The organism is Staphylococcus intermedius NCTC 11048 (assembly GCF_002902385.1).
Classification (GTDB): domain Bacteria; phylum Bacillota; class Bacilli; order Staphylococcales; family Staphylococcaceae; genus Staphylococcus; species Staphylococcus intermedius.
Window position 1 is genome coordinate 131,143 of sequence record NZ_PPQH01000040.1, and the last position, 110,705, is coordinate 241,847.

Annotated in this window: 110 protein-coding genes, 1 other RNA gene, 1 pseudogene and 2 other annotated features (1 of these 114 running past the window's edge); of the genes and pseudogenes, 102 read left to right on the plus strand and 10 right to left on the minus strand. The window is 37.0% G+C overall.

Annotated features, from left to right (window positions below; genetic code table 11):
• The 7 genes from hemA to CD138_RS09360 all read left to right on the plus strand — a co-directional run.
• Nucleotides 1-866, plus strand: partial view of a glutamyl-tRNA reductase gene (gene hemA, locus CD138_RS09330; RefSeq protein ID WP_019169478.1) — the 3' portion only. Its footprint begins 475 nt before the window's first position; 866 of the gene's 1,341 nt are visible here — the last part of the coding sequence; its start codon lies beyond the left edge, outside the window; it ends in the stop codon at nucleotides 864-866.
• 179 nt (nucleotides 867-1,045) lie between these two features.
• Nucleotides 1,046-1,717, plus strand: a complete 672-nt coding sequence (ccsA, locus tag CD138_RS09335; protein WP_241522227.1) for a cytochrome c biogenesis protein CcsA — start codon at nucleotides 1,046-1,048, stop codon at nucleotides 1,715-1,717.
• 25 nt (nucleotides 1,718-1,742) lie between these two features.
• On the plus strand, nucleotides 1,743-2,672 hold the full coding sequence (hemC, locus tag CD138_RS09340; protein ID WP_019169480.1) for a hydroxymethylbilane synthase: 930 nt from the start codon (nucleotides 1,743-1,745) through the stop codon (nucleotides 2,670-2,672).
• Nucleotides 2,673-3,353 carry a uroporphyrinogen-III synthase gene (locus CD138_RS09345; RefSeq protein WP_019169481.1) on the plus strand — a complete coding sequence of 227 codons (681 nt, stop codon included), beginning with the start codon at nucleotides 2,673-2,675 and terminating at the stop codon, nucleotides 3,351-3,353.
• Nucleotides 3,353-4,330: a porphobilinogen synthase gene (gene hemB, locus CD138_RS09350; RefSeq protein ID WP_019169482.1), complete on the plus strand. Its 978-nt coding sequence runs from the start codon at nucleotides 3,353-3,355 to the stop codon at nucleotides 4,328-4,330. Before CD138_RS09345 ends, hemB begins: the two co-directional genes overlap by 1 nt.
• Nucleotides 4,331-4,345: 15 nt before the next feature.
• Nucleotides 4,346-5,632, plus strand: a complete 1,287-nt coding sequence (gene hemL / locus CD138_RS09355) for a glutamate-1-semialdehyde 2,1-aminomutase (RefSeq protein WP_019169483.1) — start codon at nucleotides 4,346-4,348, stop codon at nucleotides 5,630-5,632.
• 261 nt (nucleotides 5,633-5,893) lie between these two features.
• Entirely contained in the window at nucleotides 5,894-6,991 is a 1,098-nt protein-coding gene (locus CD138_RS09360; protein ID WP_096559693.1) for an AbrB family transcriptional regulator, read from the plus strand.
• A gap of 89 nt (nucleotides 6,992-7,080) precedes the next feature.
• Here CD138_RS09360 and CD138_RS09365 read toward each other — a convergent pair whose 3' ends face one another.
• Nucleotides 7,081-7,629: a DNA-3-methyladenine glycosylase I gene (locus CD138_RS09365; protein WP_019169485.1), complete on the minus strand. Its 549-nt coding sequence runs from the start codon at nucleotides 7,627-7,629 to the stop codon at nucleotides 7,081-7,083.
• Nucleotides 7,630-7,687: 58 nt separating this feature from the next.
• Nucleotides 7,688-7,913, plus strand: a binding site (T-box leader).
• A 38-nt stretch (nucleotides 7,914-7,951) separates the two neighbouring features.
• Here CD138_RS09365 and CD138_RS09370 point away from each other — a divergent pair.
• The 4 genes from CD138_RS09370 (at nucleotide 7,952) to radC (ending at nucleotide 13,451) form a co-directional block, all read left to right on the plus strand.
• Nucleotides 7,952-10,582 carry a valine--tRNA ligase gene (locus CD138_RS09370; RefSeq protein WP_019169486.1) on the plus strand — a complete coding sequence of 877 codons (2,631 nt, stop codon included), beginning with the start codon at nucleotides 7,952-7,954 and terminating at the stop codon, nucleotides 10,580-10,582.
• A gap of 11 nt (nucleotides 10,583-10,593) precedes the next feature.
• The gene (locus CD138_RS09375) at nucleotides 10,594-11,862 is read left to right on the plus strand and encodes a bifunctional folylpolyglutamate synthase/dihydrofolate synthase (RefSeq protein WP_019169487.1); all 1,269 of its coding nucleotides are present in this window, start codon (nucleotides 10,594-10,596) and stop codon (nucleotides 11,860-11,862) included.
• 192 nt (nucleotides 11,863-12,054) lie between these two features.
• On the plus strand, nucleotides 12,055-12,771 hold the full coding sequence (locus CD138_RS09380; RefSeq protein ID WP_019169488.1) for a prepilin peptidase: 717 nt from the start codon (nucleotides 12,055-12,057) through the stop codon (nucleotides 12,769-12,771).
• Nucleotides 12,768-13,451 (plus strand): RadC family protein, encoded by a 684-nt coding sequence (gene radC, locus CD138_RS09385; protein WP_019169489.1) that lies wholly within the window; start codon nucleotides 12,768-12,770, stop codon nucleotides 13,449-13,451. The genes CD138_RS09380 and radC overlap by 4 nt, the downstream gene beginning before the upstream one ends.
• A gap of 362 nt (nucleotides 13,452-13,813) precedes the next feature.
• Here radC and CD138_RS14235 read toward each other — a convergent pair whose 3' ends face one another.
• The gene (locus CD138_RS14235) at nucleotides 13,814-13,969 is read right to left on the minus strand and encodes a hypothetical protein (RefSeq protein WP_019169490.1); all 156 of its coding nucleotides are present in this window, start codon (nucleotides 13,967-13,969) and stop codon (nucleotides 13,814-13,816) included.
• 168 nt (nucleotides 13,970-14,137) lie between these two features.
• Here CD138_RS14235 and CD138_RS09390 point away from each other — a divergent pair, with 168 nt between their 5' ends.
• The 24 genes from CD138_RS09390 (at nucleotide 14,138) to CD138_RS09500 (ending at nucleotide 37,075) form a co-directional block, all read left to right on the plus strand.
• The gene (locus tag CD138_RS09390; RefSeq protein WP_019169491.1) at nucleotides 14,138-14,614 is read left to right on the plus strand and encodes a DUF4930 family protein; all 477 of its coding nucleotides are present in this window, start codon (nucleotides 14,138-14,140) and stop codon (nucleotides 14,612-14,614) included.
• A 66-nt stretch (nucleotides 14,615-14,680) separates the two neighbouring features.
• Nucleotides 14,681-14,842, plus strand: a complete 162-nt coding sequence (locus CD138_RS14240) for a hypothetical protein (RefSeq protein ID WP_019169492.1) — start codon at nucleotides 14,681-14,683, stop codon at nucleotides 14,840-14,842.
• A 217-nt stretch (nucleotides 14,843-15,059) separates the two neighbouring features.
• Nucleotides 15,060-15,896 (plus strand): rod shape-determining protein MreC, encoded by an 837-nt coding sequence (gene mreC, locus CD138_RS09395; RefSeq protein ID WP_019169493.1) that lies wholly within the window; start codon nucleotides 15,060-15,062, stop codon nucleotides 15,894-15,896.
• A complete protein-coding gene (mreD, locus tag CD138_RS09400) occupies nucleotides 15,896-16,411 on the plus strand; it encodes a rod shape-determining protein MreD (protein ID WP_019169494.1) in 516 nt (171 codons plus the stop codon). The genes mreC and mreD overlap by 1 nt, the downstream gene beginning before the upstream one ends.
• Before the next feature lie 35 nt (nucleotides 16,412-16,446).
• Nucleotides 16,447-16,519 (plus strand) — a sequence feature (ribosomal protein L21 leader region).
• A 12-nt stretch (nucleotides 16,520-16,531) separates the two neighbouring features.
• Nucleotides 16,532-16,840, plus strand: coding sequence for a 50S ribosomal protein L21 (gene rplU / locus CD138_RS09405; RefSeq protein ID WP_019169495.1), 309 nt, complete (start codon nucleotides 16,532-16,534; stop codon nucleotides 16,838-16,840).
• Between the two features lie 2 nt (nucleotides 16,841-16,842).
• Nucleotides 16,843-17,163, plus strand: a complete 321-nt coding sequence (locus CD138_RS09410) for a ribosomal-processing cysteine protease Prp (RefSeq protein WP_019169496.1) — start codon at nucleotides 16,843-16,845, stop codon at nucleotides 17,161-17,163.
• Between the two features lie 10 nt (nucleotides 17,164-17,173).
• Entirely contained in the window at nucleotides 17,174-17,458 is a 285-nt protein-coding gene (rpmA, locus tag CD138_RS09415; RefSeq protein ID WP_014613716.1) for a 50S ribosomal protein L27, read from the plus strand.
• 128 nt (nucleotides 17,459-17,586) lie between these two features.
• Nucleotides 17,587-18,879, plus strand: a complete 1,293-nt coding sequence (obgE, locus tag CD138_RS09420; protein ID WP_019169497.1) for a GTPase ObgE — start codon at nucleotides 17,587-17,589, stop codon at nucleotides 18,877-18,879.
• A 27-nt stretch (nucleotides 18,880-18,906) separates the two neighbouring features.
• On the plus strand, nucleotides 18,907-19,350 hold the full coding sequence (locus tag CD138_RS09425; protein ID WP_019169498.1) for an ACT domain-containing protein: 444 nt from the start codon (nucleotides 18,907-18,909) through the stop codon (nucleotides 19,348-19,350).
• Nucleotides 19,351-19,363: 13 nt separating this feature from the next.
• Entirely contained in the window at nucleotides 19,364-19,963 is a 600-nt protein-coding gene (gene ruvA, locus CD138_RS09430; protein ID WP_019169499.1) for a Holliday junction branch migration protein RuvA, read from the plus strand.
• A gap of 13 nt (nucleotides 19,964-19,976) precedes the next feature.
• Nucleotides 19,977-20,975 carry a Holliday junction branch migration DNA helicase RuvB gene (gene ruvB, locus CD138_RS09435; RefSeq protein ID WP_019169500.1) on the plus strand — a complete coding sequence of 333 codons (999 nt, stop codon included), beginning with the start codon at nucleotides 19,977-19,979 and terminating at the stop codon, nucleotides 20,973-20,975.
• Between the two features lie 17 nt (nucleotides 20,976-20,992).
• On the plus strand, nucleotides 20,993-22,018 hold the full coding sequence (queA, locus tag CD138_RS09440) for a tRNA preQ1(34) S-adenosylmethionine ribosyltransferase-isomerase QueA (protein ID WP_019169501.1): 1,026 nt from the start codon (nucleotides 20,993-20,995) through the stop codon (nucleotides 22,016-22,018).
• Nucleotides 22,019-22,035: 17 nt separating this feature from the next.
• Complete coding sequence (tgt, locus tag CD138_RS09445; RefSeq protein WP_019169502.1) at nucleotides 22,036-23,175, plus strand: tRNA guanosine(34) transglycosylase Tgt; 1,140 nt, start codon at nucleotides 22,036-22,038, stop codon at nucleotides 23,173-23,175.
• A 16-nt stretch (nucleotides 23,176-23,191) separates the two neighbouring features.
• Nucleotides 23,192-23,455 carry a preprotein translocase subunit YajC gene (gene yajC / locus CD138_RS09450; protein ID WP_019165144.1) on the plus strand — a complete coding sequence of 88 codons (264 nt, stop codon included), beginning with the start codon at nucleotides 23,192-23,194 and terminating at the stop codon, nucleotides 23,453-23,455.
• Nucleotides 23,456-23,596: 141 nt separating this feature from the next.
• Nucleotides 23,597-25,876 carry a protein translocase subunit SecDF gene (gene secDF / locus CD138_RS09455; RefSeq protein ID WP_019169503.1) on the plus strand — a complete coding sequence of 760 codons (2,280 nt, stop codon included), beginning with the start codon at nucleotides 23,597-23,599 and terminating at the stop codon, nucleotides 25,874-25,876.
• A 118-nt stretch (nucleotides 25,877-25,994) separates the two neighbouring features.
• Nucleotides 25,995-28,280, plus strand: a complete 2,286-nt coding sequence (recJ, locus tag CD138_RS09460) for a single-stranded-DNA-specific exonuclease RecJ (protein WP_026066920.1) — start codon at nucleotides 25,995-25,997, stop codon at nucleotides 28,278-28,280.
• Nucleotides 28,281-28,291: 11 nt separating this feature from the next.
• Nucleotides 28,292-28,810 carry an adenine phosphoribosyltransferase gene (locus CD138_RS09465; protein ID WP_019169505.1) on the plus strand — a complete coding sequence of 173 codons (519 nt, stop codon included), beginning with the start codon at nucleotides 28,292-28,294 and terminating at the stop codon, nucleotides 28,808-28,810.
• A 226-nt stretch (nucleotides 28,811-29,036) separates the two neighbouring features.
• Nucleotides 29,037-31,226, plus strand: coding sequence for a RelA/SpoT family protein (locus CD138_RS09470; protein ID WP_019169506.1), 2,190 nt, complete (start codon nucleotides 29,037-29,039; stop codon nucleotides 31,224-31,226).
• A 12-nt stretch (nucleotides 31,227-31,238) separates the two neighbouring features.
• Nucleotides 31,239-31,691 carry a D-aminoacyl-tRNA deacylase gene (gene dtd / locus CD138_RS09475; protein ID WP_019169507.1) on the plus strand — a complete coding sequence of 151 codons (453 nt, stop codon included), beginning with the start codon at nucleotides 31,239-31,241 and terminating at the stop codon, nucleotides 31,689-31,691.
• A complete protein-coding gene (locus tag CD138_RS09480) occupies nucleotides 31,688-32,563 on the plus strand; it encodes an N-acetylmuramoyl-L-alanine amidase family protein (protein ID WP_019169508.1) in 876 nt (291 codons plus the stop codon). The genes dtd and CD138_RS09480 overlap by 4 nt, the downstream gene beginning before the upstream one ends.
• 360 nt (nucleotides 32,564-32,923) lie before the next feature.
• Nucleotides 32,924-34,195, plus strand: a complete 1,272-nt coding sequence (gene hisS / locus CD138_RS09485) for a histidine--tRNA ligase (protein ID WP_019169509.1) — start codon at nucleotides 32,924-32,926, stop codon at nucleotides 34,193-34,195.
• Nucleotides 34,195-35,961, plus strand: coding sequence for an aspartate--tRNA ligase (gene aspS, locus CD138_RS09490; protein WP_019169510.1), 1,767 nt, complete (start codon nucleotides 34,195-34,197; stop codon nucleotides 35,959-35,961). Before hisS ends, aspS begins: the two co-directional genes overlap by 1 nt.
• Nucleotides 35,962-36,032: 71 nt before the next feature.
• Nucleotides 36,033-36,225: non-coding RNA, 6S RNA (gene ssrS, locus CD138_RS09495), on the plus strand.
• 82 nt (nucleotides 36,226-36,307) lie between these two features.
• Nucleotides 36,308-37,075, plus strand: coding sequence for a tRNA threonylcarbamoyladenosine dehydratase (locus tag CD138_RS09500; protein WP_019169511.1), 768 nt, complete (start codon nucleotides 36,308-36,310; stop codon nucleotides 37,073-37,075).
• Between the two features lie 710 nt (nucleotides 37,076-37,785).
• Here CD138_RS09500 and CD138_RS09505 read toward each other — a convergent pair.
• Nucleotides 37,786-39,060 carry a replication-associated recombination protein A gene (locus tag CD138_RS09505; RefSeq protein ID WP_019169697.1) on the minus strand — a complete coding sequence of 425 codons (1,275 nt, stop codon included), beginning with the start codon at nucleotides 39,058-39,060 and terminating at the stop codon, nucleotides 37,786-37,788.
• A gap of 109 nt (nucleotides 39,061-39,169) precedes the next feature.
• On the opposite strand from CD138_RS09505, the gene cymR reads away from it, so the two are divergent.
• From cymR to CD138_RS14045, 4 genes are all read left to right on the plus strand, one after another.
• The gene (cymR, locus tag CD138_RS09510) at nucleotides 39,170-39,589 is read left to right on the plus strand and encodes a cysteine metabolism transcriptional regulator CymR (protein WP_019169698.1); all 420 of its coding nucleotides are present in this window, start codon (nucleotides 39,170-39,172) and stop codon (nucleotides 39,587-39,589) included.
• A 33-nt stretch (nucleotides 39,590-39,622) separates the two neighbouring features.
• A complete protein-coding gene (locus CD138_RS09515; protein ID WP_019169699.1) occupies nucleotides 39,623-40,453 on the plus strand; it encodes an aldo/keto reductase in 831 nt (276 codons plus the stop codon).
• A 67-nt stretch (nucleotides 40,454-40,520) separates the two neighbouring features.
• A complete protein-coding gene (locus tag CD138_RS09520; protein ID WP_019169700.1) occupies nucleotides 40,521-40,706 on the plus strand; it encodes a CsbD family protein in 186 nt (61 codons plus the stop codon).
• 3 nt (nucleotides 40,707-40,709) lie between these two features.
• Nucleotides 40,710-40,904, plus strand: coding sequence for a hypothetical protein (locus CD138_RS14045; RefSeq protein WP_142302919.1), 195 nt, complete (start codon nucleotides 40,710-40,712; stop codon nucleotides 40,902-40,904).
• Nucleotides 40,905-41,169: 265 nt separating this feature from the next.
• On the opposite strand, the gene CD138_RS09525 is transcribed toward CD138_RS14045, so the two are convergent.
• Nucleotides 41,170-42,183 (minus strand): LLM class flavin-dependent oxidoreductase, encoded by a 1,014-nt coding sequence (locus CD138_RS09525; RefSeq protein ID WP_019169702.1) that lies wholly within the window; start codon nucleotides 42,181-42,183, stop codon nucleotides 41,170-41,172.
• A gap of 211 nt (nucleotides 42,184-42,394) precedes the next feature.
• On the opposite strand from CD138_RS09525, the gene CD138_RS09530 reads away from it, so the two are divergent.
• From CD138_RS09530 to holA, 32 genes are all read left to right on the plus strand, one after another.
• Nucleotides 42,395-43,540: a cysteine desulfurase family protein gene (locus CD138_RS09530; RefSeq protein WP_026066933.1), complete on the plus strand. Its 1,146-nt coding sequence runs from the start codon at nucleotides 42,395-42,397 to the stop codon at nucleotides 43,538-43,540.
• Nucleotides 43,540-44,652, plus strand: a complete 1,113-nt coding sequence (mnmA, locus tag CD138_RS09535; RefSeq protein WP_019169704.1) for a tRNA 2-thiouridine(34) synthase MnmA — start codon at nucleotides 43,540-43,542, stop codon at nucleotides 44,650-44,652. Before CD138_RS09530 ends, mnmA begins: the two co-directional genes overlap by 1 nt.
• A 15-nt stretch (nucleotides 44,653-44,667) precedes the next feature.
• Nucleotides 44,668-45,342 carry a tetratricopeptide repeat protein gene (locus CD138_RS09540; protein ID WP_019169705.1) on the plus strand — a complete coding sequence of 225 codons (675 nt, stop codon included), beginning with the start codon at nucleotides 44,668-44,670 and terminating at the stop codon, nucleotides 45,340-45,342.
• Between the two features lie 2 nt (nucleotides 45,343-45,344).
• On the plus strand, nucleotides 45,345-47,744 hold the full coding sequence (recD2, locus tag CD138_RS09545; RefSeq protein WP_019169706.1) for an SF1B family DNA helicase RecD2: 2,400 nt from the start codon (nucleotides 45,345-45,347) through the stop codon (nucleotides 47,742-47,744).
• A gap of 245 nt (nucleotides 47,745-47,989) precedes the next feature.
• Entirely contained in the window at nucleotides 47,990-50,620 is a 2,631-nt protein-coding gene (alaS, locus tag CD138_RS09550; RefSeq protein ID WP_019169707.1) for an alanine--tRNA ligase, read from the plus strand.
• A 62-nt stretch (nucleotides 50,621-50,682) separates the two neighbouring features.
• The gene (locus CD138_RS09555; RefSeq protein WP_019169708.1) at nucleotides 50,683-50,955 is read left to right on the plus strand and encodes an IreB family regulatory phosphoprotein; all 273 of its coding nucleotides are present in this window, start codon (nucleotides 50,683-50,685) and stop codon (nucleotides 50,953-50,955) included.
• On the plus strand, nucleotides 50,948-51,376 hold the full coding sequence (gene ruvX / locus CD138_RS09560; protein ID WP_019169709.1) for a Holliday junction resolvase RuvX: 429 nt from the start codon (nucleotides 50,948-50,950) through the stop codon (nucleotides 51,374-51,376). Before CD138_RS09555 ends, ruvX begins: the two co-directional genes overlap by 8 nt.
• Before the next feature lie 13 nt (nucleotides 51,377-51,389).
• Nucleotides 51,390-51,716 (plus strand): DUF1292 domain-containing protein, encoded by a 327-nt coding sequence (locus CD138_RS09565; protein WP_019169710.1) that lies wholly within the window; start codon nucleotides 51,390-51,392, stop codon nucleotides 51,714-51,716.
• A gap of 361 nt (nucleotides 51,717-52,077) precedes the next feature.
• A complete protein-coding gene (locus CD138_RS09570) occupies nucleotides 52,078-52,722 on the plus strand; it encodes an O-methyltransferase (RefSeq protein WP_019169711.1) in 645 nt (214 codons plus the stop codon).
• Nucleotides 52,715-53,644, plus strand: coding sequence for a peptidase U32 family protein (locus CD138_RS09575; protein WP_019169712.1), 930 nt, complete (start codon nucleotides 52,715-52,717; stop codon nucleotides 53,642-53,644). Before CD138_RS09570 ends, CD138_RS09575 begins: the two co-directional genes overlap by 8 nt.
• An 18-nt stretch (nucleotides 53,645-53,662) precedes the next feature.
• Nucleotides 53,663-54,928, plus strand: coding sequence for a peptidase U32 family protein (locus tag CD138_RS09580; protein WP_019169713.1), 1,266 nt, complete (start codon nucleotides 53,663-53,665; stop codon nucleotides 54,926-54,928).
• Nucleotides 54,929-54,931: 3 nt separating this feature from the next.
• The gene (udk, locus tag CD138_RS09585; RefSeq protein WP_019169714.1) at nucleotides 54,932-55,555 is read left to right on the plus strand and encodes a uridine kinase; all 624 of its coding nucleotides are present in this window, start codon (nucleotides 54,932-54,934) and stop codon (nucleotides 55,553-55,555) included.
• 26 nt (nucleotides 55,556-55,581) lie between these two features.
• Nucleotides 55,582-56,058, plus strand: a complete 477-nt coding sequence (gene greA, locus CD138_RS09590) for a transcription elongation factor GreA (protein ID WP_019169715.1) — start codon at nucleotides 55,582-55,584, stop codon at nucleotides 56,056-56,058.
• A 271-nt stretch (nucleotides 56,059-56,329) separates the two neighbouring features.
• Nucleotides 56,330-57,064, plus strand: coding sequence for a 5-oxoprolinase subunit PxpB (gene pxpB, locus CD138_RS09595; RefSeq protein ID WP_019169716.1), 735 nt, complete (start codon nucleotides 56,330-56,332; stop codon nucleotides 57,062-57,064).
• Entirely contained in the window at nucleotides 57,054-58,079 is a 1,026-nt protein-coding gene (locus tag CD138_RS09600; RefSeq protein ID WP_019169717.1) for a 5-oxoprolinase subunit C family protein, read from the plus strand. Before pxpB ends, CD138_RS09600 begins: the two co-directional genes overlap by 11 nt.
• The gene (locus CD138_RS09605) at nucleotides 58,070-58,516 is read left to right on the plus strand and encodes an acetyl-CoA carboxylase biotin carboxyl carrier protein (RefSeq protein ID WP_019169718.1); all 447 of its coding nucleotides are present in this window, start codon (nucleotides 58,070-58,072) and stop codon (nucleotides 58,514-58,516) included. The genes CD138_RS09600 and CD138_RS09605 overlap by 10 nt, the downstream gene beginning before the upstream one ends.
• A gap of 11 nt (nucleotides 58,517-58,527) precedes the next feature.
• Nucleotides 58,528-59,898, plus strand: a complete 1,371-nt coding sequence (locus CD138_RS09610; RefSeq protein ID WP_019169719.1) for an acetyl-CoA carboxylase biotin carboxylase subunit — start codon at nucleotides 58,528-58,530, stop codon at nucleotides 59,896-59,898.
• Nucleotides 59,888-60,646, plus strand: coding sequence for a 5-oxoprolinase subunit PxpA (pxpA, locus tag CD138_RS09615; protein WP_019169720.1), 759 nt, complete (start codon nucleotides 59,888-59,890; stop codon nucleotides 60,644-60,646). Before CD138_RS09610 ends, pxpA begins: the two co-directional genes overlap by 11 nt.
• A 3-nt stretch (nucleotides 60,647-60,649) precedes the next feature.
• Entirely contained in the window at nucleotides 60,650-61,888 is a 1,239-nt protein-coding gene (locus CD138_RS09620) for an NRAMP family divalent metal transporter (RefSeq protein WP_019169721.1), read from the plus strand.
• A gap of 257 nt (nucleotides 61,889-62,145) precedes the next feature.
• The gene (locus CD138_RS09625; RefSeq protein WP_019169722.1) at nucleotides 62,146-62,832 is read left to right on the plus strand and encodes a 5'-methylthioadenosine/adenosylhomocysteine nucleosidase; all 687 of its coding nucleotides are present in this window, start codon (nucleotides 62,146-62,148) and stop codon (nucleotides 62,830-62,832) included.
• Between the two features lie 72 nt (nucleotides 62,833-62,904).
• Complete coding sequence (locus CD138_RS09630) at nucleotides 62,905-63,432, plus strand: YqeG family HAD IIIA-type phosphatase (RefSeq protein WP_019169723.1); 528 nt, start codon at nucleotides 62,905-62,907, stop codon at nucleotides 63,430-63,432.
• On the plus strand, nucleotides 63,433-64,533 hold the full coding sequence (gene yqeH / locus CD138_RS09635) for a ribosome biogenesis GTPase YqeH (RefSeq protein ID WP_019169724.1): 1,101 nt from the start codon (nucleotides 63,433-63,435) through the stop codon (nucleotides 64,531-64,533).
• A 15-nt stretch (nucleotides 64,534-64,548) separates the two neighbouring features.
• Nucleotides 64,549-65,361: a shikimate dehydrogenase gene (gene aroE, locus CD138_RS09640; protein WP_019169725.1), complete on the plus strand. Its 813-nt coding sequence runs from the start codon at nucleotides 64,549-64,551 to the stop codon at nucleotides 65,359-65,361.
• Between the two features lie 10 nt (nucleotides 65,362-65,371).
• Nucleotides 65,372-65,665, plus strand: a complete 294-nt coding sequence (gene yhbY, locus CD138_RS09645) for a ribosome assembly RNA-binding protein YhbY (protein ID WP_019169726.1) — start codon at nucleotides 65,372-65,374, stop codon at nucleotides 65,663-65,665.
• A 2-nt stretch (nucleotides 65,666-65,667) separates the two neighbouring features.
• Entirely contained in the window at nucleotides 65,668-66,249 is a 582-nt protein-coding gene (nadD, locus tag CD138_RS09650; protein ID WP_019169727.1) for a nicotinate (nicotinamide) nucleotide adenylyltransferase, read from the plus strand.
• Nucleotides 66,227-66,811 carry a bis(5'-nucleosyl)-tetraphosphatase (symmetrical) YqeK gene (gene yqeK, locus CD138_RS09655; protein ID WP_019169728.1) on the plus strand — a complete coding sequence of 195 codons (585 nt, stop codon included), beginning with the start codon at nucleotides 66,227-66,229 and terminating at the stop codon, nucleotides 66,809-66,811. The genes nadD and yqeK overlap by 23 nt, the downstream gene beginning before the upstream one ends.
• Entirely contained in the window at nucleotides 66,812-67,168 is a 357-nt protein-coding gene (gene rsfS / locus CD138_RS09660; protein WP_019169729.1) for a ribosome silencing factor, read from the plus strand.
• Nucleotides 67,168-67,890: a class I SAM-dependent DNA methyltransferase gene (locus CD138_RS09665; RefSeq protein WP_019169730.1), complete on the plus strand. Its 723-nt coding sequence runs from the start codon at nucleotides 67,168-67,170 to the stop codon at nucleotides 67,888-67,890. The genes rsfS and CD138_RS09665 overlap by 1 nt, the downstream gene beginning before the upstream one ends.
• A 53-nt stretch (nucleotides 67,891-67,943) precedes the next feature.
• Nucleotides 67,944-68,603 (plus strand): helix-hairpin-helix domain-containing protein, encoded by a 660-nt coding sequence (locus tag CD138_RS09670; RefSeq protein WP_019169731.1) that lies wholly within the window; start codon nucleotides 67,944-67,946, stop codon nucleotides 68,601-68,603.
• 85 nt (nucleotides 68,604-68,688) lie between these two features.
• A complete protein-coding gene (locus tag CD138_RS09675; protein WP_019169732.1) occupies nucleotides 68,689-69,150 on the plus strand; it encodes a ComE operon protein 2 in 462 nt (153 codons plus the stop codon).
• Nucleotides 69,151-69,290: 140 nt separating this feature from the next.
• Nucleotides 69,291-71,378: a DNA internalization-related competence protein ComEC/Rec2 gene (locus tag CD138_RS09680; protein ID WP_019169733.1), complete on the plus strand. Its 2,088-nt coding sequence runs from the start codon at nucleotides 69,291-69,293 to the stop codon at nucleotides 71,376-71,378.
• A gap of 64 nt (nucleotides 71,379-71,442) precedes the next feature.
• Nucleotides 71,443-72,420 (plus strand): DNA polymerase III subunit delta, encoded by a 978-nt coding sequence (holA, locus tag CD138_RS09685; RefSeq protein WP_174700865.1) that lies wholly within the window; start codon nucleotides 71,443-71,445, stop codon nucleotides 72,418-72,420.
• A 674-nt stretch (nucleotides 72,421-73,094) separates the two neighbouring features.
• Here holA and rpsT read toward each other — a convergent pair.
• The gene (gene rpsT / locus CD138_RS09690) at nucleotides 73,095-73,343 is read right to left on the minus strand and encodes a 30S ribosomal protein S20 (RefSeq protein WP_014613771.1); all 249 of its coding nucleotides are present in this window, start codon (nucleotides 73,341-73,343) and stop codon (nucleotides 73,095-73,097) included.
• Between the two features lie 323 nt (nucleotides 73,344-73,666).
• Here rpsT and lepA point away from each other — a divergent pair, with 323 nt between their 5' ends.
• From lepA to recO, 19 genes are all read left to right on the plus strand, one after another.
• Nucleotides 73,667-75,490: a translation elongation factor 4 gene (gene lepA / locus CD138_RS09695; protein ID WP_019168644.1), complete on the plus strand. Its 1,824-nt coding sequence runs from the start codon at nucleotides 73,667-73,669 to the stop codon at nucleotides 75,488-75,490.
• Between the two features lie 67 nt (nucleotides 75,491-75,557).
• Nucleotides 75,558-76,679 carry a radical SAM family heme chaperone HemW gene (gene hemW / locus CD138_RS09700; RefSeq protein WP_019168645.1) on the plus strand — a complete coding sequence of 374 codons (1,122 nt, stop codon included), beginning with the start codon at nucleotides 75,558-75,560 and terminating at the stop codon, nucleotides 76,677-76,679.
• 103 nt (nucleotides 76,680-76,782) lie between these two features.
• The gene (hrcA, locus tag CD138_RS09705; RefSeq protein ID WP_019168646.1) at nucleotides 76,783-77,772 is read left to right on the plus strand and encodes a heat-inducible transcriptional repressor HrcA; all 990 of its coding nucleotides are present in this window, start codon (nucleotides 76,783-76,785) and stop codon (nucleotides 77,770-77,772) included.
• A gap of 14 nt (nucleotides 77,773-77,786) precedes the next feature.
• Nucleotides 77,787-78,419, plus strand: coding sequence for a nucleotide exchange factor GrpE (grpE, locus tag CD138_RS09710; RefSeq protein WP_019168647.1), 633 nt, complete (start codon nucleotides 77,787-77,789; stop codon nucleotides 78,417-78,419).
• A gap of 63 nt (nucleotides 78,420-78,482) precedes the next feature.
• Nucleotides 78,483-80,318, plus strand: a complete 1,836-nt coding sequence (gene dnaK, locus CD138_RS09715) for a molecular chaperone DnaK (protein WP_019168648.1) — start codon at nucleotides 78,483-78,485, stop codon at nucleotides 80,316-80,318.
• Nucleotides 80,319-80,427: 109 nt separating this feature from the next.
• On the plus strand, nucleotides 80,428-81,561 hold the full coding sequence (dnaJ, locus tag CD138_RS09720; RefSeq protein WP_019168649.1) for a molecular chaperone DnaJ: 1,134 nt from the start codon (nucleotides 80,428-80,430) through the stop codon (nucleotides 81,559-81,561).
• Nucleotides 81,562-81,564: 3 nt separating this feature from the next.
• Nucleotides 81,565-82,497, plus strand: coding sequence for a 50S ribosomal protein L11 methyltransferase (prmA, locus tag CD138_RS09725; protein WP_019168650.1), 933 nt, complete (start codon nucleotides 81,565-81,567; stop codon nucleotides 82,495-82,497).
• Between the two features lies 1 nt (nucleotide 82,498).
• Nucleotides 82,499-83,251: a 16S rRNA (uracil(1498)-N(3))-methyltransferase gene (locus tag CD138_RS09730; RefSeq protein WP_019168651.1), complete on the plus strand. Its 753-nt coding sequence runs from the start codon at nucleotides 82,499-82,501 to the stop codon at nucleotides 83,249-83,251.
• Nucleotides 83,252-83,255: 4 nt separating this feature from the next.
• Complete coding sequence (gene mtaB, locus CD138_RS09735) at nucleotides 83,256-84,605, plus strand: tRNA (N(6)-L-threonylcarbamoyladenosine(37)-C(2))-methylthiotransferase MtaB (RefSeq protein WP_019168652.1); 1,350 nt, start codon at nucleotides 83,256-83,258, stop codon at nucleotides 84,603-84,605.
• A 208-nt stretch (nucleotides 84,606-84,813) separates the two neighbouring features.
• Nucleotides 84,814-84,990, plus strand: a complete 177-nt coding sequence (rpsU, locus tag CD138_RS09740) for a 30S ribosomal protein S21 (protein WP_002471046.1) — start codon at nucleotides 84,814-84,816, stop codon at nucleotides 84,988-84,990.
• Between the two features lie 357 nt (nucleotides 84,991-85,347).
• The gene (locus tag CD138_RS09745; RefSeq protein ID WP_019168653.1) at nucleotides 85,348-86,028 is read left to right on the plus strand and encodes an NfeD family protein; all 681 of its coding nucleotides are present in this window, start codon (nucleotides 85,348-85,350) and stop codon (nucleotides 86,026-86,028) included.
• Nucleotides 86,029-86,046: 18 nt separating this feature from the next.
• On the plus strand, nucleotides 86,047-87,042 hold the full coding sequence (gene floA, locus CD138_RS09750; protein WP_019168654.1) for a flotillin-like protein FloA: 996 nt from the start codon (nucleotides 86,047-86,049) through the stop codon (nucleotides 87,040-87,042).
• Between the two features lie 13 nt (nucleotides 87,043-87,055).
• Nucleotides 87,056-87,670, plus strand: coding sequence for a hypothetical protein (locus CD138_RS09755; protein ID WP_019168655.1), 615 nt, complete (start codon nucleotides 87,056-87,058; stop codon nucleotides 87,668-87,670).
• A 349-nt stretch (nucleotides 87,671-88,019) separates the two neighbouring features.
• The gene (locus CD138_RS09760) at nucleotides 88,020-88,964 is read left to right on the plus strand and encodes a PhoH family protein (protein ID WP_019168656.1); all 945 of its coding nucleotides are present in this window, start codon (nucleotides 88,020-88,022) and stop codon (nucleotides 88,962-88,964) included.
• Nucleotides 88,965-88,967: 3 nt separating this feature from the next.
• Nucleotides 88,968-89,429, plus strand: a complete 462-nt coding sequence (gene ybeY / locus CD138_RS09765; RefSeq protein ID WP_019168657.1) for an rRNA maturation RNase YbeY — start codon at nucleotides 88,968-88,970, stop codon at nucleotides 89,427-89,429.
• Entirely contained in the window at nucleotides 89,429-89,776 is a 348-nt protein-coding gene (locus CD138_RS09770) for a diacylglycerol kinase family protein (protein WP_019168658.1), read from the plus strand. Before ybeY ends, CD138_RS09770 begins: the two co-directional genes overlap by 1 nt.
• A gap of 15 nt (nucleotides 89,777-89,791) precedes the next feature.
• Nucleotides 89,792-90,199, plus strand: coding sequence for a cytidine deaminase (cdd, locus tag CD138_RS09775; protein WP_019168659.1), 408 nt, complete (start codon nucleotides 89,792-89,794; stop codon nucleotides 90,197-90,199).
• Complete coding sequence (gene era, locus CD138_RS09780; protein ID WP_019168660.1) at nucleotides 90,196-91,092, plus strand: GTPase Era; 897 nt, start codon at nucleotides 90,196-90,198, stop codon at nucleotides 91,090-91,092. Before cdd ends, era begins: the two co-directional genes overlap by 4 nt.
• 24 nt (nucleotides 91,093-91,116) lie before the next feature.
• Complete coding sequence (gene recO / locus CD138_RS09785) at nucleotides 91,117-91,887, plus strand: DNA repair protein RecO (protein WP_019168661.1); 771 nt, start codon at nucleotides 91,117-91,119, stop codon at nucleotides 91,885-91,887.
• Nucleotides 91,888-91,966: 79 nt separating this feature from the next.
• Here the strand turns inward: recO and CD138_RS09790 are convergent, their stop codons facing one another.
• Complete coding sequence (locus tag CD138_RS09790; protein WP_019165206.1) at nucleotides 91,967-93,361, minus strand: glycine--tRNA ligase; 1,395 nt, start codon at nucleotides 93,359-93,361, stop codon at nucleotides 91,967-91,969.
• A gap of 493 nt (nucleotides 93,362-93,854) precedes the next feature.
• Between CD138_RS09790 and ccpN the strand changes: the two genes are divergently transcribed.
• The 6 genes from ccpN to CD138_RS09820 all read left to right on the plus strand — a co-directional run bounded on the left by ccpN (nucleotide 93,855) and on the right by CD138_RS09820 (nucleotide 100,156).
• Nucleotides 93,855-94,475, plus strand: a complete 621-nt coding sequence (gene ccpN, locus CD138_RS09795) for a transcriptional regulator CcpN (protein ID WP_026066858.1) — start codon at nucleotides 93,855-93,857, stop codon at nucleotides 94,473-94,475.
• Nucleotides 94,476-94,489: 14 nt separating this feature from the next.
• Nucleotides 94,490-95,317, plus strand: coding sequence for a pyruvate, water dikinase regulatory protein (locus CD138_RS09800; RefSeq protein ID WP_019168663.1), 828 nt, complete (start codon nucleotides 94,490-94,492; stop codon nucleotides 95,315-95,317).
• A gap of 70 nt (nucleotides 95,318-95,387) precedes the next feature.
• Nucleotides 95,388-97,175, plus strand: coding sequence for a DNA primase (gene dnaG, locus CD138_RS09805; protein ID WP_026066859.1), 1,788 nt, complete (start codon nucleotides 95,388-95,390; stop codon nucleotides 97,173-97,175).
• Between the two features lie 17 nt (nucleotides 97,176-97,192).
• Complete coding sequence (rpoD, locus tag CD138_RS09810) at nucleotides 97,193-98,302, plus strand: RNA polymerase sigma factor RpoD (protein WP_019165210.1); 1,110 nt, start codon at nucleotides 97,193-97,195, stop codon at nucleotides 98,300-98,302.
• A 76-nt stretch (nucleotides 98,303-98,378) separates the two neighbouring features.
• Nucleotides 98,379-99,056 (plus strand): tRNA (adenine(22)-N(1))-methyltransferase, encoded by a 678-nt coding sequence (locus tag CD138_RS09815; RefSeq protein ID WP_019168665.1) that lies wholly within the window; start codon nucleotides 98,379-98,381, stop codon nucleotides 99,054-99,056.
• Nucleotides 99,053-100,156 (plus strand): Nif3-like dinuclear metal center hexameric protein, encoded by a 1,104-nt coding sequence (locus tag CD138_RS09820; protein ID WP_019168666.1) that lies wholly within the window; start codon nucleotides 99,053-99,055, stop codon nucleotides 100,154-100,156. The genes CD138_RS09815 and CD138_RS09820 overlap by 4 nt, the downstream gene beginning before the upstream one ends.
• A 417-nt stretch (nucleotides 100,157-100,573) precedes the next feature.
• Here the strand turns inward: CD138_RS09820 and CD138_RS09825 are convergent, their stop codons facing one another.
• Nucleotides 100,574-101,542 carry a 4-hydroxy-3-methylbut-2-enyl diphosphate reductase gene (locus CD138_RS09825; protein WP_019168667.1) on the minus strand — a complete coding sequence of 323 codons (969 nt, stop codon included), beginning with the start codon at nucleotides 101,540-101,542 and terminating at the stop codon, nucleotides 100,574-100,576.
• A gap of 180 nt (nucleotides 101,543-101,722) precedes the next feature.
• Here CD138_RS09825 and CD138_RS09830 point away from each other — a divergent pair, with 180 nt between their 5' ends.
• The 5 genes from CD138_RS09830 (at nucleotide 101,723) to CD138_RS09850 (ending at nucleotide 106,182) form a co-directional block, all read left to right on the plus strand.
• Nucleotides 101,723-103,066 carry a DEAD/DEAH box helicase gene (locus tag CD138_RS09830; protein WP_019168668.1) on the plus strand — a complete coding sequence of 448 codons (1,344 nt, stop codon included), beginning with the start codon at nucleotides 101,723-101,725 and terminating at the stop codon, nucleotides 103,064-103,066.
• A 14-nt stretch (nucleotides 103,067-103,080) separates the two neighbouring features.
• On the plus strand, nucleotides 103,081-103,974 hold the full coding sequence (locus tag CD138_RS09835; RefSeq protein WP_019168669.1) for a deoxyribonuclease IV: 894 nt from the start codon (nucleotides 103,081-103,083) through the stop codon (nucleotides 103,972-103,974).
• Between the two features lie 183 nt (nucleotides 103,975-104,157).
• Nucleotides 104,158-104,928 carry a metal ABC transporter ATP-binding protein gene (locus CD138_RS09840; protein ID WP_019168670.1) on the plus strand — a complete coding sequence of 257 codons (771 nt, stop codon included), beginning with the start codon at nucleotides 104,158-104,160 and terminating at the stop codon, nucleotides 104,926-104,928.
• On the plus strand, nucleotides 104,925-105,812 hold the full coding sequence (locus CD138_RS09845; RefSeq protein WP_019168671.1) for a metal ABC transporter permease: 888 nt from the start codon (nucleotides 104,925-104,927) through the stop codon (nucleotides 105,810-105,812). The genes CD138_RS09840 and CD138_RS09845 overlap by 4 nt, the downstream gene beginning before the upstream one ends.
• Nucleotides 105,775-106,182 (plus strand): Fur family transcriptional regulator, encoded by a 408-nt coding sequence (locus CD138_RS09850; protein ID WP_019168672.1) that lies wholly within the window; start codon nucleotides 105,775-105,777, stop codon nucleotides 106,180-106,182. The genes CD138_RS09845 and CD138_RS09850 overlap by 38 nt, the downstream gene beginning before the upstream one ends.
• Nucleotides 106,183-106,497: 315 nt before the next feature.
• Here the strand turns inward: CD138_RS09850 and ispG are convergent, their stop codons facing one another.
• Nucleotides 106,498-107,604 carry a flavodoxin-dependent (E)-4-hydroxy-3-methylbut-2-enyl-diphosphate synthase gene (ispG, locus tag CD138_RS09855; protein WP_014613804.1) on the minus strand — a complete coding sequence of 369 codons (1,107 nt, stop codon included), beginning with the start codon at nucleotides 107,602-107,604 and terminating at the stop codon, nucleotides 106,498-106,500.
• Nucleotides 107,605-107,951: 347 nt separating this feature from the next.
• Between ispG and CD138_RS09860 the strand changes: the two genes are divergently transcribed.
• A complete protein-coding gene (locus tag CD138_RS09860; RefSeq protein ID WP_019168673.1) occupies nucleotides 107,952-108,551 on the plus strand; it encodes a superoxide dismutase in 600 nt (199 codons plus the stop codon).
• 287 nt (nucleotides 108,552-108,838) lie between these two features.
• Here the strand turns inward: CD138_RS09860 and CD138_RS09865 are convergent, their stop codons facing one another.
• Nucleotides 108,839-109,975, minus strand: coding sequence for a site-specific integrase (locus CD138_RS09865; protein WP_019168674.1), 1,137 nt, complete (start codon nucleotides 109,973-109,975; stop codon nucleotides 108,839-108,841).
• Nucleotides 109,976-110,066: 91 nt separating this feature from the next.
• Nucleotides 110,067-110,669: pseudogene (locus CD138_RS09870) on the minus strand (helix-turn-helix domain-containing protein); the annotation flags it as partial.
• Between the last annotated feature and the right edge of the window lie 36 nt (nucleotides 110,670-110,705).

The following is a 110,705-nucleotide window of genomic DNA, read 5'->3' on the forward strand; positions in this document are numbered from 1 at the left end:
CTGATAATACAATTAGTGTGTCATATGGTGCAGTTGAACTGGCGAAAAAAATGTTCGGCAAAATGAATAAAACACATGCTTTAGTCATTGGTGCGGGTGAAATGGCTGAATTAGCTGTATTAAACTTAAAAGGTGCAGGCGTGAATCATATTACAGTCATTAACCGTACATTATCCCGTGCACAAGCTTTAGCAGACAAGCATGGCGTTCAGGTCGGTAACTGGGCGGCATTAGGAGAAGCTATCGTTTCGGCGGATATCGTAATCAGTTCAACGAGTGCAGAACAATTTATTATTACAAAAGAGATGTTAGAAATGTGCCAAAGCGTTTCAAAATCATCTCAAAAAGTCATGATTGATATTGCTGTACCAAGAGATATTGAACCTGAAGATGTGTCGCATTCAGAGTTGTTTATTTATGATGTCGATGATTTAAAAGGTCTTGTTGATGCGAACTTACGTGAACGTCAACTGGCAGCAGAACAAATTGCAGCACGTATTCCAAATGAAATTGACAAGCATAATGAATGGGTACGTATGCTCGGTGTCGTTCCGGTCATTCGTGCGTTACGAGAAAAAGCAATGCAAATTCAACAAGATACGATGGATAGCATTTGTCGTAAATTACCCAACATGTCAGAGCGTGAACGCAAAGTGATTTCAAAGCATACGAAGAGCATCATTAATCAAATGTTAAAAGATCCAATCAAACAAGCCAAAGAGATTAGTGATGACAAGCATGCGGATGCGAAGTTGGCACTTTTCCAAGAAATTTTTGATTTAGAAGTTGAAGCAGATTATAAAGCACAAGCGATTGAAAAGAAAAAATCTGTGTTAAAAGAAAGATTACTCAGTATAGAAACTTAAAGAACGGTGATGCTATGGAAGAAGCGTTTTTCATACGTTTTCATGAAATCATTTTATTGATTTATTTAATCAGTATGGTGTGTTTGATAATAGATGTGTTTCAAAAGAATTATCGTCTACAAAATATAGGGTTCTATGCTTTAGGGATTGTTTGGTTTTGTCAAACAATCTCTTTAACTATGTTTATTATATGGCAAAAGCAACTCCCTTTAACCTCTTTAATAGAAAGTTTTTATGTATTAACGTGGTTGATTTTGACAATTACCTTTGTGCTGTCTGTGTTGCGACATTCTGAATTTATGATCGCCTTTTTAAATGTGATAGGTTTTGTATTTATGACGATCCATACGTTCCATCCGAGACAATTTAAACTTGATGGCGCGCGTCTCACAGCTTTGAATGAATTACTATTTTTCCACATTTCACTTGCATTGTTGAGTTATGTGATTTTCGCAGTTGCATTTGTGAATGCGATTATTTATTTAATACAGTATCGAAATTTAAAAGAGAAGCGGTTTACACAAAATTTCTTTAGAATGAGTAGTATTGCAACACTTGAAAAATTAGTGTTTTATAGTTCTTTAATGGGTGTCATATTTATGTTTATTAGTCTCGTTTTAGGCATTCAATGGGGCATGGTATCCATTGGTTATGGCATCTTTTTAGACTTAAAAGTGATATCGTCAATTATCATTTTTTTCGCGTATTCTATTTTTATTGCATTAAGATTGACGCGTCGATTTAAGCAGTCGTTTTTAATGAATCTCAATATTGTGTTATTTTTATGCTGTATGATGAATTTAGTCGTGGTGACACAATTATCAACATTTCACCAATGGACCGGAGTTTAACTTATTTTAATTGGAGGAAAGCGCTATGCGTAAACTTATCGTCGGCTCAAGAAGAAGTCAGCTCGCATTGACTCAAAGCCAACAATTCATAGATCGTTTAAAAGAAGTCGATCCTACTTTAGATATCGAAATTAAGGAAATTGTAACAAAAGGGGATCAAATTGTAGATCGCCAATTATCTAAAGTGGGTGGCAAAGGGTTATTCGTCAAAGAGATACAAAATGAATTATTTAGTGGAGACATTGATTTGGCGATTCATTCGTTAAAAGATGTTCCGAGTGAATTGCCTGATGGCCTTACTTTGGGGTGTATTCCCGATCGTGAAAATCCATATGATGCTTTCATTTCAAAAAATCATATCCCGTTGGAAGAACTTCCAGATGGCAGTATTATTGGGACAAGTTCCTTAAGACGAGGTGCTCAAATTTTAGCGAAATATCCTAATCTCGAAATCAAATGGATTAGAGGAAATATAGATACACGATTGAAAAAGTTAGAAACAGAAGATTATGATGCGATTATTTTGGCAGCAGCTGGATTGAAACGCATGGGTTGGTCTGATGATATAGTGACGACTTATTTAGATGAAGCGTTACTCGTACCTGCTATTGGTCAAGGTGCGCTCGGTATTGAATGCCGTGCTGATGATGAAGAATTATTAGCATTACTCGCAAAAGTACATAATGAAGATGTTGCTGCATGTGTGACAGCTGAGCGAACGTTTTTAAAAGAAATGAATGGGAGTTGTCAAGTGCCAATAGGGGGCTATGCAACGCGTAAAAATGATTCAGAGATTCAATTTACCGGTTTGATCATGTCTCCAGATGGTAAACAAAGATTTGAATACACATTTTCAGGTCAAAATCCAGTTGAAGTGGGTAGTGAAGTGAGTCGTGTCCTTAAATCTCAAGGTGCGGATAAAATTATTCAAGCTTTAAATGAGAAAGAGGTGTAAATGTTGAAGCCTATTGTAGTGATGACCCAAACACAACGTTATATTGATCAACGCGCTCGTATCGTTCATCTTCCATTTGTGACGACTGAACCGCTTCCTTTTGATCAAGCAGTGCTAAGTCTTCACTATGATTGGCTTGTTTTTACATCTAAAAATGCCGTTACACATTTTCAACCTTATTTAAAGAGGATAGACTTTAAGAAATTAGCAGTGATCGGCGCTAAAACGAAAGCATATTGTGAGGAACAAGGGTTGCAAGTTGATTTCTATCCAACAGATTATTCACAAGAAGGCTTTCTTAATGCATTTCCAACTCAAAAAGGACAGCGAATATTGATTCCATCAAGTCAGCATGCGCGGCCGTTACTCCATGAGACTTTGCGAACACGTGGATGCGATGTCGAAAAAATTGACTTGTATAGACCGCGCACATTAATAGAAAATGTTAGACAGGTGCAAGTACTTATTGAAGCGGGACAAGTGCATGCATTGACTTTTGCCAGTGCTTCAGCTGTGAAAGCATTTTTTGAAAACGATCCACCACAAAACTTCAATCGTTATTATGCAATCGGTCAACAAACAGCACGACAAATTCAAGATTATGGCTTTTCATGTTCTATGGCTGACATACAAACATTAGAAGCAATGGTGACTAAAATATTAGAAGAGAGGGTTCAATAATGAAATTTGATAGACATAGACGATTACGTTCATCAAAAGTGATGCGCGATATGGTGAGAGAAACACATGTAAGAAAAGAAGATTTGATTTACCCTATTTTTGTAGTAGAAAAAGATGATGTTAAAACAGAGATTAAATCTTTACCTGGTGTATATCAAATCAGCTTAAACTTGCTCCATGAAGAATTGAAAGCAGCATATGATTTAGGCATTCGTGCGATTATGTTCTTTGGTATTCCGAATGAAAAAGATGCATGTGGTACAGGCGCTTTTATTGATGATGGTATTATTCAAAAAGCGACACGTTTAGCGAAGTCAATGTATGATGATTTATTAATTCTTGCCGATACATGTTTATGTGAATATACGGATCATGGTCATTGTGGAGTCATTGACCCACATACACATGATGTCGATAATGATCAAACATTACCGTTTCTCGTTCAAACGGCCATTTCTCAAGTGAAGGCGGGCGCAGATATTATCGCACCAAGTAATATGATGGATGGCTTTGTGGCAGCGATTCGCGAAGGTTTAGATGAAGCAGGTTACTATCACATTCCAATTATGAGTTATGGAATCAAATATGCCTCAAGCTTTTTCGGTCCATTCCGTGATGCCGCAGAATCTGCACCGTCATTTGGCGATCGTAAAACGTATCAAATGGACCCAGCAAATCGTCTTGAAGCATTACGTGAATTGGAATCGGATTTAAACGAGGGTGCGGATATGATGATTGTCAAACCAGCATTAAGCTACCTTGATATTATTCGTGATGTACGCAACAATAGCAATATACCCATTATTGCCTACAATGTGAGCGGTGAGTACAGTATGACAAAAGCAGCAGCATTAAATGGTTGGATTGACGAAGAGAAAGTCGTTATGGAACAAATGGTCTCTATGAAGCGTGCAGGTGCAGACATGATCATCACTTACTTTGCGAAAGATATTTGTCAATATTTAGATCAACAATAATAGGAGGCGACAATTTTGCGTTATAATCAATCAATTAAAGCGTTTGAAAAAGCAGAACAACTTATGCCAGGTGGCGTTAACAGCCCCGTACGAGCATTTAAATCAGTAGATACACCAGCGATTTTCATGGCGCGTGGTGAAGGCAGCCGAATTTATGATATTGATGGCAATGAATATATCGACTATGTGCTCAGTTGGGGGCCACTGATTTTAGGTCATCGTGATCCTAAGGTAATTGAAGCGATTCATGATGTGGTAGAACGCGGCACAAGCTTTGGAGCATCTACTTTAGAAGAAAATCGTTTAGCTGAATTAGTGATTGAGCGTGTTCCTTCTATTGAAAAAGTGAGAATGGTGTCTTCTGGGACTGAAGCAACATTGGACACATTACGTTTAGCGCGTGGTTACACTGGTAAAAACAAAATCATTAAATTTGAAGGAAACTATCACGGTCATAGTGATTCGTTGCTAATTAAAGCGGGTTCTGGTGTAGCAACTTTAGGCTTACCAGATTCACCAGGTGTTCCAGAAGGTACGGCTAAAAATACGATTACTGTCCCTTATAATGATTTAGAAGCTGTTAAATATGCTTTTGAAGAATTTGGTGACGATATTGCAGCAGTGATTGTAGAGCCGGTTTCAGGAAATATGGGTGTAGTACCACCTATTAATGATTTCTTGCAAGGCTTACGTGATATTACGAAAGAAAATGATGCTTTACTTATTTTTGATGAGGTCATGACAGGATTTCGCGTAGGTTACAACTGTGCACAAGGTTACTTTAACGTTATTCCAGATTTAACGTGCCTAGGTAAAGTGATTGGTGGCGGTTTGCCAGTAGGTGCTTTCGGCGGACGTAAAGAAATTATGGATCACATTGCACCGAGTGGCGACATTTATCAAGCGGGTACATTGTCAGGTAATCCGTTAGCAATGACAAGTGGTTATATGACATTAAGCCAACTCACACCAGAAAGTTATGACTATTTTAATGAACTGGGTGATATGTTAGAACAAGGATTAACTGAAATTTTTGGTAAACATCAAGTGCCATTAACAGTGAATAGAGCCGGTTCGATGATTGGTTTCTTCTTAAATGAAGGACCAGTAACAAACTTTAAAGAGGCGAACCAATCTGATTTAGCATTGTTTAGTCAACTGTATCGTGAACTTGCCGAACAAGGCATCTTTCTGCCGCCATCACAATTTGAAGGCATGTTTCTATCGACTGCACATACAAAAGAAGACATTGAAAAAACATTGCACGCTTTTGACGTGGCGTTAGAGCGTATCGGTAAATAATTGTATAACGAATTCGAATGAGGTTGGGGACATGTTTTCCCGACCTTTATTTTTGTGATGATGTAAAATGGATGAAAGCATGAACGCTTTGATTTTATAGTCACGGAACATGGGGGATCACAAGCATTCGCTATAAGTTTTACGAATTGCAAGTTCAATAGAAAAGCGTATAATATATGATTGCTATGAACACATTGAAGTCGATTCACAGCGATTTCAACGACGCGATTCACTGTGTTAAAAATGATAGGAGGCGAGGCCATGGCACAAAATAAATTGTTCAATAATATACTTGTTTTAGTTATTGCGGTTTTATTTGGTTGGATATTGTTTGCATTGCATATCATGTTGCCATGGATGTTTGGCCCAATATTGGCGAGTATTTTTGTCGTTAAAGTTTTGAAACGAGATGTTCAGTGGCCGTTTTGGTTAAGTGAACTGGGGTTAATTATGCTTGGTGTTCAGATTGGGACGTCATTTACTAGAAGTGTGACAAGTGATATTAAAGATGACTGGCTCGCAATTGTTGTGGTGAGTGTACTCATATTACTGTTAGCACTTGTCGTCTCTATTGGTTTTAGAAAAATCGCACAGGTTAATCGTGAAACGGCTATTTTAAGTGTGATTCCTGGGGCGTTAAGTCAGATGATTGTCATGGCTGAAGAAAATAAAAAAGCGGACATTCTTGTTGTGAGTTTAACACAAACATCACGTGTCATTTTCGTCGTATTGTTAGTGCCATTAATCTCATTTTTCTTTAAAACCGATCACTCGAATCGTGGCTCGCAAATGAATGTGCAATATTTAACAGATGTTTTAACCATTCAACACGTCATGTTTATCGCAATAGGCATTGCAGTCGTATATATGCTCATGAAGTGGATTCATTTTCCTACTAAAATGTTAATGGCACCTATTATCGTGCTCATTATTTGGAATTTTGTAACGAATCTCACTTTTACGCTTGATGCGCCAATCATTGCAGGTGCACAAATTATATATATGATTCGTGTTGGTATTCAAATCGCACATTTAACGGATCAATTAAGAGGGCGAATTGCAGTCGCGATCGCTTATCAAAATGTCATGCTTATTTTGGGTGCCTTAGTAATGGTTTATCTCGTTCAATTTATTAATCATGCTTCTATTGATGAGTTGTTCTTAGGTGCAGCACCTGGTGGAATGAGTCAAATTGTCTTGGTTGCGTTAGATATCGGTGCGGACGTTGCGATGATATCAAGTTATCATATTTTTCGTATATTCTTTATTTTATTTTTAATTGCGCCACTTGTAAGCTGGTATTTGAAATATTTGGAGCGTAAAAATAGTGATTATAAAAATGAAGGAGATCGGACATAAAAAAGGAAGGGGGTGGGAAAACTTAATCTCCCATTCCCTTTTTTGATGGAATGATTGATGGTGACATTGAAAGGTTTTACTATCCTCGTCTAACGATTCGGACATGATACTAAATGACTGTTATACATACCAGCAGCTTCCATAAACGAAAATGCTGTGACAGGACCGATAAACTTAAATCCATATTTTTTTAATGCTTTCGATAATGCTTTTGCAGTGTCATCTACAGTAATACGTTCTTCAACGGACTGATATTTAAAATCAACCGGTTGACCGTCGACAAATGACCAAAGAAATGCGCTGAAGCTATCGTAATCTTTCTCAATTTGAATATAGCCTTTTGCTTGTGCAACGATTGCTTCTAACTTAGGACGATGGTGTATGATATTGGGGAATGACATTAAAGCATCAATATCTTCATCGCGCATTTGTGCAATTTGATATGGGTCGAAATTGTGAAACGCCTGTTGATAGGCTTCTTTCTTTTTTAAAATAGTTAACCACGAAAGACCCGCATGTTGTGATTCTAGAGCTAACAACTCAAATAAAGCGAGTGAATCATACAGTGGCTTGCCCCAGAAGTGATCGTGATAATCGAGATAAAGTGGATCTTTTGTACCAAATGCACATGGGTTCATGTTTTCGTTCCTCCTTGTATTGACTTCATTGTCGTTTCAGTATACTATAAGAATGAAATTAAAAATAGTGTGAGGGAAGAGTAAGTTATTCACTTTTTTTAGAGAGTGCATGGTTGCTGAAAATGCATAAAAGTTTTAACTGAAGGTAGCCCGTTTCGAACTTTAATTGAACTCAGAGTAGGTTAAAGCGTGTCATGAGCGTTAATCATAAGAGAGCAGTAGTGTGGGTTTGTTATGTCCACATTATTGAATATAGGTGGTACCGCGGAACATCCGTCCTATTTTGGACAGGTGTTTTTTTATTTTATTGGAGGGATTTTTAATGGAAATGAAACCGAAATATAATCCGCAAGAAGTTGAAGCGGGTCGATATCAAAAATGGTTAGATCAAGAATTATTTAAACCAAATGAAAAGTCAGATCAACCTACATATACAATTGTGATTCCACCGCCGAACGTAACTGGAAAGTTGCATTTAGGGCATGCATGGGATACAACATTGCAAGATATTTTAACGCGTATGAAACGTATGCAAGGCTATGAAACACTTTATTTACCTGGTATGGACCATGCTGGTATTGCAACTCAAGCGAAAGTAGAAGCGAAAATGAGAGAAGAAGGCATTTCTCGTCACGATATTGGACGTGAAAAGTTTCTTGAAAAAGCTTGGGAATGGAAAGAAGAATACGCATCATTTATCCGTCAACAATGGGCGAAGTTAGGTCTTGGTTTAGATTATTCTAGAGAGCGTTTTACGTTGGACGCTGGCCTAAGCAAAGCTGTGCGTAAAGTGTTCGTTGATATGTACAATAAAGGATTGATTTATCGTGGTGAGCGTATCATTAACTGGGATCCAGCTGCGAGAACAGCATTGTCTGATATTGAAGTTGTTCATGAAGACGTAAATGGTAAGTTTTATCACTTCAAATATCCATTTGCTGATGGTGAAGGTTATATGGAAATTGCAACGACACGTCCTGAAACGATGCTAGGTGATACAGCGATTGTCGTTAATCCTGATGACGAACGTTACCAAGATGTGATCGGCAAAAAAGTCATTTTACCTATCGTTGGTCGCGAATTGCCAATTATTGCAGATGATTATGTAGACAAAGAGTTCGGTAGTGGTGCGATGAAAGTAACACCTGCACATGACCCGAATGACTTTGAAATTGGGAATCGCCACGATTTAGAACGTATTGTTGTAATGGATGAAGCGGGTCGCATGAACGCTGAAGCCGGCAAATATGAAGGCATGGACCGTTTTGAGTGTCGTAAACAACTTGTTAAAGACTTGTTAGAAGAAGGTTTAGTCATTAAAATCGATGACCATGTACATTCAGTAGGTCATTCTGAACGTTCAGGTGCTGTTGTTGAGCCTTATTTATCGACGCAATGGTTCGTTAAAATGGCGCCACTTGCTGAACAAGCATTAAACAATCAAAAAACAGATGGACGTATTGATTTTGTACCACCACGTTTCGAAAAAACATTCAATCGATGGATGGAAGAAATTCGTGACTGGACAATCTCAAGACAATTATGGTGGGGACATCAAATTCCTGCATGGTACCATAATGAAACAGGTGAAATTTTTGTTGGCGAAGAAGCACCAGACGATATTGAAAATTGGACACAAGATGAAGATGTCCTTGATACGTGGTTCTCTAGTGCGTTATGGCCATTTTCAACACTCGGTTGGCCGAATGAAGAGGCAGAAGACTTTAAACGTTTCTATCCAACGAATGTATTAGTAACGGGATACGACATTATTTTCTTCTGGGTTGCACGTATGATTTTCCAAGGTTTAGAGTTCACAGGACAAAAGCCATTTAATGACGTTTTATTACATGGTTTAGTCCGTGCTGAAGATGGGCGCAAAATGAGTAAGTCATTAGGTAACGGTGTGGACCCAATGGACGTCATTGATCAATATGGTGCTGACAGTCTTCGTTATTTCTTGGCAACAGGTTCTTCACCAGGTCATGACTTACGTTATTCAACAGAAAAAGTTGAATCAGTATGGAACTTCATAAATAAAATTTGGAATGCTGCACGTTTTAGTTTGATGAATATTGGTGACACATTCAAATTTGAAGATATTGATTTATCAGGCAATTTATCAGTTGCAGATCAATGGATATTGACGCGCTTGAATGAAACGATTGAAACGGTCACACAGCTAAGCGACAAGTACGAATTTGGCGAAGTGGGTCGCGTATTGTATAATTTTATTTGGGACGAGTTCTGTGACTGGTACATTGAAATGAGTAAAATTCCAATGAACGGTGACGATGAAGATCAGAAAAATGTGACGCGTTCTGTATTAAGCTATACTTTAGATCGAATGATGCGTTTATTACATCCATTTATGCCGTTTGTCACTGAACACATTTGGCAAAACTTACCGCACGAAGGTGAATCTATTGTGACAAGTGCATGGCCAACAGTGGATCAATCATTGATGTTTGAAGAAAGTAAAGATGTGATGGAACAATTAGTGGAAATTATTAAATCTGTCCGTCAATCACGTTTAGAAGTGAATACTCCTTTATCTAAAGAGATTCCAATTAAAATTCAAGCTAAAAATGATACAGTTCAACAATTATTAAAGACAAACCAACATTACTTGGAACGCTTCTGTAACCCAAGTATCCTTGAAATTGAAACACAAATTGATATTCCGGATAAAGCAATGACGACTGTCGTTGCTGCAGGTGAAGTTATTTTACCTATTGAAGGTCTCATTGATATGGACAAGGAATTAGAACGTCTAGAGAAAGATTTACAAAAATGGCAAAAAGAGTTAGATCGCGTTAATAAAAAATTATCAAACGACAACTTTGTGAATAAAGCACCTGAGCACGTCATTAATGAAGAAAAAGAGAAACAAGTAAAATATCAAGAGAAGTATGATGGTGTTAAGGCGAGAATCGAACAATTAAAAGCGTAGGAGTCTTAGTTATGAATTATCTAGACAGTTTATATTGGATACATGAAAGAACAAAATTCGGCATTAAACCAGGTGTAAAACGTATGGAATGGATGCTTGATCAACTTGGTAATCCACAACAGTACATCCGAGCTATTCATGTAGGTGGAACAAACGGGAAAGGTTCTACCGTTGCATATTTACGTGAAGCTTTACTCAAAAATGATTACCAAGTAGGTACTTTTACGTCTCCATATATCGAAACATTTAATGAACGAATCAGTTTAAATGGTTTACCAATTACAAACGAAGATATAGTAGCGCTAGTGGCTCGTGTGAAACCGGTGAGTGAAATGATGGAGGAACAAACTGAGTTAGGCGTTGCGACCGAATTTGAGATTATCACAACGATGATGTATCTCTATTTCGGCGAGCTTCATCCAGTTGATTTTGTTATTGTTGAAGCCGGGCTAGGTGTCAAAAACGATTCTACAAATGTGATTCAGCCCTTGATGAGTATTTTAACGAGTATTGGTTTAGATCATACGGACATCCTTGGGCAAACATACCTAGACATTGCTAAAGATAAAGCAGCAATTATTAAACCGAAAACGCCAATTGTTTATGCCATTAAAAACGAAGAAGCACTGAAGTATTTTAGAGATACTGCTGAACGATTAGATGCAAAAGCTTTAGAATTCGATCGCGATATTTTAATTAAATCAGAAGAGGACGAATTCACTTATCGTTATAAAGATTATGAATTAGAAAACTTAGCGTTAGACATGGTTGGCGAGCACCAAAAGGAAAATGCATCACTCGCCATTACTGCTTTAATTGAGTTGTATGAGCAAGAAAAAATTCAATTGGACTTCAACAAAATGATTGAAGGGATTGAACATGCATACTGGACTGGTCGAATTGAACGTGTCTCGAATGAACCGCTGATTATTATTGATGGCGCACATAATAAAGAAAGTGTTGACGCGTTAGTGGATACAATTGAAAAATATTATGATGCACCCAAAGTTGACATCTTATTTGCAGCCATTGAAGGAAAGCCGATACACCATATGTTAGACGCTTTCCAAAGTATTGCACAGCATATATATGTTACGGGATTTGACTTTCCGAAAGCACTCCCTAAACAGACGTTATATGATGAAGTTGAATTTGGACAAAAAACGATGGTGGATGATTATGTTTCATTTATCAAAGACTATGATGGTGATGTATTACTGATTACAGGAAGTCTTTATTTCATCAGTGAAGTTAAATCTAAAGTTGACTTTAATTCATAAAAATTGAACCACCTTAAATGTATTTCGAAAAATCGAGATATATTTAAGGTGGTTTTTCATTCTATTCATTTTTAGCGCAGCAAATAATGATTTCTGGCGATTTGACGCTTTACATCGTTGTGCATATAATAAATGCATTCAATGAAATGCCGGTGTTGTGACAAGATTCGACGGCGTTGTGGAGGTGTGTGAATGATTGTCGCTTTATTATTTGGTGGCAGTATTTTAATGAGCTTCTTACTGCAATTTGCTGACCATCCTTCATTAAAACTAAAATATTGCTTTCAAAGATCAAAGTGTGAAACGTGTCATCAAGAGTTAAACTTAATCGATTTAATACCTATTTTTAGTTTTTGTCGGTTAAAAGGAAGGTGTCGTCATTGCCAACATCAGATTCCTTTATCGCTACTTGTAGGTGAAGTTTTAGGTGGACTTTTGATGGTTTATCCCTTATTAATGCCTGTATACATTCCGCTTTGTACATTTTACACGATGACCATACTCCTACTTGCTATTGCAATTATAGATGTCCAAACACAAATGATTCCTCACAGATATCTTGCTTTAATCTGCATTTTGTTAGTGACATTACACCCATCATTTTATTTAGACGTACCTCACATGTTACTTTGGTTGACCGTTTTTCTTCTAGGGTGCATTCAACAAAATTATATTGGTATGGGAGATATTAAACTGTTCCTCGTCGTCATTTTCTTTTTTCCAATGTCGTTTTTACTTTTGTTTTTAGAACTCATTTTTCCAATAGGTTTATTATTATTACCGATTTCATTCGTGTTCAAATGGATACAACAAAGGCGTGTACCACTTGCGCCTGCAATTTTCATCGCTTTTTTTATTGTTTCTACGCTATATCCGCGATTGATTTCGTTTTATGGAGGATTTTTATGACACGTATTCAAGACTTATCATCCAATGAAAAACCGAAAGAGCGTCTTGTTCAATTTGGGAGTCAAGCGCTATCAAATACTGAACTACTTGCGATTATTATTAACACGGGTAGCAAAGGTTGTTCAAGTATACAAGTTGCTTCGAATATTTTAGCGCAATGTCAATCGTTAACAACACTTCGAAATATGTCTTTAGTTGAATTAGAAAGGTTTGTTGGCATTGGACACAATAAAGCAATAACATTACTCGCTGTATTTGAACTATCACGTCGCTTAGGAGAGGATAAAAAGCAGTATTTATCTGAACCCATTCATTCTCCTAGCCAAATTGCAGAACGTTACTATACGAAATTTAAGGATTATGATCAAGAACACTTTATTTTACTCATTTTAAATACGAAAAACCAAATTGTACATGAACAAACACTGTTTATAGGAACATTAAATAGTGCCATCATACATCCTAGAGAGGTGTTTAAAACAGCTTTGAAGTGGTCAGCTAACGCCATTATTGTTATTCATAACCATCCATCAGGTGATGCGACACCTTCAGAAGCAGATATTGAAACGACAAAACGCTTGATTGCGTGTGGAGATGCAATGGGGATAGAGCTATTAGATCATATTGTGATTGGAGAAACATCTTATGTATCAATTGTGAGCACGATTAACGAAACGTAACATGGGAGGAGGATGGGGGATAAAAAATGTTCGGTTATCTAATAGAATCCATACTCCTTAAATCGTCCTTATTAAAGATTGTGATACAATTGTCACCAGAGTTTCGTATATGTGGGGGACTTCAACTCAAATGATCTGGGGTGTTGAATACGTTTGATGAATGGCGAATTGGATATGATAATCAGGAACCATTATTAAAATCATGAAAGAATGGTTGTTTACTTATAACAATATTTCAGAAATCTCCCATTTATCCAATTGATCTCAAAAATTGTTAATTAGAAAAGATAAACTTTTGATACGAGGAAATGGGCTTAAATATTCATGCCCATTCTCGTTTGTGCGCCGCTATCTTCATGTGATTAGAAATAGGTTGCAATCCATAAAAATAATTGATACCCAAGATAGACAACTAATATCATTAAGCCGAGTCTAATTAAAAAGCCAATAATTGAAATGCTAATTCTAAATAGTACTACGGCCAGTAAAATGATGATAAATAATGCGATTATATTCATTTGTGTCACTCCTTTATTAATATTGTAGTAAATTTACGAAATATCCACATCGTTCTAAAGTTATATTTATCATGCTTTGGATGGATGCCTTTAAATATCTTATTCATTATAATATAACGTATAATGTAAAAGAGTAGTGTTGATGATAAAGAATATAGGAGGGCATTCATGCGAATAATCAAAAGTCTTATTAAATTGTTGATGATAATGGTATTACTCATCGCCCTCGTTTTTGCAGTATTAAAGTTCGTTCCCAATTTTAAAAATGAACCATGGAATCCTGTTGGAGATAAAGAAGTTTACCAAGTGACTGATGATGAAGGGTATCTTGTGCCATTAAATGGAAGGCGTTATATTCAAAGTGAAAATGACATTTTTAGAAATATGCCTAAAAGTCAGATGAGAAATGTATTTAACTGGATTGATAAATATGAATTCATGCAAGTCAATGAAATGACGCGTATGGGATATGATCAAGAATTTTTAATTGCACAGCGAGGAACACAGTTTATTTTGTATCGTTTTGGTGACGACTCAATGCGTGTCTATACAACAGAACACGACCTTTATTATGACCTCAACCAACTCGGGACGTCAATTCAAATGAAGCCTATAAGTGAATATCAACAAGACGATGATGATTAATGTATGATAAAGTTTTACCCTTGAGATAACACTTTGGATAAGTTAGGCTATAGATGAGACTGATTAATGAGAGGTGATTTTACGATGTCTGACAACCATCAACCGCAACAAAGTAATGAGCAGTTAAAAGCTCAAAACTTATTTGCGAAATGGCGTAAAGATGAAACGCTGTATAAAGAAGACGAAGAAAAATCGCATCAACAACAATCGAAACAATCATCATCATAAGCGTAAATAGAAGCGGGGTAGAAATCTTAAGGTGGCGTATCCATTTCTACTTCGTTTTTTTTATTTTCATCATACTGTACGAATCATCGCTATGAGGTGAAAGCCTAAGTTCTGATAGATATTTGTGAATAATGACAGCATGGGACTTTATTTACATTCCCGAGTAATATAAAATAATAACAGTACATACAATGAAATAAAATTTGAGGTGTTGAGGTTGTCCAATTTTTTTAAAAACAACAAACTCGTTGTGTTGTTTTGTGCATTAATATTATTTATCGCTTTAATTGGATTATCAATTCGTTCGCACTCACAATCAGTTCCAGAACAGTATGTCAGTGATACCACTTCTTTTGGACAAAGGGTTTTCTCTTATCCCATTCATTTTGTGGCTGGTACCATTACAGACATTTTTCATAAGACTGAAAAGCCGACGAATAAAGAAAAACAATTAGAAGCTGAAAATGAACGTCTTAAATCAGAAAATAAAAATCTCAAAAAAGAATTAAATATGAGTGATATTTCTGAATATGAACCTGTGACTGCAGCTGTCATTGCGCGACAACCGGACCAATGGTTAAATACGATTGTCATTGATAAAGGTAAAAAATCTGGCATCAAAGAAAATATGGCAGTGATGACAGCAGATGGTTTAGTCGGTCGAGTTGCTAAAGTGAATCAGTTTTCATCTCAAATTCATTTAATCTCGACAAAAGGACGCACAAACCGGTTATCTGTCAATGTACAACATGATGGTCATGAAGTTTTTGGTTTGATTGATCATTTTGATGAGAAAACGAATCACCTCATTATTAGTGATATCGATAATAATGAAGACATCAAAGCGGGAGACAAAGTTGTGACGAGTGGCTTAGGCGACCAGTTACCTAAAGGGCTTTACATAGGTGAAGTTAAAAAAGTGCAGAATGATCAATACGGCTTATCAAAACAAGTAGCGGTTGAAACAGGCGCTAACATCAACCATTTTGATCACGTCTATATTGCAAAGAGAGATCCTAAAACGATTGTTAGCGATGAGGGTGACGAATCATAATGAAATCCATTTACTATATTCTCGTTGCGATACTTATGTTTTATCTAGATACCGTTTTAACTTTCCTATCACCCATCATGATAGGGGGACAACGTTTTATATTAGTGCCTCATCTGGTGTTCTTATTTTTGGTTTTGGTCACAGTATATAAAAATACAAGTATTGCTTTAATACTCGGTGTGTTATTAGGAACAGTTCATGATTTGTTTTTCGGACAAATATATGGCGTTTACCTATTTGGTTATATTGTTTCTATATTATTTGCTGATAAATTTTTAAAAGTGTTTTTCCGTGATCATGTGATGGTCTTTGTTATGACGTTAATCGGTGTTGTTTTTCTAGAAATTTTTGTCGTCATGCTATATATGATTGTTGGATTCGTTGATTTCAATTTCGGTCAATTTATAGTATTTCGCATATTGCCTACGTTATTGCTCAATGGACTTTTACTGATATTCCTTTACTTCGCTGCAAACTATTTTTTAAATCCTAATCGTTCTATTGACACGAAGTAAAACGAATGGTATGATGCAATAGTTGAGTAGTTCATAGCTACATACAACCGCTCAAACATAGGTTTAAGTACATTTTGTCACCTATGTATGGCGTGACTTATAATATAGGAGGTGCAAAGTATGTTTGCTATTATTGAAACAGGTGGAAAACAAATCAAAGTTCAAGAAGGTCAAGAGATTTTCGTTGAGAAATTAAACGTAAACGAAGGTGACACTTTCACTTTTGATAAAGTTTTATTTGTTGGTGGAGACAACGTTAAAGTTGGCGCGCCTACAGTTGAAGGTGCGACAGTTACTGCAACTGTTAACAAACAAGGTCGTGGTAAGAAAATTACTGTTTTCACTTACCGTCGTCGTAAAGACTCTAAACGTAAAAAAGGTCATCGTCAACCTTACACTAAATTAACAATCGACAAGATTAATGCATAATTATGATTAATGTTGATATTAAAGTAAACGACGAAGGTCAAATCACAGATGTCATTATGGATGGTCATGCAGATTATGGTGAACACGGTCAAGATATTGTTTGTGCAGGTGCATCAGCAGTGGTTTTTGGTAGTGTGAATGCCATTATCGGCTTAACTTCTGAACGTCCAGATATTGATTATTCTGAAGATGGTGGGTATTTTCATGTGAGAGCTGTGGATACGAATAACGAGCAGGCTCAGTTGATACTCCAATCGTTACTTATTTCTTTACAAACAATTGAAGAAGAATATAATGAGTATATTAAATTAAATCTGAAGTGAGGTGTAACTCATGCTAAAATTAAACTTACAATTTTTCGCATCGAAAAAAGGGGTAAGTTCTACTAAAAACGGTCGTGACTCTGAATCTAAACGTTTAGGTGCTAAACGTGCTGATGGTCAATTCGTTACAGGTGGTTCTATCTTATTCCGTCAACGTGGAACTAAGATTTACCCAGGTGAAAACGTAGGTCGTGGTGGCGATGATACATTATTCGCTAAAATCGACGGCGTTGTTAAATTCGAACGTAAAGGTCGAGACAAAAAACAAGTTTCTGTTTATGCAGTTGCTGAATAATTTGTCAATCTTTGACACCAGAAGGTAACTTCTGGTGTTTATTTTTTATATTAAACGAATGCTTATTATTTCATATGATGTGCGAATTCATATGTGATGCATGAAATTAAAGCAAAAGAGGTGAAAACATGTTTGTCGATCAAGTAAAAATATCATTGAAAGCTGGTGATGGCGGTAATGGTATCACTGCCTACCGTCGTGAAAAATATGTACCATTTGGTGGCCCAGCAGGCGGTGATGGTGGACGTGGGGCTTCAGTCGTGTTTGAAGTGGATGAAGGCTTACGTACATTAATGGACTTTAGATATCAACGTCATTTTAAAGCTAAAAAAGGCGAAAACGGACAAAGCAGTAATATGCATGGTAAAAATGCAGAGGACCTTATTTTAAAAGTGCCGCCAGGTACGATCGTTAAAGATGTTGAAACAGGGCAAACGTTAGCGGACCTTGTTGAACATGGTCAAAGTGCGGTTGTTGCTAAAGGTGGACGTGGGGGACGAGGAAATTCTCGTTTCGCGACCCCTAAAAACCCTGCCCCTGATTTTAGTGAGAACGGTGAGCCAGGTGAAGAAATAGAAGTAACTTTAGAACTTAAATTGTTGGCAGATGTCGGGTTAGTCGGTTTTCCAAGTGTGGGTAAATCTACTTTATTATCCATTGTCTCTAAAGCAAAACCTAAAATTGGTACGTATCATTTTACGACAATTCAACCGAACCTAGGTGTAGTGGAAACGAAAGACCAACGTAGCTTCGTCATGGCTGACTTGCCAGGTTTAATTGAAGGTGCTTCTGAAGGGGTCGGATTGGGCCATCAATTTTTAAGACACGTGGAACGTACGAAGGTCATTGTTCATGTTATTGATATGAGTGGTATGGAAGGGCGCGATCCCTATGAAGACTATCAAATCATTAATCATGAGCTTAAAGCATACGCGCAACGCTTAGAGGATCGTCCACAAATTGTCGTTGCGAATAAAATGGATATGCCTGATGCTGAAACACAACTCGAAATGTTTAAAGCGCAACTCAATGATGAGACAGTAACGATTGTACCGATTTCGTCTTATACGCGAGAAAATATTGATCAATTGCTTTATGAAATTGCCAATACACTTGAAAAAGTAAAAGATGTTGATTTCTCTGCACAAGAGGAAGAGGTCGGCGTTAACCGTGTACTTTATAAACATACACCGTCTCAAGATAAATTTACAATTACACGTGATGATGACGGCGCTTATGTAGTAAGTGGTAATGCAATCGAGCGTATGTTTAAAATGACGGACTTTAACAGTGAACCAGCGATTCGTCGTTTTGCGAGACAAATGCGCTCAATGGGTATTGATGATGCATTGCGAGAACGTGGTGCTGAAAATGGAGATATTGTACGTATTCTTGGTGGAGAATTTGAATTTGTCGAATAATATTGAGAGTGGAGGTTCTGAAGAAGTATGAAACATCAATTTTATATTATTCGTGAAGATGTGTTGCCCTATGTTGTTAAGCGTGTCCTAGAAGTGAAGGCATCATTAAAAGAAGACCAATCACTAACAATTCAAGAAGCTGTAGATATGCATGATTGTTCCCGTAGTGCGTTTTATAAATATAGAGACACGATATTTCCGCTAGAAGATGTTCAGCAACAGACCGAAGTTTTTACGATTATTTTATTTGTGACAGATAAAGTTGGTATTTTAGCACAAATACTTGAGAAACTTTCTGAATTAAACCTTTCTGTATTGACGATTCATCAAAGTGTTCCCACTGATCAAAAAGCATCGATTACATTATCATTAGATGGTCGAAACGCAAAGTGGGGACCATATCAAATCATTAATGAACTACGCCAAATGGAAAACGTATATAATGTAGACATTATTGGAATGAACATGTAAGGAGCGCTATTGAATGTATGCATATATTTCAGGAAAATTAACAGCACTACATCCGACACATATCGTCGTTGAAACATCATCTGGAGTCGGTTATGAAATTCAAACACCAAACTCATATCGGTTTCAAAAACATTTAGATCACACAGTAAAAGTGTATACGTCTCTCATTGTACGTGAGGATGCGCAATTACTCTATGGTTTTATTGATCAAGAAGAAAAGGATATGTTTTTAAGTCTGATTAAAGTGACAGGCATTGGACCAAAGTCAGCATTAGCGATTTTAGCAGCGAGTTCTCCAAATGAAGTAAAACGAGCCATTGAAAATGAAAATGATGCCTATTTAACGCAATTTCCAGGTATTGGTAAGAAGACTGCACGCCAAATTGTTCTCGACTTAAAAGGTAAAGTGGTTGTCACGGAGGAGATTAGCGAAGGGTTACTCAATATAACGACGTCGCAGGACGATCATTATGTACAAGAAGCTTTACTTGCATTAGAAGCGTTGGGCTATTCTAAACGCGAATTGAAAAAAGTAGAAAAAGCGATGCAACAACAAACATTTAATGATGTCGATGAAGCAGTAAAATATGGTTTAAAACAATTGATTTCATAAAGAGGTGAGGTAAATGGATCGAGATCGAATGATGGATGGACATGAGCAATTGGATGAACACACATTTGAATTGTCATTAAGACCTGAGCGTTTAAGACAATACATAGGTCAGTCTGCAATCAAGTCCAACCTTGATGTGTTTATACAAGCCGCTAAAATTCGTGAGGAACCATTAGATCATGTCTTACTCTTTGGCCCACCTGGCTTAGGTAAAACCACTTTGTCACACATTATTGCTAATGAAATGAATGTCAATTTGCGAACTGTTTCCGGTCCGTCGATTGAACGACCAGGTGATTTAGCTGCGATATTAACGGGTTTGCAGCCCGGGGATGTTCTTTTTATAGATGAAATTCATCGTTTAAGTAGTGTTGTAGAAGAAGTGCTTTATCCAGCGATGGAGGACTTCTTCTTGGATATCATTGTAGGTAAAGGGGACGAAGCAAGAAGTATTCGTATTGATCTGCCGCCGTTTACGTTAGTTGGTGCAACGACGCGCGCGGGGAGCTTAACAAGTCCTTTGCGCGACCGTTTTGGTGTGCATCTAAGACTTGAATACTATACCGAAGAGGAACTAACACAGATCATTATCAGAACAGCTGAAGTGTTAGGGACAGCCATTGACGAAGAAAGTGCGATTGAAATTGCGAAAAGAAGTCGAGGGACACCACGTATCGCAAATCGTTTGCTGAAACGCATACGTGATTTCCAACAAGTGAAACAGGACGATATGATTTATATTGAGACGACAAAACATGCGCTCAAATTACTTCAAGTGGACGATGAAGGCTTGGATTATATCGATCACAAAATGATGGCTTGTATTATTGAACAATATCGCGGTGGCCCGGTTGGATTAGATACGATTGCTGTTTCAATAGGTGAGGAAAGAGTTACGATTGAAGATGTTTATGAACCGTTCCTGATTCAAAAAGGTTTCTTGGAACGCACACCTCGAGGTCGAAAAGCGACACCTTATGCCTACGAACACTTTAAATATACGAGCCAATAAGTGAAGGAGTCATTATTTTGAATATAGAAGAATTTGATTATGTATTACCTGAATCACTCATCGCTCAAACCCCGCTTAAACAACGCGATCAAAGCCGTTTATTATATTTGAATCGGGATACAGGTGAGACTGAGGATTTACATTTCAAGGATATTACACGTTTTTTCAGACCTGGCGATACGTTAGTTCTCAATGATACACGTGTGATGCCAGCACGTTTATTTGGGGTTAAAGAAGAAACAAATGCCAAAGTAGAAATGTTAATGTTGACGCAAATTGAAGGTGATGATTGGGAGGTCCTTTTAAAACCAGCGAAACGTATTAAAGTAGGACAAACGTTGAGTTTTGGGGAAGGTAAAATTAAAGCGACTTGTATAAAAGAACTTAATCAAGGTGGACGTGTGATGCGTTTAAGTTATGATGGGATTTTACAAGAGCGCTTGGACGAACTGGGTGAGATGCCATTGCCTCCATATATTAAGGAACGTTTAGATGAAAAGGAACGCTATCAAACGGTGTATGCTAAAGCAGCAGGTTCAGCAGCCGCACCAACAGCTGGATTACACTTTACTGACGAATTATTAGAAGACATTCGAAAGCAAGGCGTTCATATTGCATTTGTAACATTACATGTCGGATTAGGCACATTCAGACCTGTGAGTGTCGACAATATTGACGACCACGAAATGCATAGTGAATATTATCAAATGTCACAAGAAACTGCCGATATTTTAAATCAAACGAAAGCGGCAGGGCATCGTATCATTTCAGTTGGAACGACGTCTACACGAACGCTTGAGACGATTCGAACGCAATTTGATTCATTCAAAGCGACGAGTGGCTGGACAGATATTTTTATTTATCCTGGATACGAATTTAAAGCGATAGATGGTTTAATTACCAACTTCCACTTGCCGAAATCAACGTTGGTTATGCTTGTTTCGGCGTTTAGTTCGCGTCAATTTGTGTTATCTGCTTATCGACATGCTGTGAATGAAAAATACCGATTTTTTAGTTTCGGTGACGCAATGATTATTATTTAGTTTGAGAGGAGAATATGATGCCTGCAGTAACATATGAGCATATTAAAACATGTAAACAGTCGGGTGCACGATTAGGGATTGTGCACACGCCTCATGGTTCGTTTGAAACACCAATGTTTATGCCAGTTGGGACTAAAGCAACGGTGAAAACAATGAGCCCTGAAGAATTAAAACAAATGAATACTAAAATTTTGCTTGGAAATACGTATCATTTATGGTTACAACCTGGGAATGAAATCGTTAAAAAAGCTGGTGGATTACACAAATTCATGAACTGGGATGGCCCGATTTTAACTGATTCTGGCGGCTTCCAAGTATTCAGTTTAAGTAACTTGCGTAAAATAACAGAAGAAGGTGTAGAATTCCGCCATCATACGAATGGTTCGAAGTTATTTTTATCACCTGAAGATTCTATTAAAATTCAAAATGATTTAGGTTCTGACATTATTATGGCGTTTGATGAATGTCCACCGATGCCCGCTGAATATGACTATGTGAAAAATTCATTAGAGCGTACGACTCGATGGGCAGAGCGTTGTTTAGCAGCGCACCAACGTCCTGAAGATCAAGCGTTATTTGGCATTATTCAAGGTGGCGAGTATAAAGATTTACGTCAACAGTCTGCAGAGGAACTTGTGAAACTCGATTTTCCTGGTTATGCGATTGGCGGATTGTCTGTTGGAGAGCCAAAACCTGTGATGTACGAAATGGTCGAACATACAGAGCAATTTATGCCAAAAGATAAGCCACGCTATTTAATGGGCGTGGGTTCTCCAGACGCTTTAATTGAATGTAGTATCCGCGGTATGGATATGTTTGACTGTGTACTTCCGACACGAATTGCGCGTAATGGTACGTGTATGACATCAACGGGACGATTAGTCGTAAAAAATGCACAATTTAAAGATGATTTCCGTCCTTTAGATGAAAATTGTGATTGTTATACATGTCAAAATTATACACGTGCATACTTGCGCCACTTGATTAAAGCAGATGAAACATTTGGTATTCGTCTTACTACTTACCATAATCTGCATTTTCTGTTAAAATTAATGGAGAACATTAGACAGGCTATTCGAGAAGACCGTCTTTTAGATTTTAAAGAGGAATTTTTCGAACAATATGGTCTGAATGTTGATAATCCGAAAAATTTCTAGATAGGAGTTATGATTTATGTCTTCACTTATTAGTTTATTACCATTAGTATTACTGTTTGTAGTGATGTGGTTCTTTATGATCCGTCCGCAACAAAAGCGTGCGAAAGAGCATCGCCAAATGGTTGAACAATTACAAGCAGGTCAACGTGTGACTACGATCGGCGGCATCAAAGGGACAGTTCGTGCAGTAGATGAAACATCAGCTGTGATTACTGTAAATGGTAAAGGGACAGAATTGACTTTTGAAAAGCAAGCCATTAAGCAAGTTGACCCTTCATAATCATTGATTGTATCCGTAAGTTTGCATACAATAAAGGACATGGCTTAACACCATGTCTTTTTTATTGTATGCTCAAAATGACTTGCGCTTTACGGAATAATTCAAGTATGCTTTTGACATAAGATTAAATGAGGTGTTCATGTGAAAAAAGTAAGTAGAATGATTACCTTTTTATTACTCGTAGTACTCTTGTTTGCGGGCATGGGTACGACATATAAAAGTGTAGTCAACAATGTTAAGTTAGGACTTGACCTTCAAGGCGGATTTGAAGTTTTATATCAAGTTAATCCACTTGAAGAAGGTGACAAAATTGATAACACCGCAGTACAATCGACCGCTAAGACACTAGAGCGTCGTGTCAATGTTCTGGGGGTATCAGAGCCTAAAATCCAAGTTGAAGATCAAAATCGTATCCGCGTTCAGCTTGCAGGGGTTCAAGACCAAAATCAAGCGCGTAAAATTTTGTCTTCACAAGCGAACTTAACCATTCGTGATGCAGATGACAAAGTGTTATTAACAGGTAAAGACCTTGTACAAGGTTCAGCCAAACAAGAATTTAAGCAAAATACGAATCAACCCGCTGTGACGTTTAAATTAAAAGACAGCGATAAGTTTAAAAAAGTAACAGAAGAAATTTCTAAAAAACAAGAAAATGTCATGGTTGTTTGGTTGGACTTCGAAAAAGGCGACAGTTATGAAAAAGAAAAAACAAAAGAAGATCCAAAATATATTTCTGCCGCTTCTGTAAACCAACCGATTAATTCTACTAATGTTGAAATTTCAGGTGGTTTCCAAGGTGAAAAAGGAATTTCTGAAGCTAAACAAATTGCAGATTTATTAAATTCAGGGTCACTTCCTGTAGAATTAAAAGAAATTTATTCAACATCAGTTGGTGCGCAATTTGGTCAAGACGCTTTAGATAAAACCATTTTTGCGTCTATGATTGGTATCGGCATTATTTTCTTATTTATGCTGTTATTCTATCGTTTACCAGGCGTTATTGCTGTCATTACATTAACGACGTACATCTATTTAACAATTGTTGCATTTAACTTCATTTCAGGTGTGCTGACATTACCAGGTTTAGCTGCACTCGTTCTTGGGGTCGGTATGGCCGTCGATGCAAACATCATTATGTATGAACGTATCAAAGATGAAATACGTATTGGGCGAACGTTAAAACAAGCCTATAAAAAAGCGAATAAGAGTTCATTTATTACTATTCTCGATGCCAACTTAACCACTGTGTTAGCAGCAGCTGTACTGTTCTTCTTCGGTGAAAGTTCAGTCAAAGGTTTCGCAACGATGTTATTACTTGCGATTCTCATGAGTTTCGTAACTGCTGTCTTCTTAACACGTATTTTATTATCATTAGTCGTACATTCAAACGTGTTCAAGAAAAAATTATGGTGGTTTGGTGTTAAAAAATCACAAATTCATGATATTAATGAAGGTTTAGACGTCCATGATTTAAGTACACCATATGACAAAGTAGACTTCATGAAATGGGCGAAACCGTTGTTTGCGTTGAGTGGTATAGTCATTTTAGCGGGTGTTATTATTCTAGCTATTTTCAAATTGAATTTAGGAATTGATTTCACAGCAGGTACACGTGTTGATATACAAAGTAATCAAAAATTAACTCAAGCACAAGTCGAAAAAACGATGGAATCCATTGACCTTAAACCAAATCAATTGTCAATTGGTGGTACAAACAATGAAAATGCATCAATGCAATTTAAGCGTGACTTGAATAAAGATGAAATTGCAAAAGTGACGGAAACCCTAAAAGAAAAATATGGTAAAGAACCATCTGTCAACACTGTATCGCCAGTCATCGGACAAGAATTAGCGAAAAATGCGATGTTAGCAGTGCTGATTGCATCAATCGGTATGATTATTTATATTTCTTTACGCTTCGAATGGCGTATGGGTATATCCTCCATCATTTCACTGTTGCACGACGCCTTTATGATTATTGCGGTGTTTAGTTTATTTAGATTAGAAGTTGACATTACATTCATTGCAGCGGTTCTGACGATTATTGGTTATTCGATCAATGATACAATTGTTACGTTTGACCGAGTACGTGAAATGTTAACTAAAATCAAAGTGATTACGAAAGAAGAACAAATTGACTACATTGTGAATAGTTCCATTCGCCAAACATTGACCCGCTCGATTAATACGGTGTTGACAGTTGTGATTGTTGTTGTTGCATTGCTCATTTTGGGTGCATCAAGCATATTCAACTTCTCACTTGCGCTACTTATCGGTCTTGTATCGGGTGTGTATTCATCCATTATTATTGCCGTGCCATTATGGGGCATGTTGAAAAAACGTGAATTACGTAAATCTCCGCATCACAAACTTGTGGTTTATAAGCGTAAACGTTCGAATGAAGAAAAAGTATTAGTTTAATTCAATGCTTGCAACTTTAAAGGGAGACTAGGACCTGTGAAACGTCTTAGTCTCTCGTTCTTTTTATTTAAGCGAAATTTCGATATAATACTGTGTGGAGAAAGTGGCGGTGAATGATATGATAAAATCTAAATTTCAATGGCAAACCGAAGCAAAGCGACAATCGATGGATGATACATTGGTTGAACAATATAATTTGACGCCTTTGATGCGCACAATTTTGGAAAGTAAAGGTTATACGGAATCAGCACAGCTCGCACAAATATTAGCAGCATCAAAAGAAAGTATGCATGACCCAAGTTTGATGAGCGATATGGATAAAGCCATCGAACGTATACATACAGCAATTCAAAATCAAGAAAAAATATTAGTGTACGGGGATTATGATGCGGATGGTGTAACATCTACAACGATTATGGTTAAAACACTACAACAACTCGGTGCGATGGTAGGGTGGTACATTCCTAATCGTTTCACTGAAGGCTATGGTCCGAGCGCGCCTGCGTTTAGAAATGCGTATGATGAAGGGGTTGCCCTTATTATTACGGTAGATAATGGCATACAAGGTCATGCAGAAATTGAAATGGTTCAAAACTTAGGTGTGGATGTCATTGTGACGGATCACCATGAGATTGGCGACACATTACCACCGGCTTATGCGATTGTCCATCCGATGCACACAGATTTTGAATACCCATTTCCGAATCTGTGCGGTGCTGGGGTTGCCCTTAAATTAGCACAAAGTTTGCTCGGCGATGTGCCAAACGTATTTTGGATTTATGCGATGATTGGTACAATTGCGGATCTTGTTTCTTTAACAGATGAAAATCGATACATTGTTAAACAGGGTCTGAAATTGTTAAATGAAAGTCCTCCTGTTTCAATTTCAGCCATTCTGAATCAAGCGCAATTCAATGATACAGTTACGGAAGAGACGATCGGTTTTATTATTGGACCAAGACTAAATGCAGTAGGCCGTTTAGACGATGCCTCGCTTGCAGCAGAGTTACTCATGACAGATGATGAAGATGAAGCGCTCTTTTTAGCCGAACAAGTTGAGCATTTTAATGTAGAACGAAAAGAAATTGTCCAAACCATTGTTGAAGAAGCGATGATCATGGCAGAAGCTGCAGTTGAAGCGGGAGAACATTTTCTAGTTCTTGCAAAAGAAGACTGGCATGAAGGTGTCCTCGGTATCGTCGCATCAAGAATTGTCGAAACGTTCCATTTGCCGACAATGATATTAAATATTGATCACGAACAGCAACATGCGAAAGGGTCTTCACGAAGTATTACCCAAGTGTCCATGTTTGAAGCGTTATCTTCACAACAATCGATTATTTCTAAATTCGGTGGACATCACATGGCAGCAGGCTTAACTTTACCGATTGATCAGGTGACTGCCTTACGTGATGGGTTAAACGAGTGGATGGCGACACATAATGATACGACTCAATTGCAACCGATTCAAAAAGTAGATGTCACAGTCGATGTTGGCCATATTACGGTAGAACAGATTCAATCTATTGAGCGACTTCGACCGTTTGGTACAGACTTTAAGCGACCGATTATTCAAGTGAATGGTTTGACAGTTCAACAAAGTAAAGGCATTGGTCAACAACAAGCGCATTTGAAGATGACCTTTGTCGAACAAAATTTACAAGCATTATTTTGGAATCAAGGTGCGCTGTCAAGTGAACTTATGCCAAATCAACATGTCGATGTGACGGGGGAACTTCAGATCAATGAATGGAACGGTAATCGGACGGCTCAAATGGTTTTAACCGATATGAAGAGTAATGAGCTTCAAATTTTAGATTATCGTAGTAAAAATAAACGTTTGCCTGTATTTGAAGATAATCAACAAGTCTGTTACTTAATTCATCCGAACCAAGATAAGACGTCACCACATGAATATTATTACGGAGAGTATATTCCACAACAATATGACAAATGTGTGATGCGTGATTTACCATTAACGATGGATGATATCAAGCTATCTTGTCATTATTTAAATACTTCTCAAATATATCTCGTATTTCAGCATCAACACTCGATATATTTTGAAGGGTTACCACAGCCCGCAGATTTTAAAAATTGTTATAAAGCATTGTATCAAAAAGGACAAACCGATTTACAAAAAGATGGGGTTGCATTAAGTCAGTATATTAATGTTAAGCCAACAATGCTCAAATTTATTTTAAAAGTTTTTCTTGACCTTGGAATCATTCGTCAAAAAGATGGTATAATCGAGATTGTGCATTCTACAGATAAACAACCGATTACCTCTAGCCGAGTTTATCAAGCACGTTTGCAGCGGATTGAGGTAGAAAAACAGTTACTTTATGAAGAATTTGGTACCATTAAGTCTTGGATAGAAAATGAATTGGCACGGAATGAATGAGGAGGATTTTAATGGATTTAAAACAATATGTATCAGAAGTGAAAGATTGGCCAAAAGCAGGGGTTAATTTTAAAGATATTACAACAATTATGGATAATGGTGAAGCTTACGGTTACGCAACAGATCAAATCGTTAAGTTTGCGAAAGAGAAAAATGTAGATATCATCGTTGGACCAGAAGCACGTGGTTTTATTATCGGTTGCCCTGTTGCGTATGCGATGGGGATTGGATTTGCACCAGTGCGTAAAGAAGGTAAATTACCACGCGAAGTCATCCGTTATGAATATGATTTAGAATATGGCAGCAATGTTTTAACGATGCATGCAGATGCGATTAAGCCTGGCCAACGTGTATTAATTACTGATGATTTATTAGCTACAGGCGGCACAATTGAAGCGGCGATCCATCTTGTTGAAAAACAGGGGGGGATTGTAGCTGGGATTGCATTTATTATTGAGCTTGCATATTTAAATGGTATGGATAAAATTAAAGATTATGACGTGATGTGCTTAATTAAATATGAAGAATAGTCAGTGTTTATTCTAATATGAGGAAACAACTTCATACAATCATGTGTGAGGTTGTTTTTTATGATCATAAAGGTATCAATGAGCCTTTTTAATCACTTTCTATGTCAAAAATGAAGTATATTTAATAAATTACGCCGTTTCTCTGAATTATGCGTTATGATTCGGTTCAATTATTTCAATTCATGTAGTATGATAGTATTATTATTGATAACGTGGGGGTGACCATATGAATAACGAATATCCATATAGTGTTGACGAAGTTTTACATAAAGCGAAACAATATTTAGATAAAGAGCAGTATGAATACGTGCTTAAAAGTTATCATATCGCTTATAAGGCACACGAAGGACAATTTCGTAAAAACGGTTTACCATATATTATGCACCCCATCCAAGTCGCAGGTATCCTAACAGAAATGCATCTTGATGGGCCTACGATTGTTGCTGGTTTTTTACATGATGTGATTGAAGATACACCTTATACATTTGATGACGTCGCAGAAATGTTTAACGTAGAAATTGCAACGATTGTAGATGGTGTAACCAAATTGAAAAAGGTGAAATACCGTTCTAAAGAAGAGCAACAAGCTGAAAATCATAGAAAATTATTTATTGCCATCGCTAAAGATGTCCGTGTTATTTTAGTGAAATTGGCAGACCGTTTACATAATATGCGAACATTGCGTGCGATGCCTCGTGAAAAGCAAATTCGCATTTCTAAAGAAACATTAGAAATTTATGCACCATTAGCACATCGTCTAGGGATTAATACGATTAAATGGGAGCTTGAAGATATTGCTTTAAGATATATCGACAATGTACAATATTTCAGAATCGTTAATCTCATGAAGAAAAAGCGAAGTGAACGTGAGGCCTATATTGAGAATGCAATTGAAAATATTCGTAAAGAAATGGATATTATGGATATTGAAGGCGAAATCAATGGTCGACCGAAACATATTTACAGTATTTACCGTAAAATGATGAAACAAAAAAAGCAATTCGATCAAATTTTTGATTTACTTGCTGTGAGGGTTATTGTTCATTCGATTAAAGATTGCTATGCCGTCTTAGGGTTAGTGCATACTTTATGGAAACCGATGCCAGGTCGTTTTAAAGATTATATTGCGATGCCAAAGCAAAACATGTATCAATCACTACATACGTCAGTAGTAGGTCCAAATGGTGATCCCCTTGAGATTCAAATTCGTACATTTGAGATGCATGAAATTGCTGAACATGGTGTCGCTGCACACTGGGCATACAAAGAAGGCAAACAAGTTGATAAAGATAATGAAAACTATAATAAAAAGCTAAACTGGCTAAAAGATATCGCAGAAACGGATCACACGTCTTCAGATGCACAAGAATTTATCGAGTCAATGAAGTTCGACTTACAAAGTGATAAAGTGTATGCATTCACCCCGGCGAGTGATGTCATTGAGTTACCGTATGGCGCAGTGCCAATTGATTTTGCGTATGCCATTCATAGTGAAGTCGGTAATAAAATGATTGGTGCAAAAGTCAATGGCAAAATTGTACCGATTGATTATGTGTTGCAAACGGGAGATATTGTCGAAATTCGAACGAGTAAACATTCATATGGTCCAAGCCGTGATTGGTTGAAAATTGTTCGTTCTTCGAGTGCGAAAAGTAAAATTAAAAGCTTCTTCAAAAAGCAAGATCGTTCATCTAATATAGAAAAAGGTAAGTTTATGGTCGAAGCAGAATTGAAAGAACAAGGTTTCAGACCAGAAGAATTATTGACTGAAAAAAATATAAAAATCGTGAATGATAAATACAATTTTGCGAATGAAGATGATTTATATGCTTCAGTTGGATTTGGTGGTGTTACAGCACTACAAATTGTCAATAAATTGTCTGAGCGATTACGTATTGAAAATAAACAAAAAGCATTGAATCAAGCACAAGAAGTGACAAAAGCAGCACCAATTAAAGATTCGATTACAACAGATTCAGGTGTTTATGTGGCGGGACTAGACAATGTACTCATTAAATTGTCTAAATGTTGTAACCCGATTCCTGGTGACCGTATTGTCGGTTATATTACAAAAGGGCATGGTATTAAAGTTCACCGTACAGATTGCCCGAATATTAAAAATGAAAATGAACGTTTAATCGATGTCGAATGGGTGAAATCTAAAGATGCGTCACAAAAATATCAAGTTGATTTAGAAGTGACGGCATACGATCGCAACGGTTTACTCAATGAAGTACTTCAAGCTGTGAATAGTACTTCAAGTCAATTGATTAAAGTCGCTGGCAAATCAGACGTTGATAGAAATGCTGTCATTAATTTAAGTATTATGGTAAAAAATGTACATGAAGTTTATAAAGTTGCAGATAAAATCAAACAACTCGGGGACATTTATACAGTGACACGAGTTTGGAATTAGGAGTGCATAAAGATGAAAATCGTTGTACAAAGAGTTCGATCTGCAAGTGTTAAGAATCATCAAATAGAGCGCACAATACAACAAGGATTTTGTCTACTCGTTGGTATTGGTGAAGGAGACACACAAGCAGACGCAGAAGTGTTAGCGAAAAAAATCGCAAACGCAAGAATTTTTGAAGATGAAAACGAAAAACTTAACTTAAATATTCAACAAATGAAAGGCGAGATTTTATCTATTTCGCAATTTACATTGTATGCGGATGTGAGAAAAGGCAATCGCCCAGGCTTTACGAAAGCGATGGCACCTGATCAAGCAAATGAACTGTATGAATATTTTAATGATCAGTTACGTGCATTCCAAATTCCAGTTGAAACAGGTGAATTTGGAACCGATATGCTTGTCAATATTCAAAATGATGGACCTGTGACGATGATTTATGAGAGTGTAGATGGCAAAGTCGTATGAAAAAGGGTGATCAATGGTTAAAACAAAAGCGCATCCACCCACAACGCTTTTATGGCACATGCTTAGTGATCGCAATCATTGGTATTCTTGTCGTGTCGTATTTTGTGTTAAGACATAGTGATGATGATCATATCAATTTAATTGAGGACGCGGAAATTCGAACTGGTCCGAATGCGGGTTATCCTGTACTTTATCAGGTGCATAAAGGTGATGAATTTCAACAAATTGGCAAACAAGGTAAATGGATACAGGTGCGATCGGCGAATGGCAAGCAAAAGGGATGGATTGCTGGCTGGCATACGAATCTCGATATCCCTGAAGATGTGAATCCACATGCAAATCCTTTGAAAAATAAAACGATTGTCCTCGATCCTGGTCATGGTGGTGGCGATCAAGGGGCTTCAAGTCGACAAGGTGATAAAATTTTAGAAAAAGATATCACTTTGAAAACAGGATTAGAATTAAAGACATTACTTGAGAAAAAGGGTGCGAACGTGAAAATGACGCGTTCAACCGATGAATATGTCAAATTAAAAGACCGTAATCTCAAAGGCGATGCTTTTATCAGTATTCATAACGATGCTTTGGAAACGCCGAATGCCAATGGTGCAACTGTCTATTGGTTTCATGAACAACAAGAAGGACTCGCTCAAACGTTAAATGCTAGCATACAAAAGAAAGCGATGTTATCGAATAGAGGCACGAGACAAGAGAATTATCAAGTTTTACGGCAGACGGAAATGCCTGCTGTATTGCTTGAATTAGGCTACATTAGTAATCCGACTGACACTGTCATGATGAAGGATGAAAACCATCGTCAAATCGTTGAACAAGCGATTGTCGACGGATTAGAAAGTTATTTTTTAAGTTAATGTCTTGAAACTGATTTAAAAAACAGTTATGATTAATGATGAATTTTATATTTAACACCGTTTGTATTCTTGAATGAACTAAGCATTAATCGATGTATGAAGAGAGTTTATCCACCGGCTGAAAGATAGACCTTCGCGCTTAGTGAAATGAACACAAGGAAAGGTACTTTATGAGAGTAAAGTCGTGTCGCTCGCGTTAAGAGCCTAGAGTGAAGAACTATCTGTATAGGATTGTTCTTAATTAGGGTGGCAACACGGCAAAATAAAGTACGTCCCTTGTATGTTTAATGCATACAGGGGTCTTTTTTTATCCAAACAAATGGCTGAAGTTAAGCATAGAGAAGAAAAGGAGCGATAAAGATGATTCACATTCCACGTGGCACGCAAGATATTTTACCTGAAGAAACATCGAAATGGCGTTATATTGAAGCGAAATTGCACAAATTGATGGAAGTTTATAATTATCAAGAAATTAGAACCCCAATTTTTGAAAGTACGGATTTATTTGCACGCGGTGTAGGTGATTCTACAGATGTTGTGCAAAAAGAAATGTACACGTTTAAAGATAAAGGTGACCGTAGTATTACATTACGTCCTGAGGGGACAGCTGCGGTAGTCCGTAGTTATATTGAAAACAAAATGCAAGGTTTACCGAATCAACCTGTAAAATTGTATTATAACGGACCAATGTTTCGTTATGAAAGAAAACAAAAAGGGCGCTATCGTCAATTTAATCAATTCGGTGTAGAAGCGATCGGTGCAGAAAATCCGAGTATGGACGCTGAAGTGCTTGCAATGGTGATGCACATTTACCAATCATTCGGGTTGAAAAAATTGAAATTAGTCATCAATAGTGTGGGTGATGCTGAGTCACGTGTAGACTATCAAAATGCATTACGTGAACACTTCCAACCAGTCATTCATAACTACTGTAAAGACTGTCAACAACGTATTAAAACGAATCCAATGCGTATTTTAGATTGTAAAGTGGACCGTCATCAGCCAGAAATTAAAACAGCACCGTCGATTACAGACTTTTTAAATGACTACTCAAAAGCATATTTTGAAGCGGTGAAGTCGCATTTAGATCGACTTGGCATTCCATATGAGGTGGATCCAAACTTAGTAAGAGGTTTAGATTACTACACACATACGGCGTTTGAATTAATGATGGATAATGAAGCATATGATGGCGCCATTACAACGTTATGTGGTGGGGGACGATATAATGGTCTCTTAGAATTATTAGATGGTCCGAGTGAAACAGGTATTGGGTTTGCATTAAGCATTGAAAGATTATTACTCGCTTTAGAAGAAGAAGGTATTGAATTCCCACAAACCGAGCATATTGATTTGTTTGTAGCAACGATGGGAGAAAAAGCGGATGACTTTGCAGTGACACTCCTGAATCAACTCAGACATGCTGGCGTTTCGGTGGACAAAGATTACCTATCTCGCAAGTTAAAAGGTCAAATGAAACAAGCTGATCGACTTAATTCAACTTATACTATTGTCATTGGAGATCAAGAACTTGAAGCTGGAGAAGTGGCTGTGAAGCATATGGCGACGGGTGAAACTCAAACAATGAAATTTGAAGAAATAGAAAGTTATATTCATGGAGGTAAAGAATAATGGCAAAGCGAACGACTTACTGTGGTTTAGTGACAGAAGCATTATTAGGACAAGAAATTACACTTAAAGGATGGGTACACAATCGCCGTGATTTAGGTGGCCTAATCTTTGTAGACGTCAGAGATAGAGAAGGTTATGTACAAGTCGTTTTCAATCCTGACTTTTCAAAAGAAGCGCTTGAAGTAGCTGAACGTATTCGCTCTGAATATGTCGTTGAAATTACAGGTACAGTAACTAAAAGAGATGATGAAACAATCAACCCTAAAATTAAAACTGGGCAAGTAGAAGTCCAAGCGAAATCTATTGAAATTATTAATCAATCTGAAACACCACCGTTTTCAATTAATGAAGAAAACTTAAATGTGGATGAAAATATTCGATTGAAATATCGTTACCTCGATTTACGTCGTGAAAAATTAGCGCAAACATTTAAAATGCGTCACCAGATTACACGTTCAATTCGTCAATTTTTAGATGGAGACGGTTTCTATGATGTTGAAACGCCTGTTTTAACGAAATCTACGCCAGAGGGTGCACGTGATTACCTTGTGCCTTCACGTGTACATGACGGGGAATTTTATGCATTACCACAATCACCTCAATTGTTTAAACAACTTTTAATGATCAGTGGTTTTGATAAATATTACCAAATTGTCAAATGTTTCCGTGACGAAGACTTACGTGCTGACCGTCAACCTGAATTTACACAAATCGATATTGAGATGAGCTTTGTAGAACAAGAAGATGTCATCCAATTAGGTGAAGCGATGGTCAAAAAAGTACTTGCGGATGTCAAAGGTATCGAAATGACAGCTGCATTTCCACGTATGACATATGCTGAAGCGATGTCACGTTATGGTACGGATAAACCGGATACACGTTTTGGTATGGAATTGTTAGATGTATCTGAACTCGGTCAAATCATGGACTTCAAAGTATTCAAGGGCGCAGTAGAAAATGGCGGTCAAGTGAAGGCACTTGTTGTTGAAGGGGCAGCATCAGATTATACACGTAAAGATATTGATGGTTTAACTGAATTTGTGAACATTTATGGGGCGAAAGGTTTAGCTTGGGTCAAAGTGGTAGAAGACGGCTTGAATGGTCCAATTGCACGTTTCTTTGAAGAAGATCACGTCGCTCAATTACAAGCATTAACAGGTGCTAAACCGGGAGATCTCGTCTTATTTGTCGCTGATTCTAAAGATGTTGTGGCACAAAGTTTAGGTGCACTTCGTAACAAGCTTGGAAAAGAACGTGGACTTATCGATCCAGAACAATATAACTTCCTATGGGTGACAGATTGGCCGTTACTTGAATATGATGAAGAAGCGCGTCGTTACGTTGCAGCACACCATCCATTTACATCACCTAAAGTAGAAGATATTGATTTATTAGAAACTGCGCCTGAACAAGCACAAGCACAAGCTTACGACCTTGTATTAAATGGTTTCGAATTAGGTGGCGGATCAATTCGTATCCATGATGGTGAATTGCAACAACGTATGTTTAAAGCATTAGGATTCTCAGACGAAGCCGCACAAGAACAGTTTGGTTTCTTATTAGATGCGTTTAAATACGGGGCACCACCACATGGCGGTATCGCTTTAGGTTTAGACCGCTTCGTCATGATCTTAAGTGGCCGTACGAACTTACGTGACACAATTGCTTTCCCTAAAACAGCATCTGCGACAGATTTAATGACAGATGCACCAAGCCCAGTATCTGAAAGACAATTAGACGAATTATCTTTACGCATTAAACATTAATTTAAATACAGCATGCGCAAAACATTTTTCTTGAATAATCAATAAAGTATGATATGATTAATTCATAAGATAGTCATCTGTAGTGTTCGTAAGTTCGCTTTATGTATTTTGACCTAACACTCTTTGATCAGGGAGCCCAATGGGTTTTCTTGCAGCGCACACGCCTCTACAGGAGGACGTGCAAAACAAGAAACAGGGCACCCACCTGTATATAGCAGGCCAAAATGATCAAGCACTTTACAACTACGGCATAACGGATCTATCGGTACGCAAGGCTTCGTGTCTTGCGTATTTTTTATGTATTCATTTAAAATGGTATATGAATTTGTATTTAAAGGAGATTAATATGAAACATCAATTTTCTCGTAACGAACTGGCTATCGGACAAGAAGGGCTCGACAAATTAAAACAAACAACAGTCGCTGTATTAGGTGTCGGTGGGGTAGGTTCTTTTGCTGCAGAAGCTTTAGCGCGTACGAATATCGGCCATATTATTTTAATAGATAAAGATGATGTAGATATTACAAATGTGAACCGTCAATTACATGCATTAACGACGACAGTGGGACAAAGTAAAGTGAGTTTGATGGAAGAACGTATTCGCCTCATTAACCCGGACTGTAAAGTGACGCCATTACATATGTTCTACACGGAAGAAACGTACGAACAACTTTTTACGGATTATGATATCGATTATGTTATTGACGCAAGTGATACGATTATTTATAAAGTGCATTTAATGGAACAATGTTTAACACGTGGTATTCAAATCATTTCTAGTATGGGTGCAGCGAACAAAACGGATCCAACACAATTTGAAATTGCGGATATTTCGAAAACACATACGGATCCAATGGCACGTATTATTCGAAATAAATTAAAGCAAAAAGGAATTAAAAAAGGAGTGCCTGTTGTATTTTCTAGTGAAAGTCCAATCGTCATTCGTGAAGATGTAAAAGCGGTAGTCGGTGACGCGCAAGGTAAAAACCGTAAAGCGCAAATGCCACCATCGTCAAATGCATATGTGCCAAGTGTGGTTGGTTTAATTTGTGCAAGTTATGTATGTAATAACATTTTGAAAGACATTACAGTACAACGCATTAAAGATAAATAGTGTTGAAATTTAAAGGTGCGGCACTATCAATTTAGTTTGATTCAAATGTACAATTTAAGAGATTTGAATTGAATTAATTGTATACGTATTTGTCAATTGGTTTATTCTTGTAAATGTGTCATTAAGCTAATAGTAGGAAAGGGACTGGGAAAACTTAATTTTCTAGTCCCCTTCCTTTTTATGGACATATATCGATTAATGATGATAAAACAGGCAAAAATGAGGATGAATGGAACGTCACCATTGGATGTTATGGGGTTGTCTCCATTTCATAAACTTGCCCTCAGTGACTACATTTGATGTAAGGTTGCCCAGAAGGCTGAGACTCTTGAGGGATGAAGTTAAAAACAAAATAACGTCAATTAACTTTGATAGTGGCTACTGTTTAACGCAGTAGCTGTCTGACTTCTCAATGCGTTTGCTTTTGAGAAGTCTAGTCAGCCTTGCGGGGGCAGTACGACGAAATCTTCGTTACACATGAGATTTCTGTACTGCTCCCAAAATCCACTAACGCTTCAACAATTGTAACAGTTTAATCAAGCGTTAGTTAGTTGAAGGGCCAGCCCCTAAGAAAGCGAAGCCATAAGGGCAATCAGAAGTCACAAATCACAGCGAGGGCAAGTTTAACAAAATGTTGCATCCACAGCATCAAAAATTTTTATGTCCTAGTATGTTTCCTAATCTTTTATCGTCATTCATCTGTTTTTAAGTTACGATAATTCACTTTGTTGCTGTTTAATATTATCATAAATCTGTTTGAATTGTTGTTCTGCCTTCGATGTATCTTTAGGTTCATAATATTGTCTGCGCTTTAATAAATCCGGTAAATATTGTTGAGCAACAAAACCGTTCGGATAATTGTGTGGATATTGATAACCTATTGCGCGTCCCAATTCTTTTGCCCCTTGATAATGGCCATCTTTTAAATAATCTGGCACTTGCCCCACATGCCCTTGACGAATATCACTTAACGCAGCGTCAATAGAACGGATCGCTGAATTCGATTTTGGTGAAAGACACAATTCGATAACAGCTTGGCTGAGCGGGATCCGTGCTTCTGGAAAACCGAGTCTTTCTGCAGATTCGATAGCAGCCAAAGTCCGTTGACCCGCACCTGGAGAAGCTAAACCAATATCTTCATAACTAATGACGAGCAATCTTCTCGCTATCGTCGGAAGATCACCTGCTTGTATCAATCGTCCTAAATAGTGCAGTGCAGCATCGACATCACTGCCTCGAATAGATTTTTGAAACGCACTCATCACATCATAATGCATATCCCCATCTTTATCACTTAAGAAGGCGCCACGTTGCAAACAATCTTCTGCATCTTGCAAGGTGATATGCGGGGGTTGATCATTTGCACTTAATACTGCTAATTCTAAAGCATTTAAAGCACTGCGCACATCACCTTGACTTTGTGTGGCAAAATATTCGAAAGCATCGTCGTCAATCGTGGCCTCGAATTGTTTTAAACCTCTTTCTTCATCGTTCAGCGCATTGGACAAAGCGATTTTAATATCATTTTTATCGAGCGGAAATAATTCGAAAATTTGGGCTCTTGAACGAATTGCAGGGTTAATCGCGTGATAAGGATTTGAAGTCGTTGCGCCGATTAATACGATTTTCCCATTTTCTAGATGCGGTAATAAAAAATCTTGTTTCGCCTTATCTAATCTATGAATTTCATCTAATAAGAGTATGACTTGTCCTGACATTTTTGCTTCATCGACAATCATTTGCATATCTTTTTTTGTGTTTGTCACAGCATTTAATTGTCTGAACTTGAAAGCTGTACTGCCCGCAATCGCTTGAGCAATACTTGTTTTTCCGATGCCTGGAGGACCGTAAAATATCATAGATGACAACCTTTTCGCATTGACCATACGCCGAATAATTCCCGTTTCACCAACGAGATGTTGTTGTCCAATGACTTCATCAATGTTTCGTGGGCGCATTCTGGAAGCAAGTGGTTCAGTCAACATCGTTATCCCTCCATTGTTATTAGTTTTGTACACTTATATACAATGGTATTATATTAATATAAAAAATGCTAAAATAAAAATAAATCGGATGATGTAAGGTGAGGAAAAAATGAAAATATCCACTAAAGGAAGATATGGTTTAACATTAATGATTGCTTTAGCTAAACGACATGGAACAGGCTGTGTATCATTAAAAACGATTGCTGAAGAAAATGGTTTAAGTGATCTTTATTTAGAACAACTCGTAGGTCCACTGAGAAACGCTGGGCTGATTAGAAGTGTGAGAGGTGCAAAAGGCGGGTATGAATTAAAGATGCCAGCGACTGAGATTACGGCGGGTGATATTATCCGCTTATTGGAAGGTCCATTGACGATTGTAGAACGTATGGAATCTGAACCACCTGGTCAACAACAGTTATGGTTACGGATGCGTAATGCGGTTAAAGAAGTACTTGACCAAACGACACTACAATCTTTAGCTGACTATCAAGATAAAGATGCGTTAGAAGGCTATATGTTTTATATTTAATCAGGCATCTTGTTAAATATTAAGGAGGCGCTTATGGAACAGTTTACTTTAAAAGATGGACAATTTATTGATCAATTAGGATTTGGAACGTATAAGTTAAACGGTACAAAAGGTGTCCATGCAATGACGGATGCTTTGAATATGGGTTATCGTTTATTAGATACAGCATACAACTATGAAAATGAAGGTGCTGTAGGTAAAGCGATTCAAAATAGTCATGTGAATAGAGATGAGATTTGGGTCACTTCAAAATTGCCTGGGCGCTATCAAAGCGAGGCAAATGTTTATGAAACCATTCAAGAATCATTATATCGCCTTGGTTTAGACTATCTTGATTTTTATTTAATTCATTGGCCTAATCCAAAACAAGGTAAATATGTAGAAGCATGGAAAGCGATGATTGCAGCACAAAAGTCTGGATTAGTCAGACATATTGGTGTTTGTAATTTCTTACCTGAACATATTGAAAAACTTGAAAAAGAAACGGGTGTCTTGCCAGCGATTAACCAAATCGAGTTACATCCTTTTTTTAACCAAAAAGAAATGATTGCATATCATGAAGAGAAAGGCATTTTAACTCAAGCGTGGAGTCCATTAGGTCGTGACAATGGCGTCATGGATGAACCTGTGTTAAAACAACTGTCAGCGAAATATGACAAAACTGTCGCTCAAGTGATCTTAAGATGGCATGTTCAAAATGGTGTAATGCCTATACCGAAAGCAACATCATCCAAACGTCAACTTGAAAACTTTGATATTTTTGATTTTCATATTACAGATGAGGATCTTCAAGCAATCAATCAACTTACACGTGCTGATGGACGACGTAAAAATCAAGACCCGGCTGTTTATGAAGAATTTTAAATAGATGTTTAAGTCTCTGCAGAATGTGGAATATTTATATTAAGACATTCTTAAGGAGGCTTCATTTATGGCAGATCAAGAAAATAAATTCGAACAAGCTAAAGGTAACATCAAAGAAACAGTGGGTAACGTAACAGACAACCAATCATTAGAAAATGAAGGTAAACAAGATAAAGCTTCTGGTAAAGCGAAAGAAGCCGTTGAAAACGTTAAAGATAAAGCAAATGACATGATAGACAAGTTTAAAAAATAATTTTTGGTTAAAAATAATGATGAAAGGATGATTGCATTGGATAAAAAACAAGGTGAAGAATATTTAAATAAAGCTAAAGACGCTTATGATCAATATCAAGATAGTCAAAAAGGTGACAACAAAGAAAATAAAGATGGCGGTAGTTTAGTTGATAAAGCAAAAGATGCTTTAGATAAATTGACTGGCGACAATAAATAATTGAAAAAGTTCTAGCGGTTGTAGGTTCGCTCCCACAGCCGTTTTTTATATTTTAGAGGCGATCATTGAAGGGGGGAAGTTGCTTCTCTCGATACGATTAACTCAGTTTATGTTTAGCAATTTTTAGTATTCAGCTCGTTTAGGAATCATGAGGTACGATGTTGATCCGAATGATAGCAATGTAGTTGCCAACACTTCAAATAACATGCAATATGTTGGCAAACTACACTGTAATGCTAAATAAATGATAATGAATAGCATACACCTATAGATTTTGATTTCGTTCATCAATTAGCTCTTGAAAATAGCGATATGAACGGTGTTGTAATGTTGTGTCATAAATGTAGCTCACTGCCATGATTTCGTCTACCCAGCCATATTTGTGTAAAAAGGCATTTATTTGCTGATTGACTGATGCTTTATCGCCAATGAGTGAGTTTTGAATTCGCGCTTCAGCCATAGCGATTTCTCTCGGAGATAATACCTGACTTAAATCATCTGTTGGAGGTTGCATTTGTGCCATTCTTCCCCTTAATATGCTTGCGAAGATTTGTGATTGTGTCGTTGAGAGGTAATGGGCTTCTTCATCCGAATCAGCCATAATGACATTTAAACAGACAATGACATAAGGTGCTTTTAAGTATTCGGATGGTTCAAAAAGTTCCTTATATATAGCTATGGCTTCTTGCATTTGTTGTGGCGCAAAATGACCTGCAAAAACGTATGGTAAACCTTCTCTCGCAGCTAAATGCGCAGAGTCAGTTGATGAACCGAGAATATATACCGGTACATTTTTGCCAACTGCAGGAATGGCTTTAACATAACCTTGTTTTGTTTCAGGCCCAAAATATTGCAACAATTGTTGTACTTCGTCAGGAAATTGATAAACCCCTTGATGTTGGTCTCGACGGAGTGCACTTGCGGTTGCCATGTCTGTACCTGGTGCGCGTCCTAAGCCAAGGTCTACACGATCTCCGTACAATGTATTTAATGTACCGAACTGTTCAGCGACAACAAGTGGAGCATGATTCGGTAACATAATGCCTCCAGAACCAATCCTCATTGTGTTCGTATGGTGCAATGCGTGTTGGATAAGTAGTGCAGTTGCTGAACTTACGAGATTGGGTGCATTATGATGTTCTGCAATCCATAACCGTTCGTAATGGTGTTGTTCAAGATGCTGAGCAAGAGACACCATTTGATCAATCGCTTCCTTATCGTTATTTCCTTTTCTAATTGGAACAAGATTTAATGCTGAGTATTTCATTGGATTCGGCATCGTTTTAACACTCCTTTTCATAGCGCTAGTATAACATTAGTGCATCGGCAACTCACAAAAACTGCTTTTTGGCACACATTGAATTATAAAGTTTTAAAGATTACAATAGAAATGACTATAAACGTAAAAAACAACCAATCACCGTACTAGAATTTTTAGTATGCAAGTGCTAAAATAGGAACATTGATTATGAGAAAGGGCTGACGTAATGATGGGTGTTTATGCAGATTATGCCGCAACAACGCCGGTAAAACCTGAAGTTGCTGAAAAAATGATGGCTGTTTATCAAACACATTTTGGTAATCCTTCCTCGATTCATTCTCAGGGGCGAGATGCAAGAAGATTATTAGACGAATCAAGAAGAACAGTCGCAAATTATTTGAATGCCAAACCGAATGAAGTCATTTTCACAAGTGGCGCAACCGAGTCAAACAACACTGTCATTAAAGGGATTGCCTTTGCGAACGCATCAAAAGGGAAGCACTTGATTACAACCAAAATTGAACATCACTCTGTATTGCACGTGTTCGAATACCTCGAGCAACAAGGGTTTGAAGTGACATATTTAGATGTTGATGCTGCGGGAATCATTGACTTAGAGCAATTGAAACAGAGTATACGTGACGATACGACGCTTGTATCAATCATGTTTGTAAATAATGAAGTCGGGACAGTGCAACATGTATATGACATACAAGATGTGTTAGCTGACCATGATGTCTATTTTCATATGGATGCCGTTCAAGCAGTAGGGCATTTGCCGATTGATGTACAAGATTTAGCTGTTGACGCTTTAAGTATGACTGCACATAAATTTGGTGGTCCTAAAGGGGTGGGTGTGTTGTATGTGAAAAATGGAACACGAATCACTTACCCTCAACTTGGTGGTGAGCAAGAAACGAAACGTCGTGCAGGGACTGAAAATGTGCCACAAATTGTAGGACTTGCTACCGCTTTAACTTTAGCTGAAGCTTCACGCGACGATCATAATGTACATTTGACGCAACTTAAAGAACAATTGCTCGTCGGTTTACAAGAACGTGCAATTCCGTTTGAATACAATGGTTCAATGATCGATACGACGAACCATATTATTAATTTGTATTTTCCATTTGTCGATGTCGAAACTTTATTAACTTTACTTGATTTAGCAGGCATTTATGTATCATCAGGATCTGCTTGTACGGCGGGATCGACTATTCCTTCCCACGTTTTGTTAGCAATGTATGGCGAACACTCACCACGTGTCGATCATTCGATTCGGATTAGTTTAAATGAACAAGTGACAGAAGCAGATATTAAAGAAATTGTAATAGAGATTCAGAAAATATATTTGAAATTTAAGGAGGAACAATAGTGACCAACAAAAATACACGTGTCGTAGTCGGCATGTCGGGTGGCGTAGATAGTTCGGTAACTGCCCATCTATTGAAAGAACAAGGCTATGATGTGATCGGTATATTTATGAAAAACTGGGATGATACTGATGAATTCGGTGTATGTACAGCAACAGAAGATTATAATGATGTCATTGCTGTATGTAATCAAATCGGTATCCCGTATTATGCAGTCAATTTCGAGAAAGAATATTGGGACAAAGTGTTTACGTACTTTTTAGACGAATATAAAAAAGGGCGTACACCGAATCCAGATGTGATGTGTAATAAAGAAATTAAATTTAAAGCCTTTTTAGACCATGCACTAAAACTCGGTGCTGACTATGTGGCGACTGGACATTATGCACGTGTACGTCACCATGAAGATGGCACTGTAGAAATGTTACGTGGCGTGGATAATAATAAAGATCAGACGTACTTTTTAAATCAATTAACTGAAGCACAATTAAGTAAAGTAATGTTTCCAATTGGTGATATTGATAAGAAAAAGGTTCGTGAAATTGCGTTAGAACAAGATTTAGCAACTGCAAAGAAAAAAGATTCAACAGGCATTTGCTTCATTGGAGAACGTAATTTCAAAACATTTTTATCACAGTATTTGCCTGCACAACCAGGTGAAATGCGTACACTTAATGGTGAATTAAAAGGACAACATGGAGGCCTCATGTACTATACGATCGGCCAAAGACACGGTTTAGGCATTGGCGGAGATGGTGACCCTTGGTTTGTCGTCGGTAAAAATTTAAAAGACAATGTGTTATATGTTGAGCAAGGATTCCATCATGATGCATTATACAGTGACTACTTAATTGCTTCAGATGTATCATTTGTGAACCCAACGGACTTAACAGAGCCGTTGAAATGTACTGCTAAATTTAGATATCGTCAAAAAGATATCGGTGTCACGGTGACTGCACATGGAGACGATGCTGTAAAAGTGATTTTTGACGAGCCAGTTCGTGCGATTACACCTGGCCAAGCCGTTGTATTTTACGATGGGGATGTATGTTTAGGCGGTGCAACAATTGATGACGTCTATAAAAATGATGGACAACTTGATTATGTCGTTTAGGAAAAGGTGATTCAAATGGAACTTGAACAAATTCATCAACTGATTCAACAAGGCCAATTCGAACGTGCATTACAAGAAAGTTTTAACAATATAGAAGCACATCCTGATGAAGTCGAAAATTATATCAATTCAGGTGTGTTATTGGCAGAAGCAGGCGAAATTGAAAAGGCTGAACGTTTTTTTCAACGTGCACTGACATTGAAACCGGATAATGGTGTGATTTATTACAACTTAGCGAACGTTTACTTTAATGAAGGGCGTTTTCAAGAAGCAGTCAAATTGTATCAAGAAGCCTTGTCACATCATGTCGATCATAAAGATACACACTATATGTTGGGCCTTGCGTTTATTCAACTGGATGCTAAGAAACAAGCGCTGCCTTATTTGATGCGTGCAGCGGAATTAGACGCTAAATTTGAAGATCTCGAAGTCCAATTTCAATTTGCGTTACTCATGTGTGAATTAGAAATGTTTGATCAAGCTATTCCGATATTGAATCAAATATTAGAACACGATCCACAACATGCCGACGCACAATATAACTTAACATTAGCGCTTTATATGCTGAATGAAAATGTCGATGCGGCCATTCAAGGCTTTGAACGAGCAGTACAAATGGACGAACAGCATTTACTCAGTCAACACGCTCTGAAGACATTCCGATTAATTAAAGCTGAAGAGGAGGCATAACTATGGAAAATCCAACACTGTTTGACCATACATTTATTAAAGGCACCGTAGAAATGATTTTGTTTCACAATGCAGATAACCATTACACAGTGCTTAAAGTGGATATTGAAGAAACAAACGGTGACTTTGACGATATGGCAACAGTTGTTGGCTACTTTCCAAATATGGTGGAAGATGAGACGTATACTTTTAAAGGGCATGTCGTGCAACACGCTAGATATGGACAGCAATTAAAAGCAGAAACGTTTCAAAAAGAGATTCCCCATACTAAAGATGCCGTCATCGCGTATTTATCTAGTGACTTGTTTAAAGGTATTGGTAAAAAGACAGCTGAATCGATTGTGAATACATTAGGTGAAAATGCGATTCATGACATTTTGAAAGACGAATCTGTCATCGCACAAGTGCCAAAACTCTCAAAAGCAAAGCAACAGCAAATCGTAGAACAAATTTATGCGAACCAAGAAAGTGAACAAGTGATGATTCGATTGAATGAACTTGGCTTTGGTTCAAAACTGGCGATGGACATCTACAAATTTTATAAAAGTGAAACATTGACTGTCCTCGACCAAAATCCATATCAATTGGTTTATGATATTAAAGGGGTCGGTTTTAATAAAGCGGATCAACTGGCGCAACAGCTCGGGATCCATCCAGAACATCCCGATCGTTTAAAAGCGGGACTGCTCTATTTAGTTGAAGAGACATGTATTAAACAAGGACATACCTATTTGCCTCAAGAAGCATTAATCAATGAAACGATCCAATTATTATCTCAAGGAAAAGAAACAACACTTGATCATGAGGCAATGACGCAAATTTTAGCTGAATTAGTAGAAGAAAAGCGTTTAGTGAATCAAGATGAAATGGTGGCAATCCCAAGCCTTTATTATTCAGAAATTAAAAGCACGCAAAATTTATATCGAATATTCGCCAATCGAGATCATTTAACAACTTTTGATGCATCTGATATTCAATTACATATTGGTGAAATTGAGGAAATGAATGAAGTGCATTATGCCCCATCTCAAAAAGAAGCGTTAGAATATGCGATTCAACATAAAGTGATGCTCTTGACTGGTGGACCAGGCACAGGTAAAACGACCGTCATTAAAGGGATTGTCCAGTTGTACGCTGAAATTCATGGTCTCTCATTGGATTATGATGACTATTCCGACGAAGATGACTATCCAGTTGTATTAGCAGCACCGACAGGCAGAGCGTCTAAGCGTTTACATGAAGCAACAGGGTTAGAAGCGATGACCATCCACCGTTTAATCGGTTGGAATCAAGACACGAAACCGCAAGACAAATTAGATAATGAAATTCATGCGAAATTGATTATCATTGATGAAATGTCAATGGTCGACACATGGCTGTTTCATCAATTTATGGATGCGGTTCCTATGGATGCGCAAGTCGTGTTAGTTGGTGATGAAGACCAATTGCCATCAGTGGGTCCCGGACAAGTGTTTAAAGATCTCATAGATGCCAATGTGTTACCGCGCATTAATTTAACCGAAGTGTATCGTCAACAGGACGGCTCGAGTATTATTGATTTGGCGCATCGTATGAAATTAGGTGAAAAAGTCGATATTACCCAACGTTTTCACGATCGCTCTTTCATTCCGTGTCAAACCGATCAAATTCCGCAAGTGGTAGAAAAAGTTGTGAACAATGCTGTACAAAAAGGATATACCATGGCGGATATACAAGTACTTGCACCAATGTATCGCGGCAATGCAGGGATTAAAAAGTTGAATCAAATTTTACAAGGCATTTTAAACCCGTTAACAGACGAATCGCAGCGTGAAATCGAATTTGGTGATGTGCTATTTCGTAAAGGGGACAAAGTACTTCAACTCATTAATCGACCGAATGACAATGTATTTAACGGCGATATTGGTGTCATTGTCGGCATCTTTTGGGCGAAAGAAAATGCACTCAATAAAGATGTCGTTGTCGTCGATTATGATGGGAATGAAATTACTTACTTACGGTCTGACTTGACAGAACTGACACACGCCTATTGTACATCGATACATAAAGCACAAGGTTCTGAGTTTCCTATTGTCATTATGCCTATCGTGAAACAGTATTTTAGAATGTTGCAAAAACCAATCTTATATACAGGATTAACACGTGCGAAACAGTCGCTCGTTTTTCTTGGTGATGCGGATGCCTTTAATATTGGCTTAGCAACTGCTGGCCAAACACGATTAACGCAATTACAAACATTTTTAACACAATACTTTAATCCAGACGAGCGTTCGACGGGTTCAGAGGAAAGCATAGATTCAGCTGAATTTATTTTAACTGAAGCTACGATGTTTAAAATTCATCCGATGATTAATATGGGTGAGGTCACACCGTATGACTTTTTAGAAATTGACAAAGTTTAGACCTTTTTTATATAATCAAAGTTAAGTTCAAGTGCATAGCCGAGTAAATGAGTATCCACTTCACAGAGACGTACAGTTTGCTGAGAATGTACGAGTGTGATTCATTGAACGCTACTATGTATGAGCACGTATAGGATAATGAGTGATGGCAAAATAGCCATAACTAGGGTGGTACCGCGAAACATTCGTCCCTTTTTGAGAGACGAGTGTTTTTTTGTATCTATTTGAATCAAGGAGTTGTAAAAATGAAAAATTTAAAAGCAAGTGATATTCGTCAAATGTATATTGACTTTTTTGTAGAGAAAGGCCATATGGTTGAACCTTCAGCCCCATTAGTTCCGATTGACGATGATTCATTACTATGGATTAACTCAGGGGTAGCAACATTAAAAAAATATTTCGATGGTCGTGAAATCCCGAAAAAACCACGTATTGTCAATGCACAAAAGTCAATCCGTACAAACGATATTGAAAATGTAGGTTTTACTGCACGACACCATACGTTTTTTGAAATGTTGGGTAATTTCTCCATTGGTGATTACTTTAAACGTGAAGCAATTGAATTTGCGTGGGAGTTTTTAACAAGTGAACGTTGGATGGCAATGGATCCTGAAAAATTATACGTAACGATTCATCCCGAAGACACGGAAGCTTACGACTTATGGACCCATGTAGTTGGATTAACTGAAGACCGTATCATTCGTATTGAAGGGAATTTCTGGGATATTGGCGAAGGACCATCAGGACCAAACACTGAAATTTTCTATGACCGTGGTGAAGCTTATGGACAAGATGATCCTGCTGAAGAAATGTATCCAGGTGGCGAAAATGAACGCTATTTAGAAGTATGGAACCTTGTATTCAGTGAATTTAACCATAATAAAGATCATACGTATACGCCACTACCAAGTAAAAACATTGATACGGGCATGGGATTAGAACGTATGACTTCGATATCCCAAGACGTACGCACAAACTACGAAACAGATTTATTCATGCCGATTATCGGACAAGTTGAAGCGATTTCAGGCAAAAAATATTTAGTGGACAAAGATAACGATGTCGCATTTAAAGTCATTGCGGATCACATTCGTACAATTGCCTTTGCGATTTCAGATGGCGCGTTACCTGCGAATGAAGGTCGCGGCTATGTATTACGTCGCCTGTTACGTCGTGCGGTTAGATTTAGCCAAACGTTAGAAATTAACGAGCCATTTATGTATCAATTGGTGGATATTGTTGCAGATATTATGGAACCTTACTATCCAAATGTTAAAGAAAAAGCAGATTTTATTGCACGGGTGATTAAATCTGAAGAAGAACGCTTCCATGAAACATTAGAAGAAGGGTTAGCAATTTTAAATGACCTAATCCAACAAGCCAAATCTTCAAACCAAACGATTGCAGGTGAAGATGCGTTCAAATTATATGACACATACGGTTTCCCAATCGAGCTCACAGAAGAAATTACATTGAACGAAGGCTTGGCTATTGATATGGATGCATTTAACGACCATATGGAAGCACAACGTGAACGTGCACGTAAAGCACGACAAAGTAGTCAATCCATGCAAGTTCAAAGCGAAGTGTTAAAAGAGATTAACACAAAGAGCAAGTTCTTAGGTTATGAAGCATTTGAAGCGGAAGCGACGATTACTGACATCGTACGTGATGGCGAACGTGTTGCAACGGCGGATGCAGGCGAAACGATTCATTTTATTATGGACCAAACACCATTCTATGCAGTGAGTGGTGGACAAGTTGCAGATAAAGGAACTGTCCGTAATGATCAATTTGAAATTCAAGTGACAGACGTCATTAAAGCACCAAATGGTCAACATCTTCACACAGGTGTCGTGCAATTCGGTGTTGTAAAAGAAAAGAGTGAAGTCACTGCAACAATCGATCGTCAAGCAAGAACAGCGATTATGAAAAATCATAGTGCCACTCACTTATTACATGCAGCATTGAAAAATGTATTAGGGGAACATGTCAACCAAGCAGGTTCATTAGTTGATAGTGACCGTCTCCGTTTTGACTTTTCACATATTGCACCAATGACTGCTGAAGAAATTAAGCAAGTTGAACAAATGGTTAATGAAGAAATTTGGAACAGTATTCCAGTTGATATCCAAGAAATGAACATTGCTGATGCAAAAGCGAAAGGTGCAATGGCATTATTTGGTGAAAAATATGGAGACATCGTACGTGTCGTGGACATGCAACCATTCTCAATCGAACTTTGTGGTGGTACACATGTCCAAAATACATCGGAAATCGGTTTGTTCAAAATTACAAGTGAATCAGGTACAGGTGCAGGTGTCCGCCGTATCGAAGCGGTGACAGGCCAAAATGCATTCCTTTATTTAGAACACTATTTAGACCAATTCAATGCGATTAAGCAACAAGTAAAAGCGAAATCGGATGCGCAAGTGATTGAAAAAGTCGAACAACTTCAATATAATGAAAAAACATTAAAGCAAACGATTGAAGATAAAAACAAAGCATTAAATGAATTGAAAATGGGCAATATTCAAGATCAAGTGGAAACAATCAATGATATGCCTGTGTTGATTACTCAAGTTGAAGTGGACAATGCCAAGGCGATGCGTACGACGATGGATGACTTTAAATCTAAGCTACAAGATAGTATTATTGTGTTAGCGAGTGATGTAGATGGTAAAGTATCATTAATTGCAACTGTACCGAAAACTTTGACTGACCGTGTGAAAGCGGGGGACATTATTAAAAATATGGCACCAATTGTTGGCGGAAAAGGTGGCGGCCGTCCTGATATGGCACAAGGTGGCGGTACTGAACCCGACAAGATAACAGAAGCATTACAATTTATTAAAGACTATATTAAATCGTTATAAAACGTCTTGAATTCATGTAAAATGAAAGAGTAATCTCATTATGGTTTAAGGAGTGTTGAACTATGGCTAATTTTGATAAAACAATGAAATTCAACTATGATGAACTTCCAAAAGACAACGTCGAAACAGTTTTAAACAATGTCTACAATACCCTAGAAGAACGCGGATATAATGCTGTCAACCAGATTGTAGGTTATTTACTGTCAGGTGACCCTGCGTATATTCCACGTCATAACGAAGCACGTAACCAAATCAGACACATCGATCGAGATGATATTATGGAAGAGTTAGTGTCGTACTACTTACAAAACCATAGTAAGGACGATCATGCTTAAACATAAAATTATCGGGTTAGATGTTGGAAGTCGTACAGTTGGTATTGCAATTAGTGATTTGATGGGTTGGACAGCACAAGGTTTAGATACACTCCATATTAACGAAGAAGCAAATGAGCTCGGCATCGATGCCTTAATTGACATCATACAAAAAGAAAATGTAGGCACAGTTGTCATTGGATTACCAAAAAACATGAACAATTCAATTGGCTTTCGTGGTGAAGCATCGTTAAAATATAAGGAAGCACTTGAAGACCGAATGCCAAATTTAGAAATTGTGATGTGGGATGAGCGTTTAAGTACAATGGCTGCAGAACGTTCATTGATAGAAGCCGATGTATCAAGAGCAAAAAGAAAAAAAGTGATTGATAAAATGGCTGCGGTATTCATTTTACAAGGCTATTTAGATGGATTGAATTAAGGAGAGAGCGAATATGACAAACGAAAACCATAATCAAGAAATTGAAATTAGAAATGACGAAACTTTATTAACCTTGTTTGATGAAGAAGGTAATGAAGTCTTATATCGTAAATTATTAGAGTTTTATCACCCAGGTTTTGAAAAAGAGTATGTGATTCTTGCAGAAGAAGGCGCACAAGCGGATGACGATGATTTAATTGAATTGATTCCTATGATTAATGAACCAGACGAATCAGGAGAAGGCGGACGCTTTTTACCTGTTGAGACGGACGAAGAATGGGATATGATTGAAGAAGTTGTCAATACGAATATGGATGATGAACACGATCATGAACATTAAGGGTTGATGTGAATGTAAGAGTAGGCATTGAAAGATTTGCCTGCTCTTTTTTGTATTTTAACGTCGATTACTGATGTGTCAATTGGAAAATAATGTGTTTATTTAAAAGAACAGAGGTTATAGTCCAGATGAAATGGCGTGCATTAAAATGAGATGAATTGTTTCATTAAAATGATGATTGATGCTTATCAGTCAAGCAATTATGTGATAAAATGTATAGAAGTCATTTTAAAGTGCAATGAATGTACGGATAAACGAACCGTATTCCGTAATGCATATACAGACATCGAAGTTAAATCAGTCCGCATTGGCTGGTTTATTTTTTGATGATTTTTAGAACATAAAAAGGAAGTCAATATAAATGGAAGATAAAAATCAGTCATATCTCTTAAGTTTAAAACAATATGACAGCGATATCGACCAATTGCGTAACTACGCAGAAAAACATCAAGTCCCTATTGTGGATCAACTTTCTTTAGATCTCATCCAACAAATCATTCGTCTCCATCAACCGAAAGAAATTTTAGAGGTAGGGAGTGCAATTGGATACAGTGCGATGCAATTCGCTTCAGTGGATAAAGCCATTAAAGTGACAACAATAGAACGCAACGAAGCGATGATCCAACAGGCGAAAGCGAATATCCGTCAATATGGCTATGAGGATCAAATTCGTTTAATTGAAGCGGATGCGACAGATGCATTTGAACAGGTGAACGACAGAATTTATGATATGATTTTTATCGATGCTGCGAAAGCACAATCACAACGCTTTTTTGAGCTTTATAGTCCGTTATTACGCGAAAAAGGTGTTATGATTACAGATAACATTTTATACCATGGTTTCGTTGCGGACATTGATGTCGTTAGAAGTCGCAATGTCAAACAAATGGTGAAAAAAGTACAAAGATACAATCATTGGCTAAGTCAACAACAGGATTTCACAACGAATTTTATTCATATGGATGATGGACTAGCGATATCTATAAAGGAGAGTAAACATGACTGAGTTATTAGTGACACCGAAATCTTTAAGTCACATCGAAACCTTAATTGAAAAAGGTGCAGATGCATTTGTCATCGGTGAAGAAAAGTTTGGCTTACGATTGGCCGGGGAATTTAATCGAGAAGACATGAAAAAGGCTGTTGAAATGATTCATGATGCTGGTAAAAAAGCATATGCTGCGGTGAATGGTATTTTCCATAACTACCATATTCCAGCGCTAGAAGATTATATCGCATTTTTACATGAAATTAGAGTGGACCGTATTATTTTTGGGGACCCTGCAGTAGTAATGATCGTTAAACAGCAAGAAAACCCTATTCCATTAAACTGGAATGCTGAAACACTAGTAACGAACCATTTCCAATGTAACTATTGGGGTAGACGTGGTGCAAAACGAGCCGTGCTTGCGCGTGAATTAAGTTTAGAAGAAATATTGAATATTAAAGCGAATAGCGATGTTGAGATTGAAGTGCAAGTCCATGGTATGACGTGTATGTTCCAATCGAAACGGATGCTGTTAGGCAACTACTATACATTCCAAGATCGTCAAATGAAAATTCAACGTAATGAAGCGGCAACAGACAGTCAATTATTACTTTACGATGAAGAGCGTGATAATAAATATCCAGTATTTGAAGATTATAATGGTACGCATATTATGTCACCGAACGATATTTGCTTAATTGAAGAGTTAGAACCATTGTTTGAAGCTGGCGTAGATAGTTTGAAAATCGATGGGGTACTGCAAACAGAAGAATATATTAATGTAGCGACAGCACAATATCGTGAAGCAATCGATTTGTACGAAGAAGATCCAGAAGCGTATGAAGATGAAAAATTTATGCTTGTAGACCCAATTGAAGCGATACAACCAGAGCATCGTCCGTTTGATGAAGGATTCTATTACAAACAAACAGTATATTAAAGATAGGAGAGAGTATGAATGAAGGTACTTGAAGAAGTTAAACCAGCAACCAAAGCGAAAATGAAAAAGCCTGAATTACTCGCACCTGCTGGTAACTTAGAAAAATTAAAAATCGCAGTTCATTACGGTGCTGATGCTGTATTCATCGGGGGTCAAGAATACGGTTTACGTTCAAATGCAGACAACTTTACAATGGACGAAATTCGTGAAGGTGTAGAATTTGCCAATCGTTACGGTGCTAAAATTTATATTACAACGAATATTATTGCCCATGATGAAAATATGGAAGGGCTCGACGACTATTTACAACAATTAGAAGCAACTGGCGCAACAGGCATTATCGTAGCGGATCCATTAATTATTGAAACGTGTAAACGTGTTGCACCGAAACTTGAAATTCATTTGTCTACGCAACAATCGTTAAGCAACTATAAAGCGGTCGAATATTGGAAAGAAGAAGGCTTAGACCGTGTCGTTCTTGCGCGTGAAACAGGTGCGATGGAAATGAAAGAAATCAAGGATAAAGTGGATATTGAAATTGAAGCTTTCATTCACGGTGCCATGTGTATCGCTTACTCTGGTCGTTGTACACTCAGCAACCATATGACAGCACGCGATTCTAACCGTGGGGGTTGTTGTCAAAGTTGTCGTTGGGACTATGATTTATTAACAGTCGATAATGATGGCGAACTCGATGTCTATTATGAGGATGGCAATGCTGTTCCATTTGCGATGAGCCCACGTGATTTAAAACTCATTGAATCGATTCCGAATATGATGGACTTAGGTATTGACTCACTTAAAATCGAAGGCCGAATGAAATCGATTCACTATATTGCAACAGTTGTTTCAGTATATCGAAAAGTGATTGATGCTTACGCTGAGGATCCAGAAAACTTTAAAATTAAACCGGAATGGCTCTATGAATTAGATAAATGTGCAAACCGTGACACGGCACCTGCATTTTTCAAAGGGACTCCGGGGTATGAAGAACAAATGTTTGGCAATGAATCAAGTAAAAAAGCACCTTTTGACTTTATCGGTTTAGTATTAGACTATGACCAAGACAGTCAAATGGCGACAATACAACAAAGAAATCACTTTAAACCAGGTCAAGAAGTTGAGTTTTTCGGACCTGAAATTCAAACCTTTAAACAAGTCGTCGATAAGATCTATGATGAAGAAGGAAATGAACTTGATGCCGCACGACACCCATTACAAATCGTGCAAATCAAAGTTGACCAGCCTATTTATCCAAACAACATGATGAGAAAGGAAGTTTAAAGAATGGCAACAACGATCATTGGTATTGCTGGAGGCTCTGGTTCAGGTAAGACATCTGTGACAAATAAAATTATGAATAATTTAGAAGGCCATAGTGTCGCACTTATTGAACAAGACTATTATTATAAAGATCAATCACATCTGACATTTGAACAACGTCTTCAAACAAATTATGATCATCCTTTTGCGTTTGATAATGATTTGTTAATTCAAAATCTTAAAGCATTGCAATCCGGTCAAAGTGTAGAAGTCCCTACATATGACTACACAAATCATACTCGTAGCGATAAAACGATTGCATTTCAACCTAAAGATGTTATTATCGTAGAAGGTATATTTGCGCTAGAGAATGAAGAATTGCGCAATATGATGGATGTTAAGATTTACGTAGACACTGATGCAGATTTAAGAATTTTGCGCCGTCTTGTGAGAGATACTAAAGAGCGCGGTCGTACAATGGAATCTGTCATTGATCAGTATCTGACTGTTGTGAGGCCGATGCATAACCAATTTATTGAACCGACTAAAAAATTCGCGGATATTATTATTCCTGAAGGTGGTTCTAACAAAGTTGCTATTGACATCATGACAACTAAGATTCAAGCACTTGTACGTAAAAAAGATTAAATCATAGTTAAAGGAAGATGCAAACAATGGAAAACCAAAAACAATATCCAATGACGCAAGAAGGATACGAAAAATTAGAAAAAGAATTAGAAGAATTAAAAACAGTCAAACGACCTGAAGTTGTTGAAAAAATTAAAGTTGCACGTAGTTTTGGTGACTTATCTGAGAACTCAGAGTATGATGCAGCGAAAGATGAGCAAGGTTTTATCGAGCAAGACATTCAACGTATTGAAACAATGTTACGTCATGCGTTAATCATTGAAGATACAGGAGATAACCATGTTGTCCAAATTGGTAAAACTGTGACATTCGTTGAACTTCCAGGTGACGATGAAGAGTCATACCAAATCGTGGGTTCAGCGGAATCGGATGCGTTTAATGGTAAGATTTCAAACGAATCTCCAATGGCACAAGCGCTCATCGGCAAACAAGTAGATGACGAAGTTCGTGTACCACTTCCAAATGGTGGAGAAATGAACGTAAGAATTGTAGATATTCATTAATCCATATCGTCATGGTGAAATGCGTACGAATGAATATCATTATAAGGTTAAACGATTGATGAATGCGCAACAAATAAATAAAAGCTGGGATAACTTCATTGTATCCTAGCTTATTTTTTTATATGTACAGATTAAAGATAACGTGAACAGTTTGGGAATGAACTGTAATTCCGAGTATTAACCTCTTATATTTATCGATACTAAATTGTCAGTCATACTTTATAATGATAAAATATATATTTGTAAGGGCTTTCCAAAAGGGGGAATGTATATGCATTTTCGTCAAATTAGCGAGCAATCTTTTATGATTTACTTTAAAGCTGAAATTAGTGAGACAGTATATCAACATGTTAATGCTGTTATGGCTCACATAGAAAGGATTAATCATCCGCACATTCAAGAAATTGTGCCTTCTTATCGCGCTATTTTGGTATATTTCGATGGGATTAAAACAGATGTTGAAACTTTAATCGAAGCACTTCAACTCGATACATTCGATCCTCAACAAAGTAAGATGCGTACGGAAAGAAAAAGAATTGTGAATATTCCTGTACGCTATGGTGGGAAATGGGGACCAGATATTGAGGTTGTAGCGCATCACAACAATTTATCGATTGACGAAGTGATTCAATATCATACTGAAAAACACTATCTTGTATACATGATTGGTTTTATGCCAGGATTTCCATTTTTAGGGGGTTTAAGTCCTCACCTTTATACACCCAGAAAAGAAGAACCAAGAATTAAAATTGATGCAGGTTCGGTAGGAATTGCCAACAATCAAACCGGTATATATCCATCTGATTCACCAGGTGGCTGGCAGATTATTGGACGGACTCCGATAGATGTTTTTAATCCTAGTCGGGAGCCGAAAATTTTATACCAACCGGGTGACAGAATTAAATTTTATTCTATTAATGAAGAACAATTTTTACATATTCAAAAATATGTGCGTAAGAATCAACTAGATTATGATGAATGGGTGATGATAGAAAATGTCCATTAAAATTATCAAACCTGGATTGTTTACGACAGTTCAAGACAAAGGACGTATAGGTCATCAGTTTGAAGGCTATTCACCTGCTGGCGTGATGGATCGACCGAGCTATGACATTTTAAATACATTATTAGAAACAGAGGCACAACCTGCTTTAGAATTTACGATGATTGGTCCGACGATTAAATTTCTAGATCACAACCTATTTGCAATCACCGGTGCACCGTTTTCAGCCACTTTAAACGGCCGACCTATTCCACATCAATCGGTAATCAAAGTTGAAAAAAATGATATTTTAGAAATTGGACGCGTGATTGATGGGATGCGAGGGTATATCGGATTTGCAAAACCGTTAGAAATTCCACTTGTTGAAGGAAGTTATGCAACACATACACGGACTGGCATCGGGGGTTTCAAAGGTCGTGCATTGCAAGTGAATGATGTGATTCCTACAAAGGCTACACGGATAGATCATCAACTTATTGGTCGCTCAAGTGATTTTTCAAGTTTTACGAAAGCGAGACAGCTACCGATTGGCTTGATGGACGGTCCACAATTAGAATCATTTACACGACAAACGATTAAAGACCTTGAACAACTTGAGTTTACTATTTCAGAAAATTCAGACCGTATGGGTTATCGCCTTAAAGGTCCCTCGATACAACCTTTTGCAGATGCTGACATTATTTCTGAACCTGTCGCATTAGGTTCCGTACAAGTTCCGAAAGACGGTCATCCTATTATTTTACTCAATGATCGGCAAACTGTGGGAGGTTACACAAAAATTGGCACAGTGATTGATTGTGACATTGTTGATATTGTTCAAAGACAACCTGGTGATAAGGTGAAATTCGAATGGATGACATTTACCGAGGCGAATGAAATTTTAGCGCGAAAAAATAGAAAGCTGGAAGAGGCAAAAGCCCAAATTCGGGAACAACCTCAGCGGATTTTAAATCACATTCGACCGACGCAACAAAAAATAAAAACCGTATTAAAAGGAGATCGTATACCATGGACTTAAAGCAAATCGAGCAAACATTGAATCTACTCAAGCAATATGGTGCAAAGCATTTTAAATATCGTGATGACGAGATGGAGTTGGAATTAGATTTATCGTCCATTCAACAAACAGGAATACCTGTACATGATCAACAAATTGCGCAACCATCAAACAATGATGGAGAGGAAGCGCAGCAACCGACAGAGCTTTCGGAAGACGCTTCAAAAGTGATTCGTTCACAAATGATAGGTACATTTTATTTACAAGATGAAAAAGAACTGACAAAACCAGCTGTGAAAGTTGGCGATAAAGTCAATAAAGGGGATATTATTGGCTATATTGAAGCGATGAAAGTGATGAATGAAGTTACAGCAGATGTGTCGGGCGAAGTTACAGAAGTGCATGTCGGTCATGGTGAAAACATTGAATTTAATCAAGTGATTTTAACGTTGAAGTAAGGGGGGATTCCATGTTTCGAGTTTTAGTTGCAAATAGAGGTGAAATTGCAGTACGTATTATTCGGACGCTTAGAGAGCTAAATATGGAGTCCGTTGCCATTTACGCTGTTGGTGATGAAAACAGTCTGCACGTTAAGTTAGCTGATCAGGCGGTTTGTATCGGACAAGCGAACCCATTAGACAGTTATTTGAATATCCGTAATATATTAGCAGCTGCAGAAATGACAAAAGCGAATGCCATTCACCCTGGTTATGGTTTTTTATCTGAAAGTCCTGTGTTTGCTGAAAGGGTTGAAAATGAAGGGCTTTATTTTATCGGACCGACGAAAGAAACGATGCAACGAATGGGGGATAAAATTACTGCACGTCAAACTGTGGATGAAGCAGGGGTACCAATTATACCTGGTTCTAAATCGTCAGTTGAATCCGTAGACGAAATTAAAGCACTCTCTGAAGAAATCGGTTATCCCCTAGTCATTAAAGCAGCGAGTGGTGGTGGCGGAAAAGGAATTCGTATCGTTAAAGAAGAATCACAACTTGAACGTGCTTTTAAAGAGGCGAAAAGTGAAGGCAACAAATACTTCAATGACGACCGAGTTTATATAGAAGCTTTTATTCCGGTAGCGAAACATGTCGAAGTACAAGTCCTTGGAGATGGTCAATCACGTTATATTCACTTAGGGGAACGAGATTGTTCCGTACAGCGCAAAAACCAAAAACTGATTGAAGAATCACCATGTAGTGCACTAAGTGAAGCAATGCGAGATAATATTTGCAATGATGCTGTGAAAGTCGCAAAGGCAGCACAATATCGAAGTGCCGGTACTATTGAATTTCTAGTGACTGAAGATGCATATTATTTTATTGAAATGAATGCACGTATTCAAGTTGAGCATACAGTGACAGAAATGCGTACAAATGTTGACTTGGTGCGTGAACAATTACGCATTATGCAAGAGGGCACGCTTTCACTAACACAAGAGGATATTCACTTTTCTGGGCATGTCATTGAAGCACGAATCAATGCGGAAGACCCACAAAATGCATTTCGTCCAACACCTGGTACAGTGCAAAGATTGCATTTACCACAAGGATTTAATATACGTGTTGACTCACTACTTTATAGTGGTTATACTGTTTCTTCATATTATGATTCGCTCGTTGCTAAAGTGATTGTAAAAGGTGAAAATCGTGCGCATGCGATTGATAAATTAAAGGTCACATTAGACGAACTCGTCATTGACGGTTTTATGACGACGGCTGATTTCTTGTATGCCGTATTATCTTATCCGCCCTACTATGAAGGCGATGCACGTGACGTTGACATTAAATTCTTAGATCGTCATCGTATTTTTAAGGAGGAGAATGAAGATGAAAGTTGATTTAAACTGTGATTTAGGGGAAAGCTTTGGTAATTATCAAATCGGCAATGATCGAGCAGTTTTGCCACTGATAACTTCTGCCAATGTCGCGTGTGGTTTTCACGCGGGTGATGAAAATGTGATGGCCGAAACTGTGCGCCTTGCTAAAGAAAATGGTGTGAGTGTTGGTGCACATCCTGGATTTCCTGACTTACAAGGTTTTGGTCGTCGCAATATGGATATGTCATTAACTGAAATTTATAATATGGTTGTCTATCAAGTGGGGGCTTTAAAGATGTTTTGTGATATTAACGGTGTTGCGCTTAATCATGTTAAACCGCATGGCGCACTTTATCAAATGGCCGTAAGAGATGAAGACATTGCTCGAACGATTGCCTCTGCAGTTTATGATATTGATCCGCAATTGTATTTAGTCGGTTTATCAAAATCTTTACTTATTGATGCAGGCAAAGCACAGGGCCTTAAAGTCGCATCAGAAGTATTTGCAGACCGTCGTTATGAAAGTGATGGTCAATTAGTGAGCCGTAAAAAAGAAGGTGCGATTATTGAGGGCACTGAAGAAGCCATTTCACAAGTAATTCAAATGGTAACAGAGGGCACGGTCGAAACAATTTCAGGTGAAGTAATCAATATTGAAGCAGATACAATTTGCATTCACGGTGACGGCGCACATGCACTTGAATTTGTTCAAGAAATTCGTTCGCGTTTAGCCGAGGTGAATGTGGATATCGTAACATTAGGGGGTTAATCGATGAAAAAAGAATCCAATCAAATTGAAAAATCAGGTGAATTTGTCTTCACGAAAACACATAAAAGGTTGTTGCTTGGCTCTGTATTTTTAATGGCTACATCTGCAATCGGGCCAGCATTTTTAACTCAAACTGCTGTATTTACCGAACAATTTTTGGCAAGTTTTGCTTTTGCAATTTTATTGTCTATTATTATTGATATTGGTGCACAAATGAATATATGGCGCGTACTTGTCGTGACAGGTTATCGTGGACAAGAAATTGCAAATGAAGTTGTCAAAGGGCTAGGCACTTTTATCTCTTTACTTATCGCATTAGGAGGATTAGCGTTTAATATCGGAAATATTGCTGGTGCTGGGCTCGGTTTGAATGCTATTTTTGGATTGGATGTTCGTACTGGTGCCGCAATGACAGCTGTAATTGCCATCTTAGTCTTCATTTCTAAAAATGGCCAGAAAATCATGGATGTCGTGACAATGATACTCGGTGTACTCATGATTTTAATTGTTGCTTATGTGATGATACAGTCCAATCCGCCTTATGGTGAAGCAGTACAGCGCATGGTGTTACCTGAAAATCCTTCAGCACTTGTATTGCCTATAATTACATTAGTGGGTGGTACTGTAGGCGGTTATATTACATTTGCAGGTGCACACCGTATTTTGGATGCAGGCATTAAAGGGAAAGACTACTTACCATTTGTCAATCGTTCAGCAATTTCAGCGATTTTAACAACAGGCGTGATGCGTGGTTTACTATTTTTAGCTGTACTTGGCGTCGTTGTGACAGGTGTCACATTAAACCCTGAAAATCCACCAGCATCTGTTTTTGAACATGCCATAGGACCTATTGGTAAAAATATTTTTGGTATCGTTTTATTTGCAGCAGCCATGTCTTCAGTGATTGGTTCAGCGTATACGAGTACGACCTTTATTAAAACGATGCACAATAAATTAAAAACTTATGATCATTTTGTTGTCGTAACATTTATTGTGTTATCCACTTTGATTTTCTTATTTATTGGTCGCCCAGTAAAATTATTAATCATTGCTGGGGCATTAAACAGTTTGATTCTACCAATTATTTTAGGTACTGTATTGATTGCCTCTAAAAACAAACGTATCGTAGGAGATTATCAACACCCAACTTGGATGTTGCTTTTTGGTATCGTTGCAGTGATCGTCACAATTTTTACAGGTTTCTTCTCATTACAAGGATTAGCAGCACTATGGAGTCAATAAAAAATTAAATATGATTAACTTTGAAGGGCTAGGACATTCAGTTGTCTTAGCCCTCATTTTATTATAAGATTTACTTTTGAATACTGATAGGTGGTGGGAAACGCATTGTCCCATTCCCAGAGCACAACAGTTAAATTTGTTTTTTAAAAATCAACAATGATATCACTCTGATAAAACTGAATTCACTTGTGTAAATATGATAAAATGACTACGGTAAATATAAAATTGGAAATACTATTTTTTGAGGAGGCATTTGAATGATTGGAATCATCGGTGCAATGGAAGAAGAAGTCGCAATTTTAAAATCTCAAATGGATGCGGTAGAAGAAATTAAGATCGCGCATGCTATTTTTTATAATGGGAAATTAAATGATAAAGATATTATTTTAACACAAAGTGGCATCGGTAAAGTGAATGTCGCTATTTCTACAAGTTTATTGATTGATCGCTTCCAACCCCAATGTATTATTAATACAGGGTCAGCGGGTGGCTTACAACCTGGATTAGCACTTGGCGATGTTGTGATTAGCAGACAAGTGGCTTATCATGATGCTGATGCACGTGCGTTCGGTTATGATATGGGACAAATTCCAGGAATGCCGACTTATTTTGAAGCAGACACGTCATTATTTGAAAAGGTAGATGACGTCTTAAAATCTTTAAATCAAAACGGTAGAGAAGGGTTGATTGTTTCAGGAGATAGTTTTATCGGTACAAACGAACAGCGTCAAGTCATTTTAAAACATTTTCCTGAAGCTTTAGCAGTTGAAATGGAAGCAGCAGCCATTGCCCATACATGTCACCAGTTTCACGTTCCATTTATCGTAACACGTGCGATTTCTGATTTAGCGGACGGTGAAGCGGGCATGACTTTTGAAGCATTCCTTAAGGTCGCAGCAAAGTCATCAAGTCAAATGGTCAATGAACTTGTGAAAGTACTCTAATATATCACACAAATATTGCTCATAAATATGCTATAATATAACGAATGAAGTCTTTTAAAGTGGAGGATGAACATGGGTATCATCAAGCAATTATTTTTACCAAATCAATATGTAAATTCGATTTATGAAATTGATTTTGATAAACTTCAACAATTGAACATCAAAGGCATTATTACAGATTTGGATAATACATTAGTCGGCTGGGATGAAGCACAACCGACACCGAAAGTTGAAAATTGGTTTAAAACTTTAGATGAGCAAGGATTTAAAGTAACTGTTGTTTCTAATAATAACGAACAGCGAGTAAAATCATTTTGTCAAAATCTAAAAGTGGATTATATTTTTAAAGCACAAAAACCTAGAGGAAAAGCATTACGTCGCGCAACAGAACAAATGGGTATTCAAAAAGATGAAGTGGTTGTCATTGGAGACCAAATGCTAACTGATGTATTTGGCGGTAATCGTCACGGACTTTATACGATTATGGTTGTGCCAGTGAAAAATTCAGATGGCTTTATTACAAAGTTTAATCGTTTAGTTGAACGACGCTTATTAAAGCATTTTAAAAGAAAAGGCTATATTAAATGGGAGGAATCGTAATTGACTGAAACTCTAAAATGTATTGGTTGTGGGGCTACATTGCAGTCTGAAGACCCTCAAAAACCAGGTTACGTTCCAAAAGCAAGTTTAGATAAAGAAGATGTCATTTGTCGTCGTTGTTTTAGATTGAAAAATTACAATGAAGTTCAAGATGTTGGCATGGAAAGTGACGATTTCTTAAAGTTATTGAACGGTTTATCAGACAAACCGGGAATCGTTGTGAATTTAGTTGACGTATTTGACTTTGAGGGGTCTTTTATTCATGCTGTCAAACGCATTGTCGGTAATAAAAAGATTATTTTAGTCGCGAATAAAATTGACTTATTGCCTAAACAAATCAATAAGCGCCGTGTTACGGAATGGCTAAGACGTTTAGCTAAGGAATACGGTTTATATCCTGAAGATGTTTGTTTAATTTCTGCATATAAAGGGATAGGTATTGATGATTTATTGCAAACGATTGAAAAGCATCGTGAAGGGCAAGATGTGTACATTGTGGGTACCACTAACGTCGGAAAATCAACGTTAATTAACAAATTGATTGAACAAACAGTAGGCGAAAAAAATGTCGTAACAACTTCTCGTATTCCAGGTACAACTCTGGATATGATTGATATTCCAATCGACGAAGATCATTACATGTACGATACACCTGGTATTATTCAAGAACATCAGATGACGCATTATGTATCGACAAAGGCATTAAATACGATTATGCCTAAAAAAGAAATTAAGCAGCGTGTCTACCAATTAAATGAAGCACAATCGTTATTTATTGGTGGATTGGCGCGCGTCGACTACTTAAAGGGTGGTAAGCGCCCACTCGTTTGTTATTTTTCGAATGAGTTGAATATCCATCGTACGAAATTAGAAAAAGCGGATGACTTATGGCGTAAACAAATCGGAACATTATTATCACCGCCGTCACCGAAAGAGCCATTTGATTTTGATCAGTTAAAAACAGTCCAATTAACAACGGGAAATGAGAAAAAAGATATCATGATTTCAGGTTTAGGATTTGTCACTGTGGATGCAGGTGCAGAAATCGCTGTGATTGTACCTCAAAATGTAGAAGTCACACTTAGACCTTCAATCATGTAAGGAGGGTGCGCATTTATGAAATTTGCAGTGATCGGTCATCCAATTGACCATTCTTTATCACCACATATGCACCATGCGAACTTCAAAAGTTTGAACCTAGATTATGGCTATGAAGCATTGAATATTCCACCTGCCCATTTCGAACATATTCGAGATATTATTAGTGACAAAGCGCTAGACGGCTTTAATGTAACAATTCCGCATAAAGAGCGTATTATCGAGTACCTAGATGAGATGTCGGATGAAGCACGTGCCATTGGTGCAGTGAATACAGTTAAAATTGAAAACGGCAAATGGATCGGCTATAACACTGATGGGACTGGATTTGTTAAAGGATTGCAGGCAAAGTATGGCGATTTAACTGATGCGCACATTTTGATTCTTGGAGCAGGGGGCGCAAGTAAAGGGATTGCGTATGCGTTATCTCAAGTGACCGACAAACCAATATCAGTGGCCAATCGCTCTATGTCTCGTTTTAAAGATTGGCAGTTAGACATTCAATCTTATTCACTACAAGATGTGGCGTCCATTGCCCACCAATTCGATATTATCATTAACACGACACCTGTTGGCATGCATCAATCTCAAGAAAGCGTCATGTCATTTGAGCAATTGAAACCGGATGTACTTGTCTGTGACATTATTTACATTCCATTTCAGACGGCATTTTTAAAAGAAGCTGCTGAAAAAGAATGTGCGACATATAATGGATTAGATATGTTTATTTATCAAGGTGCTGAGAGTTTTAAAATATGGACGGGATTAGATAGTGACATTATGACGATGCGTAACGCAGTAATAAAAAAATTAAATCCAACTACAACTTAAGGAGGCCATTATGGCATTAACAGGTAAACAAAAAAGATTTTTAAGAAGTAAAGCTCATCACGTTGATCCAACTTTTCAAATCGGTAAGTCTGGAATCAATGAAAACATGGTTGAACAATTAAAAGAAACGCTCGAAAATCGTGAACTGATTAAAATTCATATTTTACAAAACAATATGGATGATAAAAGTGAACTGGCTCAAAATATTTCTCAAGCAACAGGAAGCGAATTAGTCCAACTTATCGGTTCAATGATCGTCCTCTATAAAGAATCTCGAGAAAACAAACAAATCGAGTTACCTTAAATATGAAAACAATTGTTGTTTATGGTGGACAATTCAATCCGATTCATAGTGGACATGAAATGGTTGCAAGTGAAGTGAATGCAGCCATTCAACCAGATCATTTTTATTTTATGCCGAGTTTTATGTCACCATTGAAAAAACATGATGCTTTAATTGAAGTTGAACATCGTATCAAAATGGTTGAAATGGTCATTGAAAATTTAGGTTTTGGGACACTACGTTTAGACGAAATTGAACGTAAAGGTCAAAGCTACACTTATGATACTTTGTTGAATATACATCATGAATCTCCTGATGCAAAGCTGTATTTTGTAATTGGGACGGATCAATATGAGCAACTGGATCGCTGGTATCAAATTGACGCATTGAAAACTTTCGTGACATTTGTTGTCGTGAATCGTGGTGATGTGATTCAAACCGATGATAATACGATCATATGTGTGAACATACCAGAGATGGCTATTAGTTCTACTGAAATTCGACAGAGAAGGTCTCAAGAGCAAACAATTCATATGTGGGTGCCACTGAACGTCGAGCACTACATATTGAAGGAGGGGTTATATGGATCGAACATTCGCGATTGAACTCGTCGAACAAAAGCTACCCAAAAAGAGATTTGAACATTCTTTACGTGTAGCGGAAACGGCAGTCAAACTGGCAGAAATTTATGAGGGAGATAAGGAAAAAGCAGAACTTGCAGGGATATTACATGACTTTTGTAAATATGACGATTTAAGCTTTTTATACCAACAAGTGACACAATACGATCTCAACCACGATTTATTAAGTTATGGCTCGGAAATTTTGCACGGACCTGTATGTGCAGCAATCATGAAGCATCATTATGGTGTCCAAGATGAAGAAATTTTATTGGCGATATATAATCATACGACAGGGCGTAAGCATATGACCAAAACTGAAAAATTGGTTTTTATTGCTGACTATATTGAACCTGGTAGAAATACGCCAAAAGTGGAAGAAATTCGAGATATGGTATACAATGGCGGTGGGTTAGATAAAACAATTTATGAAATATCTAAAAGAACTGTCTTGTACCTCGTCAAAAAGGATGTCAGTGTATACCAAGCCACAATTGATTGTCTGAATTACTATAATTTTAATGACTCTAAAATAAAGGATGATTAAATGAACGCAAAAGATTTATTAATGTTAACAGTTGAAGCAGCCGATGCAAAAAAAGCAGAAGAAATTATTTCGCTAAATATGAGCGGTGTTTCTGATCTCACAGACTATTTTGTTGTATGTCATGGGAATAACGAAAGACAAGTTCAAGCAATTGCGCGTGCTGTTAAAGAAAGTGCTGAGTCACACCAAGTTGAAGTGAAACGTATGGAAGGCTTTAATGAGGCGCGTTGGATTCTTGTAGATTTAACTGACGTGGTCGTACATGTCTTCCACAAAGATGAACGTAGCTATTATAACCTTGAAAAACTGTATCAAGATGTTGAAATGTTAGGCTATAAAGAGGTTATTAACGCATAATGCAATATGAAAATTTAAGTGCATTTTATGACCGGCTCACAGATGATCAACCCTATGAACTGTGGCTCGAGTTGATACAAGAAACTCTTCAACAACAAAAGGTTTCTCGTGTACTCGACATTGGTTGTGGCACAGGGACGATGACACAGCATTTTACACAATTTGCTGATGAAGTCATGGGTATGGACTTAAGTGTTGAAATGTTAGCTTTAGCCAAGCAAAAATCAAGTGAAGTGCAATGGATTGAAGGAGATATGTCAGATTTTAACCTTCATGTCGACTTTGATTTAATTACAATTCTTTGTGATAGCTTGAACTATTTACCTGATGAAATGGCAGTGATGGCGACGTTTGAACACGTGTACCAACATTTGAATTCAGACGGCTATTTGATTTTTGATGTTCATACAACGCATAAAATGACACATCAGTTTAACGGACAAGTTTATCTTGATGACCGAGAAGATTTAACGTTAGTATGGCAAACTGAGCCTGCTGAAGCACCATACAGTGTTTGGCATGATTTAACATTCTTTATATTAAACGAAGCACAAACTTACGTCAGACAAGACGAATCACAATATCAGCGTACTTTCGAAAAAAATCAGTATATTGATATGTTGAAACAAGTTGGATTTACGCAAATCGACACATTTTATGATTTTAATCGAGATATACAAGATCCAGAAAGTGACCGCTTATTCTTTATTGTGAAAAAATAACAAGTAAAAAACCTCCTTCATACGTGTAATCCGTATGATAGGAGGTTTTATTTATGTTTTCTGTAGATCAATTCATCGCTATACTTAAACAGTACAAAATCCAAACAGCAGCCATCATTGCTTTTATTCTAGTTATTGGAGGATGGTTCATCTTTCAATCAGGTAAAGAAGATACGTCTAAGGATGCTCTAGCGATGCAACAAGCACATCGGATTGAAATGCATCAAGAAAAATCAACAAGTAAGGATAAAAAAGACCAAAGTACTCAAAAAATTATTGTTGATATTAAAGGGGCAGTGAAAAAACCGGATACGTATGAAATGCAGGGAGATGATCGGATGAAACAGTTGTTAGATAAGGCAGAACCATTAAAAACTGCTGATTTAAGTCATGTCAATTTAGCAGAAAAGTTAACCGATCAAAAAATGGTTTACATCCCGAGTCAAGGGGAAGTATCACCTTCTAACGCGCATCATTCAGTGCAACAAGATCATTCATCAACGCCGTCTGCAACACAGAATATCACGGTCAATTTAAATACAGCAGACGAAAAAGAACTGACACAAATTCCGGGCATAGGTCCATCAAAAGCACAAACTATTATTAAACATCGTGAAGAAAACGGACCATTTCAAAGTATTGAAAATTTGAAAGATGTTAAAGGCATCGGAGAAAAATCATTTGAAAAACTAAAGGATTATTTAACTGTTTAAGACTGATTAGGGTGCTACTAGTCGAAGTGAATCGAATCCTATATAATAGGGGTAAAATGAACAATGTTACGAGGTGACAAAAAACATGAAACGTATTCAATGGCATGATTACTTTATGGCGCAGTCTCATTTATTAGCATTGAGATCCACTTGTACACGTCTTTCTGTGGGTGCAACAATTACGAAAGATAATCGAATTATTGCAGGTGGTTATAACGGGTCAGTTTCAGGTGAAGTCCATTGTATTGATGAAGGATGTTTAATGGAGGATGGACATTGTATTAGAACGATACACGCTGAAATGAATGCGTTACTACAATGTGCTAAACAGGGTGTTTCTACTGAAAATGCAACGATTTATGTGACGCATTTTCCTTGTCTAAACTGTACAAAATCCATTATTCAAGCGGGTATTAAAACCATTTACTATGCTGAGGATTACCATAACCATGACTATGCAATTAAATTGTTAAATCGAGCTGGTGTGCATTATGAAAAAATTAGTTTTAATCCTCAACACATTGCGGAATATTTATTAAAAGCATAATGACTTATTTGTTACTTACATATGTAATTGGACACATTGCATATCATCATATATTAACTGCATGCTTCATTTATAGTGCGATTGCATGCAGTTTATGTATAAAAAGAAAGTCATGGTTATTCATTGTTTCGACCTTAATTATGGTGCTCATAGGTTATACAGTCGAGACGATACAACAACGTCATGAAAGCACCGTTTCTACAGTAACAATGCAATCATCCCCCAAAACGATAAGCGTCCATTTGACCACGTTGCCTATTGTAACAGATCCTCTTTTATCCGTTCAGGCAACGTTGAATCAAGAAACCATATTAATAAAAGGACGTATAGAGCCACAACAATTTATCCCTAATGCACATTTTTTTCTGACTCATCAATGTCCATTGACAGGTACATTTCAACCGCCACTATATCGTCATCAATCTCCACGCTTTATGGTTAAAAAAATTGAATTTGATCAATGTTATGTTGTGCAACCTACGCTAAAACAACGTATTGCGTATTTAAGGAATGTTGTCACTGAGCGGTTGTTAAAATCTCCACTTTTTGGAAAAGGAGAAATGATAGCGATCGCAACAGGCAACTCGAATTATTTAGATGCGAAAATGAAATCATTAGCGCAACAACTTGGTATTTCTCACTTATTTGCAGTAAGTGGGACTCATGTGAGTATACTCATTTTTCTTTTTTATGCGATAGGCAAACGCCTTCCGTTACCATTGTTTGTCACCGAGGTGGGACTGATTCTCTTTTTACCTATGTTCTTAATTTTTGTAGGTGCGAGTCCAAGTGCAACACGTGCTGTTGTGATGACGTTGATCTTACTTGTTGTTTCAAAGTATTGTCGAATGACTTCACTTCAATCACTTCTACTCGTTTATATCGGTATGAGTTTTTTGAATGCAGACTATCATTATCATTTAGGTTTTTTATATTCATTTTTAATTTCTGGTATATTGATTTTGATGAAAGACATTTTTAGGCAGCGACCTTATTATCAATCACTCTTTTTAGGTTCTTATATTGCTGTTATCGCATCCATTCCTTTAAATTATGTACAACTCAATGAGATTCAATGGCAAGGTTTAATCTCGAACCTATGCTTCATTCCTCTCTACAGTATCATCGTCATCCCACTTTCATTTGCAGTTGCCATCACTGCAATCATTGCACCAAACACCTTAACTGTATTCACGCATATCACACAAATTATATTTGATTTACAATCTTTTTTATTAAAACGGCTTACGGTATTAGAAAAATTCACGTTACCGATTCCCGATTTTGGAGAATTTGGGTTCCTTTGTTGTACGATAGTAACATTTTTACTACTTTATTTACTTTCTCGTAGGCGATACTTCCTCTCTATATGTCTGGTTTGTTGCTTGTGTATACTGCTTTGGCAACTTCATCCACGTTATAGCAACCAGATGACAATGATTGATGTAGGTCAAGGTGACGCTATACTATTTCAAAGTCAAACAGGTGAAACACTGATGATAGATACAGGTGGTGCATACGAAAATCATCAATTCTATCAATCGAATGTAAATATTGCAAAGAGAAATATATATCCACTATTTAAGAAGATGGGTATACGACGAATCGATTACCTTATCATTACGCATGCACATCAAGATCATATGGGTGAAATTGAACACTTATCGCAATATGTATCTATTAAACGTGTGGTTATCAATCCGTCGCACTTTGATGAAGCAAAGTTTCAAAAGGTGCAGCATGTGATTGAAAGAGAGCACGCCCAACTGTATTCATATCAGGACATCTCTCGCATTAAATTAGGTGATTTTCAATTTCAATTTTACAACACAGATATTCCTGAAAGTGATGATCCTAATGAACATTCAATTGTGACATTAGCTACTATTCATGATAAGCATATTTTATTGATGGGAGACGCTACAACAAAAAATGAAGATGCGTTATTAAAACAATATATGCTACCACACATTCAGATTTTAAAAGTAGGCCATCATGGAAGCCAAACAAGTTCTTCTAAAACCTTTCTTAACCTCATTCAACCTGAGATCGCACTCGTTTCTGCGGGTAAGCATAATATGTATCATTTACCGCATCCTTCAACAATACAAAAATTACATGACATTGGTGCACAAATATACAATACTGCTGATAATCATCATATTCATGTCATGTTTGACCCCTCTAATCCTACAGGTTATTCGTTGCGAAATGAACCGTTGAAATGATAATGAAGTCAGCTCATTATTCATGTTATAATACAGCTAAAGCAATGAGATAGAGAGGAATCACATCATGTCAAATATTCATGTCATTCACGGTGAAGTCCCAGAATTAATTGAGCGTGAAACAGAGCAACTTACTAAAAAGTATTTGGGCAATGAACCTAAAGATGACTTTAATTATGTTAAATATAACTTATATGAAACGACCTTAAACACAATTATAGAAGAGGCAATGACATTACCATTTTTTTCTGATAAAAAGATTGTCGTTGTACAAAATAGCTATATTTTTACAGGTGAAAAGCCACCTAAAGAAGCACAGGCAAACACAGACAGCTTGTTAGAATTTATTGAAAAATATGATGGCGCTTCTTTGATTATCTTTCAAGCTCAAGCAGCAAAGTTAGACGAAAGAAAAAAGGTTGTAAAAGCATTAAAAAAAGTGGCAAACATTAAGAAAATTGAACAAATGACTGAGCAAGAAATGCAAAAATGGATTCATCAGTATTTGAATCAGTCATTTAAAGAAATTAAACAAGATGCCTTAGAAGCGCTCATTCAGTTAACAGGTATACAATATCGCATGATTAAACAAGAATTAGACAAGTTGTTATTATTTGTTGGTGAGCGTCCGACTATAAATAAAGACGATGTTCAGACAATTGTAAATAGGAGTTTGGAGCAAAACGTTTTTTTATTGACGGATTATATTCAAAAAGGGCAAAAGGCACAAGCGATTTCACTTGTTAAAGATTTAATACAATTAAAAGAAGAGCCGATTAAATTGTTAGCGCTAATTACGAGTAACTACCGTCTTTATTATCAAAGTAAAATTCTCAATCAAAAAGGGTACTCTGGCCAACAAATCGCAAAGACGGTAGGTGTGCATCCTTATCGTGTAAAGCTTGCATTGAATCAAGCAAGAAAATATGATCTAGAGACGTTATTAACGATTATGGATGTTTGTGCAGAAACAGATTACCAATTAAAATCCTCTTATATGGATAAGGTGCTCATTTTAGAACTGTTTATTATGAAGTTGTAAATGATGGCTACCACAAATTTGATGATAAAAATGTGATGCTGAAGGAGCCGGGACATTAAGTTATCCCATCCCAATTTATTGCGGTGCTATGTCCACTGTTGATGATCATAAAGATGAAATAAGGGAGACTTGTACTTAAAAAGTTGATAGTATGGATAGTTTTCATTTCAGAAACTTGCTCGTCGATTTCTGCATCTGGAGTAGGATTGCCCGAAGGCTGAGACTCCTGAGGGATAAAATAAACATCTAATTATGATTACTGCTGTTTAATAGTGGCTACTGTTTAACGCAGTAGCTGTCTGACTTCTCAATGCACATGCTTTTGAGAAGTCTAGCCAGCCTTGCGGGGGCAGTACGACGAAATCTTTGTTACACATAAGATTTCTGTACTACTCCCAAAATCCAATTCGGCTTCTATCTTATGTATGTTTAGATCAAGCCGAATTTAGTTGAAAGGTCAACCCCTGGGAACGCGAAGCCATATGGGTAATCAAAAATACAATTCATAGCAGAAGGGCAAGTTAAACCAAATATTGCATCAATACCATCAAAAATTTTTATGTCCCAGTCCTACGCTAATAGGATATGCAAGTGCCTCTTATATTGTCGCGTGGGGGAGCCGGTTTAAAACAAATAAAAAAGAGCTATACCTCAATGGGCACAGCTCTTTTTCATTATTTTGCTGACATTAATTTTGATTTCATTCTATCAGCTTTGTTAGAATGAATTAAATTCTTTTGAGCAGCTTTATCAATACGTTTCACTGCTTTGCTTACTAATTCTTGTTTATTATCAGCATTAGTTTCAATTGCTTTTTTCGCGCTTTTCACTGCAGAACGCATGTCATTTTTTTGTGAAATGTTTTTGCTTTCTGCTGTATGAGTTGTTCTCACACGTTTAATTGCAGATTTGATATTTGGCATGAAAGACACCTCCTATAATCGTCTTCGTATCAAAATAATTTGATTACAACAAGATTCATTCTATCAAAACTCTATTCATTGTGCAATAATTAATTGAACCGTAGAATTATTTTTTTCGGCGTGATGAAGCAATGTGTTAATATTAGCTCGTTGACGGAAGATTGAAATTAACAAAAAATGAATTCTACATAAAGCATGGTACTGACGCATTTCACCTATTGTTATGCGTCATCATAGAGTTGCAATTAACGCTTAAAAACGTTATTATAGCAAAGATGTAATCGTTAATTTACGGGTAAACTTATGAAAGTGAGTATGATGATATGGATAACCAAGAACGTTTGAATAGACGTGAAAATATCAGGAATTTTTCGATCATAGCGCATATCGATCACGGAAAATCAACATTAGCTGATCGAATTTTAGAAAATACAAAGTCTGTTGAATCTCGAGAAATGCAGGCACAATTGTTAGATTCTATGGATTTAGAGCGTGAACGTGGTATTACAATTAAATTAAATGCAGTTCGATTAAAATATGATGCTAAAGATGGACAAACATATACGTTCCATTTGATAGATACACCAGGACACGTCGATTTTACATACGAGGTGTCACGTTCGTTAGCTGCATGTGAAGGGGCAATTCTTGTCGTCGATGCAGCACAAGGTATCGAAGCACAAACATTAGCGAATGTCTATTTGGCACTCGACAATGATTTAGAGCTAATTCCTGTCATAAATAAAATCGATTTACCAGCTGCTGAGCCAGAACGTGTTAAACAAGAAGTTGAAGATGTCATTGGTTTAGATAAAGATGATGCGGTTCTAGCGAGTGCGAAAGCCAATATCGGCATTGATGAAATTTTAGAAAAGATTGTTGAAATGATTCCACCACCTGATGGGGATCCGGCAGCCCCATTAAAGGCGTTAATTTTCGACTCTGAATATGACCCATATCGCGGTGTCATTTCTTCTATTCGTGTTGTTGACGGCGTGGTCAAAGCAGGAGACCGTATTCAAATGATGGCGACTGGCAAAACATTTGAAGTGACTGAAGTTGGTATTAACACGCCAAAAGAATTACCAGTTGAAGAATTAACAGTCGGTGACGTAGGCTATATCATCGCAAGTATTAAAAATGTCGATGATTCACGTGTCGGGGATACAATTACCCATGCCCATAGACCCGCTGAAACACCTTTAAAAGGGTATAAGAAGATGAATCCAATGGTGTATTGTGGTCTTTTCCCAATCGACAATAAAGACTACAACGATTTACGTGAAGCGTTAGAAAAATTACAGTTAAACGATGCTTCATTAGAATTCGAACCAGAATCCTCAAAAGCACTTGGATTTGGTTATCGTACTGGGTTCCTCGGTATGTTGCATATGGAGATTATTCAAGAACGTATTGAACGTGAATTTGGCATTGAACTGATCGCAACAGCACCATCTGTGATTTACACAGTTATCTTAAGAAATGGTGATGAAATTCAAGTCGATAACCCTGCACAAATGCCCGACAGAGATCAGATTGACAAAGTGTTTGAGCCTTATGTCCGTGCAACAATGATGGTACCGAATGATTATGTCGGTGCAGTCATGGAACTGTGTCAACGTAAACGTGGTCAATTTGTTAATATGGATTATTTGGATGACATTCGAGTGAGTATCGTTTATGAATTACCGTTGTCGGAAGTTGTTTTTGATTTCTTTGACCAATTGAAATCGAACACGAAAGGTTACGCATCTTTTGATTATGAATTTATTGAGAACAAAGAAAGTAACCTCGTGAAAATGGATATTTTACTTAACGGAGATAAAGTCGATGCATTAAGTTTTATCGTGCATCGTGACTTTGCATATGAACGTGGCAAAACGCTCGTAGAAAAATTGAAAACTTTAATCCCGAGACAACAATTCGAAGTACCTGTTCAAGCTGCAGTGGGACATAAGATTGTAGCGAGAACGAACATTAAATCAATGGGTAAAAACGTACTTTCGAAATGTTATGGCGGTGACATCAGCCGTAAACGTAAATTGTTAGAAAAGCAAAAAGCTGGTAAAGCCAAAATGAAAGCAGTCGGTAGCGTTGAAATTCCACAAGATGCTTTCTTAGCTGTACTGAAAATGGACGACGAATAAAGTGAAAAATACATGCTCCCGCGCATCTTGAGGTGTCGAGGGGGCATATTTTATGAGGTGAAGACTAATGAAGGCAAAAAGTGCGTATATTCATATTCCGTTTTGTGTAAAAATATGCACGTATTGTGATTTCAATAAATATTTCATTCAAAATCAGCCGGTTGATCAATATTTGAAATGTTTAGTGGAAGAGATGAAGCAATCAAAAGCATCTCAATTAGAAACGTTATTTGTTGGTGGAGGTACTCCTACAGCATTATCTGAATCACAATTAGAATACTTATTACAAGCCATTAATGACCAATTCGATATTAAAGGTGAATATACATTTGAAGCCAATCCAGATGAGTTAACCGAAGCAAAAGTTGCCTTATTAAAACAATATGGTGTCAATCGACTTTCACTAGGTGTACAAACTTTTGACGATAACCTACTTCAAACATTAGGTCGAAGTCATCAAAAAGCTGATATTTATCGCGCTATTGAAAACGCACGTCGTCATGGTATTCCGTCGATTAGTTTAGATTTAATGTATCATTTACCAGGTCAAACCATGGCTCAATTTCAAGACAGTTTAGAAGAAGCGCTCCGTCTTGATATCGATCATTTATCTAGCTATGGTTTGATTTTGGAGCCGCAAACCCAATTTTATAATCAGTACCGTAAAGGAAAGCTGAAGATGCCTAACGAAGATGTTGGTGCAGAAATGTATCAATTTTTAATGAACCGTATGAGAAATAGTCCGTTACAGCAATATGAAATTTCTAACTTTGCTAAAAAGGGACACGAATCCATTCATAATCAAGTATATTGGAAAAATGAAAATTATTACGGCTTTGGTGCAGGTGCGAGTGGTTATATTGATGGCGTTCGTTATACAAACGTTAATCCGGTCAATCATTACATTAAAAAGATCCAACAGCATGAACTTCCACGTTTAAGTGAAACAACACCAACTATTAAAGAACAAATTGAAGAAGAAATGTTCCTAGGGTTAAGAATGAATGCTGGTGTTGATAAAGTACAGTTTAAAAAGAAATATGAGCAAACGATAGAAGATATATATGCAAAGGAAATCATCTCTTTGGAAAGTCAACATCTCATCACACAAACAGACACGCATATCGCATTAACTGACCAAGGAAGGATAGTCGGAAACACTGTATTTGAGGCATTTATTCAAGTATAAAAACTTTTTTTGATAATTGATGCTTTAACGTTGACTTACTTTGACCAATTTGATAAATTATAATTAGCACTTGGATAGAAAGAGTGCTAATGAGGTGAAAAACATGATTACGCCAAGGCAATTGAAGATTTTAACTGCAATTGTTGAAGATTATGTTGACTTAGGACAACCTATTGGTTCTAACACATTAATTCAAAGGCACAATGTTGATGTCAGTCCTGCGACGATTCGTAATGATATGAAGACATTAGAAGAAAAATTACTGATTACTAAAACACATTTTTCTTCTGGTAGAATCCCATCAGAAGCAGGATTTAGACTGTACGCCAATCATTTGTTAGAACAACCCTACAATTTTGAAATGCAAGGTGGTCTTGATTTACATCAAATGTTAGTGAATCACCATTATGATTTATCATCGACATTAGACACCTTTGCGAAAGTGTTTTCAAATCAAGCACATTATACCACTCTTGTAATAGGACCTGATCATTCAAAGGCCTCTATACTGGATGTGCATTTGATGAAGTTAAATCCATACCATTTAATCGTAGTGATGATTGATGAAATAGGACATGTGAAACATTTGCATGTGACAAGTGATCAAGCGTATAAAGATGATTCAATCATTAAAGTCTCTAACTATCTGTCAGAGCATGTCAGTCAGTTTATTGACGACGACAAAGCACAAACTATAGAAATGTATCGGATGTTAGGATTTAATTTGCAAGAAACAGAGTTGATCATTCGCATTGTTCATTTACTACAACAATATCGTAACAATCAATCTACACGTGTTTATTTAGGTGGTAAACATCAACTCATCGAAGGATTAAACGAGTCAACTGTGGCGTCCATTCAACCTATATTAAAATATATTGAGTCCGATCGTATTGCTGATGTGATTCATGATATGTCTGACCAATTGATTAATGTACGTATTGGGACTGAGATTGAACAAAATTTACACGGCATTGCAATACTTAGCCGTTCTTATCAAATAGACAAAGATTTAACAGGTCATATTGCTGTTATCGGTCCTACTGCGATGCATTATCATAATGTGATACAATTGTTAAGTCGGATTTCATAACGAAGTGATACGAAATGTTTAAACGTAATGGAGGTTTGAAAATGTCAGAGGAAAAAGACATGCGTAAGGACGAAGAAATCAAAGAAACTGAGTCACAAGAAACAACAGAAACTTCAGAGCCAGAAGTGGATACTGAAGAAGTTGCAGTAGAACAAGACTCTGAAAATAATGAAAATGATGAAGCGCAAGATCCAAAAGATGAAGAGATCGCTTCTTTAAAAGCTGAAGTTGATGCAAAAGAAGAACAATATTTGCGTTTATATGCAGAATTTGAAAATTATAAAAGACGTATTCAAAATGAAGCCCAAACTCAAAAGAAATATCAAGCACAAAAAGTACTCACAGATGTGTTACCAGCACTTGATAATTTTGAACGTGCTTTAAAAATCGAAGGCGACGATGAATCATTCAATTCACTAAAAAAAGGTGTAGAAATGGTTTACGACAGTCTTTTAAAAGCACTTGAAGATAACGGATTAGAAAAAATCAAAACTGAAGGTGAACAGTTTGATCCGAACTTCCATCAAGCAGTCATGCAAGATGAAAACCCGGATTTTGAATCTGGACAAATTACTGAAGAGCTTCAGGCTGGCTATCAATTGAAAGATAGAGTCTTACGTGCTTCAATGGTAAAAGTAAATCAATAATTTTGACGAAGAAAACCATTTATGTAAAAATAATTATGTTTGAAAATTAGGAGGAATTTGACTATGAGTAAAGTAATTGGAATTGACTTAGGTACTACAAACTCTTGCGTATCAGTATTAGAAGGTGACGAACCTAAAGTTATTCAAAATCCTGAAGGTGCTAGAACAACACCATCTGTCGTTGCATTTAAAAATGGTGAAACACAAGTGGGTGAAGTTGCGAAACGTCAAGCAATCACAAACCCTAATACAATCCAATCTATTAAACGTTATATGGGTACAGACCATAAAGAAAATATTGAAGGTAAATCTTACACACCACAAGAAATTTCTGCGATGATTTTACAAAACTTAAAAAGCACTGCAGAAAGCTACTTAGGTGAAAAAGTTGAAAAAGCGGTCATTACAGTTCCAGCTTACTTCAATGATGCAGAACGTCAAGCGACTAAAGATGCTGGTAAAATTGCTGGTCTTGAAGTTGAACGTATCATCAACGAACCAACAGCTGCTGCTTTAGCATACGGTTTAGACAAAACTGATAAAGATGAAAAAGTACTTGTATTCGACCTTGGTGGTGGTACTTTCGACGTCTCTATCCTTGAATTAGGTGACGGTGTATTTGAAGTATTAGCAACAGCAGGTGACAATAAACTTGGTGGTGACGACTTTGACCAAGTGATTATCGACTACTTAGTACAACAATTCAAATCTGAAAACGGTGTTGACTTATCACAAGATAAAATGGCATTACAACGTTTAAAAGATGCTGCTGAAAAAGCAAAAAAAGATTTATCAGGTGTATCATCAACACAAATTTCATTACCATTCATCTCAGCTGGTGAAGCGGGTCCATTACACCTTGAAACAACTTTAAGCCGTGCGAAATTTGAAGAATTAGCATATGATCTTGTACAAAAAACAATGGGACCTACACGTCAAGCAATGAAAGATGCTGGTCTATCTAACGCTGATATCGATGAAGTCATCTTAGTCGGTGGTTCAACACGTATCCCTGCTGTACAAGAAGCTATCAAAAAAGAAATTGGTAAAGAACCAAACAAAGGTGTAAACCCTGACGAAGTTGTTGCAATGGGTGCTGCAATTCAAGGTGGCGTGATCACTGGTGATGTTAAAGACGTTGTATTATTAGACGTAACACCACTTTCATTAGGTATTGAAATTATGGGTGGTCGTATGAATACGTTAATCGAAAGAAATACGACAATTCCAACATCTAAATCTCAAGTTTACTCAACTGCAGCAGATAACCAACCAGCAGTAGATATTCACGTATTACAAGGTGAACGTCCAATGGCATCTGATAACAAAACATTAGGTCGTTTCCAATTAACTGATATTCCACCAGCACCACGTGGCGTACCACAAATTGAAGTGACTTTTGATATCGATAAAAACGGTATCGTAAATGTAACTGCAAAAGATTTAGGTACGAATAAAGAACAAAATATTACAATCGAATCATCTTCTGCATTATCTGATGAAGAAATCGATCGCATGGTGAAAGATGCCGAACAAAACGCTGAAGCTGACAAAAAACGTCGTGAAGAAGTAGACTTAAGAAACGACGCAGACCAACTTGTATTCCAAGTCGACAAAACATTGAAAGACTTAGGCGACAATGTAAGTGAAGAAGATAAAAAAGAAGCAGAAGCGAAAAAAGACGAATTAAAAACAGCATTAGAAGGCAGCGACATTGAAGATATTAAAGCGAAAAAAGAAGCCTTAGAACAAGTCGTTCAACAATTATCTATGAAAGTTTATGAGCAAGCACAACAAGCTGCACAACAACAAGGTGGCGCAGACGCTTCTCAAAATGATAGTACTGTTGAAGATGCTGAATTTAAAGAAGTTAACGATGACGACAACCAACAAAAATAGGTCATTCGATCAAATAAATTGACTGTAAAAAGTCGCTCAAAGGGGCTAGGACAATCAATCGTCCCAGCCTCTTTTTATTCAAAAAATCAATTCAAAAGGAGAGAGAGCATTGGCAAAACGAGATTATTACGAAGTCCTTGGCGTGTCTAAAAGTGCGAGCAAAGATGAAATCAAAAAAGCCTATCGTAAATTATCGAAAAAATACCATCCAGATATTAATAAAGAAGAAGGTTCGGACGAAAAGTTTAAAGAAATCTCTGAAGCTTATGAAGTATTAAGTGACGAAAATAAACGTGCGCAATACGATCAATTTGGACATAGTGGACCTCAAGGCGGCTTTGGCCAAGGTTTTGGTGGTCAAGACTTTTCTGGATTCGGTGGCGGTGGCTTTGAAGACATCTTTAGTCAATTTTTCGGCGGTGCACAACGTCAACGCGATCCAAATGCGCCACGTCGAGGTGACGATCTTCAATACACAATGACTGTCACTTTTGATGAAGCTGTTTTCGGTACTAAGAAAGAAATTTCTATTCGAAAAGAAGTGACATGTCATACATGTGACGGTGAAGGTGCAAAACCAGGAACTAAAAAGAAAACATGTTCATATTGCCACGGTGCAGGTCATGTCTCTGTCGAACAAAATACGATTTTAGGTCGCGTCAGAACTGAAAAAGTTTGTCCGGAATGTAATGGAACAGGTGAAGAATTTGAAGAACCATGTCCAACTTGTCACGGTAAAGGAACAGAATTAAAAAATGTTAAACTTGAAGTGACTGTGCCTGAAGGTGTCGATAATGATCAACAAATTCGTTTGGCAGGACAAGGTGGACCAGGTGAAAACGGTGGGCCGGCTGGTGATTTATTTGTTATTTTCCGCGTGCAACCATCTGACAAATTCACACGTGAAGGCGATGACATATTATACAATCACAATATTAGCTTTGCACAAGCGGCATTAGGTGACGAAGTAAAAATCCCAACTTTAAAAGGTCATGTGATGCTGACAGTTCCTGAGGGCACACAAACAGGTAAGCAATTTAGACTGAAAGGTAAAGGGATTAAAAATGTTCACGGCTATGGCTATGGAGATTTATTCGTTAATATTCGTGTTCAAACACCAACAAATCTTAATGAGCGCCAACGTGAATTGTTAAAGGAATTTGCTGAAGTATCAGGAGAAACAGTGAACGAACAGCCTTCAAATTTTAAAGATAAAGCACGTCGTTTTTTTAAAGGAGAATAACCCATGAATTGGATTGAACTTTCAGTAACTGTTAACCAAGCAGCAGAATCTATCGCTACTGAAATCCTACAGGAAGCAGGTTCTAACGGTGTTGCGATTGAAGATTCAAATGAAGTTTCTAAAATTCGAGAAGATCGATTTGGCGAAATTTTTGAACTTAACCCAGCTGACTATCCTGAGCAGCATATGATTGTTAAAGCCTATTTTAATGATTTACAATATGATGAAACTTTGAAAAATAGTATTACTGCACAACTACAGGACTCACCTTTGATCGACCCCAATGTATTGGCGATAGAGGAAAAGTTCGTCCAAGAGTCGGATTGGGAAAACGAATGGAAAAATTACTTTCATCCATTTCAAGCATCTGAACGCTTTTTCATTGTACCAAGTTGGGAATCTGTCGAGCGTGATGACACACATCTTTATATCGAGTTGGATCCAGGCATGGCTTTCGGAACTGGTGACCATCCGACAACAAGTATGTGCCTCAAAGCGCTTGAGCAGATTGTCCAACCTCAACATCATGTTATTGATGTCGGTACAGGTTCAGGTATTTTAAGTGTCGCATCATACTTATTAGGCGCGCAATCGATTAAAGCAACGGACTTAGATGAGATGGCTGTCCAAGCGGCTAAAGAAAACTTTGAAAAAAATCATTGTTTAGATGCCATTGAAACCGCAACAGGAAACTTACTGACTGAAGAGCAAGGGCAATATGATGTCGTCATTGCGAACATTTTAGCCCATATTATCGAAAAAATGGTGCAAGATGCATACGATCACTTAAATCCTGACGGTTACTTTATCACTTCTGGTATTATTGAAGAAAAGCGTGAATCGATTCAAACATTAATGGAGGATACAGGCTTCACGATTAAAGAAGTTAAAAATGAAGAAGGTTGGATCTGTATCATTGGTCAGAAGGTGAACTAACATGCAAAGATACTTTTTAAATGAGAACGCTGATACTGCTCAGCGTTTTTTTATCACTGATAGTAATGACATCCATCATATTAAAAGTGTTATGAGACAAGCAGTCGGTGATGAACTGATTATTAACTTTTTAGATGAACAAACTTACCGCTGTAAAATCATTGCTATAGAAGCACAACAAATAACGATAGAGACCGTTGAACGATTAGAATTACAAACGGAACTTCCTGTTAAAATCACTATTTGTAGTGGGTTAATTAAAGGGGATAAATACGAGTGGCTGCTACAAAAAGCAACTGAACTCGGAGCGACATCGTTTATCACAACGCAGATGGATCGCTCTGTCGTTAAATTGAATCAACAAAAAGCGTCCAAAAAAGTTGAACGTTGGCAAAAAATAGTGAAAGAAGCCGCTGAACAGAGCTATCGCCAAGTCATTCCCCAAGTGAAATTTGTCTCGAATTTACAAGAAATATATGATATGATAGGTCAATATGATTGTGTACTTATGGCATATGAAGCGGCGGCTAAAGAAAATGAACGCGCTATGTTTAAACAACAATTACGTCAACTCAACCACGGGGCTCAAGTGTTGTTATTATTTGGTCCAGAAGGTGGCTTTTCAGATGACGAAATTGCACTTTTTGAAAATGTAGCAAACAGCGTAGGGCTAGGACCTCGTATTTTACGAGCTGAAACGGCGCCTCTTTATGCATTAAGTGCCATAAGCTACGAAATAGAATTAATGGGGTGAATCTATGTCTACAGTTGCCTTTCATACATTAGGTTGTAAAGTAAACCATTATGAAACAGAAGCAATTTGGCAGTTATTTAAAGATGCAGAATATAACCGCGTAGATTTCGAACAAAATGCGGATGTATTTGTCATTAATACATGTACAGTAACAAATACGGGTGATAAAAAGAGTCGCCAAATCATTCGTCGTGCGATTCGACAAAATCCTGACGCGGTCATTTGTGTCACAGGCTGTTATGCACAAACATCTTCAGCTGAAATCATGGAAATTCCTGGCGTCGACATTGTTGTAGGTACGCAAGATCGTCATAAATTATTGGATTATATTGATACGTATCAAGATGAACGTCAACCGATTAATGGCGTAAGTAATATTATGAAAAATCGTACATACGAAGAGTTAGATGTGCCTTATTTTACAGACCGCACACGTGCATCTCTTAAAATCCAAGAAGGTTGTAACAACTTTTGTACGTTTTGTATTATTCCTTGGGCACGTGGCTTAATGCGTTCAAGAGACCCACAAAAAGTCATTGAACAAGCAACGCAACTTGTCAACTCAGGCTACAAAGAAATCGTATTAACAGGTATTCATACTGGAGGATACGGTCAGGATTTGAAAGATTACAATTTAGCGCAGTTGTTAAGAGATTTAGAAACTGTGGACGGTTTAGAGCGTATTCGTATTTCTTCAATTGAAGCGAGTCAATTAACAGATGAAGTGATTGAAGTATTACAACAATCAACAAAAGTTGTACGTCATTTGCATATTCCACTTCAATCAGGTTCAGACAGTGTACTCAAACGTATGCGCCGTAAATATTCAATGGCACATTTTTCTGAGCGTATTCAAAAGTTACATGCCGCTTTACCAGGATTGGCAGTAACGAGTGACGTTATCGTTGGTTTTCCAGGAGAGACAGAAGCAGAATTTCAAGAAACGAATGATTTTATCGTTAATCATCATTTCTCTGAATTACACGTCTTTCCATATTCTCCGCGAATTGGTACACCAGCAGCACGAATGGATGATCAAATTGATGAAGAAATCAAAAATGAACGTGTTCATAAATTGATTGAACTCAGTAATCAACTTGCGAAATCGTATGCATCAAAATTTGAAAATGATGTATTAGAGGTGATTCCTGAAGAAAAAGGCTCTAAAGATGGCGTGTTAGTCGGTTATGCAGATAATTATATGAAGATAGAGTTTGCAGGAGATGAATCGTTAATCGGACAAATTTGTAAGGTCAAAGTGACACAAGCAGGTTATCCAATCAACCAAGGTACTTTGTTACGTGTAGTTGAACATGCGACAAACGCTTCAGAAAATGAAAAAGTACTAAGTTAAGCGTATTTTCAGTGCAATACATTGAGTAAATTGTCTGCTTTTCTTTACATTTTTTATTATCACGTCAAAAAGATTCATAATCTCTAAAAAAATGTAAATTTGAAGATTGACCGTGAAAAAGATTTAATTTATACTATTCATTACATGGTTACTTACCGTGTAATGATGAATAAAAGTTTTTTTGATATTTGGAGGGAGGGAAATACAGATGTCTAAAACAGTAGTCCGCAAAAACGAATCATTAGAAGATGCTTTACGTCGTTTTAAACGCTCAGTTTCAAAAAGCGGTACAATTCAAGAAGTTCGTAAACGCGAATTCTATGAAAAACCAAGCGTAAAACGTAAAAAGAAATCTGAAGCTGCGCGTAAACGTAAGTTCAGATAATCATTCATTGTGTTGAACTCCCTCAACATTCAAATGATGATATATAAGAACGCTTACTCGATGATGAGTAAGCGTTCTTTCTAAATTTGACACACTTATACCAACCCTTTTGTTCATTTATTAATCCATAAAACGCTAACCCTTTCCTCAATATCAATTTCCCTTTCCGTATTTTCAGTATGTACTGATATAATCCCTAATCATTTTCCGCGATAATAGTTGATTCGAATTTTAACAAAAACAAATTTAACTAAAATGATTTAACAACTTTCTTGATAACACTACATGATTCTATGTTTTTCATGTATACTACAAGGAAGAGAGTGAGGTGTGTGACCTATTAATGATTTCATACATATGAACCCAGTCATTGGGGAAATAATTGGATCAAATGTTTTCAGTCACCTTGGAGAATGGATCACTTCCCAAACGATTTCGCTAATTTTAACATGTATTGTCTTTCTTGGTTTTTTATATCAACTCTATTCTCGAAAGATTAATTTTGGCGGTATCTTTGCATTTTTCGCTTTACTAATGATCTTTTTAGGTTTTGTCATTCAAGGTAGCTTAACAGTCGTTACAATCATGATTTTCATCATTGGTGTGATTTTAGTTATTATTGAATTGTTCGTGTTTGGTGCAGTGTTGGGCATTATTGGTATGATTTTAATCATCCTAAGCTTTATAACACTTGGCAACGACTTACCAATGATGCTATTCAATGTCGTATTCGCATTAATTTTGACATTAATCGAGTGGGTGATTTTAGTGAAATTTTTTAAAAAGAGTATCTCATTATTTGATAAAGTGGTATTAAAAGATTCAACGAGTAAAGAGTCTGGATATACCTCTCATAATGATCGCTCTCATCTCGTTGATCAAACTGCAGTCACTTACACTGATTTGCGCCCTTCAGGCATTATCATTTTAAATAATGAGCGTATTGATGCTGTTTCTGAAGGTTCATACATTAGTAAAGACACTGAAGTTAAGATTATCGAAGTTGAGGGCACTCGTGTCGTCGTAAGAGAAAATTAAATATAAGGAGCGAACGCAATGTTAACAGGTGGATTAATTACATTTATCGTTATTGCAGTATTAATTGTTGTTGCTTTATTGATTCTATTTTCATTTGTGCCAGTTGGATTATGGATTTCTGCATTAGCTGCTGGTGTAAAAGTAGGTATTGGTACATTAGTAGGGATGCGCTTACGTCGTGTTTCACCGCGTAAAGTCATTGGACCACTCATTAAGGCACATAAAGCGGGCTTACAGTTAACGACTAATCAATTGGAGTCTCACTATTTAGCAGGTGGGAATGTTGATCGTGTTGTTGATGCGAATATCGCTGCGCAACGTGCCGACATTAATTTACCATTTGAACGTGGAGCTGCGATTGATTTAGCTGGCCGTGACGTATTAGAAGCCGTACAAATGTCTGTAAATCCTAAAGTGATCGAAACACCTTTTATTGCAGGTGTTGCAATGAACGGGATTGAAGTAAAAGCAAAAGCACGAATCACTGTACGTGCTAACATTTCACGTTTAGTCGGTGGTGCAGGTGAAGATACCATTATTGCCCGTGTAGGTGAAGGGATTGTCTCAACAATTGGTTCGAGTGAACATCACACGCAAGTTTTAGAAAATCCTGATAATATTTCTAAAACGGTTCTAAGTAAAGGATTAGACTCAGGGACAGCATTTGAGATTTTATCTATTGATATTGCTGACGTTGATATTAGCAAGAATATTGGTGCTGATTTACAAACAGAACAAGCGATTGCAGATAAAAACATTGCACAAGCGAAAGCTGAAGAACGTCGTGCGATGGCCGTTGCGCAAGAACAAGAAATGAAAGCGCGCGTACAAGAAATGCATGCGAAAGTTGTCGAAGCGGAAGCACAAGTCCCACTCGCTTTAGCAGAAGCATTACGTTCTGGTAATATCGGAGTAAAAGATTATTATAATCTAAAAAATATTGAAGCAGATACAGGGATGAGAGAAGCCATTAATAAAAGCACTCAAAACAACAACTCAACACCTGAACAGTAATTGAGGTGATTAGATGAGCATTGGAACGATTATATTTATTATCACCATTGCCATTTCTTTATTTAGTGCAGTTAGTGATAAAAGTCATGAGAAACGCCAAAAACAAAATAAGCCTCAAAATACAAAAGAAAAGGTCGAACCTCAAAAAGGTGGCGGCTTTCTTGAAAAAATGCAACAAAAACTTGAAGAGTTTGAAAAAGAATTTGCAGATTTTGATGAACCAACCGAACCGTCTGAACCACAACCAACACAAAAACCAAACCGTGAAAAGACGGTAAGACCTCAACCTACTCAATACGAAAAACAAGCTGAACCGACAAAGCCGAAAGTAAAAGAAAAGCAAGATCAGTCTACAGAAATGCAACAGATGTTAGATCAACACATGCGTGAACTTGATCAACAACTTGACAAAGAAAGACAAAAGCGAATTGCACGCATTGAAAGACGTGCCAAAAATATCATTCAAGATAGCTATTTATCGAATCGTACAAAGCAATTTAAGTTAAAACAATTGTTGGAAGAAAACAATGCAACGACCATCCAACAAGGTGATTTAACATTTTCCAATAATGAGGTCGTGAATGGTCTGATTTGGTCAGAAGTGTTAAACCGACCAAAGCAATTATAAAACTCTCTTTATTTGAGACAGGAGATGATTTCAGCAGATCAGCTGAGATTGTCGCTTGTCTCATTTATTTTATCTTTTGCTGTTAAAGTGTAACCAAATTTTGTGCTGAGCAGTATGACATTATGGCAAAATGTAAATAGCCATTCTCACTTTAAAATGTTAAAATAGATGTTCTATTAAATGATTAAAATGTTATTTTCTAACACAGTATTTGAATGTGAATGATAAGTATTAAACGGCTTAAACGTGGTATAATATGTATGTAGGATTCACAAAATTTGAAACGTATCACACGTTACATTTTGATACATTGATCAATCATAAACAATATGAGCAAAGGAGTTACTTTATGCCTGAATTGATTCAGATCGACGACATCAACCAAGCACAAGCATTACTAGGGAATAACGATGAACATATTCACCTTGTAGAAGAAGCTTTTGATGTTGTCATTCATGCCAGAGGACAAGAAGTTGCAGTCAAGGGCGAAAGCGTCAAGGCTGTGACAGAAGCTGAATCTGTGCTTATAAACTTATTAAAAGTAATCGAGCAAGGTGCGTCGATTACAGCTAAAGATGTACAAGCTGCAATTAAAATGGCAAAAAATGGACAAATTGAGCATCTCATTGATTTATATGAAGAAGAAATTACAAAAGACGCATTTGGTAAAACGATCCGAGCTAAAACAATGGGACAACGCATGTATATCCATGCGATGAAAAATAACGATTTAGTGTTCGGTATCGGGCCTGCGGGTACAGGCAAAACATTTTTAGCAGTTGTTTTTGCTGCAAAAGCTTTACGTGCAGGACAGGTGAAACGCCTTGTCTTAACACGTCCAGCTGTAGAAGCAGGAGAATCGCTAGGTTTCTTACCAGGGGACTTAAAAGAAAAGGTAGATCCTTATTTACGACCACTTTACGACGGTTTGAATACAGTTTTAGGTGCTGAACAAACGGCACGACTTATTGAACGTGGTGTCATTGAAATCGCACCGCTTGCCTATATGCGTGGGAGAACTTTAGATGATGCCTTTGTGATTTTAGACGAAGCGCAAAATACAACACATGCACAGATGAAGATGTTTTTAACGCGCCTCGGTTTCGGTTCTAAAATGGTCGTCACAGGAGATAAAACACAAATCGATTTACCTCGTGGGGTTAAAAGCGGACTCATTGAAGCCGAACAACGCTTGAAAAATATCAAAGGGCTCGCTATTCAACATTTAGACCAAGCTGATGTGGTGCGTCATCCATTAGTAGGTCAAATCATCAGTAGATATGAGGAGGACTAGTTGATGTTTACAATTGATTTTAGTGATCATACCGATCAAGTGAAAGACGACTGGTACACACAGATTCGAGAGGTATTAGAATTTGCTAAAACTGAAGAAGGCATTGAAGAAGACGCCGAACTTTCTGTCACATTTGTTGATAAAGCTGAGATACAAGAGATCAATCGTGATTACCGTCAAAAAGATAAAGTCACAGATGTGATTTCATTTGCTTTTGAAGAAGACGAAGATATTTTTGAAGGCATGGATGTGCCACGTGTGTTAGGGGACATTATTATTTGTACTGATGTTGCAGCAGAGCAGGCAGAACAATACGGCCATTCTTTTGAACGCGAACTCGGCTTTTTGGCACTTCATGGCTTTCTACATTTGTTAGGTTATGATCATATGACAGAAGAAGATGAAAAAGTCATGTTTGGGCGTCAAAAAGACATTTTAAATCGATATGGATTGACGAGAGATTAATGTTAGATCGTTTTAAATATGCCCTTCAAGGCGGTCGTACGATCTTAACAAAGGATCGAAACTTTTTATATCATCTGATGACTGCACTCGTGGTTTTCATTTTAGGATGGGTGTTCTCATTAAGTGCAATAGAATGGCTCTTCATCATTTTAGCAATATTTCTTGTTATCATAACGGAAGCGATTAATACTGCAATCGAATATGCTGTGGATTTAGCAACTCAAGATTTTCACGTATTAGCGAAGCATGCTAAAGATGTGGCAGCATTGAGTGTTTTACTTGCATCGCTCTTTGCGTTTATTGTTGGATGTATCATTTTTATACCGAAATGCGTTTCAATTTTATAAGAGGAGAAGATTAATATGGGCTATACAGAAAAACACTACACAGAAGTTAGAAAAGCACAACAAAAAGCTTATGCACCATACAGTCAATTCAAAGTTGGCGCATACCTAATCACGAAAGATGGTCAAACATTTCATGGCGCTAATGTCGAAAACGCAGCTTATCCATCATCTATTTGTGCAGAACGTTCCGCATTAGTGGCTGCAATTTCACAAGGGTATCGTCCAGGTGATTTTGAATCCATCACAATTACAGTGGATAGTCCTGAGCTTGCATCACCATGCGGTCCATGTCGCCAGGTGATTAAAGAACTATGTGATGACGATATGCCTGTTTATATGACGAATCAAACTGGTGAAATGCGTGAAGCGACTGTAGCCGAACTCTTACCATATGGATTTTCAGGAAAGGATTTAGATTTATGAGTGAATATAAGTCAGGATTTGTGACAATTATCGGACGACCAAACGTAGGAAAATCGACATTTGTTAATCGTGTCATTGGTCACAAAATCGCGATTATGTCTGATAAAGCGCAAACGACTCGAAATAAAATACAAGGTGTGATGACGCAATCAGATGCACAGATTGTCTTTTTAGATACACCAGGTATTCATAAACCAAAACATAAGTTAGGCGATTATATGATGAAAGTTGCTAAAAATACGCTTTCTGAAATCGATGCGGTGATGTTTATGGTCAATGTCAACGAGGAGATTGGTCGCGGTGATGAATACATTATGGAAATGTTAAAAACGGTTAAAACACCTGTCTTTTTAGTACTGAACAAAATTGATCTAGTGCATCCGGATGCTTTGATGCCAAGAATTGAGCAATACCAAAGTTATATGGATTTTGCAGAAATTATTCCAATCTCTGCTTTAGAAGGCCATAATGTGGATCATTTCATTAATGTTTTAAAATCGTATTTACCTGAGGGTCCGCAATATTATCCAGATGGTCAAATTTCAGATCATCCTGAGCAATTTGTAGTGAGTGAATTGATTCGCGAAAAGATTTTACAAACAACAAGTGAAGAAATCCCACATGCTATCGGTGTAAATGTTGAACGTATGACCCAAGAATCCGAAGATCGTGTGCATATTGAAGCAGTCATATACGTAGAGCGTGATTCACAAAAAGGTATCGTCATAGGTAAAGGCGGTAAAAAGCTCAAAGAAGTCGGCAAACGTGCGCGCATGGACATTGAACATTTATTAGGTTCTAAAGTTTATTTAGATTTATGGGTGAAAGTTCAAAAAGATTGGCGCAATAAATCGAGCTTTATTAAGCAAATGGGCTATGTAGAAGATGAATAATCGTTAATTAGAGGTGGTGATGAAGTGCTTGTGAAACAAAAAGGCATCATTATAAAAGCAGTTGATTATGGTGAGTCTGACAAAATCATTACCATCTTAAATGAGCACGGGGCCAAGGTGCCATTAATGGTACGTCGCGCTAAAAAGGTCAAATCCGGCTTGCAAGCAACAACGCAAATCTTTGTCCAAGGTTTGTTTATTTATAATCAATGGAAAGGGATGGGGACGCTCACTTCTGTCGACGTCCTCAATCTCAATTATGAACTCCGCCAAGACATTTTTGCACATAGTTATGCGAGTTTGTGTTTGGAAACAGTTGATCGTGCGATGGAAGCAGATGAAATCAATCCAGGTATGTATCAGTTATTGAATTTTTCTTTTGAGCGTCTTCAAGAGGGTGTTTCACCTCAACTTATTGCAAATATTGTCATGTTAAAATGTATGCCACGCTTTGGTTTTGATATTGATTTATCAAAATGTGTGCTGACTGACACTACCAATCCAGCACAGCTGACACATTTTAGTTTTAAATATGACGGTATTATCGCATCGGAAGTCACATATCGTGATCCTCATGCATTGCCTTTATCGAATAAAACGATTTATTTAACCTATGTATTAAAAGATTTGCCATTAGGAAAAATCAAATCGTTACGAATTCAAGATGGAATTGTAGAGGAAATGTCGAAGTTCATTTTGCTGTTGTACAAAGAATATGCAGGTATGTATTTTAAAAGCCAACGCTTGATTAATCAGTTGAACCGGTTACAAGTGACCGATTTAGCGGAAGATTGAAATGTTCCAACGATCACTATAAAAAACCCTCGTCCGATGATACAACTCATATATCGGACGAGGGTTTTTATAAAGTTGATTAGAATTTCACTTTTTCTGCTAAAAATGCATTGAGTTCGCTAATAGGCATACGGACTTGTTCCATTGAGTCACGGTCACGTACAGTGACTTGTTGATCTTCTAATGAATCAAAGTCAAATGTAATACAGTATGGTGTACCGATTTCGTCTTGACGGCGGTAACGTTTACCAATAGATTGTGATTCGTCAAAATCGACTACAAAATCTTCACTGAGCTGTTCGTATACTTTAATTGCATCCGCTGATAATTTTTTACTTAATGGTAATACAGCTGCTTTATAAGGTGCAATGGCAGGGTGGAAGTGAAGCACCGTACGTGCATCTTTGCTTCCTTCAACACCTTCTTCATCATAGGCATCACATAAAAATGCTAATGTTACACGGTCTGCCCCTAATGATGGCTCGATACAATACGGAATATACTTTTCATTCGTTTCAGGATCATGATAGCTGAAATCTTCTCCAGAATGCTCACTATGTTTTTTCAAGTCAAAGTCTGTACGACTCGCGATACCCCATAGTTCACCCCAACCGAATGGGAAGCGATATTCGATATCTGTTGTTGCATTGGAGTAGTGAGACAATTCATCTTCATCATGATCACGTAAACGCGTATTTTCTTTGTTAAGACCTAAACTTTCAAGCCAATTTGCCGCAAAGTCTTTCCAGTAGTTTTGCCATTCAATTTCTGTACCTGGTTTACAGAAGAATTCAAGTTCCATTTGTTCGAATTCACGTGTACGGAAAATGAAGTTACCTGGTGTGATTTCGTTACGGAATGATTTACCAATTTGACCGATACCAAATGGTAATTTTTTACGCATAGAACGTTGAACATTTTTGTAGTTCACGAAAATACCTTGCGCTGTTTCTGGACGTAAAAAGATTTCGTTAGTAGAATCTTCAGTAACACCTTGGAATGTTTTGAACATTAAGTTGAACTGACGGATGTCTGTCCAATTTGCAGTACCACTGACAGGACAAGTAATGCCTTCTTCGTCAATAATACGTTTCATTTCATCAAAACTTAAACCATCCGCGATAAAGTTTTCGTCACCTTTCACGTTCGCCATATAATCTTCAATCAACTTGTCCGCACGATAACGAATTTTACTGTCTTTGTTATCAATCATTGGATCGTTGAAGTTACCTAAATGACCAGATGCTTCCCAAGTTTTAGGATTCATTAAAATAGCAGCATCTAATCCCACGTTATATGGAGATTGTGTGATGAATTTTTTCCACCATGCTTTTTTTACATTGTTTTTAAGTTCAACACCTAGTGGACCGTAATCCCATGTGTTTGCTAAACCACCATAAATTTCACTGCCAGGAAATACAAACCCTCTGTGCTTAGCCAGTTGTACAATCGTATCCATGTTTTTCTTTTCCATATTTTACACTCCTTAAAAATTAAAAAAATCCCAAGCCAAAGAATAAACTTTGCCTTGGGACGAATTATTAGAATAATCCGCGGTTCCACCCAAATTAGTGTAGCCACTCACTTTTATTTAAATTAATTGTTTCGCCAATTCAAAGTGTTAAGCTTTCACCGTCCTTAACTCGCTTTAATTTTAATTTTAAATTATACGAAAAAGAAAGGCAAGGAAAAACATAATTGTCTGATAATCCATAACAAGTTATAATGGAAAATGTATTCAATAAATAGATGCATTTGATTGACGCCTGACGATGAATGTTGATTTTCAATAGCTATCGTGTTAAATCGTTATGCGAAAGGATTGAAATTAAAATGCAGTCAGTTCGAGTAACAAATCATAATACGAGATGTAAAAAATATAGTGCTAATATGAAAAAGGGGGCACTTCTGCTATTTAATTAGCATAACCACTTTAATAAGTTGGTTTTAAATAGACAGAGACTCTGATAGAACTCAATCCAAGACAAGAACATATTGTTGAAATAGTCAAATCTGATGGACCCATTACCGGAGAAAAAATTGCTGAACAATTGAATTTAACACGTGCAACATTACGACCAGATCTTGCTATTTTAACGATGGCAGGATTTCTAGAGGCAAGACCGCGCGTCGGTTATTTTTATTCCGGTAAATCAAGTTCGCAACTTTTGACCGAAAAATTCAAAAAATATATTGTTAAAGACTACCAATCTCAGCCCGTCATTTTAAGAAGTAATGTAACCGTTTATGAAGCAATCTGCTCTATTTTTATTGAAGATGTAGGTACATTGTTTATCGTAAATGAAGAAAATGAACTCGTTGGCGTATGCTCTAGAAAAGATTTGCTCAGAGCGTCGATGGCAGGTCAAGATATTCATACGATGCCCGTCAATATTATTATGACGCGTATGCCCAATATTGTTTTACTTAGAGAGAACGATCTTGTGCTTTATGCTGCAAGGCAAATGATTCTTAAAGAAATCGACTCAATACCTATTGTAAGAGAAAAAGATAACGGCAAATTTGAAGTCACTGGCCGTATCTCCAAAACGACGATTACAAAATTATTTGTATCGTTGTTCGATTAGTAGGAGGATAATCTATGACGAATGTAAAAATCATTATTGCTTCTGATTCAGTCGGGGAAACTGCTGAATTAGTCGCAAAAGCGTGTATGTCTCAATTTAATTATAGCGATTGTTCAAATCATATTCTTCGCTATCCTTATATTGAAACCAAAGAAAATATAGATGAAGTCATAGCGGTAGCTAGAGAAGTAGACTCTATTATTATCTATACACTTGTACGACCAGATATTAGAGCGTATATCCAAGAAAACATTGACAACTATGGCCTCAAGTCTGTTGACGTCATGGGACCAATGCTGAATGTTATGGAAGATACATTCCATAAAAAGCCACTGAATGAGCCGGGTGTCGTTCATAAATTAGACGAAGATTACTTTAAAAAGATTGAAGCAATGGAATTTGCAGTAAAATATGATGACTGTAAAGATCCAAAAGGTTTACCCAAAGCGGATATCGTACTTATCGGTATCTCCCGTACATCAAAAACACCTATCTCTCAATATTTAGCGCATAAACGTTATAAAGTAATGAATGTGCCAATTGTACCCGAAGTGACGCCACCAGAGGCATTATTTGAAGTGGATCCGAAAAAGTGTGTGGCACTTAAAATTAATTCAGATAAATTAAACGCAATTCGAAAAGAGCGATTAAAGCAGCTCGGTTTATCTGATTCCGCACGTTATGCAACTGATCAACGGATTGCTGAAGAGTTAACGTATTTCAATCAAATTGTTGAACGTATTGGTTGTCCAGTGTTAGATGTTTCCAACAAAGCGATTGAGGAAACAGCGAATAATATCATTCAAATCATTGAGCATAATCATTCCTTTACGAGTGAATAAATTGTATAATGTTACAACTGTATAAATTGTATCTATAACAAAGAGATGAATGGTAATACAAGGTGATGACATGAGAATACCACAAAACACGATTGAAGAAATTAAGCAACAATCAGACATACTCGACATTGTGAGTGAATATGTAAAGCTTGAAAAAAGAGGGCGCAATTATATCGGTTTGTGTCCTTTTCATGATGAGAAGACGCCTTCGTTTACTGTTTCTGAAGATAAACAAATTTGTCATTGCTTCGGCTGCAAAAAGGGCGGCAATGTCTTTCAGTTTATACAAGAAATAGAAAACATATCTTTTACTGAAGCTGTACAACATCTCGGTGAACGCGTTAATATTAAGGTTGATATTGGTGAAACGAATGATGATATGCATATCGCTTCTGATGATTTGAAAATGATTCAAATGCATGAAGAGATATTGTCATATTATCATTATTTGTTGAAAAAAACGGTTGAAGGTGAACAGGCTTTAAATTATTTATATGAACGTGGTTTTACAGATGATATGATTGATGCACGTAAAATTGGCTTTGCACCGGACTCATCACATTTTGCCACGGACTTTATGGAAAAGAAAGGCTATGATTTACAGCTTGGCTATGAAGCTGGTATTTTGTCTCGAAATGACAATGACTTCAATTATTACGACCGTTTTCGCAATCGTATCATTTTTCCACTTGCTAATGCACAAGGGCGCATTGTTGGCTATTCTGGACGTACGTATACTGGCCAAGAACCTAAATATTTGAATAGTCCAGAATCACCAATTTTCCAAAAAAGAAAATTACTTTACAACTTATCTGAAGCACGTAAAAGCATTAGACAACAAGATGAAGTGGTGCTACTTGAAGGTTTTATGGATGTCATTAAAGCCGATGATGCAGGTCTAAAAAATGTGGTAGCAAGTATGGGTACACAGTTGTCAAATGAACATATCACATTTCTAAAGAAGCTCTGTAGCAATGTGACATTGATGTTTGATGGTGACTTCGCCGGCATAGAAGCAACAATGAAAATAGGTCAACAGCTGTTACAACAACAGTTTAACGTCTATGTTGTTCAATTGCCCTCAAAAATGGACCCAGATGAATATATAATGAAATACGGTGCTGAGAAGTTTCATACATTTGTAAACTCTGAGAAAAAAGCATTTGTCAGCTTTAAACTCCAGCAACATCAACATGAAATTCAAAATAATGATTTGGCTTATGAAAAGTATTATCATTCGTTTATTGAAGATGCATCTTTAATTTCTTCTCATATTTTAAGAAATAAAGTCGTACAAAATGCTTCAGACGTGTTTAAAGTCAGTGCAGATAGTCTAAATAAGGAAGTAGAACGAGTTCACCCACAACAGCATTTTGAACAAGTTGGACCTGCTCCGATACAAACAACGCAGTGGATGCAACATAACAAATATGAAAAGGCTGAACGTGCTATTTTAAAACATTTCATCATGGATAAAGAAGTATTTCTAAGTTTTTATCAAGATATTGACGAAACAGACTTTACAAATGAATATTTTAAACGTATATTTATTATCTTACGAGAATTTTATTCAAAATTTGATTCGTTTACGATGAGCGAATTTATCACGTATATAGATCACGATATGTTAAAAGAAGTGTTGATATATTTATGGGATTATCCACTTAACCGAGAACCGTTTGAAAATGAAATCGCTGATTATATTCAAGTGATGACAGAACATCGCTATTCTGAATCAATTGAAGAACTCCACGAAAAATTACGTGAAGCGACACGTGTTGGAGATATCGTATCTCAAAAGTACTATTTAGAGATGATTGTAAATAAAAATAGAGCTAGATTGAAGAGTCAAGAATAATTTTGGGAGGCCTTTTTATGTCAGATAACCAGGTAAAAGTAATTAAAAAAGAAACCATCGATCCGACACTCACATTAGAAGATGTAAAAAAACAACTTATTGAAAAAGGTAAAAAAGAAGGTCATCTAAGTCATGAAGAGGTAGCAGATAAATTACAGAATTTTGATATGGATTCTGACCAGATGGATGAATTTTTCGACATGATTAACGATAATGACATTCAACTCGTTAATGAAAAAGACAGTTCTGATACTGACGATAAATTGAATCCTAATGATTTAAGTGCACCTCCAGGCGTTAAGATTAATGACCCTGTTCGTATGTATTTAAAAGAAATTGGTCGTGTAGACTTGTTAAGTGCGCAAGAAGAAATCGAACTTGCAAAACGAATTGAACAAGGTGACGAAGTGGCTAAAGCACGTTTAGCTGAAGCAAACTTACGTCTTGTAGTCAGCATTGCCAAACGTTATGTCGGTCGTGGCATGCTATTTTTAGATTTAATTCAAGAAGGTAATATGGGCCTCATCAAAGCAGTAGAAAAATTCGACTTTAGTAAAGGGTTCAAGTTTTCTACTTACGCGACTTGGTGGATTCGACAAGCGATTACACGTGCGATTGCAGACCAAGCACGTACAATTCGTATTCCAGTGCATATGGTTGAAACGATTAACAAACTGATTCGTGTTCAACGTCAATTACTACAAGATTTAGGTCGTGATCCTGCACCTGAAGAAATTGGTGAAGAAATGGATTTACCACCAGAAAAAGTAAGAGAAATTCTTAAAATTGCGCAAGAACCTGTCTCATTAGAAACACCAATTGGCGAAGAAGACGATAGCCATCTTGGAGACTTTATTGAAGACCAAGAAGCACAAAGCCCATCTGACCATGCGGCTTATGAATTATTAAAAGAGCAGTTGGAAGATGTACTCGATACTTTAACTGACCGTGAAGAAAATGTTTTACGTTTACGTTTTGGTTTAGATGATGGTCGTACACGTACGCTTGAAGAAGTAGGGAAAGTATTCGGCGTAACACGTGAACGTATTCGTCAAATCGAAGCAAAAGCATTACGTAAGTTAAGACATCCAAGTCGAAGCAAACGCTTAAAAGACTTTATGGACTAATACAAAAGAAAGGGATGGCGACAGAGGATGTCCCATTCCTTTTTATTTTGATTTTAATAAATGAAGGAGAAACATGATGATTCCTATTAATAAACGATTGGATAAAGTAAGCGAATATATCCAAGGTGAGGTGCTTGCAGACATCGGTTCTGACCATGCGTTTTTGCCCATTTATTGTATTCAAAATGGGACCATTCAACGTGCCATTGCTGGTGAAGTCATTAAAGGGCCCTATGAGTCTGCACTCAAGAATGTCACGACACATGGCTTTCAACAACAAATCGATGTCCGCTTAGGTAATGGCTTGACGATATTACAACCGACAGACAGTGTGGATACTGTCACAATTTGTGGTATGGGTGGTCCGCTTATTACACGCATTTTGACTGAGGGTATCACACATATTCCAAATCAGCCGAGATTAGTTCTTCAATCGAATATTCAAAGTGAACCGATTCGTCGCTTTTTACAACAACACGGCTATTGCATAACAACTGAAGCGTTAGTGAAAGAACGCGCACATATTTATGAAATTATCGTGGCTGATCCTGGCAATATGGAATTATCTGACAGAGATTTTAAATTTGGCCCGTTTTTACACCCAAAACCGAATACATTATTTGTAGAAAAATGGGAACGTGAATTAGAAGCATTAGCAGATATTAAACAACAACTAGATCCTGAAAAACATCATCATCGTTATCGTGAAATTGAAACTCAAGAAAACGACATTAAAGAGGTGTTATCACAGTGAAATTACATGAATTGTTATCGATATTAAATCAAGAAGTGCCGTTTCATACTGCTGAATCTTGGGATAATGTAGGTTTATTAATCGGGGACAAGCAAAGTGAAGTTAACGGTATTTTAACAACATTAGATTGTACTTTAGAGGTTGTAGAAGAAGCGATTAACCAAAATATTAACACGATTATTGCGCATCATCCATTAATTTTTAAAGGTGTCAAAAGCATCACAGAAGATGGTGGGTACGGATCGATTTTATATCGACTCATTCAAAATAAGATGAATCTCATTGCATTACATACGAACCTAGATGTACATCCTAAAGGTGTTAATGCGATGTTGGCTGATAAGATCGGTTTAAAACATTACGAAGTGTTAGATAGGCAAGCAACATCTTATCTTAAAGTACAAGTATTCATTCCAAAAGCCAATGCAAAGACTTTCAAAGATACTTTAGCTGAACATGGTTTGGCGACTGAAGGCAATTATGAGTATTGCTTCTTCAATACTGATGGAGAGGGTCAATTCAAACCAGTAGAAAAAGCAAACCCACATATTGGGCAAATTGGCGATATTGAAACGGTCAATGAGTTGAAAATTGAATTTATGATTCACAGTGGTCAAATGACATTCGTCCAACAACTCATCGAAGACAATCATCCTTATGAAACACCTGTCTATGATTTCATACCAATGAAAAAAATGAGCCAGTATGGCCTTGGCATGATAGGTGAATTGCCAGAAACGCAATCAGTTGAGAGCTTTGTACAGTCCGTCAAACAAGCACTTCACATGCCTAGTGTGCGTTATATCGGCGATCCTAAAGCAACCATTCAACGTGTCGCAATCATAGGTGGGGCAGGTATCGGTTTTGAAAATCTTGCACACCAACGTGGCGCAGACCTTTTTATCACTGGAGATATTAAACATCACGAAGCGTTAGATGCGAAAACGGCGGGAATTAATTTATTGGATATTAATCATTATAGTGAATATGTGATGAAAGAGGGATTAATCACATTATTGGAAGATTGGTTGGCAGAAGCAGGTGCGACAATACCGATGAAAGCTTCAAGTGTACACACCGATCCTTATGATTATATGTAAACTGTGTTCATCAGAATATACAGTCACAATTGATTTACTATTTAAAAAAGTGATGAAATGTGATGAATAACAAATTTTTGATGAAACAATTTTAAAAACGAGAAAGGGATTGGGATATTAAGTTTTCCCAATCCCTTTTCTATTTATGGACTTATATTAGTTAATGATGATAATATCGTCGAAAAATTGGGATGAATTGGACATAAAAACATTGGATGATATGGGGTGTTTTCATTTCATAAACTTGCCCTAAGTGACTGCACTTGATGTAAGGTTGCTAGAAAGACCAGCCTCTAAGAAAGCGAAGCCTTGAGGGCAATTAGAAACACAATTCATAGCGAAAGGGCAAGTTAAATAAAATAATGTATCGATAGCGTCAATTTTTTGTGTTTAGCCCTTTTCGTTGATTGAGCATTCTTACTCCATAATTTTAACAGGCTTTGCTTTTTTGATTTTAGGCAAGATTTTTTCAACCGGTACATGAGATTCAGTCACATGTGTTTCAGGGTTCATTGGATCATAATCTTTTAAGAAATTAATCACTTCTTTAACAATAGGTGTAGGGGTAGATGCGCCTGCAGTGACGGCTACAGTTTCCACACCATTCAACCAGTTCAAGTCAAGTTGTGATAAGTCAGCAATACGATAAGAATTCGTATGTGCAATATCCTTAGACACTTGAGCAAGGCGATTTGAATTGTTACTCTTAGGGTCGCCAACAACGATAAGTAAATCTGCTGCACCCGCTTGATCGGCAACGGCTTCTTGACGCACTTGAGTGGCTTGACAAATCTCTTTATGCTGTTCAACATGAGGGAATCGCTCTTGTAAATCATCCATTAGATGTGAGACATCCCATTGTGACATCGTCGTTTGATTCGTCACGATTAAAGGATAGTCATTCAGTGTATCTGGCAATGCTTCAACATCTTCTTTCGTTTCAACCAAATAAACGATATCAGGTGCGACACCCACAGCTCCCTCTGGCTCCGGATGTCCTTTTTTACCAATATAGACAACATGATAGCCCTGTGCTTTTTTATCTCGAATAAGTTGATGTGTATTTTCAACATCAGGACACGTTGCATCAATGCATGTTAATCCTTTATCTCTAGCGCGCTTTTTAACTTCTGGTGACACACCGTGAGCAGTAAAGATCACTGTTCCTTCATTAATTTGTTCTAATATTTCTAAACGATTCGGTCCGTCTAATGTAATAATTCCATCTGATTCAAAAGCATCTGTCACGTGTTTATTATGCACAATCATTCCTAATATATATATCGGACGAGGTAAGTTAGGATCAAGTGACGCATTTCGCGCAATCACCATCGCATCCACCACACCATAACAATATCCACGGGGGGTAATTTTAATGATTTCCATTCTGAAAGCGAACCTCCTTTAATAACTTATTATAACAATTGCACAGCATTTTTAAAATTAATACACAACAGCCAATTTGTAAAGTCAAGTACATTAAAAATCAAAAACATTCACTTGCATGTTTTCATTAATCATAAATTCCTTTATAATATAGAGACGAATCTTTAAGGAGGCCAAACCATGGCAAAGCATCCATTTGACCAATTTCGTTTTGATTCAACTTTAATTGAAGCAATAACGGCATTAAATTTTAAACAACCGACAGAAATACAACAACGTGTTATCCCAAAAATTATGAAACAAGTCAATCTGATTGGTCAATCACAAACGGGAACAGGTAAATCACATGCGTTTCTTTTACCACTCTTCCAACAAATCGATCCAGACATTCACGAGCCACAATCTATCGTTGTAGCACCAACACGTGAACTTGCAACACAATTATACCAAGCAGCTATACAATTAAGTGAATATAAAACAGGAATTAAAGTGAGTCTATTTATCGGTGGTACGGACTTTGAAAAGGATAAACAAAAAACAACAGTCCAACCTCAACTGATTATTGGGACACCAACGCGTATTAACGATTTGGCTAAAATTGGTGCACTCCACGTACATCTTGCACAGTATTTAGTTATTGACGAGGCAGATTTAATGATCGATTTAGGCTTAATTGAAGAAGTCGATCAAATTGCTGCAAAATTAGACGATGACGCAAAAATGGCTGTATTTAGTGCAACCATTCCCAAATCACTACATCCGTTCTTAAATAAATATTTAGAACACCCAGAATTTGTCGAAGTGAAAAGCGAGACAAAAAATAAGAAAAGCATCGAATTTTACCTCATACCTACAAAAGGTGCACAAAAAATCGAAAAAGCTGTAGCGCTATTTGATATGTTGAATCCATATTTAGCGATTATCTTCTGTAATAGTAGAGATAATGCGAATCAGCTTGCCAAGGAACTTGAACTTCAAGGCATTCAAGTAGGGATGATTCATGGTGGTTTATCGCCACGTGAACGTAAACAGCAAATGAAGCGTATTCGTAATCTTGAGTTCCAATATGTTATTGCGAGTGACCTTGCTTCACGGGGAATTGATATCGAAGGCGTTAGTCATGTCATTAACTTTGACGTCCCTAAAGATATTGATTTCTTTACCCACCGTGTCGGCCGTACAGGTAGAGGGAATTATAAAGGTGTGGCGATTACACTTTATACACCTGAAGAAGATCATTTAATTGCGGCTATTGAAAATAAAGGTTATCATTTTGAAAATGTGGATATTAAAGATGGCGAATTAAAGCCAATTAAAGCCCATAACACACGACAATTACGTCAAAAACAAGATGATCATATTACTCAAAAAGTAAAGCATAAAGTGAAGCGTAATACGAAAAAGAAAGTGAAACCGGGCTATAAAAAGAAATACAAACAAGAACTCGAGCAATTGAAACGCCAAGAGAAACGTCAATTTAGTCGTACAAAAAAGCGTCAATCTCGAAAAAATAGTTCATCATAAAGGATAGGATAAATATGTTATTAGGATCACATGTGTCTATGAGCGGTAAGAAAATGTTAGAAGCCTCAGCTGAAGAAGCGCATCAATATGGTGCTTCAACATTTATGATTTACACAGGGGCACCTCAAAATACACGTCGTAAACCGATAGAAGAATTAAATATTGAAGCAGGCCGTAAAGCAATGGAACGTTACAATCTTTCAAATATTGTTGTGCACGCGCCTTATATAATTAATATTGCAAATACACAAAAACCTGAAGTATTTGAGTTAGGTGTTAACTTTTTACAAAATGAAATTGAACGTACTGAAGCGCTCGGTGCAAAAGATATTGTGTTACATCCAGGCGCACATGTCGGCGCAGGAGCTGAAGTAGGTATTAAACGTATTATCGAAGGTTTGAATGAAGTACTTACGAATCAAAACGATGTTCGAATTGCTTTAGAAACGATGGCAGGTAAAGGTTCAGAAATTGGTAGAACTTTTGAAGAAATCGCACAAATTATCGATGGTGTCACACATAATGAACGCTTATCTGTCTGTCTCGATACATGTCATATTCACGATGCTGGATATGACGTTGTGAACGATTTTGATGGGGTTTTAAATGAATTTGACCGCATTATTGGTGTGGACCGCATCAAAGTGGTACACGTCAACGATAGTAAAAACCCAATTTCAGCACATAAAGACCGTCATGAAAATATCGGTTTTGGTCATATCGGTTTTGATGCGTTAAATTACGTTGTACATCACGATCAATTTAAAGACATCCCTAAAATTTTAGAAACACCTTATGTGGGTGAAGATAAGAAAAACAAGAAGCCACCCTATCGTTTTGAAATTGAAGCCTTTAAAAATGAAACGTTTGACCCAGAAATGAAAACTAAAATTTTATCACAAGTTTAATAAAATCTTTAAAACAGCTGTATCTGTACTCAGATAGGGTTGTTTTTATTTATATTACGCTGTGTCACTTACTTTCTCACTTTAAACCCAACGATTTTGTGTTATAATTAGAAAGTCTTATCGTAAAGATTACTATTTACATTTCTATAGTGGCGCGTTATATTTATAGATTGAGGTGAAAAAATGTCACAACCTGTATTTGAACTTAAAAATATTGATTTCTTTTACGAACATAAAAAAGTGCTAGAAAATATTAATATTCGCATTCATAATGGTCAATTTTTAGCAATTGTCGGTCCAAATGGCGCAGGTAAATCAACATTGCTTAAATTGATATTGGGTATTTTACCCATTCAAAAAGGTGAGATTTATATCGACGGAGAATCTTACAATAAAAAATTAACAACTGATAAAATTAGTTATGTGTCACAAAAAGCCTCTTCTGTCACTGCAGGCTTCCCAGCAACTGTCAAAGAGGTGGTCTTGAGCGGCCTGACACGTAAGAAGAAATTGTTTAAGTGGTTTAATAAAGAAGACGATCAGAAAGTGGACCAAGTATTAGAACGATTGAACATCTCAGCATTAAAACATAAAAATATCGCACAGCTTTCTGGTGGACAACAGCAGCGTGTACTCATCGCACGTGCATTAGTGTCTGATCCAGCTGTACTCGTGTTAGATGAACCTACAAATGGTATCGATGCCAAACATGTGGGTGAATTTTACGAAACATTAAGCCACCTCAAACAAGAAGGTGTGACGATTATTCTAGTGACACATGATATCGGTGTTGTTGCAGATACAGCTACTGATGTGGCTTGTTTAAATAAGCATCTTCATTTCCATGGTGCAGTCAGTGAATTTAAATCATTAGATGAAGTTGAAATATCAAAAATCTATGGTCATCCCATTAAATTTGTAGACCATAAACATGATAGGGATTGTTGTGTATGATTGATGCAATATTAAATTTTGAATTTATCAGATACTCATTTATTAGCGGTATACTCATCGGGTTGATTGCGCCACTCATTGGGACATTTATCGTAGTAAGGCGTCTGTCCTTGATTGCCGATGCATTGAGTCACGTCACGTTAGGCGGCATATCATTCGGGATGTTTTTGATGACACTTTCACCACTTTTTGCATTTGTAAATCCGATTTGGACGGGGATTCTATTTTCAATTATCGGTGCATTATTAATTGAATATTTAAGAACGTCATATAAAAATTATCAAGAAATTGCGATTCCGATTATTATGAGCACTGGGATTGGTTTAAGTGCCATTTTTATCTCATTGGCAAAAGGGTTTAATCAAGAACTCGTAGGCTTATTATTTGGTTCGATCAGTGCAGTTTCCATCAGTGATTTAATTACCATTGTAACGATTGCTGTTTTAGTCTTAGCTTTCATTATGTTGTTTTATAAAGAATTGTTCATCCTGTCTTTCGATACAGAGTACAGCCAAGTGATTGGGATTCCGAAATGGATACAATTCTTGTTTATTGTTATCGTGGCGCTTGTGATTTCTGCATCAATGCGTGTCATCGGTGTGTTGTTAGTGAGTGCGCTCATCACGCTCCCAGTTGCGATTGCAATGCGTTGGACAAAAGGGTTTAAACAATTTATATTAATAAGTATCATTATCGGAGAATTTTCAGTTATTTTAGGGCTAGTTACAGCGTTTTATTTAAATATCTCACCTGGTGGAATTATCGTAGTGATTTTAGTCATCATGTTAGGTTTAACACTTTTCTATCAGTCCTTTGTTACTGGGAAACTAAAAGGAGTGAAACGTAATGAAAATGGAAGAAGCCATTCAAATATTGAAAGATAATGGACATAAATATACAGATAAACGTCGAGACATGATTGAGATGTTTATCAACGAGGATAAATACATTAATGCCAAAACTGTCCAACAACAAATGAACAATCATTATCCAGGTATTTCATTTGATACGATTTATCGTAATCTCCATCTGTTTAAAACTTTGGGTATTATCGAGGGAACTGAGTTAGATGGGGAAATGAAATTTCGTGCGGCATGTACGTCACATCACCATCATCATTTTATTTGTACCGTTTGTGGTGATACGAAAGTGATTGATTTTTGTCCAATGACAGAAATTAGAGCCTCATTGCCTAATGTAGAGATTGAAATGCATAAATTAGAAGTATACGGTATGTGTGAAAAATGTAAGTAAGTAAAAGGCACACCATGTTGATTTAAATTGAACATGGCGTGCCTTTTTTGTATTCATGACGTTACTAACTAACTGAGGATATTTCCTCTTACAATGCGTGGTCACTTGCTTAAGTAAACTAAGAAATAAATTGACCGTGAACATCTATCTACTTGTAACAGTAATAGGAAAGCGTTGAGCCGTTTAAAATGATCATATCACTACAGAACAACATGACTTTTGATTCAATCATGATGTGTTGAATGAAAAAAGCCTCCCACGAATGTAGGAAGCTCTTTGTGAAATATTTTAATTTAAATGGTGATAAGTGATCGATTAATTTTGTGCCGCTTCTTGTTTCTTGTTCTCTTCCCATTCAGCTGCTAATTTATCAATTTCCATCTTCAATTCATCTACCATAGTCTCTTCAGGTACTTTTCGTACAGTTTTACCTTTCATGAAAAGTAATCCCTCGCCACGAGCGCCGGCAATACCGATATCCGCTTCACGTGCTTCACCTGGTCCATTAACAGCACAGCCTAAAACAGCCACTTTTAATGGAATTTGTAGTTTTTCGATGTATTCTTCAACTTCATTTGCGATTGAAATGAGGTCAATTTCAATACGTCCACAAGTCGGACACGCAATCAATGTTGCTGCATTACTTGCAAGTCCAAATGATTTTAGCAATGATTTCGCTACTTTCACTTCTTCAACAGGGTCTGCTGATAATGAAATACGCATTGTGTTTCCAATACCTAAAGATAAAATCGCGCCTAAACCTGCTGAAGATTTCACTGTACCATTAAACAACGTACCACTTTCTGTAATCCCTAAATGTAATGGATAGTCGAAAGCTTTTGCTGCTTTAGTATAGGCTTCAATAGCTAAATTAACGTCACTCGCTTTCATAGAGACGATAATGTCGTGGAAATCGAGTTCTTCTAAAATTTTGATATGATGTAAAGCACTCTCTACCATACCATCTGCAGTAGGGTATCCATATTTTTTTAAGATGTGTTTTTCTAATGAGCCCGCATTGACACCAATACGAATCGGAATACCTTTAGCTTTACATGCTTCAACTACAGCTTCAACTTTTTCACGTCTACCAATATTCCCTGGATTGATACGAATTTTATCCGCACCATTTTCGATCGCGATTAACGCCAGTTTATAATTAAAATGAATATCGACAACGAGTGGAATATTAATTTGCGCTTTTATATCTTTAATTGCATGTGCGTCCTCCTCATTAGGACAAGCAACACGTACAATTTGACAACCTGCTTCTTCTAATCGCTTAATTTCAGCTACTGTTGCCTCAACATCGTGAGTTTTAGTCGTTGTCATACTTTGGATAACAACTTCGTCTGCACCACCAATTGTTAGATCACCAACTTTAACTGGTCGCGTATTTTTACGATGTGTTATTTCAGCCATGTTAGGAACTCCTTTATAAATAATTTTAACTTGAAAATGCACTTCTCAGAGACCATTAATCAACGTTATTTCATATTATACAATATGCGCGTGTGTTTATTCAAAACAATATGTTTAAAACGACGTAAAAAAATTCACCATATCGTTAATTTTTTCAGGGTTGTCATTACGTTTCAGACTTTTGGAGTATTTTGAATGACAATGTTTAAAATTCCGAGAAATGAGCTATAATATATAGTGTAATTCTTAAAACGATTACACAACAGTTACCTTTAAGCAAATTGATTGATTAAAGGCACAAAGTTGATACAATAAATATGGAATCAAATTTAGGAGGATGATTAATTATGGCTTTTGAACTACCAAAATTACCTTATTCTTATGATGCATTAGAACCACACATTGATAAAGAAACTATGGAAATCCATCACAGTAAGCATCATAACACTTACGTAACGAAATTAAATGCTGCTGTTGAAGGTACTGAATTTGAAAATAAATCATTAGAAGATTTAATTGCAAACTTAAATAGTGTACCTGAAAACATTCGTACAGCGGTACGTAATAATGGTGGCGGTCACTTAAATCACTCTATTTTCTGGCAACTTTTAACACCTAACTCAGAAGAAAAAGGTGAAGTTGTAGATAAAATCAAAGAACAATGGGGTTCTTTAGATGAATTTAAAAACGAATTTGCGGATAAAGCAGCAGCACGTTTCGGTTCAGGTTGGGCTTGGCTTGTTGTCAATAACGGCAAATTAGAAATCGTTACAACAGCAAACCAAGACAGTCCATTAACTGACGGATTATCACCAATCTTAGCATTAGACGTATGGGAACATGCGTATTATCTTAAATACCAAAACAAACGTCCAGACTACATTGCTTCATTCTGGAATGTTGTAAACTGGGAAAAAGTAGACGAGTTCTACAAAGCTGCAAAATAATATTAAAGTTTCACGCTGTATATGTGAAACCTATATGTGAGGCTAGGCAATGTCATGTTGCTTAGTCTCTTTTTTATATCACTTATCATCGCGATCTATAAGTTGAACAGATGACTTGTGACACGTTAATTCATGAATCTCACACATCATCAACTAAGGTGTTATCTACACGCTGCTACAGTGAGGGGGGGACATTAAAAAAATGGCTGAAAGCGCATAATATCAAGGGTTATGCGCTTTTTTATTTTGCCTGAAAATGCTATTGAATACGTTTTGAATACGTTACGTTAAAAATTGATGTAATTTGCGAACTTCTCAGCTACATTATCACGTTGTTTTTCTGTTACGTGAGCGTAAATGTTCATGGTTGTTTGTATATCGCTATGACCGAGACGATTTTGAACTTCTTGTACAGATAAACCCGCTTCAAACAAAAGTGAGCAGTGCGTGTGTCTAAAGCCGTGTACTTTTATACGTTTAAAATCATGTCGTTCACACAGGAGTTTCAATGTATCGAATATAAATTTAATATTAAGCGGTTTATTATTGCTAACGTTAGTAAATACATATTGCGATTTATTCATAGTATTGTGACCATATTTGAAAGATTCTTCTTGCTGGTACCTCTTCCACCCCTTCAATATATCAAGTGTTGTGCTATCAATACTTATTTCTCGTATTGATTTTTTAGTTTTAGGCGGTTGAATAATATAACCGTTTTCAACTTTTGACCACGTTTTGTTAATTGAAAGTGTTGCCTTATTAAAGTCTATATCTTGCCATTGTAGCGCCAGCAACTCCCCGCGTCGCATTCCTGTAAATGCTAATGTTCTGAAAATAGCATGATACAGTGGCTTATATTCAGTAAATGAAAGAAACTTCTTTAACTCACCACTTGTGTAGTATAGAGCTGTTTCGTTGTTGCTGGCATTCTCTTTTTTTCGTGGCGTCTTTGTGTGTGTAAATGGATTATCGGCAATCACTTTTAAAGTCACAGCATAGTCAAGTACCATTTTTGCATACGTTTTATAATGTTGTACTTGCTTATATTTTTCATTCCATTCATTCAATACTTTTTGACAATATGACACAGTAATTTTTTTAACTGGTACATTCTCAAAATACGGTAATACCCCGCATTTTAACACATTCACAGTTTTTAAATATGTGCTTTCTCTTACAGTGTTCTTGTATTGCTCCAACCACAAATCAAACACCTGTTTAAACGTTGTTATATCGTTATTTAAAAAGCCACTTTTGTCAACTTCCGTTTGTAGTCGTGCCTCAGCAATCTTTGCGTCTCTTTCAGTCTTGAAGCCCCGTCTAGTTGTCCGCTTCTGTTTACCTGTAATGGGGTCGGTACCTAAATAGGCCACGAACATGTAGGCAGTTGAACCGTCTCTTTTTTTGTACTTCTTAATCATGAATATCAATCCTTTCAGCCCGCACGCGTGAGATTGGATTGACACGCCGTTACGGAATGGCTACCGCGTGGCGTGATGATTCTATAAAGATTTAATAGTATTTTAGAAAATCGTTTGTAATAACAAATGTAGCTCCATCAATAAGATGGTATTTATATGTCAGCGAATCGAGTGCATCATTAGGGTCAATATGTTCTAAAATAAATTCTTTATATCTTTCTATTAGATTTTTGTAAATTAACTTTTTAAACTCTTTTGGAATTGTGTTGAAAATACTAATTAATTCTTGCATTTGAGTATCATTAGTTTGAATGGACAACATTATGTCCTGAAATGGAAAGGACGTAATTACAGTATTTTCTACAATTATTTTTGAGTCTATTTTTTGTTTTCTCCCTTCAATATCAATGTCTAATAATAAATCAACATCAAACTTTATCCTATACTCACCACTATCAAGACTCCAATCATCAACTATGTCTATCTTGTCATCTTCATAGAATGTTACATCAATATCTATAGGGATATAATCAAAGAATTCGCAAGGAGTTATATCTAAATAACGACAAATTTTGTTAATTGTATTCATTTGTAACATTTCACTATTGTTTGAAGCTGTATTGGTGATTGTATTCCGTGATATGCCTGTTTCTTTAGAAATACGAACAATTTTTATGTCTCTTTCGAAAAGTAATTCAGCAAGTCTATTTCCTGTCTCTTATACACATCT

What these genes read in the sequence shown, in the direction of transcription:
- pxpA (WP_019169720.1), top strand. Translation starts at nt 59,888, where the DNA reads ATGAAAGTTGATTTAAACTGTGATTTAGGGGAAAGCTTTGGTAATTAT.
- cdd (WP_019168659.1), top strand. Translation starts at nt 89,792, where the DNA reads ATGGGCTATACAGAAAAACACTACACAGAAGTTAGAAAAGCACAACAA.
- CD138_RS14240 (WP_019169492.1), top strand. Translation starts at nt 14,681, where the DNA reads ATGAGAGGTGATTTTACGATGTCTGACAACCATCAACCGCAACAAAGT.
- mtaB (WP_019168652.1), top strand. Translation starts at nt 83,256, where the DNA reads ATGTCTACAGTTGCCTTTCATACATTAGGTTGTAAAGTAAACCATTAT.
- CD138_RS09390 (WP_019169491.1), top strand. Translation starts at nt 14,138, where the DNA reads ATGCGAATAATCAAAAGTCTTATTAAATTGTTGATGATAATGGTATTA.
- CD138_RS09755 (WP_019168655.1), top strand. Translation starts at nt 87,056, where the DNA reads ATGAGCATTGGAACGATTATATTTATTATCACCATTGCCATTTCTTTA.
- hemB (WP_019169482.1), top strand. Translation starts at nt 3,353, where the DNA reads ATGAAATTTGATAGACATAGACGATTACGTTCATCAAAAGTGATGCGC.
- CD138_RS09525 (WP_019169702.1), bottom strand. Translation starts at nt 42,183, where the DNA reads ATGCCGAATCCAATGAAATACTCAGCATTAAATCTTGTTCCAATTAGA.
- rpmA (WP_014613716.1), top strand. Translation starts at nt 17,174, where the DNA reads ATGCTAAAATTAAACTTACAATTTTTCGCATCGAAAAAAGGGGTAAGT.
- CD138_RS09600 (WP_019169717.1), top strand. Translation starts at nt 57,054, where the DNA reads ATGTCCATTAAAATTATCAAACCTGGATTGTTTACGACAGTTCAAGAC.
- yhbY (WP_019169726.1), top strand. Translation starts at nt 65,372, where the DNA reads ATGGCATTAACAGGTAAACAAAAAAGATTTTTAAGAAGTAAAGCTCAT.
- CD138_RS09745 (WP_019168653.1), top strand. Translation starts at nt 85,348, where the DNA reads ATGAACCCAGTCATTGGGGAAATAATTGGATCAAATGTTTTCAGTCAC.
- CD138_RS09680 (WP_019169733.1), top strand. Translation starts at nt 69,291, where the DNA reads ATGGTGCTCATAGGTTATACAGTCGAGACGATACAACAACGTCATGAA.
- CD138_RS09605 (WP_019169718.1), top strand. Translation starts at nt 58,070, where the DNA reads ATGGACTTAAAGCAAATCGAGCAAACATTGAATCTACTCAAGCAATAT.
- CD138_RS09770 (WP_019168658.1), top strand. Translation starts at nt 89,429, where the DNA reads ATGTTAGATCGTTTTAAATATGCCCTTCAAGGCGGTCGTACGATCTTA.
- ybeY (WP_019168657.1), top strand. Translation starts at nt 88,968, where the DNA reads ATGTTTACAATTGATTTTAGTGATCATACCGATCAAGTGAAAGACGAC.
- rpsU (WP_002471046.1), top strand. Translation starts at nt 84,814, where the DNA reads ATGTCTAAAACAGTAGTCCGCAAAAACGAATCATTAGAAGATGCTTTA.
- pxpB (WP_019169716.1), top strand. Translation starts at nt 56,330, where the DNA reads ATGCATTTTCGTCAAATTAGCGAGCAATCTTTTATGATTTACTTTAAA.
- prmA (WP_019168650.1), top strand. Translation starts at nt 81,565, where the DNA reads ATGAATTGGATTGAACTTTCAGTAACTGTTAACCAAGCAGCAGAATCT.
- greA (WP_019169715.1), top strand. Translation starts at nt 55,582, where the DNA reads ATGGAAAACCAAAAACAATATCCAATGACGCAAGAAGGATACGAAAAA.
- CD138_RS09425 (WP_019169498.1), top strand. Translation starts at nt 18,907, where the DNA reads ATGAAACATCAATTTTATATTATTCGTGAAGATGTGTTGCCCTATGTT.
- floA (WP_019168654.1), top strand. Translation starts at nt 86,047, where the DNA reads ATGTTAACAGGTGGATTAATTACATTTATCGTTATTGCAGTATTAATT.
- CD138_RS09470 (WP_019169506.1), top strand. Translation starts at nt 29,037, where the DNA reads ATGAATAACGAATATCCATATAGTGTTGACGAAGTTTTACATAAAGCG.
- nadD (WP_019169727.1), top strand. Translation starts at nt 65,668, where the DNA reads ATGAAAACAATTGTTGTTTATGGTGGACAATTCAATCCGATTCATAGT.
- hrcA (WP_019168646.1), top strand. Translation starts at nt 76,783, where the DNA reads ATGATTACGCCAAGGCAATTGAAGATTTTAACTGCAATTGTTGAAGAT.
- CD138_RS09580 (WP_019169713.1), top strand. Translation starts at nt 53,663, where the DNA reads ATGAAGGTACTTGAAGAAGTTAAACCAGCAACCAAAGCGAAAATGAAA.
- dtd (WP_019169507.1), top strand. Translation starts at nt 31,239, where the DNA reads ATGAAAATCGTTGTACAAAGAGTTCGATCTGCAAGTGTTAAGAATCAT.
- CD138_RS09675 (WP_019169732.1), top strand. Translation starts at nt 68,689, where the DNA reads ATGAAACGTATTCAATGGCATGATTACTTTATGGCGCAGTCTCATTTA.
- CD138_RS09575 (WP_019169712.1), top strand. Translation starts at nt 52,715, where the DNA reads ATGACTGAGTTATTAGTGACACCGAAATCTTTAAGTCACATCGAAACC.
- CD138_RS09860 (WP_019168673.1), top strand. Translation starts at nt 107,952, where the DNA reads ATGGCTTTTGAACTACCAAAATTACCTTATTCTTATGATGCATTAGAA.
- CD138_RS09540 (WP_019169705.1), top strand. Translation starts at nt 44,668, where the DNA reads ATGGAACTTGAACAAATTCATCAACTGATTCAACAAGGCCAATTCGAA.
- CD138_RS09630 (WP_019169723.1), top strand. Translation starts at nt 62,905, where the DNA reads ATGGGTATCATCAAGCAATTATTTTTACCAAATCAATATGTAAATTCG.
- CD138_RS09790 (WP_019165206.1), bottom strand. Translation starts at nt 93,361, where the DNA reads ATGGAAAAGAAAAACATGGATACGATTGTACAACTGGCTAAGCACAGA.
- CD138_RS09505 (WP_019169697.1), bottom strand. Translation starts at nt 39,060, where the DNA reads ATGTTGACTGAACCACTTGCTTCCAGAATGCGCCCACGAAACATTGAT.
- CD138_RS09530 (WP_026066933.1), top strand. Translation starts at nt 42,395, where the DNA reads ATGGGTGTTTATGCAGATTATGCCGCAACAACGCCGGTAAAACCTGAA.
- ruvA (WP_019169499.1), top strand. Translation starts at nt 19,364, where the DNA reads ATGTATGCATATATTTCAGGAAAATTAACAGCACTACATCCGACACAT.
- CD138_RS09375 (WP_019169487.1), top strand. Translation starts at nt 10,594, where the DNA reads ATGAATTATCTAGACAGTTTATATTGGATACATGAAAGAACAAAATTC.
- rplU (WP_019169495.1), top strand. Translation starts at nt 16,532, where the DNA reads ATGTTTGCTATTATTGAAACAGGTGGAAAACAAATCAAAGTTCAAGAA.
- CD138_RS09730 (WP_019168651.1), top strand. Translation starts at nt 82,499, where the DNA reads ATGCAAAGATACTTTTTAAATGAGAACGCTGATACTGCTCAGCGTTTT.
- recD2 (WP_019169706.1), top strand. Translation starts at nt 45,345, where the DNA reads ATGGAAAATCCAACACTGTTTGACCATACATTTATTAAAGGCACCGTA.
- aspS (WP_019169510.1), top strand. Translation starts at nt 34,195, where the DNA reads ATGGCAAAGCGAACGACTTACTGTGGTTTAGTGACAGAAGCATTATTA.
- CD138_RS09670 (WP_019169731.1), top strand. Translation starts at nt 67,944, where the DNA reads ATGTTTTCTGTAGATCAATTCATCGCTATACTTAAACAGTACAAAATC.
- CD138_RS09760 (WP_019168656.1), top strand. Translation starts at nt 88,020, where the DNA reads ATGCCTGAATTGATTCAGATCGACGACATCAACCAAGCACAAGCATTA.
- CD138_RS09345 (WP_019169481.1), top strand. Translation starts at nt 2,673, where the DNA reads ATGTTGAAGCCTATTGTAGTGATGACCCAAACACAACGTTATATTGAT.
- CD138_RS09665 (WP_019169730.1), top strand. Translation starts at nt 67,168, where the DNA reads ATGCAATATGAAAATTTAAGTGCATTTTATGACCGGCTCACAGATGAT.
- CD138_RS09465 (WP_019169505.1), top strand. Translation starts at nt 28,292, where the DNA reads ATGGATTTAAAACAATATGTATCAGAAGTGAAAGATTGGCCAAAAGCA.
- CD138_RS09520 (WP_019169700.1), top strand. Translation starts at nt 40,521, where the DNA reads ATGGCAGATCAAGAAAATAAATTCGAACAAGCTAAAGGTAACATCAAA.
- CD138_RS09845 (WP_019168671.1), top strand. Translation starts at nt 104,925, where the DNA reads ATGATTGATGCAATATTAAATTTTGAATTTATCAGATACTCATTTATT.
- CD138_RS09515 (WP_019169699.1), top strand. Translation starts at nt 39,623, where the DNA reads ATGGAACAGTTTACTTTAAAAGATGGACAATTTATTGATCAATTAGGA.
- rpoD (WP_019165210.1), top strand. Translation starts at nt 97,193, where the DNA reads ATGTCAGATAACCAGGTAAAAGTAATTAAAAAAGAAACCATCGATCCG.
- CD138_RS09410 (WP_019169496.1), top strand. Translation starts at nt 16,843, where the DNA reads ATGATTAATGTTGATATTAAAGTAAACGACGAAGGTCAAATCACAGAT.
- yajC (WP_019165144.1), top strand. Translation starts at nt 23,192, where the DNA reads ATGTCTTCACTTATTAGTTTATTACCATTAGTATTACTGTTTGTAGTG.
- alaS (WP_019169707.1), top strand. Translation starts at nt 47,990, where the DNA reads ATGAAAAATTTAAAAGCAAGTGATATTCGTCAAATGTATATTGACTTT.
- CD138_RS09835 (WP_019168669.1), top strand. Translation starts at nt 103,081, where the DNA reads ATGTTATTAGGATCACATGTGTCTATGAGCGGTAAGAAAATGTTAGAA.
- ruvX (WP_019169709.1), top strand. Translation starts at nt 50,948, where the DNA reads ATGCTTAAACATAAAATTATCGGGTTAGATGTTGGAAGTCGTACAGTT.
- CD138_RS09840 (WP_019168670.1), top strand. Translation starts at nt 104,158, where the DNA reads ATGTCACAACCTGTATTTGAACTTAAAAATATTGATTTCTTTTACGAA.
- CD138_RS09555 (WP_019169708.1), top strand. Translation starts at nt 50,683, where the DNA reads ATGGCTAATTTTGATAAAACAATGAAATTCAACTATGATGAACTTCCA.
- hemW (WP_019168645.1), top strand. Translation starts at nt 75,558, where the DNA reads ATGAAGGCAAAAAGTGCGTATATTCATATTCCGTTTTGTGTAAAAATA.
- radC (WP_019169489.1), top strand. Translation starts at nt 12,768, where the DNA reads ATGACACGTATTCAAGACTTATCATCCAATGAAAAACCGAAAGAGCGT.
- hisS (WP_019169509.1), top strand. Translation starts at nt 32,924, where the DNA reads ATGATTCACATTCCACGTGGCACGCAAGATATTTTACCTGAAGAAACA.
- mreD (WP_019169494.1), top strand. Translation starts at nt 15,896, where the DNA reads ATGAAATCCATTTACTATATTCTCGTTGCGATACTTATGTTTTATCTA.
- tgt (WP_019169502.1), top strand. Translation starts at nt 22,036, where the DNA reads ATGCCTGCAGTAACATATGAGCATATTAAAACATGTAAACAGTCGGGT.
- grpE (WP_019168647.1), top strand. Translation starts at nt 77,787, where the DNA reads ATGTTTAAACGTAATGGAGGTTTGAAAATGTCAGAGGAAAAAGACATG.
- udk (WP_019169714.1), top strand. Translation starts at nt 54,932, where the DNA reads ATGGCAACAACGATCATTGGTATTGCTGGAGGCTCTGGTTCAGGTAAG.
- CD138_RS09620 (WP_019169721.1), top strand. Translation starts at nt 60,650, where the DNA reads ATGAAAAAAGAATCCAATCAAATTGAAAAATCAGGTGAATTTGTCTTC.
- CD138_RS09370 (WP_019169486.1), top strand. Translation starts at nt 7,952, where the DNA reads ATGGAAATGAAACCGAAATATAATCCGCAAGAAGTTGAAGCGGGTCGA.
- dnaG (WP_026066859.1), top strand. Translation starts at nt 95,388, where the DNA reads ATGAGAATACCACAAAACACGATTGAAGAAATTAAGCAACAATCAGAC.
- CD138_RS09800 (WP_019168663.1), top strand. Translation starts at nt 94,490, where the DNA reads ATGACGAATGTAAAAATCATTATTGCTTCTGATTCAGTCGGGGAAACT.
- CD138_RS09830 (WP_019168668.1), top strand. Translation starts at nt 101,723, where the DNA reads ATGGCAAAGCATCCATTTGACCAATTTCGTTTTGATTCAACTTTAATT.
- CD138_RS09360 (WP_096559693.1), top strand. Translation starts at nt 5,894, where the DNA reads ATGGCACAAAATAAATTGTTCAATAATATACTTGTTTTAGTTATTGCG.
- CD138_RS09865 (WP_019168674.1), bottom strand. Translation starts at nt 109,975, where the DNA reads ATGATTAAGAAGTACAAAAAAAGAGACGGTTCAACTGCCTACATGTTC.
- CD138_RS09565 (WP_019169710.1), top strand. Translation starts at nt 51,390, where the DNA reads ATGACAAACGAAAACCATAATCAAGAAATTGAAATTAGAAATGACGAA.
- obgE (WP_019169497.1), top strand. Translation starts at nt 17,587, where the DNA reads ATGTTTGTCGATCAAGTAAAAATATCATTGAAAGCTGGTGATGGCGGT.
- CD138_RS09365 (WP_019169485.1), bottom strand. Translation starts at nt 7,629, where the DNA reads ATGAACCCATGTGCATTTGGTACAAAAGATCCACTTTATCTCGATTAT.
- CD138_RS14235 (WP_019169490.1), bottom strand. Translation starts at nt 13,969, where the DNA reads ATGAATATAATCGCATTATTTATCATCATTTTACTGGCCGTAGTACTA.
- hemC (WP_019169480.1), top strand. Translation starts at nt 1,743, where the DNA reads ATGCGTAAACTTATCGTCGGCTCAAGAAGAAGTCAGCTCGCATTGACT.
- CD138_RS09480 (WP_019169508.1), top strand. Translation starts at nt 31,688, where the DNA reads ATGAAAAAGGGTGATCAATGGTTAAAACAAAAGCGCATCCACCCACAA.
- era (WP_019168660.1), top strand. Translation starts at nt 90,196, where the DNA reads ATGAGTGAATATAAGTCAGGATTTGTGACAATTATCGGACGACCAAAC.
- yqeK (WP_019169728.1), top strand. Translation starts at nt 66,227, where the DNA reads ATGGATCGAACATTCGCGATTGAACTCGTCGAACAAAAGCTACCCAAA.
- CD138_RS09610 (WP_019169719.1), top strand. Translation starts at nt 58,528, where the DNA reads ATGTTTCGAGTTTTAGTTGCAAATAGAGGTGAAATTGCAGTACGTATT.
- cymR (WP_019169698.1), top strand. Translation starts at nt 39,170, where the DNA reads ATGAAAATATCCACTAAAGGAAGATATGGTTTAACATTAATGATTGCT.
- aroE (WP_019169725.1), top strand. Translation starts at nt 64,549, where the DNA reads ATGAAATTTGCAGTGATCGGTCATCCAATTGACCATTCTTTATCACCA.
- CD138_RS09815 (WP_019168665.1), top strand. Translation starts at nt 98,379, where the DNA reads ATGATTCCTATTAATAAACGATTGGATAAAGTAAGCGAATATATCCAA.
- dnaK (WP_019168648.1), top strand. Translation starts at nt 78,483, where the DNA reads ATGAGTAAAGTAATTGGAATTGACTTAGGTACTACAAACTCTTGCGTA.
- ispG (WP_014613804.1), bottom strand. Translation starts at nt 107,604, where the DNA reads ATGGCTGAAATAACACATCGTAAAAATACGCGACCAGTTAAAGTTGGT.
- CD138_RS09625 (WP_019169722.1), top strand. Translation starts at nt 62,146, where the DNA reads ATGATTGGAATCATCGGTGCAATGGAAGAAGAAGTCGCAATTTTAAAA.
- CD138_RS09380 (WP_019169488.1), top strand. Translation starts at nt 12,055, where the DNA reads ATGATTGTCGCTTTATTATTTGGTGGCAGTATTTTAATGAGCTTCTTA.
- lepA (WP_019168644.1), top strand. Translation starts at nt 73,667, where the DNA reads ATGGATAACCAAGAACGTTTGAATAGACGTGAAAATATCAGGAATTTT.
- rsfS (WP_019169729.1), top strand. Translation starts at nt 66,812, where the DNA reads ATGAACGCAAAAGATTTATTAATGTTAACAGTTGAAGCAGCCGATGCA.
- ruvB (WP_019169500.1), top strand. Translation starts at nt 19,977, where the DNA reads ATGGATCGAGATCGAATGATGGATGGACATGAGCAATTGGATGAACAC.
- CD138_RS09825 (WP_019168667.1), bottom strand. Translation starts at nt 101,542, where the DNA reads ATGGAAATCATTAAAATTACCCCCCGTGGATATTGTTATGGTGTGGTG.
- CD138_RS09850 (WP_019168672.1), top strand. Translation starts at nt 105,775, where the DNA reads ATGAAAATGGAAGAAGCCATTCAAATATTGAAAGATAATGGACATAAA.
- recJ (WP_026066920.1), top strand. Translation starts at nt 25,995, where the DNA reads ATGATAAAATCTAAATTTCAATGGCAAACCGAAGCAAAGCGACAATCG.
- CD138_RS09500 (WP_019169511.1), top strand. Translation starts at nt 36,308, where the DNA reads ATGAAACATCAATTTTCTCGTAACGAACTGGCTATCGGACAAGAAGGG.
- rpsT (WP_014613771.1), bottom strand. Translation starts at nt 73,343, where the DNA reads ATGCCAAATATCAAATCTGCAATTAAACGTGTGAGAACAACTCATACA.
- ccsA (WP_241522227.1), top strand. Translation starts at nt 1,046, where the DNA reads ATGTTTATTATATGGCAAAAGCAACTCCCTTTAACCTCTTTAATAGAA.
- CD138_RS09570 (WP_019169711.1), top strand. Translation starts at nt 52,078, where the DNA reads ATGGAAGATAAAAATCAGTCATATCTCTTAAGTTTAAAACAATATGAC.